Source organism: Mesorhizobium sp. M0768, assembly GCF_040320195.1.
In the GTDB taxonomy this organism is placed as follows: Bacteria; Pseudomonadota; Alphaproteobacteria; order Rhizobiales; family Rhizobiaceae; genus Mesorhizobium.
The window spans coordinates 1-109,798 of the sequence record NZ_JAMYPD010000009.1 but is presented as its reverse complement, the minus strand read 5'-3'; the positions used below and the strand labels follow the sequence as shown (position 1 = coordinate 109,798).

At 63.9% G+C, this 109,798-nt stretch carries 114 protein-coding genes and 2 pseudogenes (1 of these 116 cut by a window edge); 71 read left to right on the top strand and 45 right to left on the bottom strand.

All coding sequences use genetic code 11. The features are described 5' to 3' along the window. The 4 genes from ffh to NKI08_RS14640 form a co-directional block, all read right to left on the bottom strand. A protein-coding gene (ffh, locus tag NKI08_RS14655) for a signal recognition particle protein (protein ID WP_352770318.1) crosses the window boundary here: on the bottom strand, positions 1-958 show its 5' portion. The gene continues 671 nt to the left of window position 1, outside the view; 958 of the gene's 1,629 nt are visible here — the first part of the coding sequence; its start codon is at positions 956-958; its stop codon lies beyond the left edge, outside the window. Positions 959-1,367: 409 nt separating this feature from the next. Beyond that, entirely contained in the window at positions 1,368-2,336 is a 969-nt protein-coding gene (locus NKI08_RS14650; protein WP_352770315.1) for a CPBP family intramembrane glutamic endopeptidase, read from the bottom strand. Positions 2,337-2,483: 147 nt separating this feature from the next. Next, entirely contained in the window at positions 2,484-3,086 is a 603-nt protein-coding gene (locus tag NKI08_RS14645) for a DUF1236 domain-containing protein (RefSeq protein ID WP_352770312.1), read from the bottom strand. Positions 3,087-3,149: 63 nt separating this feature from the next. Next, complete coding sequence (locus NKI08_RS14640) at positions 3,150-4,244, bottom strand: zinc-binding metallopeptidase family protein (RefSeq protein WP_352470841.1); 1,095 nt, start codon at positions 4,242-4,244, stop codon at positions 3,150-3,152. A 510-nt stretch (positions 4,245-4,754) separates the two neighbouring features. On the opposite strand from NKI08_RS14640, the gene NKI08_RS14635 reads away from it, so the two are divergent. The 3 genes and pseudogenes from NKI08_RS14635 to NKI08_RS14625 all read left to right on the top strand — a co-directional run bounded on the left by NKI08_RS14635 (position 4,755) and on the right by NKI08_RS14625 (position 6,927). Next, positions 4,755-5,555 carry a lytic murein transglycosylase gene (locus NKI08_RS14635; protein ID WP_352470839.1) on the top strand — a complete coding sequence of 267 codons (801 nt, stop codon included), beginning with the start codon at positions 4,755-4,757 and terminating at the stop codon, positions 5,553-5,555. A gap of 106 nt (positions 5,556-5,661) precedes the next feature. After that, complete coding sequence (locus NKI08_RS14630; RefSeq protein WP_352748287.1) at positions 5,662-6,084, top strand: DUF4279 domain-containing protein; 423 nt, start codon at positions 5,662-5,664, stop codon at positions 6,082-6,084. 76 nt (positions 6,085-6,160) lie between these two features. Beyond that, positions 6,161-6,927 (top strand): annotated as a pseudogene (locus NKI08_RS14625) (IS5 family transposase). 898 nt (positions 6,928-7,825) lie between these two features. On the opposite strand, the gene NKI08_RS14620 reads toward NKI08_RS14625, so the two are convergent. After that, positions 7,826-9,049 carry an argininosuccinate synthase gene (locus NKI08_RS14620; protein WP_352770308.1) on the bottom strand — a complete coding sequence of 408 codons (1,224 nt, stop codon included), beginning with the start codon at positions 9,047-9,049 and terminating at the stop codon, positions 7,826-7,828. Between the two features lie 168 nt (positions 9,050-9,217). Between NKI08_RS14620 and NKI08_RS14615 the strand changes: the two genes are divergently transcribed. Continuing rightward, positions 9,218-9,859 (top strand): LysE family translocator, encoded by a 642-nt coding sequence (locus NKI08_RS14615; RefSeq protein ID WP_023679833.1) that lies wholly within the window; start codon positions 9,218-9,220, stop codon positions 9,857-9,859. Between the two features lie 56 nt (positions 9,860-9,915). On the opposite strand, the gene NKI08_RS14610 is transcribed toward NKI08_RS14615, so the two are convergent. From NKI08_RS14610 to NKI08_RS14600, 3 genes are all read right to left on the bottom strand, one after another. Then, the gene (locus NKI08_RS14610) at positions 9,916-10,368 is read right to left on the bottom strand and encodes a hypothetical protein (RefSeq protein WP_352770304.1); all 453 of its coding nucleotides are present in this window, start codon (positions 10,366-10,368) and stop codon (positions 9,916-9,918) included. Further along, entirely contained in the window at positions 10,365-11,597 is a 1,233-nt protein-coding gene (gene rlmN / locus NKI08_RS14605; RefSeq protein WP_352615494.1) for a dual-specificity RNA methyltransferase RlmN, read from the bottom strand. Before rlmN ends, NKI08_RS14610 begins: the two co-directional genes overlap by 4 nt. A gap of 267 nt (positions 11,598-11,864) precedes the next feature. Continuing rightward, the gene (locus NKI08_RS14600) at positions 11,865-12,371 is read right to left on the bottom strand and encodes an invasion associated locus B family protein (RefSeq protein ID WP_023721899.1); all 507 of its coding nucleotides are present in this window, start codon (positions 12,369-12,371) and stop codon (positions 11,865-11,867) included. Between the two features lie 360 nt (positions 12,372-12,731). Here NKI08_RS14600 and NKI08_RS14595 point away from each other — a divergent pair, with 360 nt between their 5' ends. Next, a complete protein-coding gene (locus NKI08_RS14595; protein WP_352770301.1) occupies positions 12,732-13,340 on the top strand; it encodes a methyltransferase family protein in 609 nt (202 codons plus the stop codon). Positions 13,341-13,385: 45 nt separating this feature from the next. Here the strand turns inward: NKI08_RS14595 and NKI08_RS14590 are convergent, their stop codons facing one another. From NKI08_RS14590 to NKI08_RS14575, 4 genes are all read right to left on the bottom strand, one after another. Continuing rightward, a complete protein-coding gene (locus NKI08_RS14590) occupies positions 13,386-13,748 on the bottom strand; it encodes a YkvA family protein (RefSeq protein WP_031212728.1) in 363 nt (120 codons plus the stop codon). Between the two features lie 92 nt (positions 13,749-13,840). Then, on the bottom strand, positions 13,841-14,137 hold the full coding sequence (locus NKI08_RS14585) for a 4a-hydroxytetrahydrobiopterin dehydratase (RefSeq protein ID WP_023679826.1): 297 nt from the start codon (positions 14,135-14,137) through the stop codon (positions 13,841-13,843). Between the two features lie 6 nt (positions 14,138-14,143). After that, complete coding sequence (gene thpR, locus NKI08_RS14580; protein ID WP_352770297.1) at positions 14,144-14,740, bottom strand: RNA 2',3'-cyclic phosphodiesterase; 597 nt, start codon at positions 14,738-14,740, stop codon at positions 14,144-14,146. Between the two features lie 137 nt (positions 14,741-14,877). Then, positions 14,878-15,522 carry an arylesterase gene (locus NKI08_RS14575; RefSeq protein ID WP_352450197.1) on the bottom strand — a complete coding sequence of 215 codons (645 nt, stop codon included), beginning with the start codon at positions 15,520-15,522 and terminating at the stop codon, positions 14,878-14,880. A 107-nt stretch (positions 15,523-15,629) separates the two neighbouring features. Between NKI08_RS14575 and NKI08_RS14570 the strand changes: the two genes are divergently transcribed. From NKI08_RS14570 to NKI08_RS14555, 4 genes are all read left to right on the top strand, one after another. Further along, a complete protein-coding gene (locus NKI08_RS14570; RefSeq protein ID WP_352770294.1) occupies positions 15,630-16,340 on the top strand; it encodes an ABC transporter ATP-binding protein in 711 nt (236 codons plus the stop codon). Beyond that, entirely contained in the window at positions 16,340-18,889 is a 2,550-nt protein-coding gene (locus tag NKI08_RS14565) for an ABC transporter permease (protein ID WP_352770466.1), read from the top strand. Before NKI08_RS14570 ends, NKI08_RS14565 begins: the two co-directional genes overlap by 1 nt. A gap of 219 nt (positions 18,890-19,108) precedes the next feature. Next, positions 19,109-19,888 carry a Bax inhibitor-1/YccA family protein gene (locus NKI08_RS14560; RefSeq protein WP_254817871.1) on the top strand — a complete coding sequence of 260 codons (780 nt, stop codon included), beginning with the start codon at positions 19,109-19,111 and terminating at the stop codon, positions 19,886-19,888. Positions 19,889-19,998: 110 nt separating this feature from the next. After that, the gene (locus NKI08_RS14555) at positions 19,999-20,568 is read left to right on the top strand and encodes a GNAT family N-acetyltransferase (protein WP_352470829.1); all 570 of its coding nucleotides are present in this window, start codon (positions 19,999-20,001) and stop codon (positions 20,566-20,568) included. A gap of 4 nt (positions 20,569-20,572) precedes the next feature. Here the strand turns inward: NKI08_RS14555 and NKI08_RS14550 are convergent, their stop codons facing one another. Both NKI08_RS14550 and NKI08_RS14545 read right to left on the bottom strand, forming a co-directional pair. Continuing rightward, entirely contained in the window at positions 20,573-20,959 is a 387-nt protein-coding gene (locus tag NKI08_RS14550) for a DUF2794 domain-containing protein (protein ID WP_031212724.1), read from the bottom strand. 475 nt (positions 20,960-21,434) lie between these two features. After that, positions 21,435-22,184, bottom strand: a complete 750-nt coding sequence (locus tag NKI08_RS14545) for a DUF1223 domain-containing protein (RefSeq protein WP_352470828.1) — start codon at positions 22,182-22,184, stop codon at positions 21,435-21,437. A 175-nt stretch (positions 22,185-22,359) separates the two neighbouring features. On the opposite strand from NKI08_RS14545, the gene NKI08_RS14540 reads away from it, so the two are divergent. After that, on the top strand, positions 22,360-23,040 hold the full coding sequence (locus NKI08_RS14540) for a ceramidase domain-containing protein (RefSeq protein ID WP_352470827.1): 681 nt from the start codon (positions 22,360-22,362) through the stop codon (positions 23,038-23,040). A gap of 85 nt (positions 23,041-23,125) precedes the next feature. Here the strand turns inward: NKI08_RS14540 and acnA are convergent, their stop codons facing one another. Then, a complete protein-coding gene (gene acnA, locus NKI08_RS14535) occupies positions 23,126-25,816 on the bottom strand; it encodes an aconitate hydratase AcnA (protein WP_352770290.1) in 2,691 nt (896 codons plus the stop codon). 282 nt (positions 25,817-26,098) lie between these two features. On the opposite strand from acnA, the gene ccmA reads away from it, so the two are divergent. The 6 genes and pseudogenes from ccmA (at position 26,099) to NKI08_RS14505 (ending at position 29,678) form a co-directional block, all read left to right on the top strand. Continuing rightward, on the top strand, positions 26,099-26,698 hold the full coding sequence (gene ccmA / locus NKI08_RS14530) for a heme ABC exporter ATP-binding protein CcmA (protein WP_352491649.1): 600 nt from the start codon (positions 26,099-26,101) through the stop codon (positions 26,696-26,698). Positions 26,699-26,735: 37 nt separating this feature from the next. Beyond that, on the top strand, positions 26,736-27,401 hold the full coding sequence (gene ccmB / locus NKI08_RS14525; protein WP_352470824.1) for a heme exporter protein CcmB: 666 nt from the start codon (positions 26,736-26,738) through the stop codon (positions 27,399-27,401). Then, positions 27,401-27,778 carry an Imm50 family immunity protein gene (locus NKI08_RS14520; protein ID WP_352470823.1) on the top strand — a complete coding sequence of 126 codons (378 nt, stop codon included), beginning with the start codon at positions 27,401-27,403 and terminating at the stop codon, positions 27,776-27,778. The genes ccmB and NKI08_RS14520 overlap by 1 nt, the downstream gene beginning before the upstream one ends. A 102-nt stretch (positions 27,779-27,880) precedes the next feature. Then, positions 27,881-28,048 (top strand): heme exporter protein CcmD, encoded by a 168-nt coding sequence (ccmD, locus tag NKI08_RS14515; protein ID WP_352456348.1) that lies wholly within the window; start codon positions 27,881-27,883, stop codon positions 28,046-28,048. Continuing rightward, complete coding sequence (locus NKI08_RS14510; RefSeq protein WP_352491647.1) at positions 28,045-28,620, top strand: DsbE family thiol:disulfide interchange protein; 576 nt, start codon at positions 28,045-28,047, stop codon at positions 28,618-28,620. The genes ccmD and NKI08_RS14510 overlap by 4 nt, the downstream gene beginning before the upstream one ends. A 15-nt stretch (positions 28,621-28,635) precedes the next feature. Then, a pseudogene (locus NKI08_RS14505) lies at positions 28,636-29,678 on the top strand (DUF2332 domain-containing protein). Between the two features lie 16 nt (positions 29,679-29,694). Here NKI08_RS14505 and NKI08_RS14500 read toward each other — a convergent pair. Then, positions 29,695-29,862 (bottom strand): hypothetical protein, encoded by a 168-nt coding sequence (locus NKI08_RS14500; RefSeq protein WP_352770285.1) that lies wholly within the window; start codon positions 29,860-29,862, stop codon positions 29,695-29,697. A gap of 264 nt (positions 29,863-30,126) precedes the next feature. On the opposite strand from NKI08_RS14500, the gene NKI08_RS14495 reads away from it, so the two are divergent. Together NKI08_RS14495 and NKI08_RS14490 are read left to right on the top strand one after the other, a co-directional pair. Beyond that, positions 30,127-31,044, top strand: a complete 918-nt coding sequence (locus NKI08_RS14495; protein WP_352767356.1) for an SMP-30/gluconolactonase/LRE family protein — start codon at positions 30,127-30,129, stop codon at positions 31,042-31,044. A 32-nt stretch (positions 31,045-31,076) separates the two neighbouring features. Continuing rightward, positions 31,077-31,286, top strand: a complete 210-nt coding sequence (locus tag NKI08_RS14490) for a tautomerase family protein (protein ID WP_352767358.1) — start codon at positions 31,077-31,079, stop codon at positions 31,284-31,286. A 35-nt stretch (positions 31,287-31,321) separates the two neighbouring features. Here the strand turns inward: NKI08_RS14490 and NKI08_RS14485 are convergent, their stop codons facing one another. From NKI08_RS14485 to NKI08_RS14450, 8 genes are all read right to left on the bottom strand, one after another. Continuing rightward, positions 31,322-31,960, bottom strand: coding sequence for an NADPH-dependent FMN reductase (locus NKI08_RS14485; protein WP_352770282.1), 639 nt, complete (start codon positions 31,958-31,960; stop codon positions 31,322-31,324). A gap of 1 nt (position 31,961) precedes the next feature. Further along, on the bottom strand, positions 31,962-32,582 hold the full coding sequence (locus NKI08_RS14480) for a pyridoxamine 5'-phosphate oxidase family protein (protein ID WP_352491642.1): 621 nt from the start codon (positions 32,580-32,582) through the stop codon (positions 31,962-31,964). A gap of 90 nt (positions 32,583-32,672) precedes the next feature. After that, positions 32,673-33,338, bottom strand: coding sequence for a septation protein A (locus NKI08_RS14475; RefSeq protein ID WP_352770463.1), 666 nt, complete (start codon positions 33,336-33,338; stop codon positions 32,673-32,675). Between the two features lie 60 nt (positions 33,339-33,398). Continuing rightward, positions 33,399-34,988 (bottom strand): signal recognition particle-docking protein FtsY, encoded by a 1,590-nt coding sequence (gene ftsY / locus NKI08_RS14470; RefSeq protein ID WP_352770279.1) that lies wholly within the window; start codon positions 34,986-34,988, stop codon positions 33,399-33,401. 11 nt (positions 34,989-34,999) lie between these two features. Further along, positions 35,000-36,301 carry a tRNA (N(6)-L-threonylcarbamoyladenosine(37)-C(2))-methylthiotransferase MtaB gene (mtaB, locus tag NKI08_RS14465; protein WP_352615477.1) on the bottom strand — a complete coding sequence of 434 codons (1,302 nt, stop codon included), beginning with the start codon at positions 36,299-36,301 and terminating at the stop codon, positions 35,000-35,002. Continuing rightward, positions 36,301-37,185 (bottom strand): diaminopimelate epimerase, encoded by an 885-nt coding sequence (gene dapF, locus NKI08_RS14460; protein WP_352770276.1) that lies wholly within the window; start codon positions 37,183-37,185, stop codon positions 36,301-36,303. The genes mtaB and dapF overlap by 1 nt, the downstream gene beginning before the upstream one ends. 73 nt (positions 37,186-37,258) lie before the next feature. Further along, entirely contained in the window at positions 37,259-37,420 is a 162-nt protein-coding gene (locus tag NKI08_RS14455) for a DUF1328 family protein (RefSeq protein WP_031195454.1), read from the bottom strand. Between the two features lie 70 nt (positions 37,421-37,490). Continuing rightward, on the bottom strand, positions 37,491-38,501 hold the full coding sequence (locus tag NKI08_RS14450; protein ID WP_352770273.1) for an MBL fold metallo-hydrolase: 1,011 nt from the start codon (positions 38,499-38,501) through the stop codon (positions 37,491-37,493). A gap of 306 nt (positions 38,502-38,807) precedes the next feature. On the opposite strand from NKI08_RS14450, the gene NKI08_RS14445 reads away from it, so the two are divergent. After that, entirely contained in the window at positions 38,808-39,347 is a 540-nt protein-coding gene (locus NKI08_RS14445) for a protease inhibitor Inh/omp19 family protein (protein ID WP_352470813.1), read from the top strand. A 145-nt stretch (positions 39,348-39,492) separates the two neighbouring features. Beyond that, the gene (zapE, locus tag NKI08_RS14440; RefSeq protein ID WP_352685338.1) at positions 39,493-40,695 is read left to right on the top strand and encodes a cell division protein ZapE; all 1,203 of its coding nucleotides are present in this window, start codon (positions 39,493-39,495) and stop codon (positions 40,693-40,695) included. 31 nt (positions 40,696-40,726) lie between these two features. Here the strand turns inward: zapE and NKI08_RS14435 are convergent, their stop codons facing one another. Then, positions 40,727-41,155 carry a GNAT family N-acetyltransferase gene (locus NKI08_RS14435; RefSeq protein WP_352770270.1) on the bottom strand — a complete coding sequence of 143 codons (429 nt, stop codon included), beginning with the start codon at positions 41,153-41,155 and terminating at the stop codon, positions 40,727-40,729. A 232-nt stretch (positions 41,156-41,387) separates the two neighbouring features. Between NKI08_RS14435 and mdh the strand changes: the two genes are divergently transcribed. The 12 genes from mdh (at position 41,388) to lpdA (ending at position 53,636) form a co-directional block, all read left to right on the top strand. Then, positions 41,388-42,356, top strand: coding sequence for a malate dehydrogenase (gene mdh, locus NKI08_RS14430; protein WP_352456335.1), 969 nt, complete (start codon positions 41,388-41,390; stop codon positions 42,354-42,356). Positions 42,357-42,397: 41 nt separating this feature from the next. Then, a complete protein-coding gene (gene sucC / locus NKI08_RS14425) occupies positions 42,398-43,594 on the top strand; it encodes an ADP-forming succinate--CoA ligase subunit beta (protein ID WP_352770268.1) in 1,197 nt (398 codons plus the stop codon). A gap of 32 nt (positions 43,595-43,626) precedes the next feature. Then, positions 43,627-44,085 carry a hypothetical protein gene (locus tag NKI08_RS14420; RefSeq protein ID WP_352770265.1) on the top strand — a complete coding sequence of 153 codons (459 nt, stop codon included), beginning with the start codon at positions 43,627-43,629 and terminating at the stop codon, positions 44,083-44,085. A 32-nt stretch (positions 44,086-44,117) separates the two neighbouring features. Beyond that, positions 44,118-44,489 (top strand): cupin domain-containing protein, encoded by a 372-nt coding sequence (locus NKI08_RS14415; protein WP_352615464.1) that lies wholly within the window; start codon positions 44,118-44,120, stop codon positions 44,487-44,489. A 2-nt stretch (positions 44,490-44,491) separates the two neighbouring features. Then, the gene (locus tag NKI08_RS14410; RefSeq protein WP_352540827.1) at positions 44,492-44,989 is read left to right on the top strand and encodes a DUF1579 family protein; all 498 of its coding nucleotides are present in this window, start codon (positions 44,492-44,494) and stop codon (positions 44,987-44,989) included. Positions 44,990-45,001: 12 nt separating this feature from the next. Beyond that, positions 45,002-45,904 (top strand): succinate--CoA ligase subunit alpha, encoded by a 903-nt coding sequence (gene sucD / locus NKI08_RS14405; protein WP_352450172.1) that lies wholly within the window; start codon positions 45,002-45,004, stop codon positions 45,902-45,904. Positions 45,905-46,030: 126 nt separating this feature from the next. Beyond that, on the top strand, positions 46,031-49,018 hold the full coding sequence (locus NKI08_RS14400; RefSeq protein WP_352770262.1) for a 2-oxoglutarate dehydrogenase E1 component: 2,988 nt from the start codon (positions 46,031-46,033) through the stop codon (positions 49,016-49,018). Positions 49,019-49,047: 29 nt separating this feature from the next. Next, positions 49,048-50,349: a 2-oxoglutarate dehydrogenase complex dihydrolipoyllysine-residue succinyltransferase gene (gene odhB, locus NKI08_RS14395; RefSeq protein WP_352470805.1), complete on the top strand. Its 1,302-nt coding sequence runs from the start codon at positions 49,048-49,050 to the stop codon at positions 50,347-50,349. Between the two features lie 10 nt (positions 50,350-50,359). Beyond that, the gene (locus tag NKI08_RS14390) at positions 50,360-50,941 is read left to right on the top strand and encodes a hypothetical protein (protein ID WP_352770260.1); all 582 of its coding nucleotides are present in this window, start codon (positions 50,360-50,362) and stop codon (positions 50,939-50,941) included. A gap of 65 nt (positions 50,942-51,006) precedes the next feature. Then, entirely contained in the window at positions 51,007-51,459 is a 453-nt protein-coding gene (locus NKI08_RS14385) for a hypothetical protein (protein WP_352770460.1), read from the top strand. Continuing rightward, the gene (locus NKI08_RS14380; protein ID WP_352770258.1) at positions 51,456-52,211 is read left to right on the top strand and encodes an SDR family oxidoreductase; all 756 of its coding nucleotides are present in this window, start codon (positions 51,456-51,458) and stop codon (positions 52,209-52,211) included. The genes NKI08_RS14385 and NKI08_RS14380 overlap by 4 nt, the downstream gene beginning before the upstream one ends. An 18-nt stretch (positions 52,212-52,229) precedes the next feature. Then, positions 52,230-53,636, top strand: coding sequence for a dihydrolipoyl dehydrogenase (gene lpdA, locus NKI08_RS14375; protein WP_352770257.1), 1,407 nt, complete (start codon positions 52,230-52,232; stop codon positions 53,634-53,636). A gap of 918 nt (positions 53,637-54,554) precedes the next feature. Here the strand turns inward: lpdA and NKI08_RS14370 are convergent. Then, on the bottom strand, positions 54,555-55,622 hold the full coding sequence (locus tag NKI08_RS14370) for a TraB/GumN family protein (protein ID WP_352615453.1): 1,068 nt from the start codon (positions 55,620-55,622) through the stop codon (positions 54,555-54,557). Positions 55,623-55,707: 85 nt separating this feature from the next. After that, positions 55,708-56,646, bottom strand: coding sequence for a tyrosine recombinase XerC (locus NKI08_RS14365; RefSeq protein WP_352470801.1), 939 nt, complete (start codon positions 56,644-56,646; stop codon positions 55,708-55,710). 115 nt (positions 56,647-56,761) lie between these two features. Here NKI08_RS14365 and rimM point away from each other — a divergent pair, with 115 nt between their 5' ends. Together rimM and trmD are read left to right on the top strand one after the other, a co-directional pair. Next, positions 56,762-57,361: a ribosome maturation factor RimM gene (rimM, locus tag NKI08_RS14360; RefSeq protein ID WP_352685328.1), complete on the top strand. Its 600-nt coding sequence runs from the start codon at positions 56,762-56,764 to the stop codon at positions 57,359-57,361. Beyond that, complete coding sequence (gene trmD / locus NKI08_RS14355; protein ID WP_352470799.1) at positions 57,358-58,056, top strand: tRNA (guanosine(37)-N1)-methyltransferase TrmD; 699 nt, start codon at positions 57,358-57,360, stop codon at positions 58,054-58,056. The genes rimM and trmD overlap by 4 nt, the downstream gene beginning before the upstream one ends. Here the strand turns inward: trmD and NKI08_RS14350 are convergent. Continuing rightward, positions 58,038-58,790 carry a sulfite exporter TauE/SafE family protein gene (locus NKI08_RS14350; protein WP_352500810.1) on the bottom strand — a complete coding sequence of 251 codons (753 nt, stop codon included), beginning with the start codon at positions 58,788-58,790 and terminating at the stop codon, positions 58,038-58,040. The genes trmD and NKI08_RS14350 overlap by 19 nt on opposite strands. 366 nt (positions 58,791-59,156) lie before the next feature. Here NKI08_RS14350 and rplS point away from each other — a divergent pair, with 366 nt between their 5' ends. The 5 genes from rplS to leuC all read left to right on the top strand — a co-directional run bounded on the left by rplS (position 59,157) and on the right by leuC (position 64,185). Then, the gene (rplS, locus tag NKI08_RS14345) at positions 59,157-59,696 is read left to right on the top strand and encodes a 50S ribosomal protein L19 (RefSeq protein ID WP_254817835.1); all 540 of its coding nucleotides are present in this window, start codon (positions 59,157-59,159) and stop codon (positions 59,694-59,696) included. Between the two features lie 262 nt (positions 59,697-59,958). Then, positions 59,959-60,756 carry a transporter substrate-binding domain-containing protein gene (locus NKI08_RS14340; protein WP_031212709.1) on the top strand — a complete coding sequence of 266 codons (798 nt, stop codon included), beginning with the start codon at positions 59,959-59,961 and terminating at the stop codon, positions 60,754-60,756. A 266-nt stretch (positions 60,757-61,022) separates the two neighbouring features. Then, a complete protein-coding gene (locus NKI08_RS14335) occupies positions 61,023-61,838 on the top strand; it encodes an amino acid ABC transporter permease (RefSeq protein WP_352770253.1) in 816 nt (271 codons plus the stop codon). 52 nt (positions 61,839-61,890) lie between these two features. Beyond that, positions 61,891-62,526, top strand: a complete 636-nt coding sequence (locus NKI08_RS14330) for a class I SAM-dependent DNA methyltransferase (protein ID WP_352770250.1) — start codon at positions 61,891-61,893, stop codon at positions 62,524-62,526. A 249-nt stretch (positions 62,527-62,775) separates the two neighbouring features. Beyond that, on the top strand, positions 62,776-64,185 hold the full coding sequence (gene leuC, locus NKI08_RS14325) for a 3-isopropylmalate dehydratase large subunit (RefSeq protein ID WP_352770247.1): 1,410 nt from the start codon (positions 62,776-62,778) through the stop codon (positions 64,183-64,185). 58 nt (positions 64,186-64,243) lie between these two features. On the opposite strand, the gene NKI08_RS14320 is transcribed toward leuC, so the two are convergent. Beyond that, positions 64,244-64,555 carry a hypothetical protein gene (locus NKI08_RS14320; RefSeq protein WP_023679773.1) on the bottom strand — a complete coding sequence of 104 codons (312 nt, stop codon included), beginning with the start codon at positions 64,553-64,555 and terminating at the stop codon, positions 64,244-64,246. Positions 64,556-64,715: 160 nt separating this feature from the next. Here NKI08_RS14320 and NKI08_RS14315 point away from each other — a divergent pair, with 160 nt between their 5' ends. Together NKI08_RS14315 and NKI08_RS14310 are read left to right on the top strand one after the other, a co-directional pair. Continuing rightward, entirely contained in the window at positions 64,716-65,912 is a 1,197-nt protein-coding gene (locus tag NKI08_RS14315) for a GGDEF domain-containing protein (RefSeq protein ID WP_352770244.1), read from the top strand. Positions 65,913-65,987: 75 nt separating this feature from the next. After that, positions 65,988-67,208, top strand: a complete 1,221-nt coding sequence (locus NKI08_RS14310; RefSeq protein ID WP_352470793.1) for a GGDEF domain-containing protein — start codon at positions 65,988-65,990, stop codon at positions 67,206-67,208. On the opposite strand, the gene NKI08_RS14305 is transcribed toward NKI08_RS14310, so the two are convergent. Further along, positions 67,192-67,551 carry a hypothetical protein gene (locus tag NKI08_RS14305; protein ID WP_352450158.1) on the bottom strand — a complete coding sequence of 120 codons (360 nt, stop codon included), beginning with the start codon at positions 67,549-67,551 and terminating at the stop codon, positions 67,192-67,194. The two genes, NKI08_RS14310 and NKI08_RS14305, sit on opposite strands and share 17 nt — an antisense overlap. 251 nt (positions 67,552-67,802) lie before the next feature. Between NKI08_RS14305 and NKI08_RS14300 the strand changes: the two genes are divergently transcribed. The 7 genes from NKI08_RS14300 to NKI08_RS14270 all read left to right on the top strand — a co-directional run bounded on the left by NKI08_RS14300 (position 67,803) and on the right by NKI08_RS14270 (position 73,198). Continuing rightward, positions 67,803-68,183, top strand: a complete 381-nt coding sequence (locus tag NKI08_RS14300; protein WP_352770239.1) for a hypothetical protein — start codon at positions 67,803-67,805, stop codon at positions 68,181-68,183. A gap of 242 nt (positions 68,184-68,425) precedes the next feature. Then, complete coding sequence (gene sdhC, locus NKI08_RS14295; protein ID WP_352770237.1) at positions 68,426-68,845, top strand: succinate dehydrogenase, cytochrome b556 subunit; 420 nt, start codon at positions 68,426-68,428, stop codon at positions 68,843-68,845. Position 68,846: 1 nt separating this feature from the next. Next, complete coding sequence (sdhD, locus tag NKI08_RS14290) at positions 68,847-69,242, top strand: succinate dehydrogenase, hydrophobic membrane anchor protein (RefSeq protein ID WP_023679767.1); 396 nt, start codon at positions 68,847-68,849, stop codon at positions 69,240-69,242. A 4-nt stretch (positions 69,243-69,246) separates the two neighbouring features. Further along, the gene (gene sdhA / locus NKI08_RS14285) at positions 69,247-71,085 is read left to right on the top strand and encodes a succinate dehydrogenase flavoprotein subunit (RefSeq protein ID WP_352470791.1); all 1,839 of its coding nucleotides are present in this window, start codon (positions 69,247-69,249) and stop codon (positions 71,083-71,085) included. A gap of 1 nt (position 71,086) precedes the next feature. After that, positions 71,087-71,527 (top strand): DUF3052 family protein, encoded by a 441-nt coding sequence (locus NKI08_RS14280; RefSeq protein ID WP_352470790.1) that lies wholly within the window; start codon positions 71,087-71,089, stop codon positions 71,525-71,527. Then, a complete protein-coding gene (locus tag NKI08_RS14275; RefSeq protein ID WP_292663232.1) occupies positions 71,527-72,306 on the top strand; it encodes a succinate dehydrogenase iron-sulfur subunit in 780 nt (259 codons plus the stop codon). The genes NKI08_RS14280 and NKI08_RS14275 overlap by 1 nt, the downstream gene beginning before the upstream one ends. Before the next feature lie 250 nt (positions 72,307-72,556). Next, positions 72,557-73,198, top strand: a complete 642-nt coding sequence (locus tag NKI08_RS14270) for a YceH family protein (RefSeq protein WP_352770231.1) — start codon at positions 72,557-72,559, stop codon at positions 73,196-73,198. Positions 73,199-73,247: 49 nt separating this feature from the next. Here the strand turns inward: NKI08_RS14270 and NKI08_RS14265 are convergent, their stop codons facing one another. Beyond that, the gene (locus NKI08_RS14265) at positions 73,248-73,673 is read right to left on the bottom strand and encodes an OsmC family protein (RefSeq protein WP_352470788.1); all 426 of its coding nucleotides are present in this window, start codon (positions 73,671-73,673) and stop codon (positions 73,248-73,250) included. Between the two features lie 112 nt (positions 73,674-73,785). Between NKI08_RS14265 and NKI08_RS14260 the strand changes: the two genes are divergently transcribed. The 3 genes from NKI08_RS14260 to NKI08_RS14250 all read left to right on the top strand — a co-directional run bounded on the left by NKI08_RS14260 (position 73,786) and on the right by NKI08_RS14250 (position 75,181). Continuing rightward, positions 73,786-74,151: a hypothetical protein gene (locus tag NKI08_RS14260; RefSeq protein WP_352770228.1), complete on the top strand. Its 366-nt coding sequence runs from the start codon at positions 73,786-73,788 to the stop codon at positions 74,149-74,151. A gap of 2 nt (positions 74,152-74,153) precedes the next feature. Further along, positions 74,154-74,510, top strand: coding sequence for a YciI family protein (locus NKI08_RS14255; protein WP_352770226.1), 357 nt, complete (start codon positions 74,154-74,156; stop codon positions 74,508-74,510). A gap of 143 nt (positions 74,511-74,653) precedes the next feature. Then, a complete protein-coding gene (locus NKI08_RS14250) occupies positions 74,654-75,181 on the top strand; it encodes a hypothetical protein (protein ID WP_352770223.1) in 528 nt (175 codons plus the stop codon). 138 nt (positions 75,182-75,319) lie between these two features. Here NKI08_RS14250 and NKI08_RS14245 read toward each other — a convergent pair whose 3' ends face one another. Continuing rightward, a complete protein-coding gene (locus NKI08_RS14245) occupies positions 75,320-76,564 on the bottom strand; it encodes a ubiquinone biosynthesis hydroxylase (RefSeq protein WP_352708011.1) in 1,245 nt (414 codons plus the stop codon). 100 nt (positions 76,565-76,664) lie between these two features. On the opposite strand from NKI08_RS14245, the gene tesB reads away from it, so the two are divergent. The 6 genes from tesB to NKI08_RS14215 all read left to right on the top strand — a co-directional run bounded on the left by tesB (position 76,665) and on the right by NKI08_RS14215 (position 84,212). After that, a complete protein-coding gene (tesB, locus tag NKI08_RS14240) occupies positions 76,665-77,540 on the top strand; it encodes an acyl-CoA thioesterase II (protein ID WP_031212697.1) in 876 nt (291 codons plus the stop codon). A gap of 219 nt (positions 77,541-77,759) precedes the next feature. After that, positions 77,760-78,098: a P-II family nitrogen regulator gene (locus NKI08_RS14235; protein ID WP_023679755.1), complete on the top strand. Its 339-nt coding sequence runs from the start codon at positions 77,760-77,762 to the stop codon at positions 78,096-78,098. A 49-nt stretch (positions 78,099-78,147) separates the two neighbouring features. After that, positions 78,148-79,461 carry an ammonium transporter gene (locus tag NKI08_RS14230; protein WP_352770457.1) on the top strand — a complete coding sequence of 438 codons (1,314 nt, stop codon included), beginning with the start codon at positions 78,148-78,150 and terminating at the stop codon, positions 79,459-79,461. Positions 79,462-79,803: 342 nt separating this feature from the next. Beyond that, complete coding sequence (locus tag NKI08_RS14225) at positions 79,804-82,461, top strand: FtsK/SpoIIIE family DNA translocase (protein ID WP_352770220.1); 2,658 nt, start codon at positions 79,804-79,806, stop codon at positions 82,459-82,461. Positions 82,462-82,593: 132 nt separating this feature from the next. Further along, entirely contained in the window at positions 82,594-83,277 is a 684-nt protein-coding gene (locus NKI08_RS14220) for an outer membrane lipoprotein carrier protein LolA (RefSeq protein WP_352470783.1), read from the top strand. 128 nt (positions 83,278-83,405) lie between these two features. Beyond that, the gene (locus NKI08_RS14215; protein ID WP_352450145.1) at positions 83,406-84,212 is read left to right on the top strand and encodes an exodeoxyribonuclease III; all 807 of its coding nucleotides are present in this window, start codon (positions 83,406-83,408) and stop codon (positions 84,210-84,212) included. A 12-nt stretch (positions 84,213-84,224) separates the two neighbouring features. Here the strand turns inward: NKI08_RS14215 and NKI08_RS14210 are convergent, their stop codons facing one another. From NKI08_RS14210 to NKI08_RS14200, 3 genes are read right to left on the bottom strand one after another with little or no spacing between them, the layout of a single operon-like run. Beyond that, positions 84,225-85,076, bottom strand: a complete 852-nt coding sequence (locus tag NKI08_RS14210; RefSeq protein ID WP_352770217.1) for a TIGR01459 family HAD-type hydrolase — start codon at positions 85,074-85,076, stop codon at positions 84,225-84,227. After that, the gene (locus NKI08_RS14205) at positions 85,073-86,359 is read right to left on the bottom strand and encodes an FGGY-family carbohydrate kinase (RefSeq protein ID WP_352770214.1); all 1,287 of its coding nucleotides are present in this window, start codon (positions 86,357-86,359) and stop codon (positions 85,073-85,075) included. Before NKI08_RS14205 ends, NKI08_RS14210 begins: the two co-directional genes overlap by 4 nt. A 1-nt stretch (position 86,360) precedes the next feature. Further along, entirely contained in the window at positions 86,361-87,404 is a 1,044-nt protein-coding gene (locus NKI08_RS14200) for a class II aldolase/adducin family protein (protein WP_352540847.1), read from the bottom strand. Positions 87,405-87,632: 228 nt separating this feature from the next. Here NKI08_RS14200 and NKI08_RS14195 point away from each other — a divergent pair, with 228 nt between their 5' ends. The 6 genes from NKI08_RS14195 (at position 87,633) to NKI08_RS14170 (ending at position 94,359) form a co-directional block, all read left to right on the top strand. Beyond that, on the top strand, positions 87,633-88,415 hold the full coding sequence (locus NKI08_RS14195; RefSeq protein ID WP_023680486.1) for a DeoR/GlpR family DNA-binding transcription regulator: 783 nt from the start codon (positions 87,633-87,635) through the stop codon (positions 88,413-88,415). Continuing rightward, positions 88,412-89,791, top strand: coding sequence for an FGGY-family carbohydrate kinase (locus tag NKI08_RS14190; protein ID WP_352770211.1), 1,380 nt, complete (start codon positions 88,412-88,414; stop codon positions 89,789-89,791). Before NKI08_RS14195 ends, NKI08_RS14190 begins: the two co-directional genes overlap by 4 nt. Then, positions 89,788-91,332: a sugar ABC transporter ATP-binding protein gene (locus NKI08_RS14185; protein WP_352770208.1), complete on the top strand. Its 1,545-nt coding sequence runs from the start codon at positions 89,788-89,790 to the stop codon at positions 91,330-91,332. Before NKI08_RS14190 ends, NKI08_RS14185 begins: the two co-directional genes overlap by 4 nt. A 20-nt stretch (positions 91,333-91,352) precedes the next feature. Beyond that, positions 91,353-92,330, top strand: a complete 978-nt coding sequence (locus NKI08_RS14180; RefSeq protein ID WP_502899605.1) for an ABC transporter permease subunit — start codon at positions 91,353-91,355, stop codon at positions 92,328-92,330. 86 nt (positions 92,331-92,416) lie between these two features. Beyond that, the gene (locus NKI08_RS14175; RefSeq protein ID WP_352470775.1) at positions 92,417-93,355 is read left to right on the top strand and encodes an ABC transporter substrate-binding protein; all 939 of its coding nucleotides are present in this window, start codon (positions 92,417-92,419) and stop codon (positions 93,353-93,355) included. A gap of 110 nt (positions 93,356-93,465) precedes the next feature. Next, positions 93,466-94,359, top strand: coding sequence for a sugar phosphate isomerase/epimerase family protein (locus NKI08_RS14170; protein ID WP_352770204.1), 894 nt, complete (start codon positions 93,466-93,468; stop codon positions 94,357-94,359). A gap of 46 nt (positions 94,360-94,405) precedes the next feature. Here NKI08_RS14170 and NKI08_RS14165 read toward each other — a convergent pair whose 3' ends face one another. Together NKI08_RS14165 and NKI08_RS14160 are read right to left on the bottom strand one after the other, a co-directional pair. Beyond that, positions 94,406-94,861 (bottom strand): Crp/Fnr family transcriptional regulator, encoded by a 456-nt coding sequence (locus tag NKI08_RS14165; protein WP_352470773.1) that lies wholly within the window; start codon positions 94,859-94,861, stop codon positions 94,406-94,408. A 125-nt stretch (positions 94,862-94,986) separates the two neighbouring features. After that, positions 94,987-95,670: a response regulator transcription factor gene (locus NKI08_RS14160; RefSeq protein WP_023680479.1), complete on the bottom strand. Its 684-nt coding sequence runs from the start codon at positions 95,668-95,670 to the stop codon at positions 94,987-94,989. Positions 95,671-95,814: 144 nt separating this feature from the next. Between NKI08_RS14160 and NKI08_RS14155 the strand changes: the two genes are divergently transcribed. Beyond that, positions 95,815-96,351, top strand: a complete 537-nt coding sequence (locus tag NKI08_RS14155) for a L,D-transpeptidase family protein (RefSeq protein ID WP_245274862.1) — start codon at positions 95,815-95,817, stop codon at positions 96,349-96,351. 75 nt (positions 96,352-96,426) lie between these two features. On the opposite strand, the gene NKI08_RS14150 is transcribed toward NKI08_RS14155, so the two are convergent. Continuing rightward, positions 96,427-96,672, bottom strand: a complete 246-nt coding sequence (locus NKI08_RS14150; RefSeq protein ID WP_352770201.1) for a hypothetical protein — start codon at positions 96,670-96,672, stop codon at positions 96,427-96,429. A 162-nt stretch (positions 96,673-96,834) separates the two neighbouring features. Here NKI08_RS14150 and gcvA point away from each other — a divergent pair, with 162 nt between their 5' ends. Then, positions 96,835-97,755 carry a transcriptional regulator GcvA gene (gcvA, locus tag NKI08_RS14145; protein ID WP_352451320.1) on the top strand — a complete coding sequence of 307 codons (921 nt, stop codon included), beginning with the start codon at positions 96,835-96,837 and terminating at the stop codon, positions 97,753-97,755. A 3-nt stretch (positions 97,756-97,758) separates the two neighbouring features. Here the strand turns inward: gcvA and NKI08_RS14140 are convergent, their stop codons facing one another. The 6 genes from NKI08_RS14140 to tsaD all read right to left on the bottom strand — a co-directional run bounded on the left by NKI08_RS14140 (position 97,759) and on the right by tsaD (position 101,899). Next, a complete protein-coding gene (locus tag NKI08_RS14140) occupies positions 97,759-98,175 on the bottom strand; it encodes a DUF1761 domain-containing protein (protein WP_023680475.1) in 417 nt (138 codons plus the stop codon). A 48-nt stretch (positions 98,176-98,223) separates the two neighbouring features. Continuing rightward, a complete protein-coding gene (locus NKI08_RS14135) occupies positions 98,224-98,880 on the bottom strand; it encodes a class I SAM-dependent methyltransferase (RefSeq protein WP_352770197.1) in 657 nt (218 codons plus the stop codon). Then, positions 98,877-99,302, bottom strand: a complete 426-nt coding sequence (locus tag NKI08_RS14130; protein WP_352770194.1) for an EVE domain-containing protein — start codon at positions 99,300-99,302, stop codon at positions 98,877-98,879. The genes NKI08_RS14135 and NKI08_RS14130 overlap by 4 nt, the downstream gene beginning before the upstream one ends. 181 nt (positions 99,303-99,483) lie before the next feature. Then, positions 99,484-99,780 (bottom strand): YciI-like protein, encoded by a 297-nt coding sequence (locus NKI08_RS14125; protein ID WP_352770192.1) that lies wholly within the window; start codon positions 99,778-99,780, stop codon positions 99,484-99,486. 26 nt (positions 99,781-99,806) lie between these two features. Continuing rightward, positions 99,807-100,817 (bottom strand): NAD(P)H-dependent glycerol-3-phosphate dehydrogenase, encoded by a 1,011-nt coding sequence (locus tag NKI08_RS14120; RefSeq protein ID WP_352613161.1) that lies wholly within the window; start codon positions 100,815-100,817, stop codon positions 99,807-99,809. Next, on the bottom strand, positions 100,814-101,899 hold the full coding sequence (gene tsaD, locus NKI08_RS14115) for a tRNA (adenosine(37)-N6)-threonylcarbamoyltransferase complex transferase subunit TsaD (protein ID WP_352770454.1): 1,086 nt from the start codon (positions 101,897-101,899) through the stop codon (positions 100,814-100,816). Before tsaD ends, NKI08_RS14120 begins: the two co-directional genes overlap by 4 nt. 94 nt (positions 101,900-101,993) lie before the next feature. On the opposite strand from tsaD, the gene hemC reads away from it, so the two are divergent. From hemC to NKI08_RS14085, 6 genes are all read left to right on the top strand, one after another. After that, a complete protein-coding gene (hemC, locus tag NKI08_RS14110; RefSeq protein ID WP_352613163.1) occupies positions 101,994-102,920 on the top strand; it encodes a hydroxymethylbilane synthase in 927 nt (308 codons plus the stop codon). A 1-nt stretch (position 102,921) separates the two neighbouring features. After that, on the top strand, positions 102,922-103,635 hold the full coding sequence (locus NKI08_RS14105; RefSeq protein WP_352770188.1) for a uroporphyrinogen-III synthase: 714 nt from the start codon (positions 102,922-102,924) through the stop codon (positions 103,633-103,635). 324 nt (positions 103,636-103,959) lie between these two features. Beyond that, the gene (locus NKI08_RS14100; RefSeq protein ID WP_352770185.1) at positions 103,960-105,450 is read left to right on the top strand and encodes a COG4223 family protein; all 1,491 of its coding nucleotides are present in this window, start codon (positions 103,960-103,962) and stop codon (positions 105,448-105,450) included. Between the two features lie 8 nt (positions 105,451-105,458). After that, positions 105,459-107,066, top strand: a complete 1,608-nt coding sequence (locus NKI08_RS14095) for a heme biosynthesis protein HemY (protein WP_352683749.1) — start codon at positions 105,459-105,461, stop codon at positions 107,064-107,066. Positions 107,067-107,105: 39 nt separating this feature from the next. After that, positions 107,106-107,585 (top strand): tellurite resistance TerB family protein, encoded by a 480-nt coding sequence (locus NKI08_RS14090; protein WP_352470762.1) that lies wholly within the window; start codon positions 107,106-107,108, stop codon positions 107,583-107,585. An 18-nt stretch (positions 107,586-107,603) separates the two neighbouring features. Next, entirely contained in the window at positions 107,604-108,320 is a 717-nt protein-coding gene (locus NKI08_RS14085) for a glutamine amidotransferase (RefSeq protein WP_292657163.1), read from the top strand. On the opposite strand, the gene NKI08_RS14080 is transcribed toward NKI08_RS14085, so the two are convergent. After that, a complete protein-coding gene (locus NKI08_RS14080; protein ID WP_352683747.1) occupies positions 108,321-109,562 on the bottom strand; it encodes an MFS transporter in 1,242 nt (413 codons plus the stop codon). Between the last annotated feature and the right edge of the window lie 236 nt (positions 109,563-109,798).

Here is a 109,798-nt window from a genome sequence, read left to right as displayed (position 1 = left end):
CCATCGCCGCCGCCTGCTCGGCGTCGATGTTCTCGGCCGCCTTTTCGACGAGGCTGACGATGTCGCCCATGCCGAGGATGCGGTCGGCGATGCGCTTGGGGTGGAATTCCTCCAGCGCGTCCATTTTTTCGCCGGTGCCGATCAGCTTGATCGGCTTGCCGGTGACGGCGCGCATCGAGAGCGCCGCACCACCGCGGCCGTCGCCGTCCATGCGGGTCAGCACGAGGCCGGTGATGCCGACGCGCTCGTCGAAGCTTTTCGCCAGATTGACGGCGTCCTGGCCGGTCAGCGAATCGGCGACCAGCAGGATCTCGTGCGGCGACGACATCTTCTTGATGTCGGCCATCTCGACCATCAACGGCTCGTCGATATGGGTGCGGCCGGCGGTATCGAGGATGACGACGTCATGGCCGCCGAGCTTGGCCGCCTGCACGGCGCGGCGGGCGATATCGACCGGCGTCTGACCGGCGACGATCGGCAATGTGGCGACCTTGACCTGCTCGCCGAGCTGGCGGAGCTGCTCTTGCGCGGCAGGACGCCGCGTGTCGAGCGAGGCCATCAAAACCTTCTTGTTTTGACGGTCGGTGAGGCGCCTGGCGATCTTGGCCGAGGTCGTCGTCTTGCCCGAACCCTGCAAGCCGATCATCATGATGACGACCGGAGCCGGTGCATTGAGGTCGATGGCGACGCCCTGGGCGCCGAGCATCTCGACCAGTTCGTCATGGACGATCTTGACGACCATCTGGCCGGGCTTGATCGACTTGACCACGGCGGCGCCGACGGCCTTCTCGCGCACCTTGTCGGTGAAGGAACGCACCACTTCCAGCGCCACGTCGGCCTCGAGCAACGCACGGCGCACCTCGCGCAGCGCCGCCGAGACATCGGCCTCCGACAAGGCGCCGCGGCCGGTGAGGCCGTTCAGGATCGAACCAAGGCGCTCTTGCAGGGACTCAAACATTGGTCAACCCGCCGCGCGACAGCGCCTTGGATTCATTTTGACCCCTGTCGGGCCGAAGGCCCTCCACGCCTCTTGTGCGTTCCTGTAGCGATTCAAACATTCTTTTTCCTTTTCCCTGGCACCCGGATGATGCCCGAGAGGTAATGCGTTCGCGCCAACTGTCCAAGCAAAAGCCGGTCCGGGCAAAGCCCAAAGCCAAAAAGCACCCGGGGGCGCACAGCGCTGCCGGGTGTTGGCCTCCGGGATCGATTTACAGCACTTCACCTCAAAGAGGTTTCGGCGTCCCGGTCGGTTTGCTCGGAGGAATACTCGTCGCGGAATTCGCGGCGTGTAGACAGGAAATCGGCCGCAGAGTCAAGCTTTGGTCAAGCTTTGCGTCAAATAGCTCAGGACGACCAGGCAATGCACATCAGCGCACGCTGCCGGCGCGCGCCATATCCGGCTCGACCTTCAGCGGTGAGCGCGGATGTAAAAGCAGCAGAACGGTCAATAGGCTGCTGACGATGCCGATCGAAGCGATGAGGACGGCGTCTGAAGTCGTCCAGCCCGCGGCTTCGAGCGGCTTGGCGTTGAACAGGGCGAAGGAATTATAGCTTTGCTGGTGCGAAATCAGCAGGAAGCCGGTCAGATTGTTGCCGAGATGGGCGCCAAAGCCGGCACCGAGATTGCCGGTTGCATAGACCAGAAGCGTCAGCAGCAGCGCAAAGGCAGCGATCGAGGCCAGCACGCAGGCATTGATGGCAGCGCTTGAACCTGGGCTCCAGTGCAGGGAGGTGAACAGCAATCCCGGCAGCAGCGCCCAGATGAAAGGGTTCCGGAACCGGCTCGCCAGGCCCCTGAGCAGATAACCGCGAAACAGCATCTCCTCCGACGAGGTCTGCAGAAAGGTCAGGGCGGCGATCGGGATCAGGAACGAAAGCCACGCGGACAGGCCGATCGCGCCGCGCGCGATGTCGGGCTGCAAACCATAAAGCAGGATCTCGGAAAGCAGCGAGGTGATCAGCACCGCGGTCAGTCCTTTCAGGAACCCCGACCAAGAAATGCGCCGGCTGACGCCAATCAGGGCTGTCAGCTTCTCGCGATGGATCCAGCGCATGGCAGCCCAAAGGCCGAGCCAGATTCCGGCAAACGAAGCCAGCGCCGCAAGGATGCCTGCAGGAGAGGCCATGAAATCCTGCACCGCTCCCCCACCTGGCGGGGCGGTGCCAGACGATGCCTGCCAAACGGCAAAGGCATAGGTGCCGCCGAACAGCACGGCGGCTGTGGTTCCGAGCCAGAACAAGATGACGACCACCGCTCCAAGCAGAAGCCGCGGCAAAGTGGTCTTGTTGTTGGCGGTCTGCCGGTACTGTTGGAAGGCGGTTGGGTCGATCGTCACGCGGGCTCGCTGGCTGGTGCTTCGGCTCGCAAGGTCTAGAACATCGGCCCCAATGTGGAAACCGATATTGCAGCGGCAATACCGGCTTGTGGCAATGTCGGGAGTGCGAGCGGCCGCCATTACAGGGCGACCGCGCTGTTTGTATCGTCAGCGCACGACGTACACGATACGCCGGCTGCCCGGATCGACCAGTGCCGGCTGGCCGTTCACATAGACGTAACGGTAATCATAGTCCGGAATCTCGCGCAGCTCGACGGTGTCAGGCAACGTCGCGCCCGTCACCACCTCGCCCTCGAGATAGACCGGATCGAGCCGATGCGTACGTACATAGGTACGGATCTCGGCCGGCGGTCTCCGGATAGGCTCGATCGCCTCGCCGGCGACGATTGCTCCGGTATAGCTGTCGGAATAGTCGACGCTATCGGCGGGCGGCGTCACGACGGCAATGTCGGCGCTGGCCGGACGCTGTGTCAGGACCACACGGCTGCCGCCGAAATCGGCCGTCACATAGTCGGAATAGACCCAGCCCTGGCCGTTAGCCTCGGCGATGGTGCACCATTTGCTGTTGGCGATGCAGCCGTCGAGCGTCGCCGACTGGCCGGCCGCAAGCACGCCGATCACCGGATATTGCGGGCCGGGGCCGGCGCGTACATTGAGATCAGTGATGGCCGAGACGGCGGTGTCGGCCAAGGCAGAGCCCGACATCGCCATGAGCGCTCCGGCCACCGCCGGAAACAATATGCGTTTCATGGTCTTCTCTCCGTTTCACAGTCCCTTGGCACGGAAAACGAAGCAAAGCCGCATGCGTTCCGGCTAAAAGGCTTCGGCCGGCTCACGATTTGTTCCAGTCGTTTTCGGCAGGTCGGTCAAAAGCTCGTGAACAAAAGCAAGTTTTTGCGCCGCCACGTCCGAGATGACGAAGGGATAGAGATCGGGCAGGCCCATGCAGCGGTTGATCGAGTTGGACGCCTCCGACAGCACCAGCCAGCGGTCGAGAATCCTTTCGAAGGGCTCTGGGCTGGCGGCGGGTTCCGATGGTGCCGGCTGCAACTTGCCGCCGGTATCGGCGCGCGGCAGCTCGTTGGCTTCAACGGTTTCCAGCCGGCCGAGCGGGAAATTCAGGGCATGCACCATCTCCAGCGTGTCCGTGATGTGCATGTGATGCGCCCATGTCTCGGCCCAGTCCTCCCATGGGTGCGACGTCGCATAGGCCGAGATATGGCGCTGCTGCCAGTCGGGCGGCGCGCCATCGGCATAATAGGTCTTCAGCGCCTGTTCGTAGCCGGCGCGCTCGTCGCCGAACAAAGCGCGAAAACCGGCAAGCTTTTGCAAATCGTCGCGGATCAGGCGGTCCCAGTAATAATGGCCGAGCTCATGGCGGAAATGGCCGAGCAGCGTGCGGTAGTTCTCGCCCATCTCGACGCGCCGCCGTTCGCGCTCTGCCGAATCCGCCTCGGCGACGTTGAGCGTGATCCGGCCGTTGTCATGACCGGTCAGGATACGCTCGCCGCCCGGACCGCCGCCGATCGGATCGGCAAGAAAATCGAAAGCGAGACCGATCTCGTCGCCAACGTCCTGCTTGGGTGCGACCGGCAGGCCGAAGGCGAGCAGCGAATAGACGGCACGCTTCTTTGCCGCCTCGACACGGATCCAGCGGCGGCGATTGCCGTCGACCGACAGATCCGGGATCAGCTGGTTCAGCGCACAGGCGCGGCAGAAGGCGTGGCCGGGCTCCGCCATCCAGTTGCAGGCGCATTCGTCGGCATTGGTGCAATGGAAGACCTCGGCCCCGGACAGCGCGAAGCGCGCATGCTCGGGATCGTAGAGCACGAGGCTGGCGCAGTTCAGGCATTGCGCGTTCTCGAAATAGAGACGGTGGCCGCACTGCGGGCAGTCGAAAAGCTTCATTGGCGTCTCAAATCATTCGAAATGCGGAGGACGATACGAGCAGGAGAACGCCAAACGCCTGTCAGCTGCCGACGTTCCTGCCGGCAGATGCTATTTTGCCGCAAGCTGGGCGACGACCTCCTTGGCCACTGCCTCGCCCGACAATCTGGCGCCGCCGCAGGTCCCTGCATCAGCGGACCGGCCAAGTGCTCGCCGGCGAAGAAGATCTTTTCCGCCACGGGCTGCATCAGCGTGGCGCGCGCTTGCGAGCGGCCGGGCCGCCGCCGCCGCATAGCACACAACCGCTCAGCGCCCCGCCGATGATCACGACATCAACGTCTTCCACGCTTATTCTGTCCCCGCCACAATAATTACTTGATCGTAGGCAAATTCCCGGGCGTCCGCCAGTGTGGTGGATTTGAGGTTCCTGCTGTATTGAGTGCATCGGCGTGGCGCCAGGGCAGTGACAAGCAGGTGTTTCGCAGGCAAGTTCGCAATTGGGAACGTGATTCAGGCAACCAGGAGAGCAGCATGGCATTTCTTGCCAAGGGGAAGATGTTTGTAGTGGCCACGGTGGTGGCGGTGCTTGCGCTGGCGACGGGCGCGCAGGCGGCGGCCAGCTGTGGCAAGAGCGGCGCCGGCTTCGAGGCATGGAAACCGGAGTTCGCCGCGGAGGCGAAGGCCGACGGTGTCGGCTCGAAGGGTCTGGCCGCTCTGGCTCGCGCAACCTACGCGACAAAGACGATCTCCGTCGACCGCGCCATCCATAAGGCTTTCAGCGGCTCGGTGGAAGCTTTCATGAAGCGCCGTGGCGCGTCCGCGATCATTGCCAGGGGCCGTGCGCTGAAGAAGGCCAATGCTGCGCTGTTCGACAAGATCGAACGGAATTACGGCGTGTCGCCGGGCGTGTTGCTCGCCATCTGGGGCATGGAGACCGGCTTCGGTTCCGCCATGGGCAACCAGAATACGGTCTCCGCCATTTTAACGCTGGCCTATGACTGTCGCCGTCCGGAGTTCTTCTACCCGCATGCCATTGCGGCCCTGAAGCTGGTTGATCGCGGAGCGTTGAGCGCCTCGTCGGTCGGTGCCGCGCACGGCGAGATTGGCCACACGCAGTTCCTGCCCGGAAATGTTTTGACGTATGGTGTCGGAAACAAAAATCTGCGCGACAAGAGCACTGCGTTGGCTTCCACCGCCAACTTCCTCAAGAGTCATGGTTGGCGGGCCGGCGCGAGCGCGCAGGCGAATATGGGCGCAATTGCCGGCTGGAATTCGGCGAGCGTCTATCAACAGGCCATCGCCCGCATGGCCACGGCGATCGATGCCGACTGACAGGAAACGCAAAAACGACTGGGCTCGGTTTGGAAGCGCGAGGCGAGCATGAAGAGTCTCGCAACTGCGCAGGGCTTGCCTTGCCCTTTCGAACCTAGGACAGGCGATGATCTCGCTCTCGATCTCTGACTTCGATGCGGACCCCGAGAGGGTGACTGCGATCCTAAGCCTCGAACCGACACGCATAGTCCGCAAGGGCGACCCGATGCGTAACGGTTCCCCGCGCAAGAAGAATGGATGGAGCCTCGATGGTCCGCGGCAAAGGCTCCGGAGTGGGGCCGAGCACGAGAATGCGGTCAACTACCTGATCGAGCAGATGCGAGGTCGGGAGGAAGCCTTCGCCCGGCTGCGGCAGGAAGTGCGGCCGAAGCAGATTACGATCTATGGCGGGTTCTATACGTCCTACGACGAGCAGTGCGGCATCTGGCTTGAGCCGTCCGCGATGAGGGTGCTCGCGGATTGCGGTGTTGGCTGGGGCCTCGACCTTTTCGTTGAGGACGAAGCTCACCAACATGGAAGTGAGGTGTGAGCAGCCGTCCTGTCCGCATTGGGTCGTTTGCCGACTGGCTGGTTCCAAACTTGAGCGGGGTCTGATTCATAAGGGCATGAGCCGATACGATCTGACCGACTTCGAATGGCGGGCGATCGAGCCGCTGTTGCCCAACAAAGCCGCGAGGCGTGCCGCGCGTAGACGACCGCCGGGTGCTGAACGGCATCTTCTGGGTGCTGCGATCGGGTGCGCCATGGCGCGATCTGCCCGAGCGCTACGGGCCTCGCACCACTGGCTACAACCGCTTCGTTCGATGGCGGATAGCAGGTGTCTGGGATCGGCTGATGGACGCCATTACCGAGGCCCATGACGGCACGGTGCAGATGATCGACACCTCTATTGTTCGCGTCCATCAGCAGGGTGCGACGGCAAAAAGGGGAATCGAGATCATTGTCTCGGTCGTTCCCGAGGCGGGCTGACGACCAAAATCCATGCTCTTGTCGACGCCGAAGGCAGGCCGATCAAGCTGACGCTCACGGCAGGTCAAATGAGTGACATCGCCTACGCAGCGGACTTATCAAGGATTTGCCCGAGGGTGCCATGCTGCTCGCCGACAAGGGCTATGATGCCAACGCGTTGCGCAATGCCGTCACCGAGCAAAAGGCATGGGCCAACATCCCGCCCAAGGCCAACCGCAAGGACCCGATGTGCTTCAGCCCCTTCCTCTACAAGGCCCGCAACCTCGTCGAACGCTTCTTCAACCAGGCCAAGCAGTTCCGTCGCATCGCAACTCGATATGACAAGCTGGCAGAAAACTACCTCGCTGCCCTCAAACTCGTCTCCGTCCGTATCTGGCTACGCGGTAACGAGTCTACGTCCTAGTCTAGAGCTTTGATTTCACGCTTTTCCTGGAATTGCGCTATTCGACCGAAAGTCCGGCCAAGCCCCGGGCGTGGAAACTTCGTCAAACACCGCCATCGGCCCGGTCGCGGTAAGGACGACGGACGCCGTTTCGCGCCCGAATACGCGAAGCGGGGCCGGCAATTCATATTGCTTGAGGAAAGGATTGCCGGAAGAAACGTCGTTCCAGCCGAGCTTTGCGGGCGCATCGGGGCGGTCGGTCAGCCAAAGGGCAAAACCACTATATGTCGGAACGTCAGCCCTGCACTCGACCAGCGCGGGAAGGTCGAGGGAGGGGGGTCATCGTTGGCTTTGGCGACGGCCAAGTTCGCCCGGACAGCCAACGCGGGCAGGAAACCAGCTCCAAGCGTGGCCAAGCGCCTGGGCACATCACGCTCAATAATGCACGTAGCCGCTCAACGGGCATTTCTGGGAAATGGGAATCTGGAAGGGGCCGTCAAAACTTTTGCAGGTACGGAATTTGGAATTCCGCGGCGCCGGGGTAGCCGCTTTTGGCTTGTCCCCGATGACCGTCGGGACTCTGGGACCCTGCGCGTAGCCGCTCAACGGGCATTTCTGGGAAGCGGGAATCTGGAAGGGGCCGTCAAAACTTTTGCAAGTATGGACCTTGGATGTTTGCCCCGCCGGGACTTGCGTGGACTGACCCGCGGTAAAGACGGCCACCGCCGCAAGCAGAAGAAAAAGTCTGTTTTTCACTGTCAAAGCCCTCCGACCCGCACGAGAAGTAAGATCAAATCACGGAAAGGTCAAACAGGAAACGATCTGAAATCGCGGCTTCTATTATATTAGAGACGCCAAATAAAACCCGGTGTCCTCACCGGGTTCCTAACTCATCTAAGCATTGGGCCTGTTGGGAATATCAACCCTTGCGATTGCGCGCCGCCAGTGTCCGCAGCCTCAGCGCGTTGAGGCGGATGAAACCTTCTGCATCCTTCTGGTCGTAGGCGCCGCGGTCGTCCTCGAAGGTGACCAGCGCGTCGGAATAGAGCGTCTTCCTCGACTTGCGGCCGCTGACCATGACGTTGCCCTTGTAGAGCTTCAGCCGCACGGTGCCTTCGACGTCTTCCTGGCTCTTGTCGATCATCGCCTGCAACATCAGCCGCTCGGGCGCGAACCAGAAGCCATTGTAGATGAGCTCGGCATAGCGCGGCATGAACTCGTCCTTGAGATGGGCGGCACCGCGGTCGAGCGTGATCGATTCGATCGCCCGGTGGGCGGCGATCAGGATGGTGCCGCCGGGGGTCTCGTAGACACCGCGCGATTTCATACCGACGAAACGGTTCTCGACCAGGTCGAGCCGGCCGATGCCATTGTCACGGCCGAGATCGTTCAGCGCCGCCAGCATCGTCGCCGGCGACAGCTTCTTGCCGTTGAGCGCGATCGGATCGCCCTTGAGGAATTCGATCTCGATCTCGGTGACCTTGTCCGGCGCGTCCATCGGCGAGATGGTGCGCTGGTGGACGAATTCCGGCGGTTCCGTCCACGGGTCCTCCAGCACCTTGCCCTCGGAAGACGAATGCAGCAGGTTAGCGTCGACCGAGAAAGGCGCATCGCCCTTCTTGTCCTTCGGCACCGGGATCTGGTGCTGCTCGGCGAAGTTGATGAGATCGGTCCGCGACTTGAACGACCAATCGCGCCACGGCGCGATCACCTTGATGTCGGGGTTGAGCGCATAGGCCGACAGCTCGAAACGCACCTGGTCGTTGCCTTTGCCGGTGGCGCCATGCGCGATCGCATCGGCGCCGGTCTCCCTGGCGATCTCGACAAGATGTTTCGAGATCAGTGGCCGGGCGATCGAGGTGCCGAGCAGATATGTGCCTTCATAGACAGCGTTGGCGCGGAACATCGGAAAGACGAAATCGGATACGAACTCCTCGCGGACATCGACGATGCGGATGTCCTTGATGCCCATCATCTCGGCCTTGCGCCTGGCCGGCTCCAGTTCGCCACCCTGGCCGAGATCGGCGGTGAAGGTCACGACCTCGGCGCCGAGCTCGGTCTGCAGCCATTTCAGGATGATCGAGGTATCAAGGCCGCCGGAATAGGCGAGCACGACTTTCTTGACGGCTTTTGCTTTCGACATGGTGGGCAGTTCCGCGACAGGGGTTCTTCGCGGGCGAGGTATCACGGCGTTTTAGGCCAGCGCAAGGGACGAACGATGCCTGGACCAGATGCTTCATCTCCAAGAGGCTGGCGAGGACACGGCTCTTGCGCTATGGCTGCGCCGTCTTTTGCCGCTACGAGACGAGCCATGTCCTTCATCCCCGACAGTACGACGCTTATCCAGTTCTCCATCGCCACCTTCATCCTGGCGATCACGCCCGGGCCTGACATGACGCTGTTCGTGTCGCGCACGCTGAGCCAGGGCCGTGCCACCGGCTTTGCCTCGATGGCCGGCGCCTTGTGCGGCACGCTGATCCACACCACGCTGGTGGTGGTCGGCGTCTCGGCGCTGATCGTCGCCTCGCCGATGGCGTTCTTCGTGCTGAAGATTTTCGGCGCCGGCTATCTGGTCTTCCTGGCATGGCAGGCGATCACAAAAGGGTCGGCGTTTTCACCGGAGAAGAAGAGCGGGCCGCAGATCTCGCTGTTCCGCAGCTGGGCGGCGGGGCTCGGGGTCAATCTGCTCAACCCGAAGATCATCCTGTTCTTCATGACCTTCCTGCCGCAATTCGTCTCCGCGCATGATCCCGACGCGCCGGGAAAGCTGTTCTTCCTCGGCGCGATGTTCGTCGTGCTGGCGATCCCGGTGACGGCGCCGATGGTGCTGGCGGCGGAAAAATTCTCGGCCGCGATGAAATCCAGCCCGCGTGTGACCCGCGTCGTCGACTATCTGTTTGCCGGAGTTTTTTCGGCCTTCGCGCTCAAGATCCTGACGGCCCAGGCGAAATAGGGTCTATTCTTACTTGACCATGATCTTTTCCGAAAACCGGCCTCCACTTTTCGGGATCATGGTCCAATCTGACGCCAGCTTCCGGCCGAGCGCCCGGCGCTCAGCCAGTAGAAAATACCGCCGACCATGCCGCAGCCGATCACCGCCAGCATGACGCTGGTATTGGTAACCTCGAAATTGGCATCGGCCGTCTGGTGGACGAAGCCAAGGAAGACCGCCGCCACCACAGCACCCGCCAGCGCATAGAACAGCCAGTCACGCCGGCCAAGGATCTCGGAGACGAGGATGGCGATGGCGGCCGGCATGAAGGCGAAATAGGCGACGAACAGCGCGACGAAGGGGATTGAAAACCACAGCGACGCCTGCGCCGCCGGTTGCGTCTCGTCCGTTATCAGCCCAAGAGACGCCAGGAACATGATGTTAAGGAAGGCGCTTGCCGCCAGCGAAGCAACGCCGTAGCCGACAAGGATGACGGCGAAGCGGATGAGATAGGCGACGAGGCGGTTCACGCCTCGCCATGCCCCGCGATCATCATGGCTTCCAGCGCCAGCCGGTCGACCTTGCGCATGCGCTCGGAGTCCGACTTGAGCTGGCCGCAGGCGGCGAGGATGTCGCGGCCGCGGGGCGTGCGGATCGGCGAGGCATAGCCGGCATTGTTGATGTAGTCGGCGAATTTCTCGATCGTCTCCCAGTCCGAGCACTGGTAGTTGGTGCCCGGCCACGGATTGAACGGGATCAGATTGATCTTGGCCGGGATGCCCTTGAGCAGCTTGACCAGCGCCTTGGCGTCCTCGATCGAATCGTTGACGTCCTTCAGCATGACATATTCGAAGGTGATCCGCTTGGCGTTGGACAGGCCGGGATAGGCACGGCAGGCAGCGATCAGTTCGTTCAGCGGATACTTCTTGTTGATAGGCACCAAAAGGTCGCGCAGATCGTCGTTGGTGGCGTGCAGCGAGATCGCCAGCATGACGCCGATCTCCTCACCGGTGCGGAAGATCTCGGGCACCACGCCTGAGGTCGAGAGCGTGATGCGCCTCTTCGACAGGGAAAGCCCGTCGCCGTCGGATGCGATAAGCAGGGCCTTCTTCACCGCCTCGAAATTGTAGAGCGGCTCGCCCATGCCCATCATGACGACGTTGGACACTTTCCGCCCCTCGGCCGGCACGATGGCGCCGTCGGGCGTGTCGCGGTCGGGGAAATCGCCAAGCCGGTCCCGGGCGGTCAAGAGCTGGGCGAGGATTTCCTCGGCGGTCAGGTTGCGCACCAGTTTCTGCGTGCCGGTGTGGCAGAAGGAGCAGGTCAGGGTGCAGCCGACTTGCGAAGAGATGCAGAGCGTGCCGCGGCCTTCTTCGGGAATGTAGACGGTCTCGATCTCGACCGGCCGGCCGGCGCCGCGCGGCGGAAAGCGGAACAGCCATTTGCGGGTTCCGTCGGAGGAAATCTGCTCCTCGACGATCTCGGGCCTGGCGACGGTGAAATGCCTGTCGAGCGCGGCGCGCAGATCCTTGGAGATGTTGAACATGCCGGCGAAGTCGGAAACGCCGCGCACATAGATCCAATGCCAGAGCTGTTGGGCGCGCATTTTCGCCTGGCGCTCCGGCACGATGCCGGCGGCGACGAGGGCGGCCCCGAGTTCGGCGCGCGTCAAGCCGATCAGCGACGGTTTTTCAGGCGTCGTGCGGGTGCGCAACGCGTCACGCGCGCCTTCGACGGTAAGATCGAATGAAAGGGTCATTGTTGCGCCAATATAAGCGATTTGCGGCCGAATACAGCATCGTGCCCGAAATGAAGCGCGGCGCATAGCACAGGTTAGCGGCGGAGTCATGCCGGGGTTCTTCCTTCTCCCCTTGTGGGAGAAGGTGGCCGAGCGAAGCTCGGTCGGATGAGGGGTGTTCCAGCTTGGCGCCGACGGCGTTCCGTCCAACACCCCTCTTCCGTCTCGGCGCTGCGCGCCGATCCACCTTCTCCCACAAGGGGAGAAGGGAAGACCGCGCCTAACCGCCTACTTGCACTTGGCGATCGAGGCCAGCGCCGCCGAGATGCCCTTCAGCGAGAAGACGTAGGTGGTGGTGTTGCCGCGGCCGGACTTGGCCGACACCTTCATGTCGGTGCCGGTCTTCATCGCGGCGATCAGCACCGGCTCCTCGGCAGCGTTCTCGACCCAGGCCGACTTGCCGCGCGTGAACATCGAGAAAGACTTCTTGTCGATGGTGACGGTGGCCTTGGAACCCTCCTGGAAGGTATAGCCGGCAATGAATTGCGGCTCGTAGGACACTTGCTGCCCCGGCCGCTGGCTGACGAAGAAGAACATGTCGCCGTGATCGAGCGTCGGCGGCTGCTTGTCGGTTGGCACCGTCAGGACATAGCAGACCTTGCCGCCGCCCGACGCCTGATAACTGTAGGTGCCCCAGGCATTATGCTGGCCGATCTTGGTTGCCGACTGCGCCAGCGCGGGCGCCGTCAAGGCCACCAGGGCCAGGCTGGAAACTATAGCAATCAATCCGCGCATCGCTTTTCCCGTATTCCACTGGTGCGGCGGCAGGCCGGCTCGGCGTCCTGCCCGTCGCTTCATTTTGATTTAATCTGGGTTACCAAACGGTGAATTTCCCCTTAGAAAAGGATGTTCACGCCAGGAAACCGCCGCCGTCTTCGCGCTGCCGCTCGAAAAAGCGGCTGGCGCAATGTCCCTGCCGCGACTTGGAGGCCACGAAAACGGCAAGAGTTTGACTTTTCAAGCAGCTAGGTCTTGCGGCGATTCCGCTTTTCTGAGGTACGTGACGAATTTCCCTGCAGGCGGTACCATGTCTGCGTTCGCCGCCACGGCGCTCGGCCAGGGTACCCTCCCTGGCGGCTTGCGGGAGATTTGGCCATGGTCATTTCCGAGACAGTTCTGATCCTGGCGGGCGGCACAGTCGTCCTGGCGATCGTGTTCGGCGTTCGTGTCGCCGTCCGCGTGGCGGCCGGTGGCGCGGTGCCCCGGTCGGATGGCGGGGAGGCGGCGGGCGGATCGGGCGCCCCCGACGTGGCCGGGGTCATTGCGCTGCCACCTTTGATCTTCCTCGGCTTCCTGGTGGCGGCAACCGTGCTCGAGGTGCTCGTGCCGCTCCCGGTCATGGCCGGGCAGGCGCTCGCCCGCTATCTGACCGGCGCCGTGCTCGCGGTGTGCGGCTTCGTGTTCATCTTTATGGCAGCGGGCCGCTTTCAGGCCGCTGGAACCAACATACCACCGACCTTGCCAACGACGGCGCTGGTCGTCGACGGTATCTATCGGCGGACCAGGAACCCGTTCTATCTGGGAGCGACCCTCATCTATTTGGGCCTCGGCGTCGCGGCCGGAAGTCTTTGGGCTATCGCGCTCGTCGTCCCGCTGCTGTGGGTGATCAATACCGGCGTCATCGCGCCGGAAGAGCGCTACCTCGAGCGGAAGTTCGGAGATGTCTATCGCGCCTACAAGGCGCGGGTGCGGCGGTGGGTTTGACGGCCGGAAAGTCGCTTCTCACGCGATTTTTTGCGCCGCACCGGCTCAGCTCTTGTCGGCGATGGCCTGCCTGGCGGCGAGCCGGTGCGCCGGCGTGATGTGGGCGCTGACGGCGGTAATCGCGGCGGTCAGCACGGCGATGTCGTCGGTGAAGCCTAGCCCAAGGATGAAATCGGGGATGACGTCCGTCGGCAGCACGAAATAGCCGAGCGCAGCAAGCAAGGTGCCCTTGGCGCGAAGCGGCGTCTTCTTGTCCATGGCACAGTAATAGGCGGCGACCACCTCTTCCATGAACGGGATCTGCCGGGCGGCCTTCTTCGCCGTACGCCAGAACTTTTCGCGCACTTCGCTCTCGTTGCCCGGCTTGCTCCCGAGGCCAAAGAAATCAAAACCGGATTTTTGCGCCATCAACCCCTCCTTGCGGCCGTCGCGTGACTTCACGCGTGACCGCGAGGCAAAATGTGGTGAAAGCCGAACCTCGCTGCAAGGTGCAGACAGGCTCAGCCGCCGAAATAGCGGTTCATTTTCCTGGCCAGATCGAAATCCAGCGCGGTCAGGCCGCCGGCGTCGTGCGTGTTGAGGGTCACGTTTACCGTCTTGTAGACGTTCGACCAGTCGGGATGGTGGTCCATCTTCTCCGCGGCCAGGGCGACGCGGGTCATGAAGGCAAAGGCTTCGGAGAAATTCTTGAAGGTGAAGCTGCGGGTGATCGAGCCGCCATCCTTGGCCAGCGACCAGCCGTCGAGGCCGGCAAGTTCGGCGCGGATCGCTTCTTTTGCTAGTTTCTCCCTGGCCATGTCCGTCTACCGCATGATCCGCGAAGCGTCGGCGGCGCCGACCAAACGGCTGGCGACGCGGTTGTCAGCACCTGAAAGCGGCCAGGCCTCCTCGACGACGTAAGGGCCGCCGCCGACCGAATCGCGCGACGACATCAGCACGAAGCGGCCGACCCGGAACGGCAGCGTCGAAAAATTGCCGCGCGCCGACAGGTACTGGGCAACGTCGAGCGGGCTCGAGTTGCGCAGGCGGGCCAGCGTCACATGCGGCATGAACTTGCGCGGGTCGGCCGGGATGCCGAGCCGCTGGCAGATGCGCTCGATCTCGGCCTGCAATGCGGAAAGATCGGGCGAAGCCGCGACCCCGGCCCACACCGCATGCGGCTTCTTCTGGCCGAAGGCGCCGACGCCGGACAGCGTCAGCGGGAAGGAGGCGCGGTGAACACGGTCGAGCGCGTTGGCGATGTCGTCGGCGACATGGCCCTCGACATCGCCGATGAAGCGCAGCGTCAGATGATAGTTTTCGACGTCGATCCAGCGGGCTCCGGGCAGGCCGCCCCTGAGCAGGGACAGCGAAAGAGCGGCATCACGCGGTATTTCGAGGGCGGTAAAAAGACGCGGCATGGGAAGCCTCCTGTCCTCGAATCGAACTCTTGCCCCTAGCGAATCATCGATATCCAAACGGGGCAAGCGGTTTGTTGGTCGCAGGCCTGCCTAAAAGCTTCCCCTGCGGAAGGTGTTGCGACGGCGAACCCTCGCCTTCAGGAATTGCCCCGGACCGCTTCAATGGTCTTCTCCACACTGGGCAGGATACCCTCGACGATACGGTCGACGCCTCGGGCGTTTGGATGAAGGCCGTCCTCGAGTTGCAGGACGGATTGACCGGCGATGCCCTCGAGAAAGAAAGGATAGAGCGGCACGCCATATTTTTCAGCCAGTCGCGGAAAGGTCGCGTCGAAGGCGTTCTGGTAGTCGGCGCCGAGATTGGGCGCCGCGCGCATTCCGGCCAGCAAAACGGCGATCTTGCGCTGCTTCAGTTTTGCCAGCATGGCGTCCAGGTTCTTTTCCGCTATGGCGGGCGAAACGCCGCGCAGCATGTCGTTGGCGCCGAGCTCCAGGATGACGAGTTGCGTGCCGTCCGGCACCGACCAGTCGAGCCGCGACAGGCCGCCGCTCGTCGTATCGCCGGAGACGCCGGCGTTGGCGACCGTGACATCGTAGCCCTTGGCGCGCAGCGCCGCCTGCAGCTTCTCGGTGAAGCCCTGACCTGGCCCGAGGCCATAACCCGCCATCAGGCTGTCGCCGAAACCGACAATGGTGAACGGTTCGGCGCGCGCCGACGAAATGGCGCCGCAAATGGCGAGGAAAAGGGCGAAGGCTGCGGCAAAGGTGTGTTTGAAAGCCATGCGGCAGGCCCCATATGACCAGGAACATCTGTTGGCGAAGGCAGGTTTTCGTCTTTGTCGAGCATCGGATGCACTAGCCTTCATCCCCCATATAGGACGATTTGATTTTGGAAGAAGCCGTCATTTCGCTGAAAGACGTATCGCTGACGCTCGGCGAAGGTGCATCCTCGGTCCATGTGCTGAAGGGCGTCGGCCTCGATGTGGCGGGCGGCGAAGCGACAGGCATCGTTGGACCTTCAGGTTCGGGAAAGTCGACATTGCTGATGGTTTTGGCCGGGCTTGAAAGGGTCGATTCGGGCACGGTCCGAATTGCCGGCGAGCTGCTCAACGGCAAAAGCGAAGATCAGATCGCATCGTTTCGGGGACGAAACATCGGCATCGTGTTCCAGTCTTTCCATCTCATCCCCAATATGACGGCGCTGGAAAACGTTGCGGTCCCGCTGGAGCTTGCCGGCCATGTCGATCCATTCGGCGTAGCGGCGCGCGAGTTGGCGGCGGTGGGCTTGAGCGATCGCGTCACCCATTACCCCGGCGAATTGTCTGGCGGCGAGCAGCAGCGCGTGGCGATCGCCCGGGCGCTGGCGCCGTCGCCGCGCATCCTGATAGCCGACGAGCCGACCGGCAATCTCGACCAGGCAACGGGGCGGCACGTCGCCGACCTGCTGTTTGCCAAGGCGGCCGAACGCGGCATGACGCTGGTGCTGGTCACGCATGACCCACTACTCGCGGCGCGCTGCTCGCGCCAGGTGTCGATGCGGTCGGGGCTGATCGAAGACGCGCCTAAGCCGGCCACCAGGGCTGGCAGGATGACCGCATGATGCCGCTGGCGCGCACGCTGAGGCTCGCCTTTCGGTTTTCGCTGCGAGAAATGCGTGGCGGGCTGTCCGGCTTCCTGATCTTCCTTGCCTGCATCGCGCTCGGCGTCGCTGCGATCGGCGGCGTCAATTCGGTGGCGCAGGCTATTTCCGCCGGTGTTGCCGACCAGGGCCAGACGCTGCTCGGCGGTGATCTCCGCTTCCAGCTCAACCAACGCGATCCGACCAGAGCCGAACGCAGCTTCCTCGACCGGCTTGGCACGGTTTCGCACAGTGCCAATATGCGCTCGATGGCGAGGCTCGAGGACGGCTCCGACCAGGCGCTGGTCGAGGCCAAGGCGGTCGACGGCGCCTATCCGCTCTACGGCGCGCTGGAGACCGAGCCGGTGCTGTCGCGAGAAGATCTGTTCGGCGAAAAATCCGGGGTCTTCGGCGCCGCCGCGCCGGACCTCTTGTTCGAGCGGCTGAACCTTGGCATCGGTGACCGGCTGAAGCTCGGCAGCGCGACGTTCGAGCTGCGTGCCAGGCTGGTCAACGAGCCGGATGCAGTGTCGGATGGCTTCGGTTTTGCGCCGCGGCTGATGGTGTCGACCGACGGGCTTGCCGCTTCCGGCCTGATCCAGCCGGGCAGCCTGGTCGAGAACGCCTATAAGGTCCGCCTGCCTGGCGGCACCACTGAGGCACTGATCAAGGCGATCCAGGAGCAGGCGGCAAAAGAGTTCCCGCAGGCCGGCTGGTCGATCCGCACCCGCAGCAACGCAGCACCGGCGCTGTCCTCGAATATCGAACGGTTTTCGCAATTCCTGACTCTGGTTGGGTTGACGGCGCTGGTGGTCGGCGGCGTCGGCGTGGCCAATGCCGTGCGTGCCTATCTCGACGGCAAGCGCGGCGTCATCGCCACCTTCAAGAGCCTGGGGGCTTCGGGCGGCTTCGTCTTTGCCGTCTATCTGGTGCAGATCCTGATGATCGCCGCCCTCGGCATCACGCTAGGCCTTGTGCTTGGCGCGCTGATGCCGTTCGCGGCCAGCGCCGCACTCCAATCGGTCATTCCAGTGCCGGCGGAAGGTGGGTTCTATCCCGGCGCCCTCGGCATGGCAGCGCTGTTCGGGCTGCTGGTGACGCTGGCTTTCGCCTTGCTGCCGCTCGGCCGCGCCCGCGACGTGCCGGCAACGGCGCTGTTTCGCGAAATGGGTTTCGAGGGCCGCGGTTTTCCCCGCCCGCTCTATATCGCCGCGGCATTGGGCATCGCGCTGCTGCTCGCGGTACTGGCGATCCTGTTTTCCGGCGACCGCCGTATTGCCTCGATCTTCGTTGGCGCCACGATCTTTTCGTTCCTGGTGCTGCGTGTGGTCGGCTCGCTGGTGCAGTGGGCGGCGAAGAAAAGCCCGCGCGTGCGCTCGACCGCGCTCAGGCTCGCCATCGGCAACATCCATCGGCCTGGCGCCTTGACGCCGTCCGTGGTGCTGTCGTTGGGACTCGGGCTGACGCTGCTGGTGACGCTGGCGCTGATCGACGGCAATCTCAGGCGGCAGATCTCGGGCAGCCTGCCGGAAAGGGCACCGAACTTCTTCTTCGTCGATATCCAGAGCAGTGACGTCGATGCCTTCTCCGCGCTGGTCGGCAAAGAGGCACCGCAAGGCAGGCTGATCAAGGTGCCGATGTTGCGCGGCCGGGTGATGGCGCTCAACGGCGTCAATGTCGACAAGGTCAAGGTTCCGGCCGAAGGCGCCTGGGTACTGCGCGGCGACCGTGGCCTGACCTATGACGCAAAGCTGCCGGAGAATGCGACGCTGACCGAGGGCAGCTGGTGGCCGGAGAACTATGCCGGCGAGCCGCTGGTCTCGTTTTCCGCCGAGGAAGGCAAAGAGATCGGGCTGAAGCTCGGCGACACCATCACCGTCAACGTGCTCGGCCGCAACATCACGGCCAAGATCGCCAATTTCCGCCAGGTCGAATGGGAAACCATAGGCATCAATTTCGTCATGGTGTTCTCGCCCAACACGTTCGCCGGTGCGCCGCATGGCTGGTTGGCGACGCTGACCGAGACGAATGCGTCGGCAGCCGACGATGCGCATCTTCTCAACGCCGTCACGCGTGCCTTTCCCGCGGTGACGACGGTCAGGGTCAAGGACGCGCTCGAAATCGTCAACCGGCTGGTGGCGCAGCTCGGCACAGCAATCAGGGCAGCAGCGGGGGTGGCGTTGATCGCCTCGGTGCTGGTGCTGGCCGGGGCGCTCGCCGCCGGCAACCGGGCTCGCATTCACGACGCGGTGGTGCTGAAGACCCTGGGTGCGACCAGAAAAACGCTGATCGCCGCGTTTTCGCTGGAATACATGCTGATCGGCCTTGCTACCGCGATCTTCGCGCTGGCGGCGGGCGCTGTGGCGGCATGGTTCGTCGTCGCGCGCATCATGACGCTGCCATCGCACTTCATGCCCGAGGTGGCGGTGGCGACCATCGGCTTTTCGCTGGTGGTCACGGTCGGCATCGGCCTTGCCGGCACGTGGCGGGTGCTGGGCCACAAGGCGGCGCCGGTGCTGCGGAATCTTTGAGCCAGAGCCGGTTTCGATTAAATCTCGGTAATGTTCCGGGCGGGAAGGCCAATAAAACCGTATCTCCGGCACTTCACGGAGCATTACGCTTGGTTACGGTCTTGTCCTTTACGCCAAGAACCATCATATTTCGGCGCAGGCATGCTGGAGCCCCGCCAGCGGCGCCTGGGTTCAAAAGGACCTGACACCGGACGGGGCAGAAGCAATATGAGGATTTCCATGGCTGATCCCGTTCGCAATTATCAGACGCGCGCCGTGCCCGGCGCCGGCGTCGATGCTGCCATCGACCAGGGCCTGCGGGCCTACATGATCAAGGTCTACAATCTGATGGGGCTTGGCCTCCTCATCACCGGCCTTGCCGCGGTCGGCACAATCATGCTGGCCACTACCAGCGATCCCGCCTCGGCGGTCGCGACGTTGCCAAGCGGCGAGATGCTGACCTCGTTCGGCTACGCGATCTTCGGCTCGCCGCTGAAATGGCTGGTGATCTTCGCCCCGCTGGCAGCGGTGATGTTCCTGTCGTTCCGCGTCCAGTCGATGAGCGTTTCGGCCGCGCAGACGACATTCTGGGTCTACGCCGGCCTCGTCGGCCTGTCGCTGTCGTCGATCTTCCTGGTCTACACCACCGCCAGCATCTCGCAGACCTTCTTCGCCACCGCCGCCGCCTTTGGCGGGCTGTCGCTCTACGGCTACACGACCAAGCGCGATCTCTCGGCGTTCGGGTCATTCCTGGTCATGGGCCTGGTCGGCCTGATCATCGCGATGGTGATCAACATCTTCCTGCAGTCGTCGGCGCTTTCCTTCGCCGTTTCGGCGATCGGCGTGCTGATCTTCGCTGGCCTCACCGCCTACGACACGCAGAACATCAAGGAGATGTACTTCGAGGGCGACGAGACCGATGTCGCCGGCCGCAAGGCGATCATGGGCGCATTGAGGCTCTATCTCGACTTCATCAACCTGTTTATGTTTCTGCTGCAGTTCATGGGCGACCGTCGCTAAGTACGGTTTTCCTGGACCAGCGAGTTTGGAAAGGGCGGCCCAATGGCCGCCCTTTTCTTTTGTCCCGGCTTTTGCTGTGATATAGGGCAGATGAACGACGTGCCTAAATTATGAGCAGCATCACGATACGCGCCGCGACATTGGCCGACCTTGACCAGATCACGGAAATCTATGCCGACGCGGTGATAAACGGCACGGCGAGCTACGAACTCGAACCGCCGAGCCGCGCCGAGATGGGCACGCGCTTCGACACTCTGATGGCGGGCGGCTTTCCCTATCTCGTTGCGGAAAAGGCCGGCGCCGTGCTCGGCTATGCCTATGCCGGGGCGTTCCGGCCGCGCCCGGCCTACCGCTTCGTCGTCGAGGATTCCGTCTATGTCGCGCCCGAGGCCAAAGGGCAAGGCGTCGGGCTGCTCTTGATGCAAGGGCTGATCGAAGCGGCCAAGGCGGCGGGTTTTCGCCAGATCATCGCGGTGATCGGCGACGGCCGGCCCGACAGCGCCTCGGTAAGGTTGCACGAGAAGCTCGGCTTTCGTCATTCCGGCCGCCTGGAAGGCTCAGGCTATAAGCACGGACGCTGGCTGGACACGGTTTTCATGCAGCTGCCGATCAACGGCGGGGCGTCCATCCCGCCTGATCCGCAATCGCTGCCCGAGCGCAAGTTCCGCCTGCAAAAATAAAGGGTTACGCCTCGACCAGCTTCAGTGTTCGGTCGAACACGCCAAGCACCCGGCCGAGTTCCTGGCCGCGCTTGAGGATGCGCCCGCCGGCGGCGATGACGGCGAACGCGCCTTGCCGGCGCGCCAGCTTCGGATCCTTGACGATCTGGAAAAGCGGCACTTCGCTGGTGCGGCGGAAGACGGAAAAAACGGCGCGGTCGGCGAGATGGTCGATGGCATAGTCGCGCCACTCATTGGCGGCAACCATACGGCCGTAGAGCCTGAGGATCTGGTCCAGTTCGCGCCGGTCGAACCGCACCGGCTGGTCGAGGCGTTCGCGTCTTGCCTCATGCAGCGGGATCAATATTGCGGATGCGTCCCCATCCTCCGTCCCGCTGCTGCGATCAGTCATGCCTGGATCCTCGCAATGAATCGTACGCCGACCAAAGTTGGCGCTTTCGTTGCCGAATTGCAAGGCCCGGCCGGGCAACGGCAGCACCGCGCGGTTTCTCCAGCGTCCAGTCACGTTTGCGAAACGCCTGTTGAAATTGGTGATGCTTTGCCACAATCCTGCCCTTTTTTATCCGTGCTCATGCCCCAATGTCCGACGAATTTACCGGCGTTGCCTGAGACGGTTCGGTCCGGCACCGGCTCGTAAACCCCAAGCCCCCCGCCCACGGGTCTGCGTCGGATCGAACCAACCTCGGTTTTTCCTTGGAAAGATCGGGTGCGACGATCCCAAAACCTAAATGACCGGCGTCAGAAGCAAGCTGACGCCGGTTTTTTATTAGCCGTGGCGATGCGATCCATCCAGATAGGCTGTCGTCGGAGGCTTGAGCGCGGTTATCCCTTCTCCCACAACAAGGGGAGAACGGGGGGCGCCCTATCTAAGGCTTGCGGATAAAGGCTGCGCCCAGGATCGGCCCGGGCATGCCGTCCTTGCCGACCGACTGCAGCAGCACGGCGCAGCCGCCCTTCTTGGCGATCTCGCTCATCGGCAGTTCGTAGCGCTGCGCCTTGCCGTGCCACATGCCGGCGGTCTGGATGCTGGAGACGGCGTTCCAGTAGGTCATGCTGCGGCCGCTGTTTTCGCCCTTGCCGATCTTTATCGTCTGCGGCGGATTGAAATAGACGATGACGACATGCGCGTCGGTTGGGCCGGTCACAGCGTCGCCGGCATCGATCATGACGCGATCGCTGGTCCGGCTGACCTTGATGCCGACGCGCATGCCTTCGCCGACCCTCTCCATGCGGGCCAGCGCGCCGTCGACTTCCTTGCGGCTGGCGCCGTTGACATGGCTGCGGCCGTTTATGACGGCTTGCGGGGTGTAGACGGAACGACTGCCGAAGGCGCGCATATACTCGTATTGCCGCTCGGTATTTTCCTTGCGGCTCAGCGTGTCCTGCCAGCCGAGGTAATCCCAATAATCGACATGATAGGCGAGCGCGACGATGTCCTCTTTGGCGGCGAGCTCGGCGAAGAATTCATCTGCCGGCGGACAGGAGTTGCATCCCTGGCTGGTGAAGAGCTCGACGACGCCTAATGGCTTGTCGGTTGGCTCGGCAAGGGCCCTGCCGGCAAACGCCGAGAGGGCCAGCGCAAGGGCCGCAAGCCGCAATGGTCTTCGAGATGGCATAGCCGTTCCGATCCCGCCGGTGACGCCGGCTTTGTTCTGGTTGTCGAAATATGTGGCAGAAGCGGCAGTCAACGGGAAGTCACGTTGCGGTGAAATTTTGCCGTTGCAACCGCTGGCAAGGGCGCAATAGGTGGACTTGCACTTTACGATGGAAGCGATTCGGGCGGCAATCAGCATGTGGCAATCTCTCCTGGCGCCGGTCGACCTCTATTGCGAACGGACGGGGCCGGAATTCTGGGCCGAACCGCTAAATGCGCTGAGCAATCTGGCTTTTTTTGCCGCCGGGCTATGGGGTGTCTGGCAGGTGCGCAAGCGCGGCACCGGCACCTTCGCCGAAGTGCTGGCCTGGTGGGTGGTGGCGATCGGCGTCGGCTCGTCGCTGTTCCACACCTTTGCCAACCGTGGCACGGTCTGGGCCGACGTGCTGCCGATCGCCGGGTTCACGCTGGCCTACACGCTGTTCAACCTGCGGCGTTTTCTCGGCATGAAATGGGGCAAGGCGATCGCCATTTTCGTCGCCTTCTATGCCGTCGCCGGGCTGGTGACCTTTGCCGTGCCCGACTGGCTGCGCCAGGCGTCGAACGGGACGACCGGCTATCTGCCGCCCTTCCTGGCGCTCGCCTTCTTCGGGGCCATGGTGGCGGCCAGCGGCAACCGTGCCGGCTGGTACAATCTGGCGGGCTCGGCGATCTTCGTCGTGTCGGTCATCTGCCGGATGATCGATCCGCTGGTCTGCGGCGGCTTTCCGCTCGGCACGCATTTCCTGTGGCACATATTCAACGGGCTGATGCTCGGCGTGCTGCTGGCGGCGACAGCGCGGTTCGGAAAGCCGGGAATTAGGGCAGTAGGGCAGTAGGGCAGTAGGGCAGTAGGGCAGTAGGGGAATAAGTCGCTTCTCCTTGCTTCACCCTACTGCCCTACTGCCTTATTGCCCTACTCCCTTAAGCGGCCAGATCGCGCAGCACGTATTGCAGGATGCCGCCATTCTTGAAGTAGTCGAGCTCGTCCAGCGTATCGATGCGGCAGATGATCGGAACCTCTTTGACGCTGCCGTCGCCGTAGGTGATCCTGGCGATCATCTTCTGCCGAGGCTTGATGTTGCCCAGTCCGTCGATCTCGACCAGTTCGTCGCCCTTGAGGTTGAGCGAGGCCCATGAGGTGCCTTCCTCGAAGACGAAGGGGATCACGCCCATGCCGACAAGGTTGGAGCGGTGGATGCGCTCGAAGGACTGGGCGATGACCGCGCGGACGCCCAGCAAATTGGTGCCCTTGGCCGCCCAGTCACGCGACGAGCCGTTGCCATATTCGACGCCGGCGAAGATGACCAGCGGCACGCCTTCCTTCTTGTATCGCATGGCGGCGTCGTAGATCGATTCCTCTTCTTTCGACGGGTAATGGATGGTGTAGCCGCCCTCGCGGCCGTTCTCGCCCAGCATGTGGTTGCGGATGCGGATGTTGGCGAAGGTGCCGCGCATCATTACCTCATGATTGCCGCGGCGCGTGCCGTACTGGTTGAAATCGGCGACGCCGACGCCGTGGTCGGTGAGGTACTTGCCGGCCGGCGAGGCCGCCTTGATCGAACCGGCCGGCGAAATGTGGTCGGTGGTGATCTTGTCGCCGAACAGACCGAGCACGCGCGCGCCCTTGATATCGCCGATCTTGCCGAAGCCCGACGTCATGCCGGCGAAATAGGGCGGGTTTTGCACATAGGTGGAATTGTCGTCCCAGGCATAGGTCTGGCCTTCCGGCGCCTTGACGTTCTGCCAGTACTCGTCGCCCTTGAAGACGTCGGCATATTTGCGGGCGAACAATTCGCGCGTGACGTTCTTCTCGATGAATTCCTGGATCTCGACCGAACTCGGCCAGATATCCTTGAGATAGACCGGATTGCCGTTGCGATCCTCGCCGAGCGGTTCGGTGGTCAGATCCTTGGTCACGGTCCCGGCCAGCGCGTGGGCGACGACCAGTGGCGGCGAGGCGAGATAGTTCGCCTGCACGTCGGGCGAGACGCGGCCTTCGAAATTGCGGTTGCCGGACAAGACTGCTGCAGCAATCAGGCCCTTATCGTTGATGGTCTTGGAGATCGGCGCCGGCAACGGGCCGGAATTGCCGATGCAGGTGGTGCAGCCGAAGCCGACCAGGTTGAAGCCGATCTGGTCGAGCTCCTTCTGCAGGCCGGATTTCTCGAGATATTCGGCGACGACCTGACTGCCCGGCGCCAATGAGGTCTTGACCCACGGCTTCTGCTTGAGGCCGAGCCGGTTGGCATTGCGCGCCAACAGCCCGGCGCCGATCAGCACGCTCGGGTTCGAGGTGTTGGTGCAGGAGGTGATGGCGGCGATGACCACATCGCCATGGCCAAGATCGTAGTTCGTGCCGTCGACGGCATAGCGCTTGTCGATTTCGGCGGCCTTCCTGTATTCGGACTCCATGGCCTTGGCGAAGCCGGCCGGAATGTCTTCAAGTGCGACCCGGCCTTCCGGCCGCTTCGGCCCGGCCATCGACGGGACGACACTGCCGAGATCGAGCTCCAGCAGGTCGGTGAAGACCGGATCGGCCGAGCCGGCGTCGCGCCACAAGCCTTGCGCCTTCGAATAAGCCTCGACCAGGGCGATGCGGCTTTCGTCGCGACCGGACATGGTCAGATAGCGGATCGTTTCGCTGTCGACCGGGAAGAAGCCGCAGGTGGCGCCATATTCCGGCGCCATGTTGCCGATGGTGGCGCGGTCGGCCAGCGTCATGTTGGACAGGCCCGGCCCGAAGAATTCGACGAACTTGCCGACGACGCCCTTCTTGCGCAGCATCTGGGTGACGGTGAGCACCAGGTCGGTGGCGGTGACGCCTTCTCTCAGCCTGCCGGTGAGCCGGAAGCCGATGACTTCAGGCAGCAGCATGGAGACCGGCTGGCCAAGCATCGCGGCCTCCGCCTCGATGCCGCCGACGCCCCAGCCGAGAACGCCGAGGCCGTTGATCATCGTGGTATGTGAATCGGTGCCGACGCAGGTGTCGGGATAGGCGGTGGTCTCGCCGTCTTCGCTGTTGGTCCACACGACCTGACCGAGATATTCGAGATTGACCTGATGGCAGATGCCAGTGCCGGGCGGCACGACGCGGAAATTGCGGAACGCCTGCTGGCCCCATTTCAGGAATTTGTAGCGTTCCTCGTTGCGCTCATATTCAAGCTCGACATTGCGGGCGAAAGCCAGTGGCGTGCCGAATTCGTCGACGATGACCGAGTGGTCGATGACCAGATCGACCGGCACCAGCGGATTGATCTTTTGCGGGTCGCCGCCGAGCGAGGCCATGGCGTCGCGCATGGCGGCAAGGTCGACCACGGCTGGAACGCCGGTGAAATCCTGCATCAGCACGCGAGCCGGGCGATAGGCGATCTCGACGCCGGCGGTGCCCCGGTCAGTCAGCCAGCCGGCGACCGCCTGGATGCTCTCCTTGGTAACGGAACGGCCGTCCTCGTTGCGCAGCAGATTCTCCAGCAGCACCTTCATCGAATAGGGCAATTGGGCAATACCGGTGAGGCCGTTCTTTTCGGCCTCGACAAGGTCATAGTAAACGTACTCGGTGCCGCTGGCGGTCAGCGTGCGGCGGCAATTGAAGCTGTCGAGTGATTTGGACACGTGCGATCCCTAACTGTCGGTTGCCGGAAGGGAACGGACGCCAGTGGGCATGCAAATCACGCGCAAAGGTGCGGGTACGGCCATTTCCGCTATCCGTTCCCAAGCGTCCGGGCCGTTCAAGGCGGCACGCGCGCTGGTTCGGCGCAAATTCGGTTCCCGTGCCGACCGCTGGCACGGATGATGCGGATATAGAGAATTTTCTGGAATAGTTCTAGACACGGAATCGCCATTTTTGGTGCGGCGCACCGAAGCCGCGCCTGAACTTTCGGCGAAGGGGGACGGATGCGGCTGATCGCCGAAAATCTGGGCGGCGAACGCGGCGGCGAGACGGTATTTTCCGGCATCGAATTCGCGCTGGGGGATGGCCAGGCGCTGGTCGTCACCGGGCCGAACGGCGCCGGCAAATCGACGCTGCTCAGGATCGTCGCCGGACTGTTGCCGGTGGCGGCAGGCCGTGTGCGGCTCGAAGGTGGTGGCGAAGACTTTCCGTCGGCCGCCTCGGCGTGTCACTATCTCGGCCACCTCAACGCGATGAAGACGGCGCTGAGCGTTACGGAAAACCTGTGCTTCTGGCGCGATTTTTCGGGCGCCGGTTCCGCGGGTGTTGAAGAGGCGCTGGAAACCGTCGGGCTGGGCGGCATCGGCCATCTGCCTTTCGGCTATCTCTCGACCGGGCAACGTCGCCGCGCGGCGATTGCAAAACTGCTGGTAAGCCACCGGCCATTGTGGCTGCTCGATGAGCCGACGGCAGGACTGGACAAGGCTTCGGAGGAGAGATTCGGCGAATTGATGGGGAAACACCTCGAGAGTGGGGGGATCGTGGTTGCGGCGACGCATTTGCCGCTGGGGATCGAGGGAAAGGAATTGAGGATGACCGGCTGATGTTGGCATTCCTTCACGGGCGAAAGCATCTCACATCATGCTAGCCCTCTTCCTGCGCGACATCCGCCTGAGTATCCGCGCCGGCGGCGGGGCGCTTACCGGCGTGATTTTCTTTCTCGCCGTTATCGCGACCATCCCCTTCGGCGTCGGTCCCGAGCTGAAGCTGCTGGCCCGCATCGGCCCGGCGATCCTGTGGATCGCCGCATTGCTGGCCTGCCTGCTCGGCCTCGACCGGCTGTTCCAGGCCGACCGCGAGGACGGCTCGCTCGATCTTCTGGTGCTTGGCAACGACCGGCACATGCTGGCCTTGACCGTTCTGACGAAATGCCTGGCGCATTGGGCGGGAAGCGTGCTGCCGCTGGTCATCGCCGCTCCCTTGCTCGGCCTGTTCATGAACATGGAGCCCATCGGCATCGGTGCGACGGCGCTGACGCTTCTGGTCGGTACGCCGGCGATCACCTTCATCGGTGCCGCCGGTGCCGCGGTGGCGGTGGCGCTGCCGCGCGGGGGCCTGCTGATCTCGGTGCTGGTGCTGCCGCTAACCATTCCCGTGCTGATCTTCGGCGTATCAGCAAGCTATGGCGCGGTGGCGAACCCCGATCCTTTTCTGCAGCCCTTCCTCATTCTCGCCGCGCTGACCCTGTTCCTTGCCGTGCTCGGGCCGGTGGCGGCGGCGCTGGCGCTTCGGCACGGAACGGATTGATGTGGCCGCTGCGCATAGAGAACCCGATCTTTCTCCAGACAATCTACGGCAACTATCCGGACCTGTCTTCCGTCGAGGTAACCAAGGCCGAAATCAATCGTGAAGGGCCTAGCATGTACCTTTCCTTCATCTCGACCGTCCTCCCCTACCGGCCCCCCGCCAAATGGGCGGCGTTCAATGCCGTGTCTTTCGGGCTTGAGTTCATCGCGGTCGAATCGATTAGCCTTCGCAAGTTCCGGAGCCATGGCTGGAGTGCAATCAGGATGTGGGATGACGCCGGTAGAATCCTGCTTACCTGCGAAGGGGCTGTCAGGCTGTCTCTGACGTGCCAATACATGCGTATCAAAAACATATCAGGTGTTTTGCGTTCGCAGTGACCTTCGGCTTGCGATAACCGCAAATCTGCCGCAGACCCGTTCATTGCGACAAACAGCCGGTGAGGCTATGAATTCCGCCGTGAGAAGCCTTGGATCGGGAAAATGAGCGTTCACGCCCTTTATGTCACCGCCGCCTATGCGATCACGGCCGTGGTGCTGGGTGGGCTGATCGGCTGGATTCTGCTCGACCAGCGCGGCCGCAAGCGAGAGCTTGCCGAGCTGGAGGCATCCGGCGTGCGCCGGCGCTCCGACAAGGCAGTAAAATCATGAGCACGGAAACCCAAACACCGGCGCGCCGCCGCCTGATCGTGCTGCTGCCGCTGGTGGTCTTTCTCGGGCTGGCGGGATTGTTCCTGGCGCAGCTTTTGTCCGGGCGCGACGTGTCGGAAGTGCCGTCAGCGCTGATCGGCCTGCCGGCGCCGCAGACCAACCTGCCGGCGCTCGAAGGCACCAATTTGCCGGGCCTCGATTCAAAACAGTTCGCCGGCAAGGTGACGCTGGTCAACGTCTTCGCGTCCTGGTGCGCGCCGTGCCGCGAAGAGCATCCGGTGCTGCTGGCGCTGTCGCAGGACAGACGCTTCGTCATGGCGGCGCTGAACTACAAGGACCAGCCGGAAAACGCCCGTCGGTTCCTTGGCGATCTCGGCAATCCATTCCAGGCGATCGGCGTCGACCAAGCCGGACGCACGGCGATCGACTGGGGTGTCTACGGCGTGCCGGAAACCTTCGTCATCGGCAAGGATGGCAAGATCGCCTATAAGCATGTCGGGCCGCTGACGCCGGACTCGGCGCGGACGCTGCTGTTACCCGAAATCGAGAAGGCGCTCGCGGCTCCGGGCTGAGACACCTGAAACGCGATGGACGAACGAGACATCCGCGATCATTTTCTGGCACAGGCGAAAGCCTGCGATGGACTTGGCTCGCCTTTCACCGCGAATTTATGCCGTGCGCTCGCTAAGGTTCTCGACGCAAACACCAGGACCGGGCAGGCGGTGCTCGGTTGGCCGGGCGACGCGCGCGCCGACGCCCTCGCATTGCGGCTTTGCGGCGCGCTGCATGGGTTGGTCCTGACGGGTGCCAATGAGCGATTGGCACTGATCTATCCGCCCAACCAGACAAGCGAATCCGAGATCGCGGCGGTGCTGCCGGAGGCAATTGCGCGATCCGACGAGCGGATCGTCGCCGGCCTCGCCGGTGCGCCGCAGACCAATGAAATCGCCCGGTCGGCGATGCTGCTGCCTGGATTTCTGACGGTCGCGCGGGAAACCGGCCTGCCGCTGGACTTGTGCGAGATTGGCGCCAGCGCTGGGCTCAATTCCTGTTCGACAGCTTTCACTACCGCTACGGCGATGCCGAGTGGGGCGACCGGACCTCCACCGTTCGGTTGGCGCCGGAGGTGCGCGGACTCGCTGTTCCGCTTGGTGGAGCGATCGACGTCCGCCACCGCGCCGGCTGTGACATCGCGCCGGTAGATGTCGCCGACGCAGCCACACGGTTACGGCTTCGGTCTTACGTCTGGGCCGATCAGGCTACGCGGCTGGCCCGGCTCGACGCTGCGCTGTCACTTGCCGAAAAGTTTCGACCGCCACTTGTCAAAGCGGACGCGGCGGATTTTGTCGGGAAGGCGCTGGCCGCGCGGCGGGAGGGTGGCGCTTTTGTGCTCTATCATTCGATCATGTGGCAATACCTGCCGCGGGCGACCAAGGATGCGATCATCGTCGCCCTGGAGCAGGCGGGCAGACAGGCCACGGCCGCTGCGCCTATCGCAAGGCTGAGGATGGAGCCGCGCGATCCCACAAACAATTGGGCGGTACTCAGCCTGACTTTATGGCCGGGCGGCGAGACGCACCGCCTGGCCCATTGCGATTACCACGGCCGCTGGATCGAATGGGTGGGCTAAGCCCGATCCCATTCACTCAGCCGTAGATCTGCTTGTGGACCTGGTAGAGCATTTCTGAGCGGTCGGCGCGCATGTCGGCGAGGTCGCGGCTGCTGAAGCTGTCGATTTCGGCGACGAGGCGGTTGTAATGCCGGCGCTTGGCGATGCTGGCGCGAGCGCGGCCCATGAGGCTGTCGATGATCATAGCGAGTTTCCTTTTGCGCCGCATTTCGCGGCCAGTTGTTCCTCCCTTGATCGATACGGAGCATGACATAGTTATGGTGCGTTGCAAAAATAAGATGTTGCAATGCACCATTGCGCTGGGCGCATAGCCGGTTAACGGGATGTGACCTGCCGTCCGGGCCAGCATTCGCTTCCATAATGCTTCAGACGCATCATCGATCTTGCCATATCGATCGCAGGCTGGCTTGATCGCGCCCTTGCCAAGCGACTGCTACCGGGAGGAACCATGGCCAGCGAATTCTACGAAGTTCTCGATCCGCGCTTTTCGCGGCTTTTCAACGGCAATGCACAGGTGGACAGGCTGTTTACCGGCTGCCGATGGGCGGAAGGACCGGCCTGGTTTGCAGCCGGGCGCTATGTGGTTTGGTCCGACATCCCGAACAATCGCATGCTGCGTTACGACGAGACCGACGGCAGCGTCAGCGTGTTCCGTCAGCCGTCCGGCAATTCCAACGGCAACACCGTCGACCGGCAAGGCCGGCTGGTTACTTGCGAGCATTCCGGCCGCCGCGTCAGCCGCACCGAGCATGACGGCTCGGTCATCACCATCACCGACAAATGGCGCGGCAAGCGGCTGAACTCGCCCAATGACGCGGTGGTCAAGTCCGATGGCTCGATCTGGTTCACCGATCCGAGCTACGGCATCGATACCGATTACGAGGGCGACAAGGCCGAAAGCGAAATCGGCGCCTGCCATGTCTACCGGGTCGATCCCGGCACCGGCGAGACCGAGGCGGTGATCACCGACATGGTCAGGCCCAACGGGCTCGCCTTCTCGCTCGACGAGCGCCAACTCTATGTCGCGGATACCGGCCGCACGCATGGTGCGCAAAATCCGGCGCACATCCGGGTGTTCAATGTCGGCCAGGGCGGCAAGACGGTCTCAGGCGAAAAGGTCTTTGCAGACTGCACCGCCGGCCTGTTCGACGGTTTCAGGCTGGATGCGGACGGCCGCATCTGGACCAGTGCCGCCGACGGGGTCCATTGCTACGATCCGGACGGGACGCTGATCGGCAAGGTCAAGGTACCAGAAGTCGTTGCTAATTGCGTGTTCGGCGGCAACAAGCTGAACTGCCTCTACATCGCCGGCACCACATCGCTCTACATGGTCCGGCTCATGGTCAACGGCGCCAAAACCTACTGAGCGGCCGCCAAGCATATGCAAGGGAGGGAACCATGCCATTCGTGAATATCCGCCTGGTCAAGGAGGCGATTGCCGATGACCCGGCCGGCAAAAAGGCCGCGATCGCCGCCCAGGTGACAGCGGCCATCACCGGCGTCACCGGCCTGACCAACAACGATGTCTGGGTGGTTTTCGAGGAGGTCGCTGCACGCGACTGGTTCGTCGGCGAGACCGACGTCGAGACGCGGAGGAGCAAGGGATAGTTCCCGGCACAGATTGGCCGCAGCTCCTAGCGTCGTCATCCCGGGGCGGAGCAGGAGCGAAACTCCGTCGCGGAGACCCTGGGATGGCGAAAGCACGGTCCGGCGTTCACCGCGAGCGGATGAACTCCGCGAAGGCGGATAGGGCATCGCGCATCGTCAGCCGGTTTTCCGGCTGCGATAAGATATCCTCCACCTCCGGCGGCTTCTTGCCGAGCAGCGCTATTTCGAGGTTCCTCATGGAGCGCAAAAGACATTGTCCGCATGATCTCGATCAGTGCGGCGCGGGCAAACAGCGAGCGCGGCGAGGCATGCACCAGCATGGCTGGCTTGCCAACGGCGGCATCGCGCGACACCAGCCAGTCAAGCGCGTTCTTCAGGCCGCCTTGCACACCGTGAGCATATTCCGGGCAGGAGACGATGACGCCGTCAGCGGCGGTGACCGCATCGATCAGCACTGCTGGTTGCGGCGGCGTCCGCTCGCCTTCGTCGTCGGGGTTGAAGATCGGCAGCCGGCCAAGCCCATCATAGACGGAGACGCGACAGTCCGGCGGCGCGTTTTGCGCGAGTGCCGCGACCAGGGCCGAATTGGTCGAGGCGGCGCGCAGGCTGCCGGAGATGGCGAGGATGTTCAGCAAAGGAATGGAGACCGGCTTGGGCGATTCGTTGCCGGGCACGCTACCACATAGTCTCCCTGTATTCCTCATCCAGCCAGCGGTCGGTCGCCTCGGCCGAATCGGCGAGCGCCAGCTGGTCGCGCAGGATCTGGCCGAGCGTCGGCAGCGTCGCGCGGTCGTACCAGCTCTCCGGCTTCCACAGTTCGGAGCGCATGAAGGCCTTGGCGCAATGCATATAGGCGGCCTTGACCGTCACCACGACGACGCTTTGCGGCGCCTTGCCGTCGACCGCCAGCCGCTCGCGTAACGCCGCATCGACGGTGATGCGGGCATCGCCGTTGACACGCAGCGTCTCGTTCATGCCGGGAATGAGGAAGAGCAGCCCGACCGAGGGATTGAGAAGGATGTTCTCCAGCGTGTCGAGCCGGTTGTTGCCCGGCCGGTCGGGGATGGCGATGGTCTTCTCGTCGAGCACTGCCACAAAACCCGGCCTGTCGCCCTTGGGCGTCACATCGGCATTGCCGGCGCCGTCGGACGAGCCGATCAGCACGAACGGGCTCTTGCCGATGAATGAACGGCAGTGGCCGTCCAATGTCTTCAATTCCTTGCGGATCGAGCCGTCGGTCAGCCGAGGCGTCTTGTAGATCGTCCTCAACTCGTCGCGCGTGGTGATGAATTCCATGCCCCTCTCCCCTTATTCTGATGCAATTCCCTAGGGAAAACGCTACGCGCTTTTCCCGGGAAAACCGCTACACACTTTCCTGGAATTGCTCTATTTGCCGGCCTTCTCTTCCTTGCCGGCCTTGTCCTCGAGCGAATGGCGCAGGATCAACCGCATTTGGCTTAACGTGAAGACAAGGGTAATGGGAATCGTGCCCCAGACCTTGAAATAAAGCCAGGCTTCCTCAGAAAAGTTGCGCCACACGATCTCGTTCAGCGCAGCCAGAAAAAGGAAGAAGAGTCCCCATCGGAAAGTGAGCTTGCGCCAGCCTTCGGCGTCGAGATTGAAGGCGGAATCAAAGACATAGCCCAACAGCGATCTGCCAAACGCCAACCCGCCAAGCAACGTGATGCCGAACAGGCTGTTGATGATTGTCGGCTTCATGAAAGCGAAGGTCTTGTCCTGCAGCCACAGCGCCAGCGCGCCAAACACAAACACCACGATGGCCGAGACCAACGGCATGATCGGCCAGCTACGCGTCAAAATCCACGAAACGCTGAGCGACAGTGCCGTCGCCACCATAAAGAACGCTGTGGCAATCAGGATAGGCTCGCCGATATGGCCGAGGATCGGAAACTTCCCGACAAGCCACGCGCCGCGGATGGTGGTGAAAAAGAACACCAGGCCAGGCCCGAGTTCGAGCAGGAATTTCAGGCCGGGGTTCAACGCCCTGCGTCGCGGATCGGACGGGTCGCCTTCGAGGATGGGTGGGTTCATAGCGTCCTTCTTACGCATGATCCAATCCAAAGAGCCTGCAACTTTTCGGAATCATGCTCGTCAAGCCACTCCAGCGATCGCCCTGGCGAATTCGCTTGCGGAAAAGGGTTCGAGGTCGTCGACCTGTTCGCCGACGCCGATGAAATAGACCGGCAATTTGTGCTTTGCCGCGATCGCCACCAGAATACCGCCGCGCGCCGTGCCGTCCAGCTTGGTCATCACCAGGCCGTTGACGCCGGCGACATTGCGGAAGATCTCGACCTGGTTGAGCGCATTCTGGCCGGTGGTGGCATCGACCGTCTGCAGCACGGTGTGCGGCGCTTCCGGATCGAGCTTGCCCAGCACCCGGACGATCTTTTCCAGTTCCGCCATCAGTTCGGTCTTGTTCTGCAGCCGCCCGGCGGTGTCGATGATCAGCACGTCGGAGCCGGCCTCCTTCGCGCGCTCGAATGCATCGTAGGCGAGGCCGGCGGCATCGGCGCCGAGCTTCGAGGCAATGACCGGCGAGTTGGTGCGCTCGCCCCAGATCTTCAGCTGCTCGATCGCGGCGGCGCGAAAAGTGTCGCCGGCGGCGAGCATCACCGAGAGGCCGCCATCGGTCAGCTTTGCCGCCAGCTTGCCGATGGTTGTGGTCTTCCCCGTGCCGTTGACACCGACGACCAGGATGACATGCGGCTTGTGGCTGAGATCGAGTTCTAGCGGCATGGCGACATGGGTCAGTACCTTCTCCACCTCGGCCGCCATGATGGCGCGGACTTCGGTGTCGGAGACGTCCTTGCCGTAGCGGCTGGCGGAGAGCGCGTCGGTAACGCGCAAAGCCGTCTCCATGCCGAGATCGGCGCGGATCAGCACGTCCTCCAGGTCCTGCAGCGTGTCCTCGTCAAGCTTCCGCTTGGTGAAGACGCCGGCGATGTTGCCCGACAGCTCCCGGGACGAGCGGGCAAGCCCGTCTCGCATGCGCTGGAACCAGGAACGCCTCGGCGCCGGTTCGGGCGCCTTCTGCGGCTCGGCTTTCTGCTCGACCTTCTTGGTTACGGTGACTTTGCCGGGGGCGGGCTTTGGCTCCGGCGCTGGTTGCGGAACGGCTTCCGGCTCGGGCTTTACCTCCCCCTCGATGGGAGGGTGGGGCGCCGGCAGGACCTCCGGTTCGGGCGCGATCTCGCTCAAGATCGGTTTCGTCTCGGCCGGCGCTGGCTGGCGGATCGGGGGCGGTATTTCGGCGGGCGGGACTTCGCGCGCTGGCGCTGCTGAGGGAGCCTCGGTGGGCACTACCGGCACTTCGACGGGTGCAGGTTCCGGCTGGGAGGGGACGATTTCTGGCTGCTGCGGCTCGGCCCGGATCTCCTCCGGTTCCTCAGCAGGCGTTTCCGGCTCGGGTGGAATGGTCGGCGGCGGCTCAGGCTTCTGCTCTTCCGGCGCCGGTTGCGGTGCCGGAGGCAACTCTGGTTCGACTGGCGGTGGAGGTACGGCTTCGACTTCGGGTCGCGACTCGTCGCGTTTCAAAAACTCCGGGACGGCCTGCTCGGCGGCCGGTTTCAGCGCCTCCAGTTCGTCCCATTTGATCGGCGGCAGCGGCGCGGCCTCGTCGGGCCGCTCCTCGACGACTTCCTTCTTGCCGAACGAAAATATCTTCTTGAAAAACCCAGCCATGTCTTGCGCTCTCAGGCGGCGCGGGCGGCAAGCGGCGCGGCGATCAGTCGGATACCGTCATGGCCGGCGATATCAGCCTCGACAATGTCGCCCGGAGCGCCGGCAGAGACCGCGGCCAGCGTAAACCCTTCGGTGCGGCCAAGGCCGTCACGCTCGACCAGGATCGACTGATGCGTTCCAGCGAGCGAGGCAAGATGGCGGCGATAGGCGGCCTCGCCGGCGGCGCGCAGGCGTGCCGCGCGTTGCTTGACGACGTCGCGGCGGAGCTGCGGCATGCGCGCGGCGGGCGTGCCCTGGCGCGGCGAAAACGGGAAGACGTGGAGATGCGTCAGGCCGCATTCCTCGACGATCTCCAGCGAGTTTTCGAACATGGCGTCCGTCTCGGTCGGGAAGCCGGCGATGATGTCGGCGCCGAAAACAATGCCGGGGCGCAGTTTGCGCACATCCTCGCAAAAGCGGATCGACTGGTCGCGGCTGTGCCGGCGCTTCATCCGCTTCAGGATCATGTCGTCACCCGATTGCAGCGACAGATGCAGATGCGGCATCAGCCTCGGCTCGGTGGCGATGGCGTCCAGCAGATCGTCGTCGGCTTCGATCGAGTCGATCGAGGAAAGCCGCAGGCGTTTCACGTCTGGCACCTGCTTCAGGATGGTCTTGACCAATTTGCCGAGCTTCGGTGCGCCCGGCAGATCGGCGCCAAAACTGGTCATGTCGACGCCGGTCAGCACGATCTCGGCATAACCATTGCCGACGAGTCGCTTGATCTGCTCGACCACGGCGCCCATCGGCACCGAGCGCGAATTGCCGCGACCGTACGGAATGATGCAGAAGGTGCAGCGATGGTCGCAGCCGTTCTGCACCTGGACAAAAGCGCGCGCCCGGCCCTCGATGGCGTCGACCATGTGGGCGGCCGTCTCGCGCACCGAAAAGATATCGTTGACGCGCGCCTTCTCAGTGTCGTTGATGCCGAAATCCGGCAGCGCGCGATAGGAATGCGCCTTCAGCTTTTCCTCATTGCCGAGGACGAGATCGACCTCGTCCATGGCGACGAAATCCTGCGGGCCGGTCTGCGCGGCGCAGCCGGTGACGATGATGCGGGCGGCCGGGTTCTCACGGCGGGCTTTTCTGATCGACTGCTTGGCCTGGCGTACAGCCTCGCCGGTGACGGCGCAGGTGTTGAAGATGATGGCACCGCCTTCGAGGCCGCCGAGGCCCGCACTTTCGGCTTCACGCCGCATCACCTCGGATTCATAGGTGTTCAGCCGGCAGCCGAAGGTGACGACCTCGATACCCTTGTTGCCAAGAGGAGCCATCAGGCGGCGCTTTCGGTGTCGCGCGCCCACGCCCCGGTCGACGGATCGAAGCTGCCGGAAAATTCCCATTCGGCGGCACCGGTGAGGATGACGTGGTCGTCGTCGCGCCACAAAACATGCAGCGAGCCGCCGCCGGGCGTCATCAGCGTGACGCCGCGGCCGGTACGCCGGGTGCGGGACGCGGCGACCACAGCGGCGCAAGCAGCCGTGCCGCAGGCCTTGGTCAGACCGGCGCCGCGCTCCCAGGTGCGGATGGCCATGGTCTCCGGCGAGGTCACCTGCGCGATGGTGATGTTGGCGCGCTCGGGGAAGATCGGATGGTTTTCGAGCAGCGGGCCGAAGCGCTCGAGCTCGTACGACCAGACGTCGCGGTCGACCCAGAAGATGGCGTGCGGATTGCCCATCGAGACGACCGACGGCGAATGCAGCACCGGAGCATCGATCGGACCGATCTGCAGCTCGATCATGCGGGTGTCGCGGAATTCCTCGGTCAGCGGGATGTCCTGCCAGCCAAAGCGCGGCCTGCCCATGTCGACCGAGATCATTCCGTCGGCATGTTCCTCGGCATTGAGGATGCCGGCGACTGTTTCAAAGGCAAATGTCTTCTGGCCGGTCTCGGCGGCGAGCGCCTGGACGACACAACGCATGCCGTTGCCGCAGGCTTGCGCCCTGGTTCCGTCGGAATTCAAGATGTCGATGAAAAAGGCGGTGCCCGGCGTCCTGGGGTCGTGGATCGCCATGATCTGGTCGAACCTGGTCGCCGCATCGGCATTAAGCGCGACGGCTGCCGCAGGCGTCACGCGATCGGCACGGCCACGCATATCGGCAACGATGATTTCGTTGCCGATGCCGTTCATCTTGGCGAAAGGGGCCGCGCTTGCCATCGATCGAAAGGTCTCTTGCCGTTTGGCGCCTATATGGCGGATAGCGGCAGAAATTACCAGCGCGGCGTGATTTTCAAGTCACCGCGAAGACGCCAAGCACGATCAGCAGGAAGATAATCAGCACGATGCCGATGAGGATGCGTGCGCCGGTGGCAGCGGCTCCGGCCAGTGCCGGCATGCCGAGCAGGCTCGCCGCGGCCGCGATAATCAAAAGAATGATGATCCACCTGATCATGAGAGACACCTCGCAGGCGACAGGTTTGAACACCTACAAACGTCTATGTGATGCCTTAGGTTCCGCCGCGCTAGACCGCCGGCACGTCCCAGACTTCGCCCGGCCGCAAGGCGCGAAAACGTTGCCGCGGCAGGCCGGCAGCATCGAGCGCTTCGCCGAGCTTTCTGGGCGGCTCGTCGATCGGCTCGTTGGTGAGCCGGAACGTGCCCCAGTGACAGCCGGCTGCATAGGCGGCGTTGCACAAAAGCATGCCTTGCACCGCCTCCTCCGGATCCTGGTGATGTGGCGCCATGAACCAGCGCGGCTCGTAGGCGCCGATCGGCAGGATGGCGAGGCGGAAGCCGCCGTGCTTTTGCGCCATCAGCCGGTAATTGATGCCACCGTGGAAGCCGGTATCGCCGGCGAAATAGATCTTTGCGTCGGTTGTTTCGACGACGAAACCCGCCCACAGCGCCATGCGCCGGTCGCGAGTACCGCGGGCCGACCAGTGGTGCACCGGCTCGACATGGACGGCGACGCCATCGCCGATATCGACCCGGTCGCCCCAGTCATGCGCGGAAAGCCTCATACGGGGCACGGCAGGGCCGATGATCGTGTCGTTGCCGAGCGGCGTCAGCAGCAGCGGGTCGTGTCTTGTCTTCAGGCGCTTCAGCGTGGCGAGGTCGAGATGGTCGTAATGGTTGTGACTGACCAGCACGAGGTCGATCGGCGGCAAATGCGAAAACGCGATGCCCGGCGGATTGACGCGTTTCGGCCCGGCGAAGGAGAGCGGCGAGACGCGTCGCGACCAGACCGGGTCGGTCAGGATGTTCAGGCCGGCTGTCTGGACGAGCAGCGAGGAATGACCGACCATGGTGAGGCGCAGCGCAGAACCATCGATGCGCTCGACCGGTCTTGCCGGTGGAAACGGGCTCGGATCCGCCGCCGGCCATTTCGAGCGCTCGCGGCTCAATTGCCATTTCAACAGATCGGCAAAGCGACCGGGCGGCCGTCCGTCGGGATTGAAGAACAAGGTGCCGTCGAAATGATCGCTGGGCGGCCCGCTGTAGTAGCGGTTGGCGGCTCTCTTTCTCGCGGCCAAGAAATCGGCTCCCTGCAGTTTGCTGATCGCCAAGAGATAATGCCGGCGCCGGCCCGCACAAGCATTTGAGGTGAACGCCAGGGATTTGGCGCCAGCGCGCCGTATCGAAATCAACCGGAGGTGTCGGCCAAACGGCCAAGGCGTAACGCAATTTCAGGCAATGTGAATTTTGCGACAAATTTGCAACATTACCGGCGCAAACCGTATTTTAACCATATCGGGTTGAAATTTCGCCACCTTCTCCATCTTGGTGAGGGGGACATTGCGCGGACGGCATCCCCAGCCCGATCCGACGGAGGTTGAAGAATGAAATTTTCGAAAACCGGCCCGCTGGCCGTATCGCTGGCCGTGCTCGTTGCGAGCGGCTGTTCAACCTCACGGTTCACATCGATGGACGAGCAGCAGCCGGCGCCGCTGGAAGCTGCGCCCGCCGGCAAGGTGACTGCAAACCAGCTGCCGCCACCGGCGACACCCGGCCCGGCCGACCCGTCGAAATTTCCGACCGCGCCGCAGAACACGCAGGTCGCCTCGCTGCCGCCCGACGGGACGGCGCCGGCCGGTGCGGCCGACCTGACCGCGTCCAGCGTCGCCGGCGTGTGGAAGGCAAGCGTGTCCGGCCAGAGCTGTCAGGTGGCGACGCCGCAGACCAAATTCGGTTCGGGCTACCGCGCCGGACCGCTGCATTGCCCGGCGCCGCTCGACGGCATCAAATCCTGGAACGTCGCCGGCAAACAGCTGACGCTCTTTGACGAGAATGGCGGCACGCTGGCACGGCTCTATTCTTCGGGCGGCGAGAAATTCGACGGCCAGACTTCCAACGGCCTGCCGATCTCGCTTACAAGGTAAGTGAACGGCCCCCCATTGTTACGCAATTCCGGACAGAAAACCGCTGCACACTTTTCTTGGAATTGCTCTCTTTTGTTTTTTACGCAATTCCGGACAGAAAACCGCTGCACACTTTTCTTGGAATTGCTCCGGAACGACGTGACCAATGCATCTGCGTGACGGCCTCCAGACTCATGCGACCGTCAAGCAGCGCTATGACCATCTAGTCGAGACGGGCGCCATCGGGCGCGATCCGGCGCAGGAGCGGATCGCCGCTGCGCTCGACCGGCTGATCGAAGAGATATCGGCAAAGCGGCTGGCGCAGAAATCAAGCGCGCTGGGGTGGTTGTTCGCCCGCAAGCGCGAGGTGCACGAGGCGGTCAAGGGCCTTTATATCCATGGCGGCGTCGGCCGCGGCAAGACCATGCTGATGGACATGTTTTTCGAGCTGCTGCCGGTGCGGCGCAAGCGCCGGGTGCATTTCAACGACTTCATGGCCGACGTGCAGGACCGCATCCAGAAGCACCGACAGGCTCGCAAGAACGGCACGGCCAAGGAGGACGATCCGATCCCGCCGGTGGCGCGCGCGCTGGCCGAGGAAGCCTGGGTGCTATGCTTCGACGAGTTCTCCGTCACCGACATCGCCGATGCGATGATCCTGTCAAGGTTGTTTTCGGCGTTGTTTGCCAATGGCGTGGTGCTGGTTGCCACTTCCAATGTTGCGCCGCAGGATCTCTACCGCGACGGCCTGAACCGTCAGTTGTTTTTGCCGTTTGTCGCTATCCTGGAGCGCCACGCGCAGGTGCTGGCGCTGGACGCCGATAAAGATTACCGCCTCGACAAGCTCAGCCGCATGCCGGTCTACATCACCGCGGCCGATGCCGCCGCCGACCATGCGCTCGACGACGCGTGGGCGGTGATGACGCATGGCAGGCCGACGGCCGAGACGATGCTGACGGTGAAGGGCCGGCACGTCGTGGTGCCGCGTTCTGCCGGCGAGGCGGCGCGGTTTTCCTTCGCCGATCTCTGCGAGAGGCCGCTCGGCGCCCGCGACTATCTTGCCATTGCCAGCCGTTTCTCGACCATCTTCATCGACCGTGTGCCGGTGCTCGGCGAAGGCAAGCGCAACGAAGCCAAGCGCTTCATCCTGCTGGTCGATACGCTCTACGATCATCATGTACGGCTGGTGCTGAGCGCCGCGGCACCGCCGGCGCAGCTCTATACGGCCAAGCGCGGCAACGAAGTCTTCGAGTTCGAGCGCACCGCATCGCGGCTGATCGAGATGCAGAGCCATGACTGGCTCGAGAACTGGGCGGAGAGGCAGGGGGCGCAGGGATCATCGACCGAGGCACGGCAGGCTCAGGCGTGAGGGATAGTACAGAAGGGGTCGCTGCCGCCGGCTATAACCGATAAACATACATGACGAACCCCTCCGCCGGCCCATGCGGCTCTTTTCGCGACTCGTAAAGTGCGCGAGCAGCAACATTGTCCGGCTCGGTGCAGACCCACGCCTCCTCACAGCCATGCTCGCGACCGAGTGCCAACATGGCGCCGAGCATCCTCGTCGCAATGCCCAGGCGTTGAAAGGCCGGCGCCACGCCGACCTCGTCTATGTAGAGTTCGCTCACCTTGTCCGGGTGGCGGTGGATGACGGCTGCGCATTGGCCAACGACGATGCCGTCGGCGAGGGCCACGACCATGAAATGACCGGGCTCCGCGAGATAGGCGGAGAGCCGATCCGGCCTGACCGGCTCGTCGAAGACTTCGCCGGCAACCCGCATCACAAGGGCGTCATCGCCAGGAAACAGCCTTCTGATTTCCAGTGCCATTGTGTAGAATTCCTCTAGTCGGCTTCAAAATTTTGACGTTTACGTAAGTCCCATTGTTTCTAACCGATTGAAATTACTCACTCCAAAATAATCGTTTGAATTTTTGTGCGGCCGGGGCTATTGCGTGCGGCGAATTTCGCGGTTCCGCAGCATTCCGGCCTCTTCCTCCGACGCCGTCATCAAATCGTCAAGGATTTGGGCGCCGTCATAGTCAAAGGGAAAACATCCTGACATGGCACGCAACAAGATAGCGCTCATCGGCTCGGGCATGATCGGCGGCACCCTCGCCCACATGGTCGGCCTCAAGGATCTCGGCGACGTCGTGCTGTTCGATATCGCCGAAGGCATCCCGCAAGGCAAGGGACTGGACATCGCGCAGTCGTCGCCGGTCGATGGGTTCGACTCGAGGCTGACCGGCGTCAACGACTATGCCGGCATCGAGGGCGCCGATGTCTGCATCGTCACCGCCGGCGTGCCGCGTAAGCCCGGCATGAGCCGCGACGATCTTCTAGGCATCAATCTGAAGGTGATGGAGCAGGTCGGCGCCGGCCTCAAGAAATACGCGCCGAAAGCCTTCGTCATCTGCATCACCAATCCGCTCGACGCCATGGTCTGGGCGCTGCAGAAGTTTTCCGGCCTGCCCAAGAGCCATGTCGTCGGCATGGCCGGCGTGCTCGACAGTTCGCGCTTTCGTTATTTCCTGGCCGAGGAATTCAAGGTCTCGGTCGAGGACGTCACCGCCTTCGTGCTCGGCGGCCATGGCGATTCCATGGTGCCGATGATCCGCTATTCGACGGTTGCCGGCATCCCGCTGCCCGACCTCATCAAGATGGGCTGGACCTCGAAAGAGCGGCTCGACCAGATCGTGCAGCGCACCCGCGACGGCGGCGCCGAGATCGTCGGCCTGCTCAAGACCGGCTCTGCCTTTTATGCGCCGGCCGCCTCAGCCATCGCCATGGCCGAAGCCTATCTCAAGGACAAGAAGCGGGTGCTGCCCTGTGCGGCGTACCTCTCCGGCCAATATGGCGTCAAGAACACCTATGTCGGCGTTCCCGTGGTAATCGGCGCCGGCGGCGTCGAGCGGATCATCGAGATCGAGCTCGCGAAGAGCGAGCAGAAGATGTTCGACAATTCGGTCGCGGCGGTGCAGGGCCTGTGCGACGCCTGCGTCAAGATCGCTCCGCATCTCGCGGCCAAGTAAGCCGGTAACCGAGCCCGCCAAGCAAGCTGGAGACATAGCGCATGAACATCCATGAGTATCAGGGCAAGGCGCTGCTGAAAGGCTTTGGCGCACCCGTGGCCGAGGGCGTGCCGGTGTTCAAGGCGAGCGAGGCGGAAGCTGCCGCCAAGGCGCTGCCCGGCCCACTCTATGTAGTCAAGAGCCAGATCCATGCCGGCGGCCGCGGCAAGGGCAAGTTCAAGGAGCTCGGGCCCGATGCCAAGGGCGGCGTCAGGCTGGCGAAGTCGGTGGCCGAGGTCGTCGCCAACGCCAAGGAGATGCTCGGCCATACGCTGGTCACCAAGCAGACCGGCCCGGCCGGCAAGCAGGTCAACCGGCTCTACGTCGAGGACGGCGCCGACATCGACCGCGAGCTCTATCTGTCGATCCTGGTCGACCGCTCGGTCGGGCGCGTCGCCTTCGTCGTCTCGACCGAGGGCGGCATGGACATCGAGGCGGTCGCCCACGACACGCCGGAAAAGATCATTACCGTCGCCATCGACCCGGAAAAGGGCGTGACGGCCGACGATGCGAAGAAGCTCAACGCCGCACTGAGGCTCGACGGCGACGCCGCCAAGGATGGCGCGACCCTGTTTCCGATCCTCTACAAGGCGTTTGTCGAGAAGGACATGAGCCTGCTCGAGGTCAACCCTTTGATCGTCATGAAGAACGGCCGGCTGCGCGTGCTCGACGCAAAAGTGTCGTTCGACAACAATGCGCTGTTCCGCCACCCGGACGTGCTCGAATTGCGCGACACCACCGAAGAGGACGAGAAGGAGATCGAGGCGTCGAAATACGACCTCGCCTATGTCGCGCTCGACGGCAATATCGGCTGCATGGTCAACGGCGCCGGCCTCGCCATGGCAACGATGGACATCATCAAGCTTTATGGCGCCGAGCCGGCCAACTTCCTCGATGTCGGCGGCGGCGCGTCGAAAGAAAAGGTGACGGCGGCGTTCAAGATCATCACCAAGGATCCGGCGGTCAAAGGCATTCTGATCAACATCTTCGGCGGCATCATGAAATGCGACATCATCGCCGAGGGCGTCATCGCAGCGGTCAAGGAGGTCGGCCTGCAGGTGCCGCTGGTTGTGCGGCTGGAAGGCACCAATGCCGAGCTCGGCAAGAAGATCATCAACGACAGCGGGCTAAACGTGGTGTCGGCCGATGACCTCGATGACGCAGCCAAGAAGATTGTCGCGGCGGTGAAGGGCGACTGATGCATCGGTTGCTGGCCATAGCGCTCTGCGGCATGGCCTTTTGGGCCAGCGCTGCTGCGGCCGCGGATAGTTCGAAGTCGCCCGCCTGGATCGGCAAGAGGGTCAATCTCTTCATGAACTTATGTCCGGCAACGGCGCCCAGCTTCGGCCGGTTCAACGCGGTTGCCCGGCAAAGCGGGTTCAAGGCCGGATCCGACGGGCTACAAGTCTACAAGGCTACGGAAATCGTTGCCTCAATCAAGAGTTCGAACGGTCGCTGCGACTGCCTGGTCTCCTTCGGCACCAACGATCCGAAGCTGGCCGCCAACATGATCCTGAAAAGGCTTCTGACCAAATATGGCAGCAGTTTCCAAGCCGATGATGACCCCAAGTCCCTTGGTGAATTGAGAACGTCTGGCGGCAATTTATCGGTGCAGATCGTGACGATCCGGCGCGCCGGGGGCCGATGGATCGGTGCTGTCGTTCACGGAAACCAAAAATGCCCAGCTTGAAAACAGAACTTCAGGGTCAAGGTTGATAGGCGATGCCTCCGCACAAGATAAACCTCGTCGAGGCGGCGGATCAGAAGATCAAGAAGGTCTTCGATCCGCATATCGCCGGCGACGTGAACGACAGCCAGGTCAAGATCGCCAAATTCGGCGATGTCTTCGACTGGCACGCGCATGACAATGAAGACGAAGCATTCTTGGTGCTGCGCGGCCGCATCGCCATCGATTTCCGCGACGGCACGGTTGAGCTTGGCAGCGGCGAGTTCATCGTTGTGCCGCGCGCCGTCGAGCACCGGCCGCGCTCGCTCAGCGAACAGCCGGTGGTGCTGATGTTCGAGCCGGCGACGACGCTCAACACCGGCAACGCTAAGAGCGACCTCACCGTCGCCGATCTCAAGCGGCTCTGACCATGAACGCTGCGCCCTTCTCCTCACTCTCGGCCGATCACCAGCGCCTGCGGGCGCTGGTCGGAGCGTGGCGCGGCGAGGAAGAGGTGTCGGCCACGAAATGGGCCGACGGCGGAACAGCGAGTTCGGAAATACTGGCAGAGGCACAGTTCGGCGGCCTGTTCGTAGTGCAGCGCTATCGCCAGCGCCGCGACGGCACGGTTTCGTTCGGCGCGTACAGCGTGTTCGGCTTCGACCAGCAAAACAAAATCGTCACCATGCACCAGTTCGATTCGATGGGTTTCGTGCCGATGTCGCCGGCCAAAGGCAGCTGGAACGGCACGGAGCTGGTTCTGGAGCGGTCGTCGCAGCGCGGCTCCGCGCGTGTGACTTATATTTTCGACAATGCCGATGCCTTCGGCATGCGACTGCATTTCAAACCTGCCGGCGGCGATGGCTGGCAAGACATGGTGAGCGGCGTCTACCGGCGCGTCTCGCCTTCCTCGATCAATGGTTTTTAGAAAAGGGCTCCGATGTCCATTCTCGTCGACAAGAACACCAAGGTGCTGGTGCAGGGCCTGACCGGCAAGACCGGCACGTTCCATACCGAACAGGCGCTCGCCTATCACGGCACAAAGATGGTCGGCGGCATCCACCCCAAGAAGGGCGGCGAAACCTGGACCGGCGCCAAGGGCGAGGCGCTTCCGATCTTCGCCACCGTAGCCGAAGGCAAGGCCAGGACCGGCGCCAACGCTTCGGTCGTCTACGTGCCGCCGGCGGGTGCTGCCGAAGCGATCCTGGAAGCGATCGAGGCCGAGATCCCGCTGATCGTCTGCATCACCGAGGGCATACCGGTGATGGACATGATCAAAGTCAAGGCAAGGCTCGACCGTTCGACATCGCGGCTTATCGGCCCCAACTGCCCCGGCGTGCTGACCCCCGATGAATGCAAGATCGGCATCATGCCCGGCAACATCTTCCGCAAGGGCTCGGTCGGCGTTGTTTCCCGCTCGGGAACGCTTACCTATGAGGCGGTGTTCCAGACCACGAATGTCGGCCTCGGCCAGACCACTGCCGTCGGCATCGGCGGCGATCCGGTCAAAGGCACGGAGTTCATCGACGTGCTGGAGATGTTCCTCGCCGACGACGAGACCAAGTCGATCATCATGATCGGTGAAATCGGCGGTTCGGCCGAGGAAGACGCCGCGCAATTCCTCAAGGACGAGGCAAAGCGCGGCCGCAGCAAGCCGATGGCCGGCTTCATCGCCGGGCGCACCGCACCGGCGGGCCGCACTATGGGCCATGCGGGCGCGGTCATCTCCGGCGGCAAGGGCGGCGCGGAAGACAAGATCGCGGCGATGGAATCGGCCGGCATCAAGGTTTCGCCGTCGCCGGCCCGGCTCGGCACGACGCTGGTCGAGGCGATCAAGGGTTAGGGGAGTAAGGGAGTACGGGAATAGGGGAGTAGGGAACAAGACGAGGGCATTTGCCCTACTCCCTTACTCCCCTATTCCCTTACTCCCCTCCAACAAAGGAGACGAAGCAAAGGCTTCGACAGTGACATGGCAAGACAAGATCAGGCCAACGACCAATTTTCGCTTACCTCTTTCCTCTATGGCGGCAATGCCGATTATATCGACGCGCTCTATGCCGCCTATGAGGACGATCCCGCTTCGGTCGATCCCGAATGGCAGGACTTCTTCGCGGCGCTGAAGGATGACGCCGGCGACGTGCGCAGGAACGCCAAGGGCGCCTCTTGGGCCAAGCCCACCTGGCCGATGCAGGCCAATGGCGAGCTGGTCTCGGCGCTGGACGGCAATTGGGGCCTGATCGAAAAGCACATCGAAAAAAAGGTCAAGGACAGGGCGGCCGGCAACGGCGCAGCGCTTTCCGACGCCGACGTGCATCAGGCGACGCGCGATTCCGTCCGCGCCATCATGATGATCCGCGCCTTCCGCATGCGCGGTCATTTGCACGCCAATCTCGATCCGCTCGGCATCGCCAAGCCGCTCGAGGACTATAACGAGCTGTCGCCGGAGAATTACGGCTTCACCGAAGCCGATTACGACCGGCCGATCTTCCTCGACAATGTACTCGGGCTGGAATTCGGCACCATCCGGCAGATGCTCGATATCCTGACCCGGACCTATTGCTCGACGCTCGGCGTCGAATTCATGCATATTTCCGATCCCGAGGAGAAGGCCTGGATCCAGGCGCGCATCGAGGGTACCGACAAGGAGATCTCCTTCACCGCCGCCGGCAAGAAGGCGATCCTGCAGAAGCTTGTCGAGGCGGAAGGCTTCGAGCAATTCATCGATGTCAAGTACAAGGGCACCAAGCGCTTCGGCCTTGATGGCGGCGAGTCGCTGATCCCGGCGCTGGAGCAGATCATCAAGCGCGGCGGCCAGCTCGGCATGAAGGAGATCGTGCTCGGCATGGCGCATCGCGGCCGGCTGAACGTGCTGTCGCAGGTGATGGCCAAGCCGCACCGCGCCATTTTCCATGAGTTCAAGGGCGGCTCCGCTGCGCCCGACGAGGTCGAGGGCTCGGGCGATGTGAAGTACCATCTCGGTGCCTCGTCGGATCGCGAGTTCGACGGCAACAAGGTGCATCTGTCGCTGACCGCCAATCCCTCGCATCTGGAAATCGTCGACCCGGTGGTGATGGGCAAGGCGCGCGCCAAACAGGACTATCTGTTCGGCCGCAGCCGCGAGGAGATCGTGCCGCTGGAAGAGCGTGCTAAGGTGCTGCCCTTGCTGCTGCATGGCGACGCCGCCTTTGCCGGCCAGGGCGTGATTGCCGAAATCCTCGGCCTGTCGGGCCTGCGCGGCCACCGCGTCGCCGGCACGCTGCATTTCATCATCAACAACCAGATCGGCTTCACCACCAACCCGCGCTTCTCGCGCTCGTCGCCCTATCCGTCCGACGTGGCCAAGATGATCGAGGCGCCGATCTTCCACGTCAATGGCGACGATCCGGAAGCCGTGGTCCATGCGACCAAGGTGGCGATCGAATTCCGCATGAAGTTCCACAAGCCTGTCGTGGTGGACATGTTCTGCTACCGCCGCTTCGGCCACAATGAGGGCGACGAGCCCGCCTTCACCCAACCGATCATGTATCGCAAGATCCGCAACCAGAAGACGACGGTGCAGATCTATGCCGACCGGCTGATTTCCGAAGGCCACATCACCCAGGCCGAGTTCGAAAAGATGAAGGCCGATTGGCGGGCGCATCTCGAGCAGGAATTCGAGGTGGGCCAGCATTACAAGCCGAACAAGGCGGACTGGCTGGACGGCGCGTGGTCCGGCCTGCGCTCGGCCGACAACCAGGACGAACAGCGGCGCGGCAAGACCGCCGTGCCGGTCAAGATGCTGAAGGAGATCGGCAAGAAACTGACCGAGGTGCCGAAGGATTTCGAGGCGCACAGGACGATCATCCGCTTCCTCGACAACCGCCGCCAGGCGATCGAGTCCGGCGAAGGCATCGACTGGTCGACGGCCGAGGCGCTGGCCTTCGGCGCCATCCTGCTCGACGGCAATCCGATCCGGCTGTCCGGACAGGATTCGGAGCGCGGCACCTTCTCGCAGCGCCATTCCGTGCTCTACGACCAGCGCGACGAGACACGCTACATTCCGCTCAACAATCTGTCGGCGGCGCAGGCCGGCTTCGAGGTCATCAACTCGATGCTGTCGGAAGAGGCCGTGCTCGGCTTTGAATATGGCTACTCGCTGGCCGAGCCGAAGGCGCTGACGCTGTGGGAAGCGCAGTTCGGCGACTTCGCCAACGGCGCCCAGGTGGTGTTCGACCAGTTCATCTCGTCGGGCGAGCGCAAATGGCTCAGAATGTCGGGCCTCGTCTGCCTGCTGCCGCATGGCTATGAAGGCCAGGGGCCGGAGCACTCGTCGGCCCGGCTCGAGCGCTTCCTGCAGCTTTGCGCCGAAGACAATATGCAGGTCGCCAACGTCACGACGCCGGCCAATTACTTCCACATCTTGCGCCGGCAATTGAAGCGGGACTTCCGTAAGCCGCTGATCCTGATGACGCCGAAGTCGCTGCTGCGCCACAAGCGGGCGGTATCGACGCTGCCGGAGATGTCGGGCGAAAGCGCCTTTCACCGGCTGTTGTGGGACGATGCCCAGCTGCTGTCGGGCCAGGCCATCAAGCTCACCAAGGATTCGAAGATCCGCCGTGTCGTGATCTGTTCGGGCAAGGTCTATTACGACCTCTACGAGGAGCGCGAGAAGCGCGGCATCAACGACATCTATTTGCTGCGCGTCGAGCAGCTCTATCCGTTCCCGGCCAAGGCGCTGATCACCGAACTGTCGCGCTTTCGCAATGCCGAGATGGTGTGGTGCCAGGAGGAGCCCAAGAACATGGGCGCATGGTCGTTCATCGACCCGTATCTCGAATGGGTGCTGGCGCATATCGACGCCAAGCATCAGCGGGTGCGCTATACCGGCCGGCCAGCCGCCGCCTCGCCGGCGACCGGATTGATGTCGAAGCATCTCGCCCAGCTTGCCGCCTTGCTCGACGACGCGCTTGGTGAATAGAACAGAACCGAAAGAAACGGACAGGCACAATGGCAACCGAAATCCGCGTCCCGACACTTGGTGAATCCGTCACCGAGGCGACCATCGGCAAATGGTTCAAGAAGGTCGGCGACGCGATCGCCGCCGATGAGCCGCTGGTCGAGCTCGAAACCGACAAGGTGACGGTGGAAGTGCCGGCCGCCGCCGCGGGCACGCTCGCCGAGATCGCCGTCAAGGAAGGCGAGACGGTCGGCGTCGGCGCACTGCTCGGCACGATTTCGGCGGGCGCCGGCGCGGCAGCCAATGCCGCCGCCGCTCCGGCGGACAAACAGGATGCGGTATCGCAGGCTTCGGCTCCCACCGCAGCCTCGAGCGTCAAGCAGGCCGCTGCCGAGACGGCCAAGATCGCCGGCGACGCCGGCGCGATCGAGACGCGCACCATGCCGCCGGCGCCGTCGGCGGCAAAGCTGCTGGCCGAGCACAATCTCGCGGTCGACCAGGTGTCGGGCTCGGGCAAGCGCGGCCAGGTGCTGAAAGGCGACGTGCTCGACCTTATCGCCAGGGGCGCGCCGTCGCAGCCGGCCGAAATGCCGAAGGCAGCGCCTGTACCGGCACCCGTTGCCGCGCGCGCGCCGTCCCCGGCCGACGATGCGTCGCGCGAGGAGCGCGTGCGCATGACCAAGCTGCGCCAGACCATCGCGCGCCGCCTCAAGGAAGCGCAATCGACCGCCGCCATGCTGACCACATTCAACGAGGTCGACATGAGCGCGGTGATGGCGCTGAGGGGCAAATACAAGGACGTGTTCGAGAAGAAGCACGGCGTGAAGCTCGGCTTCATGGGCTTCTTCACCAAGGCCGTCACCCATGCGCTGAAGGAGATCCCGTCGGTCAATGCCGAGATCGACGGCACCGACATCATCTTCAAGAACTACGCTCATATCGGCGTTGCCGTCGGTACAGAGAAAGGCCTTGTCGTGCCGGTTGTGCGCAATGCCGACCAGATGTCCATCGCCGAAATCGAGAAGGACATCGGCAGGCTGGGGCTTGCGGCGCGCGACGGCAAGCTCTCCGTCGCCGATATGCAAGGCGGCACGTTCACGATTTCCAACGGTGGCGTTTACGGGTCGCTGATGTCGACGCCGATCCTCAATGCGCCGCAGTCGGGCATTTTGGGCATGCACAAGATCCAGGAGCGGCCGGTGGTGGTCGGCGGCCAGATCGTGATCCGGCCGATGATGTATCTGGCGCTCTCCTACGACCACCGCATCGTCGACGGCAAGGAAGCGGTGACCTTCCTGGTCCGCGTCAAGGAAAGCCTGGAGGACCCTGAGCGGCTGGTGCTCGACCTCTAGGGGGGCTCCGGTGGCTGAGCCGATCGACCCGATAGATCTGTTCGAACTATTGTCGACAGGCCGTGCTGGCCCAATCGAGCTCGGCAAGAGCGACCGCGAGACGGTTCGCAGCTTGATAGATCCGGAGGATCTGCGGGCGGACAATCATTATCGCCACGGAGACGCCGGATCGGCGTGGTGCATCTATGGTGCCAATTGCGAGTTCTTCTTCAGTCCCGATTTTCGTCTGAGGTCGATTAGTGTCGAGCCTGTCTTCGGAAGACTGGAATCGGGTGGAACGATTGCGACTTGGTACGGCCATCTTAACGTCGATGTGGGCCGGCATCCCGTGACTTTTGCAGGCACACAACCGATTGCCATACATACCTTGCCCAAGGCACTGCAGTTCCTGAACAAGAGCGAGTTCAAGTGGGCAATCGGCGGCGGTCGTGAGCGCGACGTCTATATTGAGCTGGCGGAGAGTTCTCGCATCTTGACCCTCAAATACGAGGTGAACGCGGTTCCGGTCGACAGGAATGAAAACGTAGCGTTTGAGATAGACTATTTTCTTTCGACGGTCTTCATCCTCGATCAAGCTGTTCAAGGCGGATAGCAGTGACGATCCGTTCTTTCTTGTCCGAAAGCCTGTCGACCGCATCGATAGCGGTCGGCGCGGCGATGATCCCGGCGGCCGCGCACGCCGCCTGCCCGCTCGAGCTCGCCGTCTATGGCGATCCTGAAGACGCCGCCGAGATCGATTTCAGGCCGACCGGCGAGTCGGCCGCCGTCACCAACAGCTTCAAGATGGTGCTCGACAAGCGCATCGTGCTCGACGGCATCGTCATGTGGACCGAGAGCGCGGCGCGGCCGCATGGCTCGCTGATGTACAAATGCCCGGCCGGCGACGTCACCGGCGACGAGCTCGCCGCCTGCACCGTGTGGGAGGGCGTCATCTACACTGCCGACGACCAGGGCAATATCGCGTTGCTGCCGGGCGAAGGAAAGGATGCGCCGAAGAAGCTGATCCTGCCCGATCTGGGAGCGTCGTTGCAGATGTCGGCGGCCTACGGCGCCAACGGCTTTTCCAAGGTGCCCTGGGACGTCTTTGCCCTGAAAGGATGTCAGGAATGAGCGCGAGCGGAAAGATCCTGCTGGTGACTGGCGGCAGCCGCGGCATCGGCGCCGCTACATGCAGGCTTGCCGCCAGGGCCGGTTATCGCATTGCGGTCAATTACATGTCGAATGCAAAAGCCGCCGAAACGGTGGTCGCCGACATCGAGGCTGCTGGCGGAGAAGCCTTTGCGGTCAAGGGCGATGTCGGCAGCGAGACGGACGTGTTGGCCATGTTCGAGGCTGTCGATGCCCGTTTCGGTCGGCTCGACGCGCTCGTCAACAATGCCGGCGTGGTCGACCAGAGCGCGCGCGTCGACGAGCTGAGCGCTGCGAGGCTGGAGCGCATGATGCGCATCAATGTGATCGCGCCGATGCTTTGCGCCCGCGAGGCGGTGAAGCGGATGTCGACCAGGCATGGCGGCAAGGGCGGTGCCATCGCCAATGTTTCTTCGATCGCGGCAAGGCTTGGCGGGCCGGGTCAATATGTCGACCACGCCGCCTCCAAGGGCGCGGTCGATTCCTTCACCGTCGGGCTTGCCCGCGAAGTGGCCGGCGAAGGCATTCGTGTCAACGCGGTCAGCCCGGGCATCATCGACACCGAAATTCATGCCTCCGGCGGTCAGCCGGATCGGGCCGAGAGAATGCGCAAGGTGGTGCCCATGCAGCGCGTCGGCACCGCCGAGGAAGTCGCAGCCGCAATTCTCTGGCTGCTGTCGGACGAGGCGTCCTACACAACCGGCGCCAATCTGGAAATCGGCGGCGGCCGCTAAAGCAAAAGGGACAGTATCATGGCCTATGACGTCGTTATCATCGGATCGGGACCAGGCGGCTATGTCTGCGCCGTCAAGGCGGCGCAGCTCGGTCTGAAGACTGCGGTGGTCGAAAAGAACCCGACCTTCGGCGGCACCTGCCTCAACATCGGCTGCATCCCGTCAAAGGCGCTGCTGCATGCGTCCGAGATGTTTGCCGAGGCCGGCCATTCCTTCGAGGCGCTCGGCGTCGAGATCGGCGCGCCCAAGCTCAACCTTGGGAAGATGATGGCACACAAGGATGCGACGGTGACGGCCAACGTCAATGGCGTCGCCTTCCTGTTCAAGAAGAACAAGATCGACAGTTTTCGTGGCACCGGCAAGGTGGTTGCGGCCGGCAAGGTGTCGGTGACCTCCGATGACGGCAAGGTCGAGGAGATCGAGACCAAGAACATCGTCATCGCCACCGGCTCCGACGTCGCCGGCATTCCCGGCGTCAAGGTCGATTTCGATGAGAAGGTGATCGTCTCGTCGACCGGCGCGCTGTCGCTGGACAAGGTGCCGGGCCATCTGGTGGTGGTCGGTGGTGGTGTCATCGGTCTGGAGCTCGGCTCGGTATGGGCGCGGCTCGGCGCCAAGGTCACCGTGGTCGAGTTCCTCGACACCATCCTGGGCGGCATGGATGGCGATGTCTCCAAGCAGTTCCAGCGCCTGCTGTCGAAGCAGGGCTTTGAATTCAGGCTGGGCGCCAAGGTGACCGGCGTCGCCAAGGCCAAGAAGGGGGCGACGGTTACCTTCGAGCCGGTCAAGGGCGGAGCAGCCGAGACGATCGAGGCGGACGCGGTGCTGATTGCGACGGGACGACGGGCCTATTCGGACGCTCTCGGGCTGAAGGAGGCCGGCGTCGACGTCGACGAGCGCGGCCGGGTCAAGACCGACGGCCATCTCAGGACCAACGTGCCCGGCATCTACGCCATCGGCGATGTCATCGCCGGGCCGATGCTTGCCCACAAGGCCGAAGACGAGGGCGTGGCGGTGGCCGAGACCATCGCCGGCCAGGCCGGTCATGTGAACTATGACGTGATTCCGAGCGTCGTCTACACCACGCCGGAAATCGCCACGATCGGCAAGACCGAAGAAGAATTGAAGAAGGCCGGCATCGACTACAAGGCCGGAAAATTCCCGTTCAGCGCCAATGGCCGCGCGCGCGCCATGCTGCACACCGACGGCTTTGTGAAAATCCTGGCCGACAAGGCCAGCGACCGTGTGCTCGGCGTCCACATCGTCGGCTTCGGGGCCGGCGAGATGATCCATGAGGCGGCCGTGCTGATGGAATTTGGCGGCTCGTCGGAAGACCTAGCCCGCACCTGTCACGCCCATCCGACAATGTCGGAAGCGGTAAAGGAGGCGGCATTGGCGACGTTCTTCAAGCCGATCCATATCTGAGCGGTTGAATCGCAGGCGACGGTGGCGATTGGCGAAATAGCCAATCTCGCCCCAAGTGGCCCCAAGTGGGGAGATGTCCGGCAGGACAGAGAGGGGCGCGAAGGATCACCACAGACGGCTTCCATTCTCAACCGCAGATGGATTCCAGGGTCTCCGCGATGTCGCTTCGCTCCTGCTCCGCGCTGGATGACGAAGATGAAGTTAGCCCATGGCTAATCGCAGCTCAGAGCATCGACGGCTGCTCTCAAAAAAACGGCCCGCCTTTCAGCGGACCGTTCATATATTAAATCAGCAGTCTGATCACTGAGCCGGTGCCGGCGCTGGTGCTGGTGCCGGGGCCGGGGCCGGGGCCGGGGCGGGCGCAGGGGCCGGAGCCGGAGCCGGAGCGGGTGTTGCCGGAGCTGGCGCAGGAGCCGGTTCGGCTGGTTTCATCGGCTCGGCGGGCGCTGGGGCGGGAGCCGGTGTGCTGGCTGCGGGCGGTTCGGCAGGCGTAGGTGCCTCGCTACGTCTTCCAAAAACATAATAGGCGACAATTGCCAGGATAACGACGACCAGGGCAATCAGCCAGCCGCTGCCGCCGCCGCTTGGCCGTGCGGAGCCCGGCGAGGTGAATGGGTCGTTCGGATTGGGTGTGTTCGCCATAAAAGTGTCCTCCGTGGATGAAAAACATCAAGTAATAGCCATCAACGTACAATCGTTGAATCGGTTTCACATTAGGCGTTGAAAACGCCGAAAACAGGGCAATTCTGATCCGGAATCGCTCGCAGGCATGCATTTCCACCGCAAAATGGGTTCGATCGAGCCAAACCGAACCTTTTTCGGTTTCTTGGCACGAAGCGCGGCTGGTCCGCCGTCGCGCCACGCGTAAGGGCTGATCCCGCCTCGGCAATGATTCGGTGTGCAACTCCGCCGTGTCGTTCAGTTGACGGCGGTCACCGTATAGCCGGTCTTGCGGAAACCCTCGACCAAGCCTTGCGCTCCGGGAAGGTGCATGGCGCCGACCGCCATGAAGACATTGCCGTGGGCGAGGATCGGCGCTGCACGATCGACCATCACCTTGTTGCGGCTGGTGATCATGGTCTGCTCGAATTCGGCGTAACCCGATTCGTCGTCGACCTGATCGGGGACGACAGCCCGAAACAGCGGTACATACATGCCAGTGTCGCCACGCCGGTAAAGCACGATCATGGTTTCGTTGACGTCGTTCACCTTGTCGCCAAGCTTCAGCGTATCGACCAGCCCCTTCAGGTGAAAGGCGATCGGCAGCGAAGCCATGGCGCGCAGCTGGTCGGCGATTGTCTCCAGCCCCTCGACCGATTTGCCCGAAGCCTCGGCGTCCTTGGCAAGCTTGACGTCGAGCACCGGCGCACCGCCAGCCTGGCGAGCTACTTCGCATGCAGGTAGCGCGACCATCGCCGACAGCAACCAAGGTTTCATCTTGGCGACGGTCGCTGGCGGGATGCCACGCGCATCGAGCGCCTTGTTGACCACCGCCGCATCCTCCGGCGACAGCAGCGACGAAAGCGTCGTCTTGTCGGTGAACATCATCAGATCCGGCTCTTTCAGCATTGCTGCCATCATCTTCTGCTTGTCGAGCACTTCGGTGGTCTCGATGATGACGGTGCCAGCCGCATCGAATGCCTTCTGCGCGGCGGGTGGCAGCGTGGTGACGCGCGGGTCGGTAACGTGCATGGTGCCGAACAGGAAGGACGGTTTTTCGCCCGATTTTTCGAGCTTCCACAGCAGGCCCTTGCCGTTCGGCGTCGCTGCCGCCTCCGCCTCGATCTTGCGGTAGGCAGCCGGGTCGTCCTTTTGCAGCGCGCTCAGCATATCGCTACCGGTGCAGGCCGAAGTCTCGGCGCGTGCCTTGCCCGCCGCGAGCAGCGCGACGATGAGGAAAGAGAGGAAAAACAGGGCGTTCAGCGCGACGAGCAGCTTCAGCGACACATGGGTCGCGCGGTCGGCGATGGCGATGAGGCGTTTCATGCTGCGGTTCTAGGCGCAAAAAGCGGCAAAACGGTTAACCGGCGCATCAAAATTGTTGCGAGATGGCCACCGACACATGCATCGATCACGCACGAGGATGAGCTGCTTCGTAAATCTCGAGCAGCCTGGCGGTGTCGACGCCGGTGTATATCTGGGTTGTCGACAGGCTGGCGTGGCCGAGCAACTCCTGGATGGTGCGCAGGTCGCCGCCGCGCCCTAGCAGATGCGTGGCGAAGGAATGGCGCAGCGCATGCGGCGTCGCCGTGTCGGGCAGGTTGAGCGCCGAGCGCAGCTTGGCCATGTCGCGCTGGACGATTGCCGGGTTGAGTGGGCCGCCGCGGGCACCGCGAAACAGCAGGCCCTTGGGATCGAGATGCCAAGGGCAGAGGCGGCGGTATTCGGCAATCGCCCGCAGCGCCACCGGCAGCACCGGCACAAGCCGGGTCTTGCCACCCTTGCCGGTGACGCGCAGCACGGTATCACCAGGTGAGGAAAGATCGGCGCTCGACAGGCCGAGCGCCTCGGAAATCCGCAAACCGGACCCATAGAGCAGGGTCAGCACGGCGGCGTTGCGCGCGGCAATCCACGGCTCCTCCGCCAGTTGGCCTTCCACCGAGACGACGTGTTTTGCATCGCTTGCGGTCAGCGGCTTGGGCAGCGATTTCGGCTGCCGCGGCGCGCGCAAGGCTGTCGCACCTGCCGCATTGGCGAGGCCGCGCCTTTCCAGGAAACGCAACAGCGAGCGGATGCCGGCCAGCCCGCGCCCGAGCGTACGGGCGCCGGCGCCCTCGGCACGGCGGGCAGCGAGAAAGCCGCGCAAATCGGCGGGGCGCAGATCGGCGATGTCGGAAATGCCGGGCGAGCCGCCGCAATGGCCGGTCAGGAAATGCAGGAACTGGCGTGTGTCGCGCTCATAAGCCTCGACGGTTTCGGGCGATAGCCGGCGTTCGCGCGCCAGCATCTTCAGCCAGGCCTCGCGCGCCGCCTGCAGGTCGGGTTTTGCCGATATGAGGAATTCCTGCATTGCACTCTTCCAGTTCCCCGCCATCTTCCGGCACGCGGGTTAGGAAGCGGTGAAGAGCGGCGTCATTGAAATGACGACGGGCTGGGGTTAGAGCAAAGCAAAGGATTTTCCGCAGATGAGCAAGCCGCAAAACCCCGTCCAGATGGCCGTGATCGGTGCCGCGCACGGCATCAAGGGCGAATTGCGCGTCAAGAGCTTTACCGGCGACCCGCTGGCGCTGGCCGATTACGGTCCCCTCTACGCCAGGGACGGCCGCGCCTTCCAGATCGTTGACATCAGGCCCGCCAACACCGTGGTGGTGGTGCGCTTCAAAGGCGTCAACGACCGCAATGCCGCCGAGGCGCTGGCCGGCACCGAATTGTTCGTCGATCGTTCGGTGTTGCCCGATGAGGGCGAAGAGGATGAATTCTACCATGCCGACCTCGTCGGACTGGAGGTCAAGGACGACACCGGTGCGGTCGTCGGCAAGGTCGTCGCCGTGCACAATTTCGGCGGCGGCGACATTCTCGACGTGACGCTGGCGGGGCGCAAGGGCGTGCTCATCCCGTTCACTCAGGCCGCCGTTCCGGAAGTGTCGATCGCCGGCGGCTTTGTCCGCGTTGATCCAGCCGCCGCAGGTTTGGTCGAGGATGAGGACGGCGAGCCTCCCGCTGACGACGGTTTCGACCCCAGGGGCAGGCCGCGCGGGCCGAGGGACGCCGGAGGCAACCGGTGAGTTTTTCGGCTTCGGTGCTGACGCTCTATCCCGAGATGTTTCCCGGCGCGCTTGGCCTGTCGCTGGCCGGCCGCGCCCTCGAGACCGGCATTTGGTCGCTCGAAACGATCCAGATCCGCGACTTTGCCAGCGATCGTCACCGTACCGTCGATGACACGCCGGCCGGCGGCGGCGCCGGCATGGTGATGCGGGCAGACGTGCTGGCCAGCGCCATTGACCATGCCTCGCCGGCAGCCGATCCACGTCCGCGCCTGCTGATGAGCCCGCGCGGCAAGCCGCTGAACCAGGCACGCGTGCGCGAACTCGCCGCTGGGCCGGGTGCGGTGATCGTCTGCGGCCGCTTCGAAGGCGTCGACCAGCGGGTCATTGAGGCGCGCGGCCTCGAAGAAGTTTCGATCGGCGACTTCATCCTGTCCGGCGGCGAGCCGGCGGCACTGGTGCTGCTCGACGCCGTGGTGCGCCTGCTGCCCGGCGTCATGGGCAATGCGGTATCGGGCGAGGAAGAGAGCTTTGAAAACGGCCTGCTCGAACATCCGCATTATACGCGGCCGCAGGAGTTCGAGGGCCGGCCGATTCCCGAAGTGCTGATTTCGGGCAATCACAGGAAGATCGCGGCGTGGCGGCGGGCCGAAGCGGAGAGGCTGACGAAGGAGCGACGACCGGATCTTTCAGCCGCTCAGCCCTTATCGAAATAGTAGAAAGCCAGGAACAGGCCGACGGCGATGACGAAGCCGCGCACCGCGTTCTGCGGCACGCGCCTGGCGATCCAGACGCCGGCATAGCCGCCCAGCGCGCCACCCGGGATCATGATGATCGCCTGCAGCCAGGCAATGACGCCGCCCGAGACGAAGACGAGGATGGCAACCGCAGCGATGACTACGGCCAGCATGTTCTTCAGTGCGTTCAGCCGGTGATAGTCGCCGGACTGGGTGAGACCGAGCGTCGCCAGCATCATGACGCCCATGCCGGCGCCGAAGAAGCCGCCATAGACGGCGGTGGCGAACTGCGCCAGCGACCCGACCAGCGAACCTACCGCGGCCTCATGCCCCGGCTTGGGCGCCGGCTTCAGCCATGGCCCGGCAGCGAACAATGCGGTTGCCGCCAGCAGCAGCCACGGCACCAAGGCGCGGAACGACGGGTTGTCGAGCCCTAGAAGGATGAGCGCGCCAGACAGCGCACCGAGAGCCGAAATGAGGCTGAGCAGCAGTGCGCCACGCCAGAAATGCTTGATGTCGTGCCAATAGGCGAGCGTCGAGGTGATGTAGCCAGGAAATTGCGTCACCGACGATGTCGCATTGGCGACGATCGGCGGCAGGCCGGCCAGGGTCATGGCGCCAAAGGTTATGAACGTGCCGCCGCCGGCAACGGCATTGACCGCGCCTGATAGAAAGCCGGCGAGAAAGAGCAGGACCGCGTCCAAGATTGGCATGAGGGTGTCGTCGCTGGAGGAAAATGCTTATCTTCCGGCTTAGGAAGCTTGACGCGCGGGCGCAACCCCCTGGACCACAAGCGATCACGGGATTGCCACAGCGGCCTCAGCCAAAAAGAAACAGCGCCAAAAAAGAAACAGCGAAGACGTGACAAAGCGCCGAAATAGCTGTATGTGCGCGCCGAACCGGAAGAAAATATGCCAAGAGCGATCTTCTGGCCCGTCAACAATGACGGTGTAGTCGCCCCTGCCCGATGTTCTCGAACAGACGTTCTCGAACGAAGGGCATAGCCGAGCGGTCGATGCGACTGCAAGGCGAGTGTCGGACGCTCTGACTGTCGGAAGAACAAGAAGTGGATTATTGAGATGGACATCCTCCGTCAGCTCGAGGCCGAGCAGGCCGCCAAGATCGAAGCCAAGCGCAAGCTCCCCGAATTCCAGCCCGGCGATACCGTGCGCGTCCAGGTCCGTGTGACCGAAGGCACCCGCACCCGCGTCCAGGCCTATGAGGGCGTCGTCATCGCCCGCGCCGGCGCCGGCTTCCAGGAAAACTTCACCGTCCGCAAGATCTCCTACGGCGAAGGCGTGGAGCGGGTGTTCCCGGTCTATTCACCGATGGTCGAAGGCGTCGAGATCGTGCGCCGCGGCAAGGTGCGTCGCGCCAAGCTGTACTATTTGCGTGACCGTCGCGGCAAATCGGCCCGCATTTCGGAAAACACCGGCGTGCGCGCCCGCAAGCTGAACGACGAAGAGCGCGATGCGCTGAACGCCGAGAAGGCGCGCATCGAGGCCGAGAAAGTGGCCGCCGCCCAGGCGCTGGCCGCCGAGAAGGCCGCGCAGGACGCCGCCGAGAAGAAGGCCGCCGACGAGGCCGCCAAGGCCGCGGAAGCAGCTGCCGCCGAATAAGGCTCTTCAAGAACGTATTTTCGGAAAGGCGGCTTCGGCCGCCTTTTTGTTTCGCGAGGCGGATTCTATTTTGCCGGGCTGCATCGGCCGCAATCGATACGGATCGTTCCGTAATGCCGCCGTTGAAAGCATTGAAATCCATTTTCGTGCCGAACGCCGCATCGGAGCGGCTTGCAAGGCGCCGGCGGAAAGCTAAAGTCGGCGCCGGATTTCCTGCATGCCTCGGCCGATCGAGGCGGTTCAGTTCCTGGGGAGCATCGTCATGATCAATTCGAAACTGCTGCTGGCCGGCCTGCTGGCTTGCCTTCTCGTGCCTGTCGCGGCTCTGGCGCAGGCGCTGCCCGACCTCGGCGGCAAGAAAGTGGTGGTGGTGACCGAAAACGCCTATCCGCCGCTGCAGTTCATCGATGCCAAGACCGGCAAGCAGATCGGTTGGGAATATGACGCGATGAACGAGATCGCCAAACGGCTGAATTTCAAGGTCGAGTACCAGAATACCTCCTGGGACGCGATGATCCAGGCGGTTTCCGACAATCAGTACAACATCGGCATGACCGGCATCACCATCAAGGACGACCGCAAGCAGAAGGTCGATTTCTCCGATCCGTATATGCGCTCGGAACAGTTCATGCTGGTGCGCGGCGACGAGAAGCGCTTCACCGATGCAAAGACGTTCGCCGCCTTCAAGGACGGGCTGATCGGCGCGCAGGCCGGCACCACGCCCTTCTACACCGCCGTCTACAGCGTGCTCGACGGCAACGAGCAGAACCCGCGCATCAAGCTGTTCGAGACATTCGGCGCGACGGTGCAGGCGCTGAAGGCCGGCGACGTCGACGTCGTGCTCACCGACGGCACTGCCGGCAAGGGCTATGTCGATGCGTCCAATGGCGGCCTTAAGCTGATCGGCGGCCCACTCGGCACCGAGGATTTCGGCTTCATCTTCCCCAAGGGCTCCGACCTGGTGAAGCCGGTCAACGCGGCAATCGCCGCGCTCAAGGCCGACGGTACGCTCGACGCGCTCAACAAGAAGTGGTTCCTTGATTACAAGATGGGGCAGTAGGCCCGCTTGTTGCGCGCATTTCATGACGATTGTGCGCGGGAACTCGCGCTGACTCTGCGCTCGTACACCCCCCTCTGTCCTGCCGGACATCTCCCCCTCAAGGGGGGAGATCGGATTTCGCATCGGCTTTCGCCAATTTTCAGTGTTGCAGAACGGGCCGCGAGGTCAAAGCTGCCGATCTCCCCCCTTGAGGGGGAGATGGCCGGCAGGCCAGAGGGGGGTGTGACAGAACGCTGCCTTCGTGACTCTGTTATCGGTACCGCTTGATGCCGTCGGCGCCTCTCGCCTCAGCCAAATCCGACTTCCCGTGGTGGCTTGCCGTGGCCGTGGCGATCGCCTTGGCCGCCGCCATCTTCATCGCTGCCAGCGACCTCTATGCCCAGGTCTTCGCAACCGTCGCCAAGGGCATCGGCGTCACCATCTTCGTCACGGTGGTCGCCTTCGCGCTGGCTTGCGCGATCGGGCTCGGCGTCGCGCTGATGGGTCTGTCGGGCTCACGCTGGCTCAGCCAGATCGGCCGCTTCTACGTCGAGATCATCCGCGGCGTGCCGATGCTGGTGCTGTTGTTCTGGATCGCCTTTGCCGGGGCGCCGGCCTTCGTCGCGGCATGGAACGCGCTGACGGCGCCGCTGCAAAGCGCCGGCCTCGTCGGTGAGCTGCTGGTACGCGACGTGTCGTTGCTTTGGCGCGCCGTCATGGCGCTGACCATCGGCTATTCCGCCTTCATCTCGGAGGTGTTCCGCGCCGGTATCCAGGCGGTCGAGAAGGGGCAGATCGAGGCGGCCAAGGCGCTCGGGCTGACGCGCACCCAGCGCTTCCGGCTGGTCATCTTTCCGCAGGCGATCCGCACCATCCTGCCGCCGCTCGGCAATGATTTCGTCGCCATGGTCAAGGATTCCTCGCTGGTCTCGGTGCTGGGCGTCGCCGACATCACCCAGATGGGCAAGATCTACGCCGCCGGCTCGTTCCGCTTCTTCGAAACCTATTCGATCGTCGCCTATATCTATCTCATCCTGACCGTTGGCCTGTCGTTGGCCTTGCGGGCGCTGGAGAAGCGGCTCCGCCACCAGCATGGGGAATAGAAGGCAGGCGAAAACGGCGCTACCATCGAGCGGACGCGACCGGGGAGGACCCATGATCATCGACAAGGCCAATGCGGCGCTGGAAGCGGTCTATACGGCCGACACGCCCGAGACGCTCGCCAAGGCCTATGCGCAATGGGCCGCGACCTATGACGGCGAAACCGCGGCGCTCGGCTATCTCCTGCCGTTCCTGATCACCGCCTGGGTGGCGCGCCATGTGCCGCCGGGCGAAGGGCCGCTGCTCGACGCCGGTTGCGGCACCGGCCTGTCGGGGCCGTCGCTCAAGGCACTCGGCTACCACGATATTGCCGGGCTCGACCTGTCGCAGGACATGCTGAAAATCGCCGGCAGCCGGCAGGCCTACAGCGAGCTGAAACAGGCGATGCTCGGCGGGCCATTGCCTTGGGCGGACGGGTATTTCCGCGCCTTTTTCTCGACCGGCGTGTTCACCATCAGCCACGCACCGGCGTCGGGCCTGCATGAACTGATACGCATCACCAGGACGGGCGGCCACGCCATCTTCACGGTCCGCGACCAGGTGTTTGAAAACGGCGGGTTCAAGGCCGTGTTTGGCGAACTGGAGCAGGCGAAAAAATGGCGGCCGGTCGAGGAGAGCCCGTGGTTCCGCTGCTATGCAATCGCCGAGCCCGACGCGCTGGTGAAGACCTTCGTGTTCAAGGTGCTGTGAAGCGCCTGCGAAGGCAGACGCGATTGCTGAAAAGCCAAAACATTGATATGAGCAGCGCCATGGAAGAGCTTTTTGGCGATCCGGCCTATAAAGGTTTCGTGCTGCAGGACAGGAAACGCCTGCCGTCGCGATTTTCCGCGCGCGTTTCCGGCGCTCTGACCAGCCGACTTCGCTAGGGCAGACTCGCCAGGCTGCTTCGCCGGGCCGACCGGCGTCCTTTTCCCTTTTTAAATCGACGGATTTACGCACATGAGCGCACCGCGCACCCTCTACGACAAGATTTTCGACGACCATGTCGTCGACCGCCAGGACGACGGCACCTGCCTGCTCTATATCGACCGCCATCTGGTCCACGAAGTCACCAGCCCGCAGGCTTTCGAAGGCCTGCGCATGACCGGCCGCAAGGTTCGGCATCCGGAAAAGACGCTGGCCGTGGTCGACCACAATGTGTCGACCTCGCCCGAGCGCAAGTTCGGCATCAAGAACGAGGAAAGCCGCATCCAGGTCGAGGCGCTGGCCAAGAACGCCAAGGATTTCGGTATCGAATATTATTCCGAGAAGGATATCCGCCAGGGCATCGTCCACATCATCGGTCCCGAGCAAGGCTTTACGCTGCCCGGCATGACCATCGTCTGCGGCGACAGCCACACCTCGACGCATGGCGCGTTCGGGGCGCTGGCGCATGGCATCGGCACCTCGGAAGTCGAGCATGTGCTGGCGACGCAGACGCTGATCCAGCGCAAGGCCAAGAACATGCTGGTGCGCGTCGACGGCGCACTGCCGGAAGGCGTCACCGCCAAGGACATCATCCTTGCCATCATCGGCGAGATAGGCACGGCCGGCGGCACCGGCTATGTCATCGAATATGCCGGCGAGGCAATCCGTGCGCTGTCGATGGAAGGCCGCATGACGATCTGCAACATGTCGATCGAAGCCGGCGCGCGCGCCGGCCTGATCGCGCCCGACGAGACCACCTTCGCCTATGTCAAGGACAAGCCGCGCGCCCCCAAGGACGAAGCCTGGGACGCCGCGCTCGCCTACTGGAAGACGCTGCAGTCCGACGAAGGCGCGCATTTCGATAAGGTGGTCGTGCTCGACGCGGCAAAGCTGCCGCCGATCGTCTCCTGGGGCTCCTCGCCCGAGGACGTGGTCTCGGTGCAAGGCATCGTGCCGAACCCGGACGACATCACTGATGAGAACAAGCGCACCTCCAAGCAGCGCGCACTCGACTATATGGGCCTGAAGCCGGGCACCAAGATCACCGATATCGAACTCGATCGCGTCTTCATCGGCTCCTGCACCAATGGCCGCATCGAGGATCTGCGCGCCGCCGCCAAGGTGATCGAGGGCAGACAAGTCAATCCGCGGGTCAGTGCGATGATCGTGCCGGGCTCCGGCCTGGTCAAGGAACAGGCAGAGGCCGAAGGCCTCGACAAGATCTTTGTCGCCGCCGGCTTTGACTGGCGTGAGCCGGGCTGCTCGATGTGCCTTGCCATGAACGACGACCGGCTGAAGCCGCATGAACGCTGCGCCTCGACCTCGAATCGCAATTTCGAGGGGCGCCAAGGCTTCAAGGGCCGGACGCATCTGGTGTCGCCGGCAATGGCCGCGGCGGCGGCGATCGCCGGCCATTTCGTCGACATCCGCGAGTGGAAATAGGGCAGGCGCGCGCAGTCGGATATGAGGAGCCCGAGCCGCAATGCGGTTCGGGCATTCTTCAGTCGGGCCGCCTGACGAATTCGTGGAATCCCTCACGGCGGCCGGGTTGGTCCTTTGCGACGACCAGCGCCAGTTGGCGCTCGTCGAAGAGTTTGAACCATTCGTCCCATTCGACCAGTTCGTAGCCGCCGGCATTGACCGGGCGTTCGGCCTCATCCTGGTCCTGGTAGGCATGCTGGCCGAAGACCAGCCTCAGCATGGGCTGCGTTCCGGCTTCGGGCGACACGTCGACGATCGCCGGAAAGCCGGCGCGTGCCGCGGCCCATGAGCGAATTGCATCGTGATCGGTCAGCATGATCGTGTCGGCCATCGGAGCGTCTCCTGGTTGCCGTCGTGAAACGCCGCTCGCCGTTCGCGGTTCCGCCCAGCGGCTTTGTCGACGCACCTGTCGTATATTCGCTTTCGCTTAACCGCTTGTTTGGGCTTCCGCTCTAAGGTCCTCCAAGGGAAGCGAGGGGAAATTACAGCGCTTGGACACCGGCCTGCTCATAGCGCTGCTCAATCCAGGCATCGCCCTCACACTCGGCGCGGCATTTCTCGTGCTGTGGTTCTATCAGCGCCACCGTCCCTATCTGGCTGTGCTGGCGGCGGGCTACTCGGCCTCGGCCGCAGGCTTCCTGCTCCAGTATTTCACGCTGCCGGTCGGCATGGCACCGACCAAGCTCATCTCGATCCTGTGCTTCACCTTTGCCACCTGCTGTCTTGCCGGCGCGGTCATTGCGCGCTATGGGCGGCGCGTGCCTTACCCGGCGGTCGGCATTCTGGCCTGCGGCGGCCTGGCCGCGTTCTCGTGGTTTCTTTTTGCCCGGCCGGATCTCACCTGGCGCATCCTTGCCATCAATTTCAGCTTCGGCGGCATCAGCCTGGTTGTCGCCGCCGAGTTGCGCGTGGTGCGCAACAACGGCCCGACAGAAATGATCCTGTTCGTGCTGTCGCTGCTTTCCGGCCTGAACTTCCTGGGGCGGACGCTTGCCGTCGTCATCGCGCATGGGCCGTTCACCAGCTATGAAGGGCTTTACTCCTCGTCCTACTGGACGACGGCTCTGCTGTCGCATGCATTGCTGTCGCTGCTTATTGCGCTTTGCCTGTTCGGCGCCGCCGCGCTCGATGTGATGAAGGCCCTGAAGACCGAAACCCTGACAGACCCGCTGTCGGGCCTGCTCAACCGCCGCGGCTTCGAGGAGCGCGCCATGCTTGTCCTGCAGCACTGTGCCACGGCGCAATTGCCGGTTGCTCTGGTGCTGTCCGATCTCGATCATTTCAAGGCGCTCAACGATCAACATGGCCACGCGGCCGGCGATCGCGTCATCGCCGATTTCGCCGCCAAGCTTCTGTCGGCTGCAGGTACGCGCGGCGTTGCCGGCCGCATCGGCGGCGAAGAGTTCGCCGTGCTTTTGCCGCTCAGCGACCTTGGCGCGGCAAGACTGTTTGCCGAAACCATTCGCACGCTCTATTCGGCGGACAGAATCGACGGGCTTCCGCCCGAGACAAGAGTGACCGCCAGCTTCGGCGTGGCCGCCCGCGCCAGCGACGAAGGGCTGGACCCGCTGATGCGCCGCGCCGACGAAGCGCTCTACAGAGCCAAAAGGAGTGGCCGCGACAGCGTATGCCTGTCCTATCAGCGGCCTGAGACGGTCGTCCTTCCCAATAGGACCAGTGCTGGCTGAGCGTCAGCGACGGCTTCGAATTAACGTCTTTTTCGCGCGTTGGTGATTTGCTGTTCGGGGGAGTGCCAAAACGCCATGGGCAGCGCTAATTTCATCCTGCTGATCAACCTGTTCGTTGCCGGGCTGCTGGCGGCGGCCTTCATGACGATCGCGGTCTATGACGCCGGCCGGGTGTCGGCACGCTGGCTGGCGTTCGGCTATGTGCTCGGCACGGCTTATTTCGCGATCGAGTTCAGCATTCCTGCCTTCGACAATGCGCGCCCCGTGGTTGTCGCCGCCTTTGCCGCCTTCCTTGGCGCTACCGTCGCCTTCAATGGCGGGCTTGCCCATAAATACCGCGTTTCGCCGCCTTGGCCGCCGATGCTGTTCTTCCTGGTCTTCGCCACCCTCGCGGTCTACTTCGTGCAGGACCTGCCACGCCAATCGTTCGTGCGAATGGCGGCCTACCAGCTTCCCTATGCGGCCATGCAGTTCACCGGGCTGGCGATCGTCTTGTCGTCCAGGCAAAGACGCGAGCGGCTCGACTATATGCTGATGGCTGTCCTTGCGGCCAGCACCTTGCAGTTCGCCAGCAAACCCTTCATCGCCCATGCGCTTGGTGGCTGGGGCGCCAACCCGCAATCTTATGCGCAGACCAGCTATGCGTTGGTGTCGCAGTCGGTCGGCACCGTGTTCGGCCTGGCGCTTGCGCTGGTGACATTGGCTATCCTGGTCCGCGACGTGCTCGCCGAGGCGACGTCGAAATCGGAAACCGACACGCTTTCGCGGCTGCTCAACCGTGGGGGCTTCGAGCGCCATGCCGAGATCGCACTGCGTGACGCCATGCGGCGCGCCGTTCCAGCGGCACTGGTCATTGCCGATCTCGACCATTTCAAGCGCATCAACGATACTTACGGCCACGCGTCGGGCGATCGGGTCATCGAGACCTTTGCCGGTTTTCTCCGCGATGCCGCGGCCGACCATCATGTCGCCGGCCGCATCGGCGGCGAGGAATTCGCGATTTTCCTGCCGGGGACCAATCTAGCCGCCGCCCGGCTCTTTGCCGAGGGTACGCGGAGCGCCTTCGGTGCCACGCCGATCGACTGCCTGCCCGCGGATCACCGCTGCAGCGCCAGCTTCGGCGTTGCCGAGCTTGGTCCGGGCGAAAGCTTTTCCGACCTGTTGCGGCGCGCCGACAAAGCGCTCTATCAGGCGAAGGGCAGCGGTCGCGATTGCGTGCGTGTCTCGGTGGGGCCGGCTGTTGCCCTGCCGGCGCCGTCAACCAAGGGCGGCGTGGCCGTCAGCGGCAGGGGCTGAGCTCCGGCATTTCGCCGTCGGAGAGGCCGTACATATAGCTGCGGCCCTTGACGAAAACCGGCGGCCTATAGCAGTCGCCGCCGCGGACATCGTCCGATTCGTTTTCGTAGATCACGTCGGGCTGGCCGGCGCTGGTGTAGTCGGACAATTCCTTGGCCAGCTTGCCCTCGCCAACGAGGATACGCTTGTAGCCGGCGGCGCTGTCGATGACGAGATTGCCGAAGGAATCGGCATAGACGCGGTCATGATGGCGCGTCCCGGCGAATGCCGGTGCGACGACGCCGACGGCGAGCGCCGCCAATAGGAACCAGGGAAGGCGCGATCCTGCTGAATTCGAATGCATGGCGTGCTGCTCCAGTTGCTGAGAGGCAAGCCTCCTCGAATCAGAAGTTAACCTTTTATTAACCTTTGTTAAGAGGGCAACCGCAGCACGGGCGAGGTCTCGGAAAATATGGTTAATACCCGATCGCCCACCGGCCATCATTCGGCCATGCCTTGTTCCCACCATCCCCAGCATCGGGCGCGACTCAAAAAGCATGAAATCCGGTGGCTTGCCGGAGCATCGCGGCGGGCTCGATGCGCGGGGAAAGCAGCATGAGATTACGCCGCACGTTTCGGATGGCGCTGGCCATTCCGCCGCTGCTGGCTGCAGCCGCCTGCGCGCCGCAGACCAGCGCGCCCAAGCTCGGCAACACGGCCGCCGCTTCCGTGTCGCTTGCTCCCGCCGCTAGTGAACCGACGGCACCGCAGCCGCGCACAGCTACTTACAACTGCGCCGACGGTAGCGTGATGACCATCGAGAATCTCGGCACGTCGGTGCGCGTCGTCGGCCAGAACGGCGCCAGCGCCGAGCTGCCGGCGTCACCGGCCAATCAGACCAGCCGTTACGGCGAGGCGCATGACGCAATCGTGATCGATGGGCGTGAGGCGCTGGTGATGAAGGGCGGTGCACCACCGCTGGCCTGCAAGCGCTGATCCGCCCCTTGCGCCAGCCATATTTTGCAGTGCGGCGACATTGTGCCGGCGCAAGGCGACAGCCCTAATCGATTGAAGCTGAAAGCCTCGCTTTCATCAGACTAAATTACGTTTTCGAAACGGTTTTCCGGCTTTGACGCGGTGCAAAAAGAGCATTAGAAACCGGCTGTCCGAAGTCGCAACCGGAAGCGGTAATGCCGCATTCCCACCTGAGGCTCCAGAGACGCCGAACTGGGGGAGCCATGAGCAAATCACCAGCCACCCGCGAATTTGCCAGGCGTGAACGGCCGCTTTCGCCGCATCTGACCGTCTATCGGCCGCCGATCACCATGACGATGTCGATCGTCCACCGCATCACCGGCGGGGCGCTCTATTTCGGCACGCTGCTGGTCGCGCTGTGGCTGATGGCGGCGGCGAGCTCGGAGGCGACCTTCAACGCCGTCAACTGGGCCTTCGGCTCGTGGCTGGGACGGCTGGTGCTGTTCGGCTACAGCTGGGCGCTGATGCACCACATGCTGGGCGGTGTGCGCCATCTTATCTGGGACACTGGGGCAGGGCTGGAAAAGCATACGGCATCGAGGATCGCCTGGGCGACGCTTGCCGGCTCGGTCGCGCTGACGCTGCTGATCTGGATCGCCGGCTACATGGCGCGGGGAGCCTGACATGAACGGCAAGAACCCCGACATGCGCACGCCGCTGGCCAAGGTCCGTGGCCTCGGTTCCGCCCGCGAGGGCACCGGCCATTTCTGGCGCCAGCGGCTGACGGCGATCTCCAACATCCCGCTGGTCCTGTTCTTCGTCGGCTTCCTGATCGCACTCAACGGCGCCAGCTATCTCGAGGTGCGCGCCGCACTTGCCAATCCGTTCGTTGCACTGGTGCTGGCGCTGGTGCTGTTGTCGGTGCTCTACCACATGCGGCTCGGCATGCAGGCGATCATCGAAGACTATGTGCATGGCGAAGGCACCAGGCTGGCGCTGCTCGCCCTCAACACATTCTTTCCCGTAGTCGTCGGCGTCGCTTCGGTCTTCGCCCTGCTTAAACTGGCATTTGGAGGCTGATTTTTTGGCCAAGGACGCGAAGAACGCCAACACGGCTTCCGCCTATAGCTATGTCGATCACAAATTCGACGTCGTGGTCGTCGGCGCTGGCGGCGCCGGCCTGCGCGCCGCGCTCGGCATGGCCGAGCAGGGCCTGCGCACCGCCTGCATCACCAAAGTGTTCCCGACGCGCTCGCATACGGTTGCGGCGCAGGGCGGCATCGCCGCCTCGCTCGCCAATATGGGTCCCGACAACTGGCAGTGGCATCTCTTCGACACCGTCAAAGGCTCAGATTGGCTGGGCGACACCGACGCTCAAGAATACATGGTGCGCGAAGCGCCGGCGGCGGTCTACGAGCTCGAGCACTACGGCGTTCCCTTCAGCCGCACCGAGGACGGGAAAATCTACCAGCGGCCGTTCGGCGGCATGATGATGAATTTCGGCGAGGGGCCGCCGGTGCAGCGCACCTGTGCGGCCGCCGACCGCACCGGCCACGCCATGCTGCACACGCTCTACGGCCAGTCGCTGAAGCACAATGCGCAGTTCTTCATCGAGTATTTCGCGCTCGACCTGATCATGGAGCCGGACGGCACCTGCACCGGCGTCGTCGCCTGGAACCTCGACGACGGCACCATCCACCGTTTTTCGGCCAAGATGGTGGTGCTGGCGACCGGCGGCTATGGCCGCGCCTATTTCTCGGCCACCTCGGCGCATACCTGCACCGGCGATGGCGGCGGCATGGCCGCACGCGCAGGCCTGGCGCTGCAGGACATGGAGTTCGTGCAGTTCCACCCGACCGGCATCTACGGCGCCGGCTGCCTGATCACCGAGGGCGCGCGCGGCGAGGGCGGCTATCTCGTCAATTCCGAGGGCGAGCGCTTCATGGAACGCTACGCGCCGTCGGCCAAGGATCTGGCTTCGCGCGACGTGGTCTCGCGCTGCATGACGCTGGAAATCCGCGAGGGCCGCGGCGTCGGCCCGAAGAAGGATCACATTTTCCTGCATCTCGACCATCTCGACCCGGCCGTTCTGCACGAGAGGCTTCCGGGTATTTCGGAATCGGCAAAGATCTTTGCCGGCGTGGACCTGACCAAGGAGCCGATCCCGGTGCTGCCGACGGTCCACTACAATATGGGCGGCGTGCCGACCAATTACTGGGGCGAGGTGCTGAACCCGACGGCGTCGAATCCGGACCAGGTGTCGCCCGGGCTGATGGCGGTCGGCGAAGCCGGCTGCGCCTCGGTGCACGGCGCCAACCGGCTTGGTTCGAACTCGCTGATCGACCTGGTGGTGTTCGGCCGCGCGGCGGCAATCCGGGCCGGCCAGGTGATCGACCGCACATCGGCGATCCCTTCGCCCAACGAGACCGCCGTCGAAAAGATAATGGACCGCTTCGACCGGCTGCGTCACGCCAACGGCTCGACGCCGACAGCGGTTTTGCGCGAAAAGATGCAGAAGGCGATGCAGGAGGACGCGGCGGTGTTCCGCACCCAGGAATCGCTGGAAAGCGGCTGCAGGCGCATTTCGCAGATCTGGGGTGAACTCGGCGACGTCAAGGTGTTCGACCGCTCGATGATCTGGAACTCCGACCTGGTCGAGACGCTGGAGCTGGAAAACCTGATGGCCAACGCCATCACCACCGTCTACGGCGCCGAGGCGCGCAAGGAAAGCCGCGGCGCGCACGCGCGGGAGGACTTTTCGGCCCGCGACGACGCCAACTGGCGCAAGCATACGCTGGCCCGGCTCAACGAGGCCGGCGAGGTGGCGCTCACCTACCGGCCGGTGCACACCGAAACGCTGCTCAAGGAAGCAGACGGCGGCATCAACCCGGCCAAGATCGCGCCGAAGGCCAGGGTGTATTGAGATGAGGCTGCTGGCGGTTGCGGGATATTCCGGCACGCCCCTTCCGGCCAAGCTCGGCCTGAAGGACGGGATGATTGCCGCTTTCGTCGCCTTGCCGGCCGAACTCGAGGATTTGGCCGAAGCCGTGGATTTTGCCGAGCTCGATCGGCTGGCCAACTGGTCGGCGATTTCGGGCGTTCATGAGAAATACGATGCCGTACATGCTTTCACCCGGCAGCGTGTCGAGATCGAGGACCGTCTTGGCGACGTCGAAGCGGCAATCAAGCGGGACGGCATGGTCTGGGTGTCATGGCCGAAGAAGGCATCGAAAGTGCCGACCGACGTCACCGAGGACGTTATCCGCACAGAGGCGCTGAAGCTCGACCTTGTCGACGTCAAGGTCGCCGCCGTGAACGAGATCTGGTCCGGGCTGAAGCTCGTCATCCGAAAGGACCTGAGGTAATGGTCGAACTCACGCTTCCGAAAAACTCGAAGATCATGGCCGGAAAAACTTGGCCGAAGCCGGAGGGCGCGACCAACCTGCGCGAATATCGCATCTACCGCTGGTCGCCGGACGATGACGAGAACCCGCGCATGGATACGTATTTCGTCGACATGGACGATTGCGGGCCGATGGTGCTCGACGCGCTGCTCTGGATCAAGAACAAGATCGATCCGACGCTGACGCTGCGCCGCTCCTGCCGCGAAGGCATTTGCGGCTCGTGCGCCATGAACATCGACGGGTCGAACACGCTGGCCTGCACCAAGGGCTGCGACGACATTTCCGGCGCGATCAAGGTCTATCCGCTACCGCACATGGCCGTGGTCAAGGACCTGGTGCCCGACCTCACCAATTTCTACGCCCAGCACGCCTCGATCGAGCCGTGGCTGAAGACGGTGTCGCCCGAGCCGGCCAAGGAATGGCTGCAGAGCCATGAGGACCGCGAAAAGCTCGACGGGCTCTACGAGTGCATATTGTGCGCCTGCTGCTCGACCTCCTGCCCGAGCTACTGGTGGAACGGCGAGCGCTATCTCGGCCCGGCGACGCTGCTGCAGGCCTATCGCTGGCTGATCGATTCCAGGGACGAGGCGACGGGCGAGCGGCTCGACAATCTCGAAGACCCGTTCCGGCTCTATCGCTGCCACACCATCATGAACTGCGCCCAGACTTGCCCCAAGGGGCTCAACCCGGCCAAGGCGATCGCCGAGATCAAGAAGATGATGGTGGAGCGACGGGTTTAGGCGGCGGGCGGGTTGCAGCCGAGATCGTCTCGTCCGCAGCGATCCTTCGCGCCCCCCTCTGTCCTGCCGGACATCTCCCCCCTTGAGGCCCCTTGAGGGGGGAGATTAGCAGCTTGGAGGACAGCGCCCTTTCTGCAGCCTTGAAAAGTGGCGAAGCGGTGATGACAGCCAATCTCCCCACTAGAGGGGGAGATGTCCGGCAGGACAGAGGGGGGCGCTGTCCCGCCGAGTTCGAAAGGATAGCAAACTTATGACCGATTCCGACCTTCCCATCCTCTCTCCCATCGAAGCCCGCGTGCTCGGCTGCCTGATCGAGAAGAAGGAGCTGACGCCGGACGTCTATCCGCTGACGCTCAATGCGGCACATGCGGCGGCCAACCAGAAGACGGCGCGCGAGCCGGTAATGTCGGTCGAGCTTGCCGAGGTCAGGCGGGCGCTTGGCCAGCTGGAGCAGAAGGGCCTCGTCAGGCAAGTGTTCGCGTCGCGCGTCGAGCGCTACGAGCATGTGGTGGCGCAGCGCTTTTCCATGACCTCGGCGCAGATCGCGCTGCTCGGCCTGTTGCTGCTGCGCGGCCCGCAGACGGCCTATGAATTGCTGGCGCGAAGCGAGCGCATGGCGCGGCTGCCGTCGATCGACGAGCTTCGCGGCAATCTCGATCTGCTGATCGGCCGCCGGCCACCGCTGGTGCAGCAGATCGATCGCGGCCCAGGCCAGCGCGAGGATCGCTACGTCCATCTGCTCAGCGGGCCGCCGCAGCTGTCGGCTGCCGCAGCACCCCTGCAGTCGTCCTCGCCGGCGTCGGATATGGAAATGCGCGTGCGGGCCCTCGAGGAGGAGGTCGCGGCATTGCGCGCCCGCCTCGACGCGCTCGTTGGCGAAAAAAGCCAATAATCATTCGAGAGGGGGCGCGAAGGATCGCCCGCTTTTCGCAGACCAGCTCTCACCCGAGCCTGGCGTCGAGCGATACTTTGATGGCGCCGAGCGCTTTCGAGACCGGGCATTCGGCCTTGGCCTTCTCGGCCAATTCCTTGAACTTGGCGGCATCGATGCCCGGTACCTTGCCGACCAGCGTGATCGCGCTGCCGGTGATGCCGGTGCCGGGGACCAGCGTTACTACGGCCTTGGCGTCGAGCTCGGCAGCCGGAGTGCCGTTCTCGGCGAGAAAATGCGAAAGCTGCATGGCGTAGCAGCCGGCATGAGCGGCGGCGATCAGCTCTTCCGGGTTTGTGCCGGATTTGCCGCTTTCATCCTCGAAACGCGTCTTGGCCGAATAGGGTGTGCCCTTCAGCACCCCGCTCTGGGTTTCGAGCGTGCCCTTGCCTTCCTTGAAACTGCCTTTCCAAACGGCGTTGGCGGTGCGGTCCATCAATTCCTCCTTGATTGTCGTGGCTGAGCCCGTGATCGGCATCCAGTCGACTATAGCGCGCGCGGGAGCGAAGGCCACCCGCGCTTTCGTATCGGCCGCAGCGTGACACATCGTGGTCAGGCAAAAAATCGCTCGGGAAAAAAATCGCGAAAAAAATATGCGTGCAAAAATGTCGACTTCCATCTGTCCCGGCCGTCCTGCGGGCGGCCATGGAATTGGTGGCCGGATGGAGGACCACATGAACAATCTGTTTTCTGCTCACTGGACAAGCACCGGCCACAGGGCCGGTGAACAGCAAGCCGACTGGTCGCGCCTGCAGCCTTCCGGCTTTGGCCGGCTGCTTGCGGCGATTGCCATCATTGGGATTGCGGTATCTCTTCTCGACTATGCTGCGGCCGGTCTCGATTCTGCGGCAGGCAAGGGCTCCGCGGAGATTTCCGTAGCCTCGTCTTCGGCTTCAAGCCAGGAATGGAGATAGAAATGAAGTATGTTTGCCTGGTCTATGGTGCAGAAAAAGATCTCTACGCAATGACCCCCGAGAGGCTGGCCAAGCTCGACGCCGATTCGATGGCCCATGACCGGTCATTGGACCAACGCGGGATGCTGATCATCGCGCAGGCGCTGCAATCGGTGAAAACGTCGAAAACCGTTCGCAGGCGCAAGGGCAAGCGGCTGGTCACCGACGGCCCCTTCGCCGAAACCAAGGAGCAGTTGCTCGGTTTCGTCATGATCGAGGCCGAGAGCCTCGACGAGGCGCTGGGGATCGCGGGCGAGATTCCGCTCGCCGAAATCGGCACGATCGAGGTGCGGGCGATCTACAAGGTGCCCGGGTCATAGAGATGTCTCGATAAGTTCCTCCGCGGAGCGGTGGCGACCAACGACTGGCGCAGGCTGTCGTTTTCTTCAATCGGCGCAACTTTTGCGTGTTGAAGCGAAGCAATACTTCTCCTATCGTCGCCCGAGATTGGGGGATCTTGGGCATGCATATATTGATTGCTGCAATCGGCCTGCTGGGGGCGGCGGCGTTCTGGTGGTACCGGCTGAAGACCATGAACGACGCGGCGCGTGAGGTTGCCGACGTGGTTGGCCGCGTCCAGGGCAACGTCCGCCGCAAGAAACTACGCAAGCAGGCGGCGCTCTCGCCGCTGACGGCGATCGACGATCCGGTCGTCGCCGCCGCGACGCTGATCACCGCCATCGTTTCCGAACATGGTCCTGTGCTGCCGCAACGCGAAGCTGCCATTCGATCGGTGATCTCGGAGATTGCCGACAAAAAACAGACCAATGAAGCGGTGATCTACGCCAAATGGGCGGCATCGCAAATCGACGACGCCACGGTGGTCATCGACAAGCTGGCACCGTTCCTGCGCGAACGGCTCGACGCGGCCGAAAGGAGCGATCTGCTGCGGATGGTCAGCCGTGCGGCGGAAGCCGGCGGTCAAAACCTGCAAATTCCCGACCAGCGCATGCTGCGGCTGCGCCAGAAGCTGGGCTTCGAGGTCAACTAAGTTCCCTGACACGGAAATTTGGCAGACCGCATGGCGATCAAGCCGAGACGCCTGATCGCTTCGTCATCCTGGGTTCTTCTCTCCGCTTCGCGTCGCTACGCCCAGGGATGACGAAGTTGGGGAAGCTTCAGGGCCTGTTTAGATCGCCTCGCCCTTCAACAGTTTCGGCGTGTCGCCGGACAGACCCGACGCCTGGCGGATGAAAAACCCCTTCAGCCGGGGCATGCGCTCGACGAGGCCGAGGCCGATGTCGCGCAAAGTGCGCAGCGGGCCGAAATCGTTGGAAAACATCCGGTTCAGCACATCGGTGGTGATGCCCATCTGCACCGTGTCGAAACGCCGCCATTGCTGGTAGCGCTCGAGCACGTCGAGCGCGCCGATGTCCTGGCCGAGCCGGTCGGCCTCGACCACCACTTCGGCCAGCGCCGCCACGTCCTTGAAGCCGAGATTGAGACCCTGGCCGGCGATCGGGTGGATGCCGTGGGCGGCGTCGCCGGCCAAGGCGATGCGCGGCGCGACGAAGGCGCGCGCAATGATCAGCCCGAGCGGCCAGGCACGCGGCTTGTCGGCGAGATGGATTTCGCCGAGTTTCAGGCCAAAGCGCTGCTCGAGCTCATATTCCAGGACCAGCGTGTCGCCACTGACCAGTTTCTCGGCATCCTGCGACCGTTCGACCCAGACGATCGACGAGCGGTTGGTGCCGTCCTTGCCCGGCTTGAGCGGCAGCGTGGCAAACGGGCCTGCGGGGAGGAAATGCTCTTCGGCGCGGCCGTTGTGCGGCCGCTCGTGCGCCACCGTGCAGACGATGCCGGACTGGCCATACTCCCATTTCACCGTCTTGATGCCGGCCATGTCGCGCAGCTTCGAATTGACGCCGTCGGCGGCAACCAGCAGCCGCGCCTTCAGCGTCGCGCCGTCGGCAAGATGCACGGTGATGCCGGCGCCGTTGATGTCGAAGGCGCTGACGGCGACGCCTTCGATGATGCCGATGCCGAGTTGTTCGGCGCGCCGGCGCAAGGCGCCGTTCAAATCCTTGTTGGCGACCATATGCGCAAAGGGTTCGCCGGGCGCGACCTCGCCGTCGAAGGTGAGGAACACCGGGCGGACCGGATCGGATGTGCGCGAATCGGTGACGATCATTTCGGTGATCGCCTGCGCCCCCGGCGCGATCTCGTTCCAGACGCCGAGCTGGTCGAGCATGCGGCACGCGGCGGCGGCAATCGCCGAGGCGCGGCCGTCCTTCTGCCAGACCCTGGCGGGTGCCGCATCGACGACGGCGACGGCGAGGCTCGGCCGCGCCTGCTTCAGCGACACGGCGGCGGCTAGGCCGACATAACCGGCGCCGGCGACCAGAACGTCGAGCGAATTCTTGCTGTCGACCATGGCAATTCCTTTCGCAGCCTGACTGTTGCCGGGCATTCCGCCCTTGACTGCCCGCTGTTCCTGTCGGAAACCGCCATGGTAATTTTGCGGCGAGGTCAAGATGACGGCAGCCATGGACGAGCTTCTCGGCATTCTCGACCTCGAGCAGCTGGAACACAACCTGTATCGTGGTCGCAGCCCCAAGCTCGATTGGCAGCGCATCTTCGGCGGCCAGACCATCGCCCAGGCGCTGGTCGCCGCGCAGCGAACGGTCGAGCCCGAGCGCCACGTGCATTCGCTGCATGGCTATTTCATGCGGCCGGGCGACACCAAGGTGCCTATCATCTACGAGGTCGACCGCATCCGTGACGGCGGCTCCTTCACCACGCGCCGCGTCGTGGCGATCCAGCACGGCCAGGCGATCTTTTCGCTGGAAGCCTCGTTCCAGCAGGATGAGGTCGGCCTGGAACATCAGGTGCCGATGCCGCAGGACGTGCCGGCGCCCGACACGTTGCTGTCGCAGCGCGAATTGCTGGGCAAGTTCGGCGAAGCGGTGCCCGACGGCATCAAGCGCTATTGGGAGCGCGACCGGCCGATCGAGATGAAGCCGGTGATGCTGAAGCATTATACCAGCCGGGAAAAGCTCGAGCCGAAGCAGAACATCTGGATCCGCACCACCGGCCCGGTGCCGGCCGACCGCGCCACGCAGGCGGCCGTGCTCGCTTACCTCTCGGATATGACGCTGCTCGACACCTCGACCTTTGCTCATGGCCGCGCTATTTTCGATCGTGATATCCAGGCAGCCAGCCTCGACCACGCCATGTGGTTCCACCGCAGCCATCCGCTCGACGACTGGATGCTATACACGCAAGACAGCCCGTCGACGCAAGGATCGCGTGGCTTTACCCGCGGCTCGCTGTTTGCCCGCGACGGCACCTTGATCGCCTCGGTTGCCCAAGAAGGACTCATCCGGCTGAAGCGGCCGCCTGCGGAGTAGGCATTTTTCGAAATTTGCCTATTTTTTAAGCATATGCACTGCCGCGCCTGTGAACAGGCAGCTGCCAGACCTTCTCGATTTCGTTGTTTAACAACAGCTTAACACCCTGCTTCGGCAATTGGCACGGAGCTTGAATCCTAGCGGGCACTCTCCGGCTCTCATGGGGATCGGCGAAGTCGTGCAAACGCGGGGACCCGCAACAGCAAAGGGTGAAACCTTATGAAGATCGTGATGGCAATCATAAAGCCGTTCAAGCTCGACGAGGTGCGCGAGGCGCTCACCGCAGTCGGCATCCAGGGCCTGACCGTCACCGAAGTAAAAGGCTACGGACGTCAGAAGGGTCACACGGAAATCTATCGCGGGGCGGAATACGCGGTCAGCTTCCTGCCGAAGATCAAGATCGAAGTCGCGGTCGCTGTCGACATGGTCGACAAGGCCGTCGAAGCCATCACCGCGGCGGCCAAGACCGGCCAGATCGGTGACGGCAAGATCTTCGTTTTCGGCATCGACCAGGCGGTGCGCATTCGCACCGGCGAAACAGACACCGACGCGCTTTGAGCTGCGGATACGCATTCCAATGGAGAGTTCAATGAATATTCCTTCCACCTTGAAGATAACGGGACGCACGGCCGTTTTAGGTTCGCTCGCTCTCGCTGCACTGGGCACGGTTGCTGCGTTCGCGCAGGAAGCGGCACCGGCTGCCCCTGCGCCCGCGCTCGACACCGGCAACACAGCCTGGATGCTGACCTCGACGGCGCTGGTGCTGATGATGACCGTACCGGGCCTGGCGCTGTTTTATGGCGGCATGGTGCGCAAAAAGAACGTGCTCGCCACCATCATGCAGAGCTTTGCCATCACCTGCCTGGTGACGGTGCTGTGGTTCATGTTCGGCTACTCGCTGGCCTTCTCGGATGGCGGCGGCATGAATGCCTATCTCGGCGGCTTCTCGAAGTTCTTCCACAACGGCATCACCACCTCCTCGCTGTGGCTGCCGGGCGTGGCGAACATTCCTGAGTTCGTCTTCTCGATGTTCCAGATGACCTTCGCCATCATCACGCCGGCGCTGATTGCCGGCGCCTTCGCCGAACGCATGAAGTTCTCGGCGCTGCTCATCTTCATGGGCGCGTGGCTGCTGGTGGTCTACGCCCCGATCGCGCACTGGGTGTGGGGCGGCGGCTTCCTCGGCACAGCCGGCGTTCTCGATTTCGCCGGCGGCACGGTCGTTCACATCAATGCCGGTGTTGCCGGCCTGGTCTGCGCGCTGGTTCTCGGCAAACGTGAAGGCTACGGCACCACCAACATGGCGCCGCACAACCTCGTCTACTCCGTCATCGGCGCTTCGCTGCTGTGGGTCGGCTGGTTCGGCTTCAACGCCGGCTCGGAACTGGCCGCCGACGGCCTTGCCGGTGCCGCGATGCTGAACACCCAGGTTGCCGCTGCCGCTGCGGCGCTCGCCTGGATGTTCGCCGAATGGATCGTCGCCAAGAAGCCGAGCGTGCTTGGCATCATCTCGGGCGCCGTCGCCGGCCTGGTCGCGGTGACGCCGGCTTCCGGTTTCGTCAATCCGACCGGCGCCTTCATCGTCGGCATCGTCGCCGGCGTGCTCTGCTACGTCTCGGCCGTCAAGCTCAAGCACGCGTTCGGCTATGACGACTCGCTCGATGCATTCGGCGTGCACGGCATCGGCGGCATCATCGGTGCATTGCTGACCGGCGTGCTCGCCGATCCGGCGATCAACAGCCTTGGCTCGGGTGCCTCTGTCGGCAAGCAGCTCTACGGTATCGTCTTCACCATCCTGTGGACGGCGATCGCGAGCTTCGTGATCCTCTATATCGTCAAGGCGCTGGTCGGCCTGCGTCCTTCCACCCAGGAAGAGGTCGAAGGCCTCGACATCAGCCAGCACGGCGAAGTGGTGCCGTGAGGTTTATTGGCTGGCACCGGCGTTTTGCCGGTGCCGGGAAGATCCCGTCGTGATGCTCCCGAAAGGGCTCACGCCTTGAGGCCCGGAAACCTTCCGGGCCTCTTTTTTGTGTGCAGGCGGCCGTTATGGCTCGATCATACAATCGCTTGATCAAGGTGGCTCGATCCGCCGGCGGCGTGAAACAGCGGCCGCAACGCTCCGAACTGTGGTGGCGGTCGCCCGTTCCGGTGACGCAGAATGCCCATGGTTAATGCGCCCTTAACCTCCCGCCGCTAGTCTGACAGCCGAATCTGCCGTGTTGCGCGTCCGCGCCCGGCCGGGCAACGACAGACGAGGAAAAGCATGCGTTCAGGGGCTTCAGCACCGCTTGCGCTGGCCGATACGGAGCACGGCATCCGGTCGTTCGCGAGGCGCCAGGTCGGGCGGCTGGTCGGTGCCGGGCTGTTTGCTCTGGTTGGTTTCGGCGTCGCCGCCCTAGCCACCTGGAACGTCGCCGATCCGAGCTTTTCGCACGCCACCGACAATATCGTCACCAATGCAATGGGTTATGCCGGCGCCGTCTTTTCCGACATTGCCATGCAGTTCTTCGGACTTGCCGCCGTTGCGGCGCTGGTGCCGGCGGTGATCTGGGGATTTCTGCTGTTTACCGCGCGCGGCGTCGACCGGCTGCCGAAACGGGCACTGGCCTGGTTCGGGTTTTCGCTGCTTGGCGCGGCAATTGCCGGCTGCGTGGTGCCGCCCAAGACCTGGCCGCTGCCGACCGGCCTCGGCGGCGTCTTCGGCGACATGGTGCTCAATGTCCCGGGCCTGGTCATCGGCGGCTATCCGACCGGCCTCGTCGCCAGCGTGCTCGCCGTGCTCCTGGCAGCGCCGGCGCTGTGGGTATTCTTGTATGGCTCGGCGCTGATTTCGCGCAAGAACGGCTTTGCCGTCCTCGAACAGCCCGCAGTGCCCGATCCGCAGGACGACCTGCTTTTCGACAATGAAGAGGACGAGGGCGACGAAGGTATATTGGCGCTTGGCGCCATCACCCACTGGTGGCTGTCGCTGCGGGCCTATCTGCGCCGCCGCGCCGCGCGCCGGCGCGAGCGCGACGATTTCGAGCCGGAGATGGAACCGCGCCCCAGCGCCTGGCGGCGGGCGGCCGAACGGGTCGAATCGGCCGAGTTCGCCGAGGCGCGGATGAGCCCGGGCGGGCGCGCCCGCGTCGAGCCGGAATTCTTCGCCGCCATGGTCAACGACCGCAGTGCCTCGATCGACCCTGACGATGCCGACGTCTTCGATAACGACGACAATGACGACGACATGGATTTCGCGCCCGAGCCGGCCGGCCAGCGCCGCGCTGCGCCAACCGCCAAGGTGCAGAACTTCCGTTCCGACGCCGCGACGCGCGTCGAGGCGCCGGCGCCGCGGCCGGCCCCCGGCGCCCGCGTCCAGCGCGAGGCGCAGACTTCGCTGATCGGCTCGGAAAAATTCGAGATGCCGTCGCTGCACTTCCTGTCGGAACCAAAGAACGTGGTGCGCGACGCCAGCCTGTCCAAGGACGCGCTGGAGCAGAACGCCCGCCTGCTTGAGGGCGTGCTGGAGGATTTCGGCGTCAAGGGCGAAATCATCCATGTGCGTCCGGGTCCGGTCGTCACGCTCTACGAGCTGGAACCGGCGCCCGGCATCAAATCGTCGCGGGTCATCGGCCTGTCCGACGACATCGCCCGCTCGATGAGCGCCATCGCCTGCCGTGTCGCCGTGGTGCCCGGCCGCAACGCGATCGGCATCGAATTGCCGAACGCCAGGCGCGAGACGGTCTATTTGCGCGAGATCATGGCCAGCCGCGATTTCGAAACCACCAAGGCCAAGCTGGCGCTGGCGCTGGGCAAGACCATCAATGGCGAGGCGGTGATCGTCGACATCGCCAAGATGCCGCACGTGTTGGTCGCCGGCACCACCGGCTCGGGCAAGTCCGTCGCCATCAACACCATGATCCTGTCGCTGCTCTACCGGCTGACGCCGGAGGACTGCCGGCTGATCATGATCGATCCAAAGATGCTGGAGCTCTCGGTCTATGACGGCATTCCGCATCTTCTGACGCCGGTCGTCACCGATCCGAAGAAGGCGGTGGTGGCGCTGAAATGGACCGTGCGGGAGATGGAGGACCGCTACCGCAAGATGTCCAAGGTCGGCGTCCGCAACATCGACGGCTTCAACGCGCGCGTGCAGCAGGCCGAGAAAAAGGGCGAAAGGATCTCGCGCACCGTGCAGACCGGCTTCGACCGCCAAACCGGCGAGGCGATCTACGAGACGGAGAACCTCGACCTCGAGCCGATGCCCTACATCGTCGTCATCATCGACGAGATGGCCGATTTGATGATGGTCGCCGGCAAGGACATCGAAGGCGCGGTGCAGCGCCTGGCGCAGATGGCGCGCGCCGCCGGCATCCATGTCATCATGGCGACGCAGCGGCCGTCGGTCGACGTCATCACCGGCACCATCAAGGCGAATTTCCCGACCCGCATCTCCTTCCAGGTGACATCGAAGATCGACAGCCGCACCATCCTGGGCGAGCAGGGCGCCGAACAGCTGCTCGGCATGGGCGACATGCTCTACATGGCCGGCGGCGGCCGCATCCAGCGCGTGCACGGTCCCTTCGTCTCCGACGACGAGGTGGAGAAGATTGTCGCGCATCTGAAATTGCAGGGCGTGCCGGAATATCTCGACGCCATCACCGAGGACGACGACAAGGATGACGATGAGCCGACGGGCAAAGGCAGTGGCGGCGGCGACGGCGGTAATTTCGAGGATTCCGACGATCCCTACGACCAGGCGGTCGCGGTGGTGCTGCGCGACGGCAAGGCCTCGACCAGCTACATCCAGCGCCGGCTCGGCATCGGCTACAATCGCGCCGCCTCGATCATCGAGAAGATGGAGAAGGAAGGCATTGTCGGCCCGGCCAACCATGCCGGAAAACGCGAAATCCTGGTGCCGACGGAGGACGACAAGTTCTAGAGCGCGTCCGCGCCGGCAACTTTGAACCTTTTGGCGCGTTGCAACGACGGGCGCCGTGCGGCCGCCAAACTTAAGCCCAACTGGGGGGCCAGACCAATATAACGAGCAAGCAATCAGATGATGGTGACCGGCATGAAAAACGCAACTCTCGCCCCAAGCAGGGATTTCGCCCCAACCCGCCGGCAGGTCCTCGGCCTCGGCCTGGTCCTGGCCGGTGCGGCGGCCGCCAACCTCGTGCCCGGCGTCCAGTTGCTGGCGTCGGCGCAAGCAGCGGTTCCGGCGACGGCGCAGAAGATCGCCGATCATTTCTCCTCGGTCAAATCGATGAGCGGCGAGTTCGTGCAGTTCGGACCCAAGGGCGAGCAGACCGGCGGCAAGTTCTTTCTGGAACGGCCGGGCAAGATCCGCTTCAATTACGACGGCGCCTCGAATTTCAGGGTGATTTCCGACGGCAAGTCGGTGGTCATCCTCAACAAGAAGCTGCGGACCTCCGACCTCTATCCGCTGTCGAAGACGCCGCTGAAGCTGCTGCTCGACGACAAGATCGATCTGTCCGGCGGGCGCGTCAGAAGCGTCAAGGAAGAGGACGATCTCACCACCATCCAGCTTGCCGACAAATCGGTGTTCGGCAATTCGAAGATCACCATGATGTTCGATCCGAAATCTTATGAATTGCGGCAGTGGACCATCACCGATGCGCAAGGCAAGGACACGACGGTGATGATCTTCAACACCAAGGAGGGCGTCAGCTTCGCCCCCGACACCTTCGCCATCGACTATACGGCGAACCGCGAGCTGAACACCAAGACGCGGTAACTTCTACCGTTGGAGGCCTTCCGCGCTGGTGCCGGCGGCTTGTTTTTGCGATGCGCGGCTGGCAGTAGTTTCCGCGATTGACTTCCGTCGGAGGACATCCGGCGGATCTCGCGTTATCCGGAACCCACATGCCGTTTTCCGTCGCTACCTGGAACATCAACTCCGTCCGGCTGCGCATGCCGATCGTCGAGCGCCTGCTGGTCGAGCAGGCGCCGGACGTGCTCTGCCTGCAGGAAACCAAGGTTCCGGACGAATTGTTTCCGGAGAAGGCGTTCCGCAAGCTCGGCTACGAGCACATCGCCTTCCATGGCCAGAAGGGCTATCACGGCGTTGCCACCATAGCGCGGCGGCCGATCGAGGTGGTCGAAAAGCGCCGCTTCTGCGAGATCGACGACAGCCGGCATCTGTCGGTCACCGTCAACGCCGGCGGCAAAACGATCCTGCTGCACAATTTCTACGTTCCGGCCGGCGGCGACGAGCCCGACCCGGCCGTCAACCGCAAGTTCAAGCACAAGCTCGATTTCGTTGCCGAGATGAACGCCGTGCGGGCCGAGCATGACGAGCACTCCGGCTCGATCCTGGTCGGCGACCTCAACATCGCGCCGCTCGAGCACGATGTCTGGTCGCACAAGCAGCTCCTCAATGTCGTCAGCCATACGCCGGTCGAGACGGAAAACTTCGAGGCAATGCGGCTCGCCGGCGACTGGATCGACCTGATGCGGCTCAATGTGCCTTACGAGGAGAAACTCTACACCTGGTGGAGCTATCGCGCCCAGGATTGGCAGGCCTCAAATCGCGGCCGCCGCCTCGACCATGTCTGGTCGTCGCCAAACCTGGTGCCGCATTTTGCCGGCTATGAAATCCTGCGGCCGGCGCGCGGCTGGGAACGGCCCTCGGACCATGTGCCGGTGATCGGGCGTTTCAACCTGGATTAGCTTTGTCTCGCCTCAGCGAAACCTGAAGCTATCCGCGATGTAGTCGGGACGGGCGTTCAGCGTGGCGAAAACGTCCTCCAGGTCAGGCGCCCCCGCCAATATGCCCGACAGGACCAGCGTCGTCGCGACACCGACGCCGTTGCCGCCGGCGATGTCGTGCTCGACGCTGTCGCCGACGCAGACCACGCTGTCGCGCTCCGGGTGGCCCGCCAGTGCCAGCGCTGCCTCGAATATCTGCGGATTGGGCTTGCCAATGCGCACCACGCTGCCGCCGAGGCTCTCATAGAGATCGGCGAGCCGGCCGGCGCCGAAGCGAGGGCCGACGGCAGTCAGCATGATCTTGTCGGGATTGGTGCAGAAGCATGGCACCCGCCGCGCCGCCGCCGGACCAAGAAGCCGGCGATAATGGTCGAGGTCGTAGCGATCGCCCTCGCTGGCGGAAATCAGCACCAGTTCGGCATCGTCGCCGTCCTTGGCCAGGACGAAGGGCAGGCCGTCGACAGCCGAACGGTCATTGTCGCGGCGGATCAGCAGGCATTTTGTCTGCGGGCGCAGGGCTCCGGAGGCTGCCATTTGGTGGAAGGAGCGCCACGCCACCTCGCCGGAGGAGACAAAGTGGTCCCAGCTTCCCGGTTCGAAGCCGAGCTTCAGCAGGCGGTGCTCATTGGGTTGCGCCCGCTTGCCGGAATTCGAGATCAGTACGATGGTCTTGCCGGCGCGCTTGAGTGCCGACAACGCTTCGACAGCACCTGGATAGGCGCTGGTGCCGTCGTGCAGCACACCAAATTGGTCGAGCAGGAACACCTGATAGCGGTCGGTCAGCGCGGCGATGCCGTCGAGGTGTTGAATTGCCTTGGCCGTCATAAAAGCCCCGCTGCGCTTGCGCCCATCAGCGCCAGCCGCGCCGTGCCGGCAGCGGCCTCCTCCGAAAGAGCCGGCACGAGAGCGACGCCAAGCTTGCGCTGCCGGATCGCTGTCCAGGCCGGATTGGCCGCACCGCCGCCGACGCTCCTGACCGATGTCAGCCGGGGGGCGCCGAGTTCGGCAAGCCGGCGATAGCCGAGCGCTTCGATCGCCGCAATACCCTCGAACATCGCTTTCAGATAGTCGGCATCGTCGGCGGGCCGCGGCTCGAGGCACGGCGACAGCGCCGGATCGGCTATGGGGAAGCGTTCGCCTGGCGCTGGCAGCGGGTAATAATCGAGGCCGGTCTTCGTCGCCGGGTCGATTTTTTTGCTGAGTTCGACAATGCGGGCGACGGGGAAATGCTGGGCCAGCACCTTGCCGCCGGAGTTCGAGGCGCCGCCCGCCAGATAGATGTCTCCCAGCCGATGGCTGTAGATGCCGAATTGCGGCGCCGAGATCGGCCGGTCGCAGAGGATCTTGATGGTCAGCGACGAGCCGAGCGCGGTGACGCCGTCGCCCGCGGCACTCGCGCCGGTCGCCAGGAACGACGCACAGCCATCGGTGGTGCCGGCGACCACGGCCACGTCACGCGGCAGGCCGAACATTTTCGCGGCGCTGGCGGTGAGCGTGCCCGTGACACCGCCCGGCCGCACGACGCGGGGCAGGAATTCCATGCGCATGCCGGTCGCCGCGATCCAGTCCGGCCAGCGCCGGGCCTCGACGTCGTAGCCGGTCTTCAGGGCGTTGTTCTCGTCGCTGACATCGAAGCGGCCGGAAAACTGTCCGGCGATCCAGTCTGCCTGGTGCAGCACAGTGGCGACGCCGGGCAGGTGCTGGAAAGACAGCGCCTTGGCGAGACCGGAGGTCGCCCCGAGTGCAGCGCTCGTTGCCGGTGCCGCGCCGGCTATTGCTGTCAGGAGAGTGTCGTCAGCGACCTTGTCGTTGTACATCAGCGGTTCGGCCAGCGGCCGCCCGGCGCCGTCGACCGGCAGCAGCGTGCCCGACGTACCGTCGACGGCGATCGAGCGCACTGCCGCGCGATCGATACATTTGAGCAGTTCCGCCAACGTCGCGCCGACCGCCTCCCACCATATTGCGGGGTCACGGCCGTTCGGCCCAAATCGCTCGAGGGCAATAGCGGAATGCGCGGCAACGGAAAAATCCGGACGCATGGCGACGGCGCGCGCGCCGGATGTGCCGATGTCGATGCCGATGGCAAGCGGACCAGACGAACGCGGCATGTCAGCTGCCTCCGGCATTGAGCTTCTGGCGATATTTTTCGGCGTCCCAGTTGATCAGTTCGTCATTCTCCGCCGCTGTCAGATAATTCAGCTTCGCCGCGACATCGATCCGCGCCGTCACGTCGGAAAGGCAGCGCTGCATGGCGTCGGCACCGGCGCCGGCGTCGCCGCGCATCAGCACGCCGAGTCCAGGAAACAGGATCGCCACGGGTGCGGCGCCGCAGCGCTCGATGACGCGCTTCACACCCTCGTCCGGTCTCGCCACGACCGAGCCTTCGCCGAGAAAGATGACGTGGTCGGGGTAGAGGCTGCCACCCGAAGCCATGCGGCAGCTTTCGGGGTCGATCGCCACCGCATGCGCCTCAACGTCCGCCGGCAATCTGTAGTCGCTGTCGCCGGCGCGCGCCGTCAATGCCGCGATGTCCGGTTCGGCCACCTGGCGCGGCGGCCGCGCCAACAGTCGTGTCACGCGCCGCAGCAGCATGTCGGCCGCGGCGACGGTCTCGGCTGCAACGACCAGGCCGTGATTGCCGAGGATCAGGATATCCACGCCTGGCCGAAGGCGCTCGGCGATACCCTGCGCGAGCGGCAGTCCCGGCCGGCGATAGGGAATATACGCCCATTGATGGCCGTCAAGCCGCCTGGCCGCCTCGGCCTCGCAGTCGGCCTGCACGGCCAGCGAAATGGTCTCGACGCAGTGAACATGCAGAACGATGCGCTGCGGCATCAGCGCATGCACGGTGGTCTCGATCGACGGGCGCAAGCCGCGCGCGTTGAGGGCGTCGACAGTGAAGGCCTGCGGCTGTTCGGCGGCCGGGTCGCGCCGTTCGATGGCGTCGAGCAGTGGCGGGATGCCGACCGGCACCATGATGTCGGCGATGAGCGCGTCCTTCAGCCAGGTGCCGGAGGCCTTGATCCAGAGCGTGTCGCCGGCTTTCAGCGAGGTGTTGCCGCCGGCGGCCTGGGTCAGATGCGGGTCGCTGCCGATGGCGGCCGAAAGCGACCGCAGCGCTGCCAGTTCCTGCGCATCCGCACTGATCGTCATCGAAATTCCTCTACAATCCGGCCGCGTGGCCACGGCTTTGGACGTCCCGGTGCCGGGACGAAGACCCATGCTGGTATCGCAGATGCGAGTAAGTTACGTCAACAGTGATGTTATCGCGTCAAATCAGGCTTGCAATCCGAGGGCCGCTGAGTAAGTTGCACCAACTGCCATGCAAAACGGCAATGCCGTGCAAAATGCTTGGGAGGCAAGCGCATTGGGAGGTAAGGGTTGAGCGACTCCGGCCGCCAGCGTCAGATTGTCGAGCTTTTGCGGGACCGGCCTTTCGCATCGGTGCGCGAGCTGCAGGAGCGGCTTGGCGTATCGGCGGCGACGGTGCGGCGCGACATCGACAAGATCGACGAGGCCGGCGAAGCGCGCAAGGTCTATGGCGGCATCTCGGCGCTCGATGGCGCTTCGCAAGCCGGCGTCGCCTATGCCAGGCCCTATGACGAGAACCGCGACCTCGCCGTCGAGGCCAAGCGGCAGATCGCCGCTCTCGCCGCCACCATGGTGCGCGACGGCGACGCGGTCATCGTGCATGGCGGTTCGACCTGCTTCCATCTCGGCGTCAAGCTCGCCGACCGCAACATCCGGCTCTACACCAACTCGATGCCGCTCGCGGCCTATCTCAGCGACCACGGCCATTGCAGCCTCACCGTCGCCGGCGGCGAACTGCACCGCGAGCCGGGCATCATCCATTCGCTGACGCAGACGGTGCCGTTCTACGCCTCGAAGTTCTTTCTCGGCGCGCAAGGCATCGGCCAGGAAGGCCTTCTGGAATCGCACCCGCTGCTGGTCCGCTCGATCGTCGAGCTCAGCCTCTGCGCCGACCAGATCGTCGTGCTGGCCGACAGCCGAAAACTGTCGATCCACGCGCGCAATGTGGCACTGCCGCTGTCGCGGATCGGCACGCTGGTCACCGATGACGGCCTGTCCGAGACAGATGCCCGCATGCTCGAAGATGCCGGCGTCATGGTGCGGATCGCGGCTTCCTCGGGAGGCGCCCAGTGAACATCGCCGTCCTCGATTTCGGCAAGACCAATTCGAAGCTGTTCGTCTTCGGCCAGGACGGACAGATCCTCGACGAGCGCCGCAGCCAGCCGAGCTGGATCCGCAAAGGCGGCTTCAGCGTGCTTGACGAGCCAGCGCTGCACGACTGGGCGGCTCGCGCCATCGATGCTGCAGTCGACACGCATGGCGTGGAAGGGCTGATGGTATCCGGCCATGGCTGTACCTTCGCGTTGGTCGACGAAGCCGCGCTGACGCATCCGATCCTCGATTACGAGCAGGAACCGCCAGCTGAAATCGCCGCGCAGATCGACCGCCGCATTCCGGATTTTGCCGAGACCTTTTCGCCGCGCCTCCCGCTTGGCTTCAACTACGGCCGCCACATGTTGTGGCTGAACGAGGTGGAGCCCGGTGCCTTCGCCGCAGCGAAATCGATCCTCGGCTACCCCCAATATTGGAGCTGGCGGTTTGGCGGCCGGCCGGTATCGGAAGTGTCGTATCTTGGCTGCCACTCGCATTTATGGGCACCGCGCAAACGCGATTTCAGCTCGCTGGTCGATGCCGAGGGCTGGCGCGGCCAGATGCCCGCCTTCGAGCGTGCCGGCGCGGTGATCGGTGAGCAGCGCTTCGGCCAGGCCGCGAAGCCAGTCGCCATCCATAATGGCGTCCACGACAGCAATGCCGCGCTCCATGCCTACCGCCAGCAGCAGCTCGGGCCGGTGACCGTGGTCTCGACCGGCACCTGGGTGGTCGTGCTCAATCCGGACTGCCCGCTCGACGCACTCGACGGCGAGCGCGACATGCTGGTCAATGTCGATGTCGATGGCGGCCCGGTGCCAACCGTCCGCTTCATGGGCGGGCGCGAATTCGCCACGATCAGCGCCGGCTGGCAGGGCGCAATCGCGCCGTCATCGATACAACGGGTGATCGACGCTGGCATTATGGCGCTGCCGAGCTTCGCGCCCGGCGGCCCGATGCCGCACCGCCGCGGCGAACTGGTCGGGCGTACGCCCAATGCCGAGGAACGCGCGGCCATGGCGCTGCTCTATGTCGCGCTGATGGTCGATCTGTGCCTCGAGCTGATCCATTCGGACAACACAGTGATCGTCGACGGCGGCCTGAACAATGGCGGGCTGCTTGCCGCGTTGCTGGCGCAGTTGCGGCCCGGGCAGGCTTTCCTGCAGGGCGCAACGCTTGAGGGCAGCGCCACCGGTGCTGCCGCACTTGCCTTCGAAAGCGTCGGACGCGAGTTTGCCACCGAAGCGCCGGAGGCGGTGCATACGGCAAGTTTCAGCGGCCTTGCCGGCTATCGCAACGACTGGCGCGGCCTTGCCGCCGACCGGGCTGTGGCCAGCGCAACTGCAGGAGGTGCGCGATGAGCGCCGCCGCCCGGATCGAGACGGTGCGCCAGCCGGTGCTGGAGATGCGCCACATCTCCAAGACGTTCGGTGTGATCCGCGCCTTGCACGATGTGTCGCTGACCGTTCATGCCGGCGAGCTGCACGCGCTGATGGGCGAAAACGGTGCCGGCAAGTCGACGCTGATGAAGGTGCTGTCCGGCGCCTACCGGCCGGACCTCGGCGGCGAAATCCTGATCGACGGCGTGCCGGCCGCGACTGGCGACCCGATCAAGGCGCGAGCCGCCGGCATTGCGGTCATCTATCAGGAGCTGTCGCTGGCGCCTAATCTGTCGGTAGCGCAGAACATTTTTCTCGGCAACGAGCCGCGACGGTTCGGCATTGTCGACCGCGAGCAGTGCAATCGGCGCGCCAGCGAGATCATCGCGCGGCTCGGCGTGACCTTCTCGGCGCGCACTCCGGTCGCAAGCCTGTCGCTCGGCGAGCGACAGCTGGTGGAAATCGCCCGCGCGCTGTCGACCAATGCGCGCATCATCGTCATGGACGAGCCGACCACGTCGCTGACCTCGCGTGAGACCGACCGGCTGTTCGACGTGATCGCGACGCTGAAGTCGCAAGGCATCGCCATTATCTACATCAGCCACCGCATGGAAGAGGTCTACCAGCTCGCCGACCGCGTCAGCGTGCTACGCGACAGCGGCTATGTCGGCACGCTCGACCGCGCCGACCTGAACGCCTCGCGCCTGGTATCGATGATGGTCGGGCGCGATCTGTCGACGTTCTACAAGAAGGATCACCGTCCGCCGGACAGCAAGCGCGCCATCGCGCTGTCGGTGCGCGGCATGTCGGACGGCAATCTCATAAAGAATTGTTCCTTCGACCTCCACAAGGGCGAGGTGCTGGCACTGGCCGGCCTGGTCGGCTCGGGCCGCACCGAACTGGCACGGTTGATCTTCGGCGCCGACAGGCACACATCAGGCACGCTGGAGCTCGGCGGCAAACCGATATCCATCGGTTCGCCGAGCGAGGCGCTCGATGCCGGCATCGCCTACCTGACCGAGGACCGCAAGCAACTTGGCCTGTTTCTCGACATGTCGATCTCCGACAATATCAGCATGGGCGTGCTGGCAAAGGACGCGAAGGCCGGCGGTTTGCGCGACTTCACGGCTGCCGAAAAGCGCGCCGCCAAGGCGGTGTCAGACCTCTCCATCCGCACCAGCTCGGTGCAGGCCAATGCCGGCTCGCTGTCGGGCGGCAACCAGCAGAAGGTGCTGCTCGCCCGCCTGCTGGAAACCGAGCCGCAGGTCGTCATCCTCGATGAGCCGACCCGCGGCGTCGATGTCGGGGCCAAGTCGGAAATCTATCGGCTGATCGACAACCTGGCCAAGAAAGGCATCGCCATCCTGATGATCTCCAGCGAACTGCCGGAGGTGATCGGCATCGCCGACCGCGTGCTGGTGATGCGCGACGGCACCATTGCCGGCGAGGTGACGGCGTCGGAGGGCGAGCCGCTGCGGCAGGAAGCGATCATGGAACTTGCAACGGGAGCGGCTCAGCGATGACCGACAAGGTGGCCGACACGATGAAAGCGGACGACCGGGCGGTCGGCAGGAGTACGAGGTGGCGTACCGCCATTGCCGCACTCGGCATGCTGCCGATCCTGATCCTGCTGGCGGTCGGCTTCCAGTTCATCAATCCGCGCTTTTTCACCCAGACCAATCTGCTGATCGTCATGCAGCAATCGTCGATCAACATCGTGCTGGCCGCCGGTATGACCTTCGTCATCCTGACCGGCGGCATCGACCTGTCCGTCGGCTCGATCCTTGCCGCCTCGGCGATGGTGGCAGTGATGGTGTCGCTGGTGCCCGATTGGGGACTGCTGGGGGTGCCCGCGGCCATTCTCGTCGGGCTCGGTTTCGGCGTCATCAACGGGCTGCTGATCGCCTATATCAAGCTGCCGCCCTTCATCGTCACGCTGGGATCGCTGACCGCCGTGCGCGGCGTCGCCCGCCTGCTCGGCCAGGACACGACGGTGTTCAACGCGGACCTGCCGTTCGACTTCATCGGCAACGGTTCGCTGTTCGGCATTCCGTGGCTGGTAATCATCGCGCTGGCGGTCGTCGTCCTGTCCTGGCTGGTGCTCAAGCGCACCGTGCTCGGCACCTGGATCTACGCCGTCGGCGGCAACGCCGAGGCCGCCAGGCTGACCGGCATCAAGGTGCCGCTGGTGCTGCTCGTCGTCTACGGCGTTTCCGGCCTTCTGGCCGGCCTTGGCGGCGCCATGTCGGCGGCCCGGCTCTATGCCGCCAACGGGCTTCAGCTCGGCCAGTCCTACGAACTCGACGCCATTGCCGCAGTCATCCTCGGCGGCACCAGTTTCGTCGGCGGTGTCGGCTCGATCTGGGGCACGCTGATCGGCGGCCTGATCATCGCCGTGCTGTCCAACGGGCTCATCCTCGCCGGTGTTTCGGACATCTGGCAGTACATCATCAAGGGATTGGTCATCATCGTGGCGGTCGCCCTCGACCGTTACCGGCTCCAGGCAGGAGCAAGAACGTGATGGCCCTTAGTCGCCGGCATCCAACGAGCCGGTTTCATGTGTAACGCACCGTGAGAGGCGCGGGGCATCAGGAGGAAAATAAAACAATGAAGACCATCGCTAAACTGCTCTGCGGCGTCGCCCTTGCGGCCGCCGTCATCGCGCCGGCATCGGCAAAGGATCTGAACAAAGTCGGCATCTCGGTCGGACTGCTCGGCAACCCGTTCTTCGTCGCCACCATCAAGGGCATCGAGGACGCGGCCAAGAAGATCAACCCGAATGTGCAGGTGACCTCGGTATCGGCCGACTACGATCTCAACAAGCAGGTATCGCAGGTCGATTCCTTCATCGCTGCCGGTGTCGACGTCATCATGCTCAACGCAGTCGATGCCAAGGCGATCGCGCCGGCGGTGAAGAAGGCGCAGGCGGCCGGCATTGTCGTTGCCGCTTTCGACGTTTCGGCGCCCGGCGCCGACGTCACCGTGATGACCAACAACGTCAAGGCCGGCGAAGAGGCCTGCCAGTATCTGGTCGATAATACCGGCGGCAAGGGCGACTATGTCATCCTCAATGGCCCGGCCTCGTCGTCGATCCTGGAGCGGGTCAAGGGCTGCAAGGACGTGCTGGCAAAGCACCCCGACATCAAGATCCTTTCCGACGACCAGAACGCCGAAGGCTCGCGTGACGGCGGCCTGAAAGTGTTCCAGTCGCTGCTGACGCGTTTCGACAAGATCGACGCGGTCTTCGCGATCAACGATCCGACGGCGATCGGCGCCCAGCTTGCGGCCAAGCAGCTCAACCGCTCGGAGTTCATCTTCACCGCGGTCGACGGTGCACCCGATATCGAGAAGGAACTCGCCTCCGGCACGTCGATGATCAAGGCCTCGGCCTCGCAGGATCCCTATGTGATGGCCGGCCAGTCGCTGACGATGGCGGCTGACCTGCTTGCCGGCAAGAAGCCGGCCGAGCCGACTGTGCTGCTCGACCCGAAGCTGATCACGGCCGACAATTTGAAGGATTACAAGGGCTGGACCGCGGCTCGCTAAGCCTCCCAAGCGGGGTGCGGCGGGTATGACCGCCCGCACCTTTTTGTCCGAGCATCGGATTGCCAAAACCGCTTTGGACTTGGGTCAGCTGGAAATAACCGGAGACGATCATGTCGCGCATCGGAATCCACTCATTCGTCTGGTCGGCGAGCTCGGCGCAGGGCGACCTCGAGCGGACGCTGGCCAACACCAGGGAAGCCGGCTTCGACCTGATCGAATTCTCCTATCTCGACCCCGCCAATGTCGACATTGACGGCCTGGCCAAGCGGATCGCCGATCTCGGCCTCGGCGTTGCGATCAGCATTGGATTGCCGGCCGACGGCGATATTTCGAGCGCCGACAAAACGATTGCCGCGCACGGCGTCGAAATCCTGGAACGCACGATCGCGCTGACCCGCGATCTCGGCGGCCAGAAGGTTGCCGGCATCCTCAGCACCAGCCACGGCTTGCAGAGCGAGGCGCCGACGCGTGACCAGTGGAACCGCAGCGCCGGCACGCTGGCCGAGGTGGCGGACACGGCAAAATCAGCCGGCGTCACCCTCAACCTCGAAATCGTCAACCGCTTCGAAAGCAATCTGCTCAACACCGCCGCGCAAGGCATGGCCTTCATCGCGGACAGCGGCTCCGACAATATCTTCCTGCATCTCGACAGCTTCCACATGAACATCGAGGAGGCCGATGTCGGCTTGGCCATTCGCAATGCGGTCGGGAAGATCGGCTATGTGCATATCGGCGAGAGCCATCGCGGCTTCCTCGGCACCGGCAATATCGATTTTGCCGGGATATTCGATGCGCTGACCGCCATCGGCTACAGCGACGACCTCAGCTTCGAATCCTTCTCCTCGGAAATCGTCGACGAGAACCTGTCGCGGAAAACCGCGATCTGGCGCAATCTGTGGACCGACAATTTGGAGCTGGCCAAACATGCGCGCCGCTTCATTGCGCTGGGACTGGAGACGGCACGGCGCAAGGCCGAGCTTGTTTCCGCAACGCACCGGCCCTGAGCCCTCGCAGTTCCGAAGTCGATCTGGTTAGGCCAGAGGCGCTATATTAGCCGGCAAAACGCGGCCCAAGTTCCTCGATGCGGCGAATCATCGCCTGGAAATCCTCCAAAATGCGCTGGTGCAGGTGAACCGCCAGTTCCGGGTATTCCTCGAGGATGCGGCGGAACATCTTGCGGCTGAGCCGCAGCACTTCCGAATCGATTTCGGCGGAGGCGCTGGTCAGCCGGTTGGTGTCGGCGATCAGCGCCAGTTCGCTGAGCATGGTGCCGGGGCCGACGGTGCCGATCGGGATGCGCTCGCCGTCGTGCTCGCGGTAGAGGACGATGCGGCCGCTGACCACGATGTAGGCCGAATCAGCCTCGTCGTCCTCGCGGTAAAGCTTGTGGTCGGCTTTCAACATGGTGGTTTCGGCGCCGAAGGCGAGCAGACGCAGCTGTTCCTGCGTAAAGCCCTCGAAGAGCCTCACGGTGGACAGGATGCGGATGTCGTCATCCAGCGCCATCTAGCTATGTCCCCGAACCGTCAGTCCGACTCCTCCCCTACGAGGCCGATCCAAAACCACCTCCAGCCTCAGGACCGTACCCGAAAAGCGCCCCGCCCGGATCGCTTATTTGAATAATGAAATGTTTAAGGAACCAGCTTGTAGCCGCCGCTTTCTGTCACGAGAATTTCCGCGTTGGAAGGATCGCGCTCGATCTTCTGGCGCAGCCGGTAGACGTGAGTTTCGAGCGTATGCGTGGTGACGCCGGAATTGTAGCCCCAGACTTCCTCCAGCAGCACGTCGCGGGTCACCACCTTCTGGTCGGCACGGTAGAGATATTTGATGATCGAGGCTTCCTTTTCGGTCAGCCGCACCTTGGCGCCCCGCGGGTCGATCAGAAGCTTCTGGCTGGGCTTGAACGTGTAGGGGCCGACCGAGAAAGTGGCGTCCTCGCTCTGTTCGTGCTGGCGCAACTGCGCGCGGATGCGGGCCAGCAGCACGGCAAAACGGAACGGCTTCGTCACATAGTCGTTGGCGCCGGCCTCGAGGCCAAGGATGGTGTCGGAATCGGTATCATGGCCGGTCAGCATGATGATCGGCGCCTTGTAGCCGCCCTTGCGCAATATCTTTACCGCCTCGCGGCCATCCATGTCGGGCAGGCCGACATCCATGATGAGCAGGTCGATGAGCCCGCCACGCGCCGTGGCGACGCCTTTGGCGGCGGTCGCTTCCTGCAGGACATCGAATTCCTCATAAAGCGACAATTGCTCGACAAGGGTGCCGCGCAGGTCGTCATCGTCATCGACGATCAGAATGGTGCGTGAAGTCATGGATCAATCCGTTGTTTTGAAAAGAGATTTCAGTTGACCGCTGCCTGTTTATGCGGAAGCTGACCGGCACAACAGCCGTTCACAGTGATTTGTTCCGTGGCACGATCATACAAGAAAAAACACGATCGCAATGCAGTCGGCGCAATTTTGCCGAAAGGGCTCACCGTGCTCACCGTGCGCGCGCGCCCCGGCCAACCCAGCCAGGGCTTTCTGCAGGCCGGCAAACTGGTGTTTCCATGTGCGCTGGGGCATGGCGGCATCTCGGCCGGCAAGCGCGAGGGCGACGGCGCCACGCCGCTTGCCTCGATGCGGATATTGTCGGGATATTTTCGCGGCGACCGTTTTGCCGGCGGCCGCCGGACGCGGCTGGCGATGACGCCGATCGGCCGCGACCTCGGCTGGTGCGAAGTGCCTGGGGACCGCAACTACAACCGCCCGGTCAAAATCCCCTATGGCGCCAGCCATGAGCGGATGCTGCGCACCGACGATCTCTATGACGCCTGCCTGGTGCTGGACTGGAACATTGTGCCGCGCCGGCGCGGGCGCGGCAGCGCCATCTTCTTCCACCTGGCGCGCCCCGGCTTCACGCCGACGCAAGGCTGCGTCGCGGTAACGGCCCGCACCATGGCACGGCTGCTGCCGCTGCTGTCGGAGCGGACGGTGGTAAGGGTGGTAAGGTAAGGGAGTAGGGGAATAAGGGGGTAGGGGAATAGGGCAGTAAGGGTAAGGCAGGCGCGGGCGCGCCGCTTAGCTTTCCTACTCCCCTACTCCCCTACTCCTTTGCCACCCGATGTCGAGAAGGCCGAGCCGGCCGCGTTCGCGGTCCATGGCGCGTGCGATGTCCTTGCGTTCGCCGCCGATGTCGCGAAGCTGGCGATCGGAGAGATCCTCGACATTCTCGCAGGGGAGATTGACCGCGATTTTTGCGTGCCGAAGCCATTCAAGCACGGCGCGCAGCCAGGCCGGGCGGAGGGTTACCGAGCGCAAGGCGATGTCAGACATGGTGCAATCCGCTTCTCCGGACATCAAATCCGGTTTGATGTTTCTTCGATGCTCAGATCATGGCGGATTGAAATTCAAACGGGAAACGAGTAGTTTTTTCTGTATCTTCAAGTTCTGTTTGATGATTGGAATGCTCGACCGAACCCTCCTCGTCTGGCACTGATGGCGCGCCTGCTGCCTGGAACTCGTGCGCTGCGGACGCTGGAGGCAGCGGCGCGGCACCTCAATTTCACCCGCGCCGCCGACGAGCTCGGCCTGACGCCGGCAGCGGTCAGCCATCAGATCAAGGAAATCGAGGATCAGCTCGGCATCGTGCTGTTCACACGCACCAGCCGCACGATCCGGCTGACCGAGGCGGGCGCGGTGCTGTTCGAAGCTTCGACCGATGCGCTCGACCTGCTTGGCCGGGCCGTCTCACGGGCGCAGAAGACGGCGCGCGGATCGGCGCTGCTGAAGGTCACCCTCGATGCGCAATTCGCGACGAAGTGGCTGATGCGGCGCGTCGACGATTTTCGCAAACAGCATCCGGCAATCGAGCTGCGTTTCGACATCAGTTACGAGGTGCGCGACTTCGATCGCGACGACGTCGATCTCGGCATCCGTTTCGGCACCGGCAAATATCCGGGGCTTCGCTCGCACCGGCTGTTCGAAAACGTCATCATCCCCGTCTGCAGCCCGGCCTTGCTGCGGTCAGGGCCGCCGCTCAAGGAGCCGCGCGACCTGTTCCACCATACGCTGGCCCATATCGAGTGGTCGCGCCAGGGCGTCACCTGGCCGAACTGGAGCATGTGGATGGCGGCGGCGGGCGTCGACGATTTCGACGACAGCCGGACCATCGTGTTCGGCAATTCGACGGATGCCGTCCAGGCCGCGCTCGACGGCAACGCGGTCGCGCTCGCCGATTTCGCCATGGTGGCAAACGACCTTTCGGAAGGTAGGCTGATCCGGCCGTTCGAACTCGGCATCAAGGTCGCGCCCGAATTCGCCTATTTCCTGGTCTATCCCGAAAGTGCGGCGAATGATCCGCGCATTGCCGCCTTTCGCGATTGGCTTCTCGACGAAATCGCCAGGACCCCGACCTGACGTTCAGCCCGCCGCCGCGCCGAACCAGCCGATCACCGCGCCGATGAGAAGCAGCACGCCGAGCCAGTGACCAACATCGATCAGCGTCAGATCCCAGCCGAAACCTTCGTAGCGATGGTTGACCGAAAGCGTGGTGGCGACGAACCCCAGCCAGAGAACGAAGCCGAAGATCACCCCGGCAAGCAGGCTCGGCTCGCCGCCGGTTACGGCGCCGATGATCAGCGACATGACCAGCGCCATGACGAGCTCCGCGATGAAGGAGACGACGAAGGGCAGCATCGATTTGCTCATCGTCGCCGGATCAAGCTTGGCGGCCTTCAGCCACGGCTTGCTCAAGCCCATGTACCAGGCCGCGCCGAACAACCACGCCACGACGGCGGCGACGATTACTGCCAGCCAATTGATTGCTGAAAAATCCATGGTTCCCTCCGGTCGATTGCGCGATGGAACGCCTGTTCGGCGATGCCGTCAAGCAAGGCGCCAGACGGTGGTGCGCTTGACCTCGGCGTCCTCCAGCGCCCGGGTCACCGCCACTTCGTAGACGGCAAGCGGCTCCAGCCCGGTCTTCGGCAGATAGGAGCGGCCGGGATCGCCGACGAGGATGTTGGCGCCACTCGCCTTCAGCGCGAGGAACCACGGCATCAGCCTGTCGGCGAAAGTTTTGTCGTAGAAGACGTCGCCGGCCAGCACCACGTCCCAGCCGGCATCGCTGCCGATGCAGTCGCCGATGAGGAATTTTATCTCGGTCCCATTTGCCTCGGCATTGAGGCGGATCGCGGTCGCGCAGAATGGGTCGATATCGGCGGCGATCACCTCGGCAGCTCCGGCCTTCACCGCGGCAATGGCGACAAGGCCGGAGCCGGAGGCGAAGTCCAGCACGCGCTTGCCGCGCACCGCCGCCGGATTGTCGAGGATGTAGCGGGCAAGGCCTTGGCCGCCGGCCCAGGCAAAAGCCCAGAAGGGCGGCGGCAGGCCGATTTCGGTCAGCTCGTCCTCGGTCCGCCGCCACAGTTCGTGCGCCTCGTCGGCCAGGTGCAGGCGGATCTCCGGCACATGCGGCGGCGCCATCAGCGCCGTGTTGTCGAGGATGAATTTCCTGGCGCTGTCCGGCGTCAGCGCCGTCATGGCGCCGGCGTCAGTTCGCCCATGCGGCAAACCTCTTGCCATTCGGCCGGCGTCACCGGCTGCACAGACAGCCGCCCGAGCCGCACCAGCGCCATGTCGGCCAGCTTTGGATTGGCCTTGGCCCGCTCCAGCGTCACCGGCTTCGGCATGGCCTTGAAGGCGCGGATGTCGACGCACTCCCAGCGGGGATCGTCGGTGGTGCTGTCCTGATGGGCCAGAGCGCAGACTTCGGCGATGCCGACGATGTCCAGCCCGTCATTGGAATGGTAGAAGAAGCCGAGATCGCCGATCTGCATCGCCTTCATGTTGTTGCGCGCCGCATAATTGCGCACGCCGTCCCACTGCGTGCCGGCCTTGCCCTTGGCCTTGAGGTCCTCGAAGGAGAAGACCGAAGGTTCGGATTTGAACAGCCAGTAGTTCATCTCAGTTGTCCCGTTGCCGTTGTCGGTTTGTCGCTATCCAGCGTTGGCGCTGCCCCTCACCCTTACCCGCTCCCCGTAAGGACGGGGAGAGGGGTCGCCAGCGCTGGAGCTTCTCCCTTCTCCCCGTTCTTCACGGGGAGAAGGTGCCGGCAGGCGGATGAGGGGCAGCGCGAACGAACGATCATTCACTCACAGGTTTGTTGAAGCTCCAGTTCCATTGCCGGATTTCGACGCTTTCGAACGGCCCTGCCTTGGTATAGGGATCGGCCGCCGACAGCGCTTTTGCCGCCGCCAGATCGGGCGCCTCGACAACGACGAGGCTGCCGTCCGGCTTGCCGTCGGCGTCGAGGAAAGGGCCGGCGAAACCCAGTTTCTTGTCGCCGTTCAGCCCTTCCAGAAAGGCAATGTGATCGGACCGCGTGTCGAGCCGCACCTGCAGGCTTCCTGGCTTGTCCTTGCAAATCAACGCAAACAGCATCTTTCCATCTCCGCAATCGTTCGCGATTACATGTCGGTTTCGGTCTTGAGTGGCCTTGTCATCAACGCCGACACAGCCTGGTCTATGGTTATGGTGCCGTCCAGTATGGCGGCGACGGCGGCGATGATCGGCGCGTCGATCCGGCGCTCGCCGGCGATGCGGGCGGCGATTGCCGCCGTCGGCACGCCTTCGGCCAAAGGCAAGCCGACAAGCGGCTTGCCTTGCCCCAGCGCCAGCCCATAGGCGAAATTGCGCGACTGCGCGGACGAGCAGGTGAGCAGCAGGTCGCCGAGGCCGGAAAGCCCCATCAGCGTCTCCGGCCTGGCGCCAAAGGCGGCGCCGATGCGCCGCAATTCGACGAAGCCGCGCGTCACCATAGCCGCCTGGGCGCTGGCACCGAGCCCGGCGCCGGTGACGGCACCCGCGGCAATGGCAAAGACGTTCTTCAGCGCGCCGCCGATCTCGACGCCGATCAGGTCGTCGCTCGAATAACAGCGCAGATTTTCCGCCGAAAAGCGGGCGGCAAGGTCGGTGGCCAGAGCCTCGTCGCGGGCGGCGACCACGACGGCCGTCGGCAGGCCCCTGGCGACATCGGTGGCAAAGCTTGGGCCGGACAAAGCGGCGACCGGATTTGCCGGCAGTATTTCCTCGGTGATGGACGACAGCAGCGCGCCGGTGTCGCGCTCGATGCCCTTGGCGCAGAGGACCAGCGGGACGCCTTCCGGCATATGGCTGGACGCGGCCGTCAGCATAATCCGCAACGATTGCGCCGGCGCTACCGCCAGAACGCAGTCGGCACCGTCGAGCGCCGCCTCGATGTCGCTCGTCGCCACGATGCCGGGATCGAGCGCAATGCCCGGCAGATAGCGCGGATTTTCGCCACGGTCGACCGCCGCGACGGTCTCCGGGTCGCGCGCATAGAGGCGGACGAAATGACCGGCGCGCAGCGTGGCCAGCGCCAGCGCCGTGCCCCAGGCGCCGCCGCCGAGCACGGCGACGCGCCAGCCGCTTGGCGCCTTGTGCTCGCTGCCGGTCATGCCTTGGCCCCACGCCGGCCCGAGCCGACCATCGGGGCCGAGACGCTGTCCAGCGGCCAGCGCGAGCGCGGCACGAAATCGGCGGCGTTTTCACCTGATATGCCGGCGCGCAAGCGCTCGATGCCGGCCCAGGCGATCATCGCCGCATTGTCGGTGCAGAGGTTGAGCGGCGGCGCGACGAAGCTGAACCCGGCCTGCTCGCACAGGCCCTGCAATGTCGCCTTGATGGTCCGATTGGCGGCGACGCCGCCGGCGACAACCAATGCAGGCTCGGCCTTGTCCGGGAATTGCTGACGGAACCGGGTCAGCGCCCGCGCAACACGGTCGCCCAGCGCATCCGCGACCGCCGCCTGGAACGAGGCGCAGATATCGGCGACATCCTGGTCGCTCAGCGGGGCAATCGCGGTTGCCGCCTGGCGCACCGCGGTCTTGAGGCCGGAGAAGGAAAAATCGGGCTGCACGGAGCCCTTCATCGGGCGCGGAAAGGCGAAACGCGTCGCGTCACCGGTTGCCGCCGCCTTCTCGACATTCGGTCCGCCCGGATAGGGCAGGCCGAGCATCTTGGCCGTCTTGTCGAAGGCCTCGCCAAGCGCGTCGTCGATCGTCGTCGCCCAGCGCTGGTAGTCGCCGACGCCGCGCACGGCGACGATCTGGGTATGGCCGCCGGAGACCAGCAGCAAGAGGTAGGGAAAGTCGAGGCCGTCGGTCAATCTGGCCGTCAGCGCATGGCCTTCGAGATGGTTGATGGCGATCAGCGGTTTTTGTGCTGCCGCGGCGATTGCTTTGGCCGTCATCAGGCCGACGATCAGCCCGCCGACAAGACCGGGGCCGGCGGTGGCGGCAATCGCATCGATGTCGGCGAGCTCGACGCCGGAATCGGCCAGCGCTGCCTCGATGATGCCGTCGAGCGCCTCGACATGGGCGCGCGCGGCGATCTCCGGCACGACGCCGCCGAAAGCAGCATGCTCCTCGATCTGGCTGAGCACGATGTTCGACAGGATTTGCGGCGTGCTGCGACCGTCCAGCGCCACCACGCTGGCGGCGGTCTCGTCGCAACTCGTCTCGATGCCCAGAACGCGGATCAATTCGTCGCTGTCCTCGATGATTGTGCAACCGGCCTTTCCCCGATAGGAGAAAGCCCGAAAACCTGCCGGGGGTTATCACGGACGACGCGTCATGCAAACAACCTTGAGAATCGGAACACGCGGCAGCCCGCTGGCGCTGGCGCAGGCGCATGAAACGCAGGCGCGGCTGATGGCGGCGCACGGCATGCCGGCGGAAGCTTTCGAGGTGGTCGTCATCTCGACCACCGGCGACCGCATCCAGGACCGGCCGCTGTCGGAAGCCGGCGGCAAGGGCCTGTTCACCAAGGAGATCGAGGAGGCGCTGCTGGCGCGCCGCATCGACATCGCCGTGCATTCGTCGAAGGACATGCCGACGCTGTTGCCCGAGGGGCTCGAACTGTCCGCGTTCCTGCCGCGCGAGGACGCGCGCGATGCCTTCATCGGCAAGGCGGCGCGAACGATTGCCGGCCTGCCGCAAGGCGCCAGGGTCGGTTCGTCGTCGCTGCGGCGCCAGGCGCTGATCCGGCGGATGCGGCCGGACGTCGAAGTGGTGATGTTTCGCGGCAATGTGCAGACGCGGCTGCGCAAGCTCGACGACGGCATCGCCGATGGCACAATCCTCGCCTATGCCGGGCTGAAGCGGCTCGGGCTCGAAGACGTCGTCACCGACCTGATGCCGCTCGAGGTCTTTCCGCCGGCGCCGGGGCAAGGCGCGATCTGCATCGAAAGCCGCATCGGAGACCGCGACGTAGAACAGATGCTGGCAGCGATCCACGACGGGCCGACCGGCGAGGCGCTGGCCTGCGAGCGCGCCTTCCTGGCGGCGCTCGACGGGTCCTGCCGCACGCCGATCGCCGGACATGCGACGATATCGGGCGGAACGGTTTCCTTTGCCGGGCTGATCATCTCGCCCGATGGCACGCAGTCGCATGAAGTCAGGCTGCAAGGGCCGGCGCAGGAGGCGGCGCGCATTGGCGCGGACGCCGCGGCGACCGTTCGGGCCAAGGCCGGCGAAACATTCTTCGATGGCTGGACCTGACATGCTCCGCGTCCTGGTGACGAGGCCCGAACCGGGCGCGTCGCGCACGGGGCGCCGGCTTGCGGATGCCGGCTTTCAGCCGATCCTGCTGCCATTGACCGGAACCGTGACGCTGCCGGTCGATGCCGGCGCGCTCGCTGACGCCGCGGCGGTCGCGGTCACCAGCGCCAATGCCGTTCGCCATGCGCCGAAAGAGGTCATCGCGGCGTTCGCCGGCTTGCCGTGCCACGCCGTCGGCAGGAAGACGGCGGAAGCCGCCCGCGCTGCCGGGTTTCTGTCGGTCAGCGAAGGCCCGGGCAATGCCGAGGCGCTGGCCGATGCGCTTGCTGGCGGTTACGCGGGGAAGACGATCGTCTATCTCTGCGGGCGGGTGCGATTTCCCGGCTTCGAGGAAGGGCTGTTGGCGTCGGGCGTTCAGGTCCGCGCCGTCGAGACCTACGACACCGTTGTCCTGGATTACTCCGACGAGGCCGTTCTTGCGCGCCTGTCCGCCCGGCCGGTCGAGGCGGTGCTGCTCTATTCGGCCAAGGCGGCAAAAGCGATGCAGGCCCTGGCTAGCCGGCCGGCGCTGCGTAGCCTTTTTCAGGACACGCGCTGTTTCGCGCTGTCGGGACGCATTGCCGCGGCCTTGGGCGATGTCGCTGGCGAAAGGATACGGATTGCGCTCGAGCCCAGCGAAGATGCCTTGCTGGGACTTTTGCAGGCGCCGCGCTGATGGCATTAGCGGCGGCTCTGTGCCGTGCTTGAAGGGCGGCGCCAAACGCAGGCGATTGCCCTCGGGCACATTTTGTTCTTGCTTTGTGCCGGCAGCTATGCTAGTAATTTGTTTATGGTGCCAATTGGCTCCAACGACCCGCCCGCCGAGGCGGGTTTTTTGTGTGCCGAGCATGGGCCTTGGCTTGAAACGCGGATTCGGCCCTGCGGCGTTTTGCCAAAACTGAACTCCAAGCCGTGGCGTCATCACGCCGCCCCTTTTCACCGCTTGGTGATGTGCTAGACCCTTTCAACCATCCCGAAGCGAATTTTGCGGAGCCCGAGCATGGTCAAGACGCCGAAGATGCGGCATTCCAAGAGCCGCCGTGAGCCGGTGACCATCGAGCTTGAGCCTGGCGCCGTCTCGCGAGTCGCCGACAAACAGGATGCCGTGACCTCGCAGACCGACGAGGCGCGGGCCGAGGAAGCGGCGAACGCCTCGCAGCCGGAGCCACCTGAAGAGCCGGTGCATGCGGACCAGATCGATCTCGAGCCATGGGAACATGCCGACGCAGCCGCGCCGGCCGGCACGCAAGAGCCGGCGGACGCCGGCGTCGATTCTGCCAGGGAAGCGGAAACCCCTTATCCCGCCGGTTCGGATGCGCCGGCCGGGCGCTCCGCGGTTTCCGATTACAGTTTCGAAGATGCATCCAGCGGAACCGGGGCCAACGAACCGGGGATCCCAGGTTCCGGCGAGAAGACAGCTGAGACGAGGGACGACCATATGGCAGCGCAGCCGAAGCGAAGCGGCATCAACGGCATCGCCGCCGGTATTATCGGCGGTGTCATCGCCCTCGCCGCGGCCGGCGGGCTGCAATTTGCCGGCCTGCTCGGTGCGCCGGGGCCGGGCGGCGTGTCGCTCGACGCGGTCAATGGTGAGATCGTTTCGCTGAAACGCGAGGTCGCGGACCTCAGACAGGCCGGCGCCAACAATGACGCATCGGCCAAGGTGGACGGGCTGTCGTCGGCGCTGGATCAGGTCAGGGCGGACGTCGCGGCGTTGAAGTCGGCGGTCGAGCAAGGCGGTGCCGGCGACAATGCCGGCCTGGCAGCACTTGGCGACAAGGTAAGGCAGATCGAGACGGCGGTTGCGGCCCTCGGCAAGGCCGGCGGTACGGCGCCGGTCGATCTCGGCCCGCTCAACGAAAGGCTGGCCGCGCTCGATGCGCTGGTGAAATCGGCCGGCGAGACGACAAAGGCGCAGGACAGCCGGCTTGCGGCCCTGGAACAGTCGGTTTCACAGATCTCGAGCAAGGTCGATGCACAGGCTTCGCAGCCGAAGATCGCACTGGCCATTGCCGCTTCGGCGCTCAAGGCAGCGCTCGACCGTGGTGCACCGTTCGCCGCCGAGCTCGAAACCTTTGCCGCGATCTCACCCGATGCACCCGAGATCGCGACGTTGCGCACCTATGCCGAAAAGGGCGTCCCGATGCGCTCCGAGATCGCCGCCGAAGCGGACGCCGCCGCCAACGCGATGGTCGCTGCCGCGACGCCCATCGACCAGAATGCCGGCATCCTGCAGAAGCTGCTGTCCAGCGCCGAATCGCTCGTCAAGGTCAGGCCGATCGGCGCCGTCGAAGGCACCGGCGTCCCGGAAACCGTCGCGCGCATGGAGGTCGCGGTCAACCAGGGCGACTACGCCAAGGCGCTCAGCGAATACGAAACCCTGCCTGAGGCGGCCAAGGCCGCCGGCGCCGACTTTGCCGGCAAGCTGAAAGCGCGGATGGAGGTCGAGACGCTGATCGATTCGCTCATCGCCGGCGCGATGAAGGCGTGAGGAACCCGATGATCCGCATCCTCGCCTTCCTTGCCGTCGTCTTTGCGCTCGGGCTCGGCTTCGCCTGGCTGGCCGACCGGCCGGGCGAAATGCTCGTCACCTTCAATGGCTATCAATACCAGGTCAGCCTGATGGTCGCGGCGGTGGCGGTCGTTGCCGTGGTTGCCGCGGTGATGATCGTCTGGTGGCTGATCAAGGCGCTGTGGAACAGCCCCTATACGATCTCGCGCTATTTCCGCGTGCGTCGCCGCGACCGCGGCTACCAGGCGCTGTCGACCGGGATGATCGCCGCCGGCGCCGGTGACGGCGCGCTCGCCCGCAAGAAGACCAAGGAAGCGGCAAAGCTGATCCGCTCCGACCAGGAGCCGCTGATCCAGCTGCTCGACGCGCAGGCCTCGCTGCTCGAAGGCGACCATGAAGGCGCCCGCGAAAAGTTCGAGACCATGCTCGATGATCCCGAAATGCGGCTGCTCGGCCTGCGCGGGCTTTATCTCGAGGCCGAGCGGCTCGGCGACCGCAACGCAGCCCGCCACTATGCCGGCCGTGCCGCAGCGGTGGCGCCGCAACTGGCCTGGGCGGCCGAATCGACGCTGGAAGACCTGACCGGACGCGGCGACTGGGATGGCGCGCTGAAACTGGTCGACGCCCAGAAGTCGACCCGGCAGATCGAGCGTGACGCCGCCAACCGCCGCCGCGCCGTGCTGCTGACCGCCAAGGCGCAGGCGCTGATCGACAGCGATGCCAATGCCGCAAGGGCGGCGGCGCTCGAAGCCAACCGGCTGCGGCCGGATTTTGCACCGGCGGCGGTCGTCGCGGCGAAATTGCTGTTTAGACAGAACGACGTGCGCAAAGGCTCGAAAATCCTCGAGGCGGGGTGGAAGGCCGAGCCGCATCCCGAGATCGCCGAGCTCTACACCCATGCCAGGCCGGGCGATGCCGTGCTCGACCGGCTGAACCGGGCAAAGAAGCTGCAGGAGCTGAAGAAGAACCATGCCGAGTCCTCGCTTGCCGTGGCGCGCGCCGCGCTGGATGCGCAGGATTTTTCAACCGCCCGCCGGGAGGCGGAAGCCGCGATCCGCATGGATCGCCGCGAAGGCGCCTATCTGCTGCTGGCCGATATCGAGGAGGCCGAGACCGGCGACCAGGGCAAGGTGCGGCAGTTGCTGTCGAAGGCGGTGAGAGCGCCGCGCGACCCGGCCTGGGTTGCCGATGGTGTCGTCTCCGAACGCTGGGCTCCGGTATCGCCGATCACCGGCAGGCTCGATGCATTCGAATGGCGGGCGCCGATGGAGCGGCTCGGGCAGTTGATCGACGGTCATGAGGATACGCCGGAGGCGCCGGTGCCGGCCATCGCGGCTCCAGCCGGGCCGGTACAGGAAAGAGCCGGGACGATCGAGCACACGGCGGAGACACCGGGCACAGCGACCGAGGAAAAGACGGACGACCGTGCCGGCGAGGATCATGTGACACCAATCACCGCGGCGGCGTTTGCCCAAGTGCCGGAAGATGCCGAGGCCGTCGAGCCGGCGCAGGAGCTGACGCGGCTGCCCGACGACCCCGGCGTCGATCCAGACGACGCGGCGGATAAATCGACGCGCCGGTTTCGTTTGTTCTGATCAGGGTCGAGTGGACCCGGGCTTATTGGGAATGATTTGATGTTCGAACGCGTTTTGTCGTTTCTAAGGGATCTGCCGTCCGGTGGTGGCGCCAGCCCCAGCGCCGACGATCCGCGCATTGCCGCGTCCGCCCTGCTTTTCCACGTGATGAACGCCGACGGGGTGCGCCAGGATAGCGAATGGGAACGGTTCAAGAAGGTGCTGGCGGAAAGCTACTCGATCAGCGGTGACGAACTCGACGCGTTGGCGGCTGCCGGCGAGCGGGCCGACAATGAGGCGATCGACCTCTACGCCTTCACCAGCGTGCTCAAGCGCCATCTCGACGCCGAGGCGCGAAAGGCCTTCATCGGCCTGATGTGGGAGATCGTCTATGCCGATGGCGAGCTGCACGAGCTCGAGGACAATACCGTGTGGCGGGTCGCCGAGCTGATCGGCGTCGAACGTCGCGACCGTGTCGAGGCGCGCCTCAAGGCGGCCGCCGCGGCTCCTGGTGCTGCCGGAACCTCAAGCGACGAATAGACAGGATCCCGCCTTCCAATGCCGCCCAAGCCAAGTCCGAGACCAAAGATCCTGATCGTGCTGCATCAGGAGCATTCGAGCCCCGGACGGGTCGGCCATATGCTTATCGAGGAAGGCTTCGACCTCGACATCCGCCGACCGCCGCTCGGCGAGGCCTTGCCGCAGACGCTGGATGGCCATGCCGGCGCCGTGGTGTTCGGCGGGCCGATGAGCGCCAATGACGGCGACGAGTTCGTCCGCCGCGAGACCGACTGGCTTAAAATTCCGCTCAACGAGAACCGGCCGCTGCTTGGCATCTGCCTCGGCGCGCAAATGCTGGTCAAGCATCTTGGCGGCAGGGTCGAGGGCCACGGCGAGGGCCTCGTCGAAATCGGCTGGTATCCGCTTAAGGCGACCGAAGCGGGCAGCAGGCTGATGCATTGGCCGGAGATGGTCTATCAATTCCATCGCGAGGGCTTTTCGCTGCCGAAGGACGCGACGCTTTTGGCGACGGCCGAAACCTATCCCAACCAGGCCTTCCGCTATGGCGACAATGCCTGGGGCATCCAGTTCCATGGCGAATTGACCCGGGCGATGATGCAGCGCTGGGTGGTGCGCGGCGCGCACCGCTTCGAACTGCCCGGCGCGCAGCCCGGCCGCGACCATCTCGGCGGCCGGCTGATCTGGGACATGCACCTCAAGCGCTGGCTCGGCGAGTTCCTGCCGATGATTTTCGGCAAGCCGGCGCTGCGGTAATCAGTTTCGCCCCCTGAGATGACGCACCTTGCGCAGCTGCGGGAACAGCACTGCCCATAGGCCGGCAACAGCGATCGCCCCGACACCCCCGACCACCACGGCCGGAACCGTGCCGATCAACGCCGCCATCGTACCGGCGCGGAATTCGCCGAGCTCATTGGAAGCGCCGACAAACACCTGGTTGACAGCGTTGACACGGCCGCGAACGTCGTCCGGCGTCCACAGCTGGATCAGCGTCTCGCGGATATAGACGCTGAACATGTCGGTGGCGCCGAGCAGCGCAAGGGCCGCAATCGACAGCCAGGTGATGGTCGAGAGGCCGAACAGAACCGTGAATGCGCCGAACAGCGCGACGAAGGCGAGCATGACAAGGCCGGCATGGTTGCGGATCGGGTGTCCGGCCAGCCAGATGGCGACGCAGATGGCGCCGACGCCGGGCGCCGAGCGCAACAGGCCGAGCCCCCATGGGCCGAGTTCGAGGATATCGCGCGCGTAGACCGGCAGCAGCGCCGAGGCGCCGGACAGGAGCACCGCAAACAGATCGAGCGAAATCGCGCCGAGCACGATCTTTTCGCTCCAGATATAGCCGAAGCCGGCGAACAGGGTCTGTACCGTCGGCCTGTCGGTCCGGCTGCGCTGGGCAGGCTTCGGGATGGTGAAGATCAGCACGGCGGCAACCAGCATCAGCACGGCGGCGGTGGTGTAGGCGGCTTCGGCTGAAAGCCCGTAGAGCAGGCCGCCGGCGACCGGCCCGACGATGGTTGCCGTCTGCCAGGCGGACGAGTTCCAGGCGATGGCGTTGGCGAAATCCTCGGGCGGCACCAGATTGGCGAACAGCGATGAGGAGGCCGGCCCGAAGAAGGCGCGCGCGATGCCGAACATGGCGAGCACGATGAAGACCGGCATCGGCCCGGAGAGGCCGCGTAGCGTCAGCAGCAGCAGGGCCAAGGCGCAGCCCGCCTCGACCAGCACCGCCAGCGCCATGATCAGACGGCGCCCGAAACGATCGGCAACGTCGCCGGTGACCAGCACCAGCAGCAGCGAAGGCAGGAACTGAACGATGCCGACAAGGCCGAGGTCGAACGGGTCGCGGGTCAGATCGTAGATCTGCCAGCCGACGGCGACCGACACGATCTGGGTGGAGAATGTCGAAAGGAAGCGCGCCGCCCAGTAGCTCAGGAACGGCCGATGGCGAAAGGCGGCATAGCGCTGGTCGGATGGTACTTGGGATTCTGTGGTCATGGAATAAGGCCCCGTGGCGGCTATGTCGGCCGGCGGGGCACTTCCTCGATGGGCGCTGGTCCGGCCAAAAAAGCCTTTAGCGCAGTTCGGCGCAGGGCGCGCGCAAAAATCCGGCGTGGCTCCAGCTTTTTTTTCAGGCTGCCATACCAATTGCAGGCGGCAACCACGCTCGGCGGAGATGGAGAGGGTTATTTGGCGCGCAGGTCGAGTTCCTTCGCCCCCCCCTCTGTCCTGCC

What these genes read in the sequence shown, in the direction of transcription:
- NKI08_RS14085 (WP_292657163.1), top strand. Translation starts at nt 107,604, where the DNA reads ATGCCGCCCAAGCCAAGTCCGAGACCAAAGATCCTGATCGTGCTGCAT.
- NKI08_RS14480 (WP_352491642.1), bottom strand. Translation starts at nt 32,582, where the DNA reads ATGGAATTCATCACCACGCGCGACGAGTTGAGGACGATCTACAAGACG.
- mdh (WP_352456335.1), top strand. Translation starts at nt 41,388, where the DNA reads ATGGCACGCAACAAGATAGCGCTCATCGGCTCGGGCATGATCGGCGGC.
- NKI08_RS14615 (WP_023679833.1), top strand. Translation starts at nt 9,218, where the DNA reads ATGTCCTTCATCCCCGACAGTACGACGCTTATCCAGTTCTCCATCGCC.
- NKI08_RS14335 (WP_352770253.1), top strand. Translation starts at nt 61,023, where the DNA reads ATGCCGTCGGCGCCTCTCGCCTCAGCCAAATCCGACTTCCCGTGGTGG.
- dapF (WP_352770276.1), bottom strand. Translation starts at nt 37,185, where the DNA reads ATGGCAAGCGCGGCCCCTTTCGCCAAGATGAACGGCATCGGCAACGAA.
- NKI08_RS14105 (WP_352770188.1), top strand. Translation starts at nt 102,922, where the DNA reads ATGCTCCGCGTCCTGGTGACGAGGCCCGAACCGGGCGCGTCGCGCACG.
- NKI08_RS14185 (WP_352770208.1), top strand. Translation starts at nt 89,788, where the DNA reads ATGAGCGCCGCCGCCCGGATCGAGACGGTGCGCCAGCCGGTGCTGGAG.
- rimM (WP_352685328.1), top strand. Translation starts at nt 56,762, where the DNA reads ATGAGCAAGCCGCAAAACCCCGTCCAGATGGCCGTGATCGGTGCCGCG.
- NKI08_RS14500 (WP_352770285.1), bottom strand. Translation starts at nt 29,862, where the DNA reads ATGATCATCGACAGCCTCATGGGCCGCGCTCGCGCCAGCATCGCCAAG.
- NKI08_RS14555 (WP_352470829.1), top strand. Translation starts at nt 19,999, where the DNA reads ATGAGCAGCATCACGATACGCGCCGCGACATTGGCCGACCTTGACCAG.
- NKI08_RS14565 (WP_352770466.1), top strand. Translation starts at nt 16,340, where the DNA reads ATGCCGCTGGCGCGCACGCTGAGGCTCGCCTTTCGGTTTTCGCTGCGA.
- NKI08_RS14095 (WP_352683749.1), top strand. Translation starts at nt 105,459, where the DNA reads ATGATCCGCATCCTCGCCTTCCTTGCCGTCGTCTTTGCGCTCGGGCTC.
- NKI08_RS14165 (WP_352470773.1), bottom strand. Translation starts at nt 94,861, where the DNA reads ATGGCGCTGGATGACGACATCCGCATCCTGTCCACCGTGAGGCTCTTC.
- NKI08_RS14550 (WP_031212724.1), bottom strand. Translation starts at nt 20,959, where the DNA reads ATGACTGATCGCAGCAGCGGGACGGAGGATGGGGACGCATCCGCAATA.
- NKI08_RS14200 (WP_352540847.1), bottom strand. Translation starts at nt 87,404, where the DNA reads ATGACGATCAGTGCGGATGCGCAGGAACTGGCAGCGCTGCGGTCGCTT.
- NKI08_RS14510 (WP_352491647.1), top strand. Translation starts at nt 28,045, where the DNA reads ATGAGCACGGAAACCCAAACACCGGCGCGCCGCCGCCTGATCGTGCTG.
- tesB (WP_031212697.1), top strand. Translation starts at nt 76,665, where the DNA reads ATGACGGCAGCCATGGACGAGCTTCTCGGCATTCTCGACCTCGAGCAG.
- NKI08_RS14265 (WP_352470788.1), bottom strand. Translation starts at nt 73,673, where the DNA reads ATGGACCGCACCGCCAACGCCGTTTGGAAAGGCAGTTTCAAGGAAGGC.
- NKI08_RS14420 (WP_352770265.1), top strand. Translation starts at nt 43,627, where the DNA reads ATGGCCTTTTGGGCCAGCGCTGCTGCGGCCGCGGATAGTTCGAAGTCG.
- NKI08_RS14640 (WP_352470841.1), bottom strand. Translation starts at nt 4,244, where the DNA reads ATGAAGCTTTTCGACTGCCCGCAGTGCGGCCACCGTCTCTATTTCGAG.
- NKI08_RS14250 (WP_352770223.1), top strand. Translation starts at nt 74,654, where the DNA reads ATGCATATATTGATTGCTGCAATCGGCCTGCTGGGGGCGGCGGCGTTC.
- NKI08_RS14595 (WP_352770301.1), top strand. Translation starts at nt 12,732, where the DNA reads ATGGTCATTTCCGAGACAGTTCTGATCCTGGCGGGCGGCACAGTCGTC.
- NKI08_RS14225 (WP_352770220.1), top strand. Translation starts at nt 79,804, where the DNA reads ATGCGTTCAGGGGCTTCAGCACCGCTTGCGCTGGCCGATACGGAGCAC.
- NKI08_RS14620 (WP_352770308.1), bottom strand. Translation starts at nt 9,049, where the DNA reads ATGTCGAAAGCAAAAGCCGTCAAGAAAGTCGTGCTCGCCTATTCCGGC.
- hemC (WP_352613163.1), top strand. Translation starts at nt 101,994, where the DNA reads ATGCAAACAACCTTGAGAATCGGAACACGCGGCAGCCCGCTGGCGCTG.
- NKI08_RS14630 (WP_352748287.1), top strand. Translation starts at nt 5,662, where the DNA reads ATGATCTCGCTCTCGATCTCTGACTTCGATGCGGACCCCGAGAGGGTG.
- NKI08_RS14125 (WP_352770192.1), bottom strand. Translation starts at nt 99,780, where the DNA reads ATGCTGTTTGCGTTGATTTGCAAGGACAAGCCAGGAAGCCTGCAGGTG.
- NKI08_RS14270 (WP_352770231.1), top strand. Translation starts at nt 72,557, where the DNA reads ATGACCGATTCCGACCTTCCCATCCTCTCTCCCATCGAAGCCCGCGTG.
- thpR (WP_352770297.1), bottom strand. Translation starts at nt 14,740, where the DNA reads ATGCCGCGTCTTTTTACCGCCCTCGAAATACCGCGTGATGCCGCTCTT.
- NKI08_RS14215 (WP_352450145.1), top strand. Translation starts at nt 83,406, where the DNA reads ATGCCGTTTTCCGTCGCTACCTGGAACATCAACTCCGTCCGGCTGCGC.
- sucC (WP_352770268.1), top strand. Translation starts at nt 42,398, where the DNA reads ATGAACATCCATGAGTATCAGGGCAAGGCGCTGCTGAAAGGCTTTGGC.
- NKI08_RS14210 (WP_352770217.1), bottom strand. Translation starts at nt 85,076, where the DNA reads ATGACGGCCAAGGCAATTCAACACCTCGACGGCATCGCCGCGCTGACC.
- NKI08_RS14520 (WP_352470823.1), top strand. Translation starts at nt 27,401, where the DNA reads ATGTGGCCGCTGCGCATAGAGAACCCGATCTTTCTCCAGACAATCTAC.
- NKI08_RS14255 (WP_352770226.1), top strand. Translation starts at nt 74,154, where the DNA reads ATGAAGTATGTTTGCCTGGTCTATGGTGCAGAAAAAGATCTCTACGCA.
- NKI08_RS14300 (WP_352770239.1), top strand. Translation starts at nt 67,803, where the DNA reads ATGAGATTACGCCGCACGTTTCGGATGGCGCTGGCCATTCCGCCGCTG.
- NKI08_RS14245 (WP_352708011.1), bottom strand. Translation starts at nt 76,564, where the DNA reads ATGGTCGACAGCAAGAATTCGCTCGACGTTCTGGTCGCCGGCGCCGGT.
- leuC (WP_352770247.1), top strand. Translation starts at nt 62,776, where the DNA reads ATGAGCGCACCGCGCACCCTCTACGACAAGATTTTCGACGACCATGTC.
- NKI08_RS14410 (WP_352540827.1), top strand. Translation starts at nt 44,492, where the DNA reads ATGAACGCTGCGCCCTTCTCCTCACTCTCGGCCGATCACCAGCGCCTG.
- rplS (WP_254817835.1), top strand. Translation starts at nt 59,157, where the DNA reads ATGGACATCCTCCGTCAGCTCGAGGCCGAGCAGGCCGCCAAGATCGAA.
- NKI08_RS14575 (WP_352450197.1), bottom strand. Translation starts at nt 15,522, where the DNA reads ATGGCTTTCAAACACACCTTTGCCGCAGCCTTCGCCCTTTTCCTCGCC.
- ccmA (WP_352491649.1), top strand. Translation starts at nt 26,099, where the DNA reads ATGCGGCTGATCGCCGAAAATCTGGGCGGCGAACGCGGCGGCGAGACG.
- NKI08_RS14235 (WP_023679755.1), top strand. Translation starts at nt 77,760, where the DNA reads ATGAAGATCGTGATGGCAATCATAAAGCCGTTCAAGCTCGACGAGGTG.
- mtaB (WP_352615477.1), bottom strand. Translation starts at nt 36,301, where the DNA reads ATGGCTCCTCTTGGCAACAAGGGTATCGAGGTCGTCACCTTCGGCTGC.
- sucD (WP_352450172.1), top strand. Translation starts at nt 45,002, where the DNA reads ATGTCCATTCTCGTCGACAAGAACACCAAGGTGCTGGTGCAGGGCCTG.
- NKI08_RS14130 (WP_352770194.1), bottom strand. Translation starts at nt 99,302, where the DNA reads ATGAACTACTGGCTGTTCAAATCCGAACCTTCGGTCTTCTCCTTCGAG.
- sdhD (WP_023679767.1), top strand. Translation starts at nt 68,847, where the DNA reads ATGAACGGCAAGAACCCCGACATGCGCACGCCGCTGGCCAAGGTCCGT.
- NKI08_RS14490 (WP_352767358.1), top strand. Translation starts at nt 31,077, where the DNA reads ATGCCATTCGTGAATATCCGCCTGGTCAAGGAGGCGATTGCCGATGAC.
- NKI08_RS14310 (WP_352470793.1), top strand. Translation starts at nt 65,988, where the DNA reads ATGGGCAGCGCTAATTTCATCCTGCTGATCAACCTGTTCGTTGCCGGG.
- NKI08_RS14435 (WP_352770270.1), bottom strand. Translation starts at nt 41,155, where the DNA reads ATGGCACTGGAAATCAGAAGGCTGTTTCCTGGCGATGACGCCCTTGTG.
- NKI08_RS14495 (WP_352767356.1), top strand. Translation starts at nt 30,127, where the DNA reads ATGGCCAGCGAATTCTACGAAGTTCTCGATCCGCGCTTTTCGCGGCTT.
- NKI08_RS14180 (WP_502899605.1), top strand. Translation starts at nt 91,353, where the DNA reads ATGAAAGCGGACGACCGGGCGGTCGGCAGGAGTACGAGGTGGCGTACC.
- NKI08_RS14340 (WP_031212709.1), top strand. Translation starts at nt 59,959, where the DNA reads ATGATCAATTCGAAACTGCTGCTGGCCGGCCTGCTGGCTTGCCTTCTC.
- ccmB (WP_352470824.1), top strand. Translation starts at nt 26,736, where the DNA reads ATGCTAGCCCTCTTCCTGCGCGACATCCGCCTGAGTATCCGCGCCGGC.
- NKI08_RS14275 (WP_292663232.1), top strand. Translation starts at nt 71,527, where the DNA reads ATGGTCGAACTCACGCTTCCGAAAAACTCGAAGATCATGGCCGGAAAA.
- NKI08_RS14370 (WP_352615453.1), bottom strand. Translation starts at nt 55,622, where the DNA reads ATGAAACGCCTCATCGCCATCGCCGACCGCGCGACCCATGTGTCGCTG.
- NKI08_RS14635 (WP_352470839.1), top strand. Translation starts at nt 4,755, where the DNA reads ATGGCATTTCTTGCCAAGGGGAAGATGTTTGTAGTGGCCACGGTGGTG.
- NKI08_RS14100 (WP_352770185.1), top strand. Translation starts at nt 103,960, where the DNA reads ATGGTCAAGACGCCGAAGATGCGGCATTCCAAGAGCCGCCGTGAGCCG.
- NKI08_RS14585 (WP_023679826.1), bottom strand. Translation starts at nt 14,137, where the DNA reads ATGGCCAGGGAGAAACTAGCAAAAGAAGCGATCCGCGCCGAACTTGCC.
- NKI08_RS14600 (WP_023721899.1), bottom strand. Translation starts at nt 12,371, where the DNA reads ATGCGCGGATTGATTGCTATAGTTTCCAGCCTGGCCCTGGTGGCCTTG.
- NKI08_RS14305 (WP_352450158.1), bottom strand. Translation starts at nt 67,551, where the DNA reads ATGCATTCGAATTCAGCAGGATCGCGCCTTCCCTGGTTCCTATTGGCG.
- NKI08_RS14445 (WP_352470813.1), top strand. Translation starts at nt 38,808, where the DNA reads ATGAAATTTTCGAAAACCGGCCCGCTGGCCGTATCGCTGGCCGTGCTC.
- NKI08_RS14645 (WP_352770312.1), bottom strand. Translation starts at nt 3,086, where the DNA reads ATGAAACGCATATTGTTTCCGGCGGTGGCCGGAGCGCTCATGGCGATG.
- NKI08_RS14415 (WP_352615464.1), top strand. Translation starts at nt 44,118, where the DNA reads ATGCCTCCGCACAAGATAAACCTCGTCGAGGCGGCGGATCAGAAGATC.
- NKI08_RS14170 (WP_352770204.1), top strand. Translation starts at nt 93,466, where the DNA reads ATGTCGCGCATCGGAATCCACTCATTCGTCTGGTCGGCGAGCTCGGCG.
- lpdA (WP_352770257.1), top strand. Translation starts at nt 52,230, where the DNA reads ATGGCCTATGACGTCGTTATCATCGGATCGGGACCAGGCGGCTATGTC.
- NKI08_RS14120 (WP_352613161.1), bottom strand. Translation starts at nt 100,817, where the DNA reads ATGACCGGCAGCGAGCACAAGGCGCCAAGCGGCTGGCGCGTCGCCGTG.
- NKI08_RS14350 (WP_352500810.1), bottom strand. Translation starts at nt 58,790, where the DNA reads ATGCCAATCTTGGACGCGGTCCTGCTCTTTCTCGCCGGCTTTCTATCA.
- NKI08_RS14135 (WP_352770197.1), bottom strand. Translation starts at nt 98,880, where the DNA reads ATGACGGCGCTGACGCCGGACAGCGCCAGGAAATTCATCCTCGACAAC.
- NKI08_RS14150 (WP_352770201.1), bottom strand. Translation starts at nt 96,672, where the DNA reads ATGTCTGACATCGCCTTGCGCTCGGTAACCCTCCGCCCGGCCTGGCTG.
- NKI08_RS14380 (WP_352770258.1), top strand. Translation starts at nt 51,456, where the DNA reads ATGAGCGCGAGCGGAAAGATCCTGCTGGTGACTGGCGGCAGCCGCGGC.
- NKI08_RS14090 (WP_352470762.1), top strand. Translation starts at nt 107,106, where the DNA reads ATGTTCGAACGCGTTTTGTCGTTTCTAAGGGATCTGCCGTCCGGTGGT.
- NKI08_RS14455 (WP_031195454.1), bottom strand. Translation starts at nt 37,420, where the DNA reads ATGATCAGGTGGATCATCATTCTTTTGATTATCGCGGCCGCGGCGAGC.
- NKI08_RS14540 (WP_352470827.1), top strand. Translation starts at nt 22,360, where the DNA reads ATGTGGCAATCTCTCCTGGCGCCGGTCGACCTCTATTGCGAACGGACG.
- NKI08_RS14475 (WP_352770463.1), bottom strand. Translation starts at nt 33,338, where the DNA reads ATGAACCCACCCATCCTCGAAGGCGACCCGTCCGATCCGCGACGCAGG.
- odhB (WP_352470805.1), top strand. Translation starts at nt 49,048, where the DNA reads ATGGCAACCGAAATCCGCGTCCCGACACTTGGTGAATCCGTCACCGAG.
- ccmD (WP_352456348.1), top strand. Translation starts at nt 27,881, where the DNA reads ATGAGCGTTCACGCCCTTTATGTCACCGCCGCCTATGCGATCACGGCC.
- NKI08_RS14400 (WP_352770262.1), top strand. Translation starts at nt 46,031, where the DNA reads ATGGCAAGACAAGATCAGGCCAACGACCAATTTTCGCTTACCTCTTTC.
- NKI08_RS14320 (WP_023679773.1), bottom strand. Translation starts at nt 64,555, where the DNA reads ATGGCCGACACGATCATGCTGACCGATCACGATGCAATTCGCTCATGG.
- NKI08_RS14330 (WP_352770250.1), top strand. Translation starts at nt 61,891, where the DNA reads ATGATCATCGACAAGGCCAATGCGGCGCTGGAAGCGGTCTATACGGCC.
- ftsY (WP_352770279.1), bottom strand. Translation starts at nt 34,988, where the DNA reads ATGGCTGGGTTTTTCAAGAAGATATTTTCGTTCGGCAAGAAGGAAGTC.
- rlmN (WP_352615494.1), bottom strand. Translation starts at nt 11,597, where the DNA reads ATGACCCTTTCATTCGATCTTACCGTCGAAGGCGCGCGTGACGCGTTG.
- NKI08_RS14280 (WP_352470790.1), top strand. Translation starts at nt 71,087, where the DNA reads ATGAGGCTGCTGGCGGTTGCGGGATATTCCGGCACGCCCCTTCCGGCC.
- NKI08_RS14545 (WP_352470828.1), bottom strand. Translation starts at nt 22,184, where the DNA reads ATGCCATCTCGAAGACCATTGCGGCTTGCGGCCCTTGCGCTGGCCCTC.
- NKI08_RS14160 (WP_023680479.1), bottom strand. Translation starts at nt 95,670, where the DNA reads ATGACTTCACGCACCATTCTGATCGTCGATGACGATGACGACCTGCGC.
- NKI08_RS14365 (WP_352470801.1), bottom strand. Translation starts at nt 56,646, where the DNA reads ATGCAGGAATTCCTCATATCGGCAAAACCCGACCTGCAGGCGGCGCGC.
- NKI08_RS14140 (WP_023680475.1), bottom strand. Translation starts at nt 98,175, where the DNA reads ATGGATTTTTCAGCAATCAATTGGCTGGCAGTAATCGTCGCCGCCGTC.
- NKI08_RS14080 (WP_352683747.1), bottom strand. Translation starts at nt 109,562, where the DNA reads ATGACCACAGAATCCCAAGTACCATCCGACCAGCGCTATGCCGCCTTT.
- NKI08_RS14220 (WP_352470783.1), top strand. Translation starts at nt 82,594, where the DNA reads ATGAAAAACGCAACTCTCGCCCCAAGCAGGGATTTCGCCCCAACCCGC.
- gcvA (WP_352451320.1), top strand. Translation starts at nt 96,835, where the DNA reads ATGGCGCGCCTGCTGCCTGGAACTCGTGCGCTGCGGACGCTGGAGGCA.
- NKI08_RS14590 (WP_031212728.1), bottom strand. Translation starts at nt 13,748, where the DNA reads ATGGCGCAAAAATCCGGTTTTGATTTCTTTGGCCTCGGGAGCAAGCCG.
- sdhC (WP_352770237.1), top strand. Translation starts at nt 68,426, where the DNA reads ATGAGCAAATCACCAGCCACCCGCGAATTTGCCAGGCGTGAACGGCCG.
- NKI08_RS14175 (WP_352470775.1), top strand. Translation starts at nt 92,417, where the DNA reads ATGAAGACCATCGCTAAACTGCTCTGCGGCGTCGCCCTTGCGGCCGCC.
- NKI08_RS14385 (WP_352770460.1), top strand. Translation starts at nt 51,007, where the DNA reads ATGATCCCGGCGGCCGCGCACGCCGCCTGCCCGCTCGAGCTCGCCGTC.
- NKI08_RS14560 (WP_254817871.1), top strand. Translation starts at nt 19,109, where the DNA reads ATGGCTGATCCCGTTCGCAATTATCAGACGCGCGCCGTGCCCGGCGCC.
- NKI08_RS14205 (WP_352770214.1), bottom strand. Translation starts at nt 86,359, where the DNA reads ATGCCGCGTTCGTCTGGTCCGCTTGCCATCGGCATCGACATCGGCACA.
- zapE (WP_352685338.1), top strand. Translation starts at nt 39,493, where the DNA reads ATGCATCTGCGTGACGGCCTCCAGACTCATGCGACCGTCAAGCAGCGC.